The organism is Gluconobacter sp. Dm-73 (assembly GCF_018256215.1).
Classification (GTDB): Bacteria; Pseudomonadota; Alphaproteobacteria; order Acetobacterales; family Acetobacteraceae; genus Gluconobacter; species Gluconobacter cadivus.
In genome coordinates this window covers 57,672-169,518 of the sequence record NZ_JAERLW010000008.1, presented here as the reverse complement: position 1 = coordinate 169,518, position 111,847 = coordinate 57,672, and the positions used below count along the sequence as shown (strand labels likewise).

Genomic DNA, 111,847 nt, shown 5'->3' with positions numbered 1-111,847 from the left:
CCATTCCAGCAGAATGGCAGTTCTCCGCAATACGGTTACGATACGATCATGCGTCAAAACACCATGGCGCTGGCGCACTATCTGGCAGCCCATTCCATCGGCGGCGTGGATGCGCTTCCGAACTACTGGATGGTCGGCCAGTATTCCAGTTCGGCAGACACCAACTCTATTGGCAATGACACTGATTCCGAGAGTATTTCCCGCATTGCGATGGATCTGCTGTCGGCGGGCATGGCTGATACGGTGAACCTTCCTGCAAGTGCTTCTGCTGTTATGTCCTCTCAAAAAGGTCTTTGCCCGACAGTCGCCTCGTTCGCCAACGGGCAGACCAGTACGCCAACCCTGGCCGCAACACAGGGTCATGCGACGGCCCCGGCATCGTCAGGTCGCTATGGCTATGGGGATGTCGTCGACGGTTTGCGGATTGATCCCGACCAGGGGCTCCAGTTCATCGACAATGTCTATAAGGCGTCTTCGACGGCGGCTCCGATGAAGGTCAACGGCATCGATGACAGTTCAGGCAACCGGGGGCTGATGTGGACAAATCGCAATTTTGAAGAAATGGGCGACGGGTATCACTTCAGAACCTGGAATGCCGGGATCAGCGGCTTCAATCCAGACGGCACGCCCAGGATCGATGCCACGCAAGGCAACTCCGAAGTGTGGGTGGACTATGCCGGCGGTCATTTCACCTTCGCCTTTGCCAGCAAAAACGTCTATCAGGCCGCGCTCGACCTGACACTCGACAGTGCGAAATTCACTGTCCCGGTACAGATCTCCAGCTATTCCAAAGAAGTCATTCTGAACTTCACAGCGCCGGCTGAAGGGATGTTCATCAACGATAGCGATGACCATGTGCCCGTCATTTACGAAAACGGGAAATGGTATCCCGTACAGCTTGGAGCGGCTTTGCAGTAAACGCCCCCTGATCTCAATCTTTTAGAACAACCGCCCCCGAGGCGGTTTTTTCATATCTGGAGAACTGAAAATGGACTGGACAACCCTGTTCCAGACGGTCCTGCCGTATCTGCCTGCCAAGGCTGCGGGCGACATCGTCTCGATCCTCACCTTCCTGATCGCGGCGGCTGCGCTGGCCATGCGCTTCTGGAAGCCGCCCGCCTCGGGCAGCAAGCTGGCGCTGCTCTACAAGGCAGTCTCTGCTCTGGCACAGTCGAAGGGCTGGAACACCAACGCCTATCAGCCCGATGCCAAGGCGCTGATGATCCCGGCCGAGGCCAGCCGCACGATCGAGGCGGCAAAGCTGGGCCTCGATCCGGCGTCCACCCATCCCCAATCTGGCGCGCCTCCCAAGCCGACCGCCTGATCCGAAGGAGGCAGGCCCCGCCTGTCAGACCGCTTTTTCTTCCGCCGCCCTTTGAGGCGGTTTTTTTATGTCTGGAGACATCATGCGCAATCGCTTTCTCGCCCTCAGCCTCGGTGCCCTGCTTCTCGGGTCTACGGCCGCCTGCACCACCACGCCGACCACGGCCAGCTTCAACACGGCCGCGCTCAACAATGACGCCACGGCCATCGCCTATGCCGTCCAGGCGATCGAGGGCATTCCCGAACTGGAAAGCCATCTGTCTGCCTCCGACAAGGCCAAGTTCGACAATTTGGTCGCGCAGATCCGCAGCGTGACAGCGCAGGTGGCGGCCAACTCGAACGGCTCCATCACGGTGGCGACCGGCAAGGACTGGGCCAAGTCTCTCGGCACGGATCTCGAAACCCTGCTGGCGATCGCGACCCCGATCGTGAAGGTCTACTCGCCCTCGGCTGCCACCTACATGCAGACCGTCCAGGCGATGATTCCGCTGGTCGAGGCGCTGGCCGGTGTGACGGCCGCCCCTTATTCCGCCCCGGTCCAGTCGCCAGAGTTGATCCGCGCCCGGATCTATCAGGGCTTCTGATCTCTCGATCCTGACCAGCACCAGGGGGAGTGGCTTCGGCTGCTCCCCTCTTTTTTTGTTTCCGGAGATCCCATGCAGGACAGAAGACTGGGCAAGCGCGCCCCGAAACACGATCCGCGCACCTATCGCCTTGGCCGGGTGCTGGCCGTGCGTCTGCCGGCCGTGCCCGCAGCCCGCGACTGGTCGCAGAATGTGCCCTATCAGATGTGGGGCAATGACCGCTTCGGCTGCTGCGCCTTCGCCGCTCACGCCGCCCTGATGGCGACCTGGACGAAGGCCGCGCAGAGCCTTGTGATGCTCTCGACCGAAACAGTGCTGGCGAACTATGCAGCGTTGACGGGCTTCGATCCTGATACGGGCCAGAATGACAACGGTACCATCCTTCTGGACGAACTCAACGCCTGGCGCCGTGACGGCCTGCTCCGGCCGGGACAGACCCGCGATTACCTGACCGCCTATGGCTCCATCGCGCCGACTGACGTCGTGGGCATCCGCCGCGCCATCGCCTCTCTGGGCGGCGTGCTGGCGGGTGTGCAGGTGCCGCAAGGCTTTCTCGATCTGGGTCTGGGCGAGACCTGGGACTGGGAGGCCATCGCCGACCACACGCCTGCGGGCGGACATGCCATCGCGCTCGTCGGCTACAACCCGGACGGCGTGTTCTTCAACACCTGGGGCACGCGCACCTTCATGCCGTGGAGCACCTTTACGCGGATCGCGGATGAAGCCTATGGCCTGCTGTCGCGCGAGAACTGGCTGGGCATTCCCGGCACGGCTCCGACCGGTGAGGACTTCGACGCGCTCCTGGCGGAAGTGAGGGCCGCGTGACCACGGTTCACAATCTCACACCCTCTCCGCTGCGGACGGTGACTCTCCAGTCCTGCACCGGTCTGTATGCCCAGGTGATGTGGACGCCAAAGGCCTCGGCCGACTGTCTGGATTATGTGCTGGACTTCTCCACCCTGCTGGCCGGCACAGGCGACACGCTGACCGCGATCCGCTCTGCGGTCGTCACCACGGCCACGGGCGGAGACTATGACCTCAAAATCATGTGGTCGGCCGTGGCCGGAACACTGGTCGTGGCCTTCCTCGCCAGCGGGCAGCCGAACACGGCGCAGAAGATCCTGTTCGAGATCACCATCCAGCAGGGCCGCGTGTATTCCGTGATGGCCGTCCTGCAGATCACGGCGCTGACGGCTGCAACCGCCCCGTCAGGGTCTGCAGACTTCCCGGTCGATACCCTGACGAACGGCAAGGTGCTGATCGCTGGCATCGAAGCGCTGCCCTCGGGCTACTCTGCGAACGGCCGCGTCGTGGTGGCGACGGAAGATGCGGCTCCGGTCGGAACGCCGTCCTTCGAGAGCGTGACCTCAGAATCGTATGGCGGCGACGGTTCGGGCCTGAATGTCACTACGACCACAAAGACCCAGACGATCGCAGAATGGATTGCGGCGCTGTCTTCAAGCGGCGCTCAGGGCGTCGGCATCAAGGCGATCAACGTCACGCAAGGAACTGTCACGGCAGGGCAGCCGTCCACCGTTACCCTGACAGCCACACTCACGGATGGCACGACGACCGCTCCAGCCACGTTCGAGGCGCCTGCGGGCGCGGTTGGCGCGACTGGAGCGCAGGGCGCCCAAGGTGTTGCGGGACCATCAGGCGCCAAGGGAAACGACGGAGCGACGGGATCAGCGGGCCCGCAGGGTGTGAAGGGCGACACCAGCGCAACCGGCGCGGATGGGGCAGCAGGCCAGACAGGAGCAGCCGGGTCACAAGGCGTCGGCATCGCCTCCGTTGCAGTAAGTCAGGGTGCGGTCACGGCAGGCCAAGCCTCAACGGTGACACTCACCGCAACGATGACCAATGGCGCAACGGCTCCCGGTGTCTCCTTTGAGGCTCCGGCCGGTGCGCCGGGTTCGAGCGGAGGCTCAACGGATCTGACGGCTGCGGCGATCAATGCCGCGCTCGGGTATACCGCTGCTGATGCTTCCAAATTTCTCGCTTTAAGCCCTGATGCGGCTGCAGACCTCCAGACGATTACCGCCCCATCGGACAGCAAGTTCGGCGCATCCTACTCCTTCGGGGTTACAGACAATTACGGCAACGCTCTGAAAATTGGATGCATCAGTCAAAGCGGAACCAACTGGTTTGGGATCTATTCCCCATCCGGGCACAGTACCGGACTGCTCCTTGCCGACTTCCTGGGCAACTCTGCGACGATCGCGGGACATGGATCTTCCGATGGGACCCAGGACCTTTACTCAGGCTGGTTAGCCGGAAACTGTGAGGGGAGTGAGGGCGGATTTAGGCTGATCAACAAGGACAGCAGGAATACGTTCTGGAAATTCTCCTGTCCAGCGAACGATACAGCAAACCAGCCGTGGTCCATCTACGCAGCGGATACAGCCGCAACCGGTTGGCAGACGCCACTCGTGTCGTTCAACCCCGTGACGAACACGGCCGAGTTCCTGAACGAGCCAGTCGTCGCAACCGCCTACACCTTCGCTACGCTGCCAGCCTCGCCTGTCGCCTGGCAGCGCGCTCTCGTGACGGACAAGGCCATCGGCTCGGGCACGCAAGGGGTTATGACGATGTGGAACCCGAACACGAAAGCCTGGACGGGTCTGGGTGGGGAGCCACTGGTATGAGGGGGCTGGCCCTCTCGCCCGCATCCGTAGCTCCCGCGACGATCATTCAGGTGTAATTATTATACATATATTAGCACTCAATATCTTCATTTTCTTGATCCAAGCTATCCTCTTCGTAACTATCAAGTGATATCAGGCGCCTAGATATTATCCTAGAAACCCTACCATCAAGAATAGAGTATTCATAAGAAGGCTTTCCGCCCTGCTCTCCATCGGCTGCTCGTGTTCCAGTTTGATGTACAATTCCAAGGTCCTCCCAAGATTTTATTTTATTTCGGGCTGACTGTGAATTTATTTTAAACTTTGCTTGAATATCTTTATTGGTAAATCTAATAGATGCTAGTCTATATATTTGAGAAAGTATTTTTTGATCGTAAACAGAATGTATTCTGTCTTTTACATACTTGTCTTGACCTAATTCAATGGAATTATGAGAAAGTTTTTGAGGGTTTTCATCGTCCGCGTGTCGTATATCATGCTCTACAATAATAACATCTAGCAGCCGTATTAGTTCACGAGGAGATCGCACTGAAGTTTCTATAAGTTCACGGAGAATGTTATCTCCGTCTAAGCCATCTTCTAACAGGTCTTCAAATTTAACTTTTCCAGAGCTGAAATATTTCAGGCGCTCGCGAATCATTTTTATGAAGAAGGCGTCATCCCATTCGATAGATGAGCACGCTATTTTATCTAGGCGAACAGAAAGAGGTCCAGATTCAAAAAATGGCTTTATCTTGCTCCATAAAAATAATTGCCAAGCAAATCCGGGAACTTCAAGTAATTGAATATGTGATAATAGAGGGTGAACAAGTTTAGTTGCTGATTCAGTGGAATTTTGCGTAAATTCAGTTTCATCTACTTTGTCAACGAGAACCACTACGCCTGAAAAATCAAATATTTTCACAAGTTCAACAAGTTTTTCAAGAACAATTCTTGAATTTACACCTTGATCTGGTCCCAATGACTTTAGAAAAATATCTACATTATTTGCAATATCAGCAGAATCTGAGATATATTTTTTTGTAATTAAATCTACTATTGAGCTAAAAACACCAGATAGACTTGACCATTTTTGATTTATCCACAAATGACTCTTGGTGGTCCAAGCTTGATTTAATAGCTTTAACGCCGCACCAATCGTTTGGTGACGCTCATTTTCAGATCTTGATATGTAAAAAGCTTGGAGCATTCCAATCAAGAGTGTTTTTTCGTCATGATCTAATTTGCTTGTATATTTTTCTCGATCGCTATCTTCTAAGGAAGACAGCCATGCCAATAAGGACTCTATAGTTAGAAATGCTACTTCTGAAATAAATATCCTTTCATCGTAGACTCCTTTGTTTTTTGGATCAAATTTACTAAAATCTATAAAATTAATGGCTAACGGGGCATTGCCATTCTCGTTGTGTTTTTTCCATACTTCTTGATAGAGCGTCATTCTGGTCGCACTTTTTCCGGCCCCTCTGTCGCCAAAAAGTAGATAAGATGACGTCGACATTGCTCTATGAAAAATAGCTGTCAAATAGGGTGGCTTAACGGCATATAATGCTATGTTCGGTTCAAGCTCAGCAGTATAATGCTCGAACGGATTACCTATAAATCCAAGGGAACTTAATAAAGACGACATCGCATAATCCATTTATTTTTATTTTTTCATTGGCATGAACTTCGCTTGTTTGGCAAGAGTATAATTTTTTTTACTCCACATCAGCAACCGCAGGTCGAGTAGAAGAGGACAGATGCATATTACCAACTCCTCGCCCTCACGATCTCCTCCAGCCTAGTCGTGTAACGCGCCGATAGCAGGGACTGTCGCGGGGACCATGTCTGCTTCAGTCCTGTTGATCCCGGCCGGAGCGTCCCGCTTCCGAAGCGGGCATTCACAGCGTCCAGTGCGGCCATGACCGTGGCGGACTGGACTGGATCCCGGAATGCGAACATCTGGCGCTGACTGCCGGTAGGTCGGAGATCCGACAGGATCACTCCCGCTTTGAAATACCGATAGCCCGGAAGCCAGATGGCGCGGCCGAGCGCTGTGGCGTGCCGGATCAGATCTCTGGCGTCGGACGTAGGCTCGATCGTGACGGCTGCGTGCTTCGCGTACCAGGGATCGCCATTATGCGGGTTGGTCTGCATCAGGACGGACAGATGCGCGGCTTCAAGGCCGTCCTCCCGCAGTTTCTCCGCAGCCCGGTTCGCATAGTGTGCAATGGCCTCGCGGATCTCTTCCCATTTCAGCAGCAGGCGGCCGAAGGTCCGGGTTGAGGCGATGCTTTTGCGAGTGGCTGCGATATCTGACAGGGGCAGGCACGACTGGCCGCGCAATTCGGCCTGCACCCTGCCGCCCACGACTGTCAGCATCTGGCGCACGGTCTTTGCGTCGAGGGCCACGAAGGCGGCGATCGTCTCGATACCTGCTTCCAGCAGCTTGTGCTTCGTTTGTCGGCCGATACCCCAGACCTCATCGATGCTTGTGCGGCGATACCAGTCCTGGCGCAAGGCCGGGTCTGTCAGGTCACACAGGCCTTCCAGTCCTGCGTGATCCTTGGCAAGACCATTCGCCAGCTTGGCGATCGTCTTGGTCGGCCCCCAGCCGATGCAGGTGGGAATCTTCGCGTGATCGGCCACGTCCTGGCGGATCTGCCGGCAGCGCTCATGCAGATTTCCGGGCAGGTCACTCAGATCGAGAAACATCTCATCGATCGAATATGGCTCTACGGCTGGCAGTCGCTCTGCCAGGACCTGATACATCCGCCGCGACATGTCGGCATACAACGCATAGTTTGAGGAGTACCAGACGACCGGCCGGCTTTCGGGACGTTTGCGGGCGATGTGCCAGGCGTCTCCCATTTTGACGCCAAGCGCCTTGGCCTCCCGGGTCCGCGCGATGGCGCAGCCGTCATTGTTGCTGAGCACGACCACCGGTTTGTGCTTCAGGCGAGGCTCAAACGCGCGCTGGCAGGAACAGTAAAACGAATTGCCGTCGATCAGGCCAAAGACGCGCATTACACGTCCGTTCGGACCAGGCCGGTCGCCACGGCCCAGATGGCCACATCCGTGTCGTCATCGACCTGAACTGGGGAAGCCCGGGGAGAAGACGACCGCAGCCACCATTCTCCAGCCCGCTGGGTCAGCTCACAGACCCGCAACTCGTCGCCGACGCTGGCAACCACCACGACCCCAGCCCGGGGCGCCACAGCCGAATCCACGACCAGAATGTCGCCATGCCGGATGGAACGGCCAAGAAGGGCATCGCCTTCCACGCGGACCGGATATCGGCTGGGCTGTCGCAGATCGAGGGCAGCCGACATCAGGTCGATCGTGCCTTCGATATTGTCGCCTGCGGGGGATGCGAAGCCGGTCGTGCGGTCGCCTTGGTAGTTCATCTTTCTGGCCTCCATAATGAGAACAAGAAGAGAACATATCAGGGCACGTCAATGATTTTATGGGAACGATTCTGGGATATCTTTTGTTTGCAATGGGATAGAGATTCAGTTTTTTTATCAGGGATCGACGCTTAGGTACTCTGGGCCAATGGCCTAGAAAATTCCGTTCTCGATAGACAAAACCGCCATTATTTGACTGTGCGCTCTGTAGTTTTTGGCTGTTTTCCCAACAAAACAGTGTTTTGGTAAGGGAGAGGTCGACAGTTCAATCCTGTCCAGCAGCACCATTTTTCCTTATTTTCCAAAAAATCCATAATACGACGCAAAGCGTATTAAGCGTGACGTGAAATATCGCTTTTTCCGATACTGGAAGTCATGAAGATTGCCCCCTGCATCGACCTCTCCTAAAATCAAAAATCAATCCGGCGAAAATCCCCGATATTTTTCGTTGTCCCGATTGACAGAATTTTCTTCTAGGTGCGCGCAATTCTCTCTCCCTATGAACAGACTTCCCCAAGACGGGGACAAGAATGAACACATATTGCAAAGCCGCCTTCCGAGGCGGTTTTTTTATGCCTGGAGATCTTATGCACCAGACTTCCCGCTGGACCATTGCCGATGCCCTGAAGGTTCATGCCGATGACCCTACGACGACCATGCCTGTTATCGCGGCTGACTTTCCCACAATGTCGGAAAGCGTCATGATCTGGGATACGGGTGCACTTCGTGACATCAACATGAATTCTGTCACCGTAAATGGATGGCATGTCATCTGGTCTCTGGCAGCAGACAAAATCGATCTGACCAACGCAAATATTGCAGCCGAATGGGCCAATCGAAACAATACTGCCTATATCGGTTTCTGGTATTCAAAGACCGGAAATGGGTCTGACTGGATCTGGGGCGGCCGACTTCTTCAGAAATCTGCAGATTTTCGCCCTTGGGAGTGGTCCGGCAATCTCGTCATGCGTGAAGGCAGCGAGAACACGGTCGACATGTTCTATACATCATGCGGCCCAGTGAATAACGACTTTGAAAGTGTTATTGCCGTCAGCACCGGCCAGATCCACACTGATGACCAGAAAGTCTGGTTCACCGGTTTTGATACGACGGTCGACATGTTCGATGCAGACGGCGTTCATGAGGCCAACGAAGCGGAAGACCCGTATTTTGATTTCCGCGACCCCTGCCCTTTCCTCAATCCGGACGACGGGCGAATCTATTGCGTTTATGAGACGAATGTTGCCGGCATGCGCGGGCAGTTTGTGATCGGCGCCAATGAAACCGGCCCCATTCCGCCCAACTATACCGTGGATCCGGGCGCAGGTTACGGCGCAGCATCCATCGGGCTGGCCATTCTGGACGACGGCGCCTACGAAGCAGGCGACTTCTCACGCGCCCGCTGGACGCAACTGGGACCAATCGTGTCGGCACTGGGCGTGAATGACCAGACAGAGCGTCCGCATGTCGTGTTTCAGAACGGCAAGCTGTATCTGTTCACGATCAGCCATCACTCCACCTATTCCGGCAATCTTCAGGGGCCGGATGGTGTTTATGGCTTCGTGTCCGATAATGGCCTTGCGGGTCCGTTCAGGCCGATGAATGCGTCCGGGCTTGTGCTGGGCAACCCTTCGAGCCAGCCATATTCGACGTATTCACATTTTGTGGATGCTCAGGGGTATGTGCAGTCCTTCATCGACCACGTTCCTACCCCGACGGCTACCGATCCGAACGCCGTCCGGATTGGCGCCACACTGGCCCCGACCGTTAAGCTCGTTCTGGACGACGACCGCTCCTACCTCACCGAAATTCATAATTACGGGGAAATTTTTGCACAACGTGCTTGGCCAGCTACTGCGGCGGGTTGAGCTATTCGAACAGGACGGGGAGCATCGTCGGCGGCTCCCCGCCTTTTTTTATTGGTCGGGAATACTTCGAGTCGCCCTTATGAAAAAAGCCGCCCTCCTGAAGAAGATACGGCTTTTTTTTTCACCATTATCGGGACTGTACTCAGTCGCGGCGATCGCGGATTTTAACGTAGGCGATCGCGGCATGCTCGGCGCAATATGGTTTTCCGGGAAGCGGTGTCGCCCCGCAGAAATGAAAGCCCGGTGTCCCGGGATCGCCAATCGGCCAACAGCACGAAGGACCGCGTCGCGTGGGACGGTCGATGCCAGCTGTCGAAAAGCGCGGTGGCACGGCTGGACGGGGCACAGGAGCGACACGGGGCTCTGGTTTGGGGGGCGTGATGGGAGCCTCCCTGTGAGGCGCAGCAGCAACAGCCTCTTTCTGAACCGGAGAGACGACACGGGCCGCCGCGACAGGCTGGGCAGGAGCCTTGGGGGCTTCCGGAGCCGAAGGAGCCTTCCGGGCAGGCGTTTCGGCGGCTTTTTCCACAACGCCGGAAGTAGCCTTTGCCGGAGCAGCCTCCTTACCATCGGCGAGCAGGTCCGATCCGGCAGCCTCTACGGCCTTTGCCTTAGAGGGGCTTTTGCGACGAGGTGCGGCTTCGGTCGTTCCTGCTTCACCATCCGCGGCCTTGCGATTACGGATGGGAGACGGGCGGGGAGGCAGGCCCAGACGATGGGCCTTGCCGACAACGGCATTCTTGGTGATGGAGAGCTGGCGGCCGATTTCGGCGGTCGAAAGTCCCTGACTCCACAGATCGCGAAGTCTGGCGATCGTCTCGTCCGTCCACTCCATATGTTCGTTTCCCTGTCCCGCTTCGGTGCCTGACGTGGCCCGATATGCTGTTGATTTACAGTCCCGGCCCACCGGACCCGAAACATCTTCGGGAGGCTTCTTACCAGAAACTCCCCGCCGCGTCGAAGGCGGTTCTTATGCGACCGTTTCCGCAACGCGCTGAAGCTCTACAAGGCCGTTTACGACGGCCAGCGCAATCTCACCGCGCACCAGCGCCTGAGCATCCAGCCCGAAGAGTTCGCGACGCCAGCCGCGCAGGGCGCCAACATCGGTCTCTCCAAGAGCAATCAGATCCAGATCCTCTGAAGAGGCGACCAGACGGGGCGCCACCTTGTGCTCCTCGCATTTGGCAGCCAGCAGGACCCGCAGAAGCGCGACAAGGGCGGCAGAAGGGCGCGCCCGTTCGGATTTCGACGGCGCTTTCGGAAGTTCGGATTCCGGGCATTCCTGAGCGGTGCAGATGGCCTCAAGCAGACCTTTGCCCATCTTGCCCTCGGCAAACCCACGGGTCACGCCACGGATACGGGAAAGCGCCTCAACCGTATCCGGATGGACGGCTGCGATTTCCAAGAGGCTTTCATCCCGAATGACACGCTGACGGGGAATATCGGCGTTCTGCGCTTCCTGCTCACGCCAGGCGGCCACTTCGCGCAGAATGGCCAGCATCCTGCGGTTGCTGGTGCGGGCTTTCAGCTTTTCCCACAGGCGGCGGGGATCGGGACGGAACGTCTTTTCTTCGGTCAGGATGGCCTGTTCGGAGTCGGCCCAGTGCAGTCGCCCCTGCTCGGCAAGCTGTTTGCGCAGAGCTTCATAGACCGTGCGCAGATGGGTCACGTCGGCGGCGGCATAGGCAATCTGTGCATTGCTGAGCGGACGGGCCGACCAGTCGCTGAAACGATGCGCCTTGTCGATGCTGCGCCCTGTAATCGCGCCCACCAGACTGTCATACCCGACCTGATCGCCAAAACCGGCCACCATGGCGGCGACCTGAGTGTCGAAAACCGAGACCGGAAGACGGTCGAAAATATGAAGGAAAATCTCAAGATCCTGCCGCGCGGCATGGAAAACCTTGATACAATCCGGCTTGGCCAGAAGATCACCCAGCGGCGCAAGATCAATGCCGGGAGCGAGTGTGTCGATCAGGACAACGTCTTCGGTTCCCGCCAGCTGAACGAGGCAGAGCTCCGGCCAGTAGGTCTTTTCCCGGACGAACTCCGTATCAATGGTCACGAAAGGCTCGTACTGCAGTTTTTCGCAGATACGAGCCACCTCCTCGCTGGAGGTCAGGAGAACGGGGGTCGGGAAGGTCGGAGCTTTCGAGCGCATGACACGATCCTACACAAAGCGCAGGATCGTGACCACGCCCCTCACGTCCTTCCCTCACCCGTTTTCCGGGCTTCTCAGGGGAAAACGATCAGAGAGACTGGTCGATCCATGCCTTGAGCTGGCTCTTGGGCAGAGCGCCCATCTGCTGCGCGACCGGCTTGCCATCCTTGAAGACGATCAACGTCGGGATGCTACGGACACCATACTTGGTCGGGGCTTCGGGATTGGAGTCGATGTTGACCTTCGCAACCTTCAGGCGGCCCTGATACTCAGCGCCGATTTCTTCAAGCGCCGGTGCGATCATCTTGCACGGGCCGCACCATTCCGCCCAGAAATCAACCAGAACCGGACCTTCGGATTTCAGGACGTCTGCGTCGAAGCTGCTGTCGCTGACGGCAACGGTGTTTGCGCTCATGGGTATGTTCCTTGTGACGAATGAAGTTTCTGAAAAATGATATCGGCTGCCGTGCCCCTCACCGCAAGGGGGCTTTTGATCTGCATCAAACTCCAGACCGCACCTGATCCAGTAGAGTGACCGGGAGTGTGACAACGGCTGGCCCTTCCGTCCAGACCAGCGAACAGTGAATGTCGTAGCCCGGATGAAGTTGCGCCAGCACGGCACGATAAGCCGCCATCTGACGCAGATAGACGACGGGCGTGCGATCGGCGCGAAGCTGCGGATTGCGGTTCGTTTTGTAATCGCAGATCCAGATCTGCTTGTCCCCGATCCGCAGACGATCAACCTGCCCGAGCACGACACGCCCATCACTGACGCCCGAAATCGGCTGCTCGGCACGGCTTCCGGGCGCGAAGAGCGGTGCGAGATCCGGGTGCGAAAGAACGCCCAGAACCTGTCCGGCCAGACGTTGGATGTCCGGTTCCGTCAGACCCAGTGCCCGACGGGACAACCAGCGCACGGCCACGGCCTCGCGCTCTGCCACCGGGGTTTCCGGCAGAAGCTGAAGCAGACGGTGAATCATGGTGCCGCGTCGCATGGCCTGTTCGCGGACCGGCGTGGAGCGACCGGCCAGAAGCTCCAGCGGGGAACGGGCCGCGGGGAGTTCGCCGAACTCGGCCCCATCTGGACGGCTGGGCGCGAGCGGACGCGTCATGGCATCTTCACGCTGGGCAATGAAGGGCTTCCAGTCCGGAGCGCGACCCATCCAGTCTGGCAGCGTCGCACAGGGCGATGCGGCATCTTCGACCCGGAAAGTGACGGGCGCGAGTGTGCGCTCCTCTTCCAGCACAAGCCGCTCCCCTTCCCATCCAAGATCCAGAGCTTCCGAACGGGCATTGGCCAGTTGACGGAACCCGGCCTCGCACTGCCGGTACCAGCTTGTCTCGACGGGTTCGCGCTTACCCGCAGCCCCGCAGATCACCAGCCAGTCACTGGCACGGGTGAGAGCGACGTAAAGCAGGCGGTTGCTTTCGGCACGCACCTTCTCCGCGTCCCGTTCGGACAGGGTCGCCGTAATATCCGTGCCCATGTCTTTTTTCGGAACCCAGAGCGGAAGTTCGAACGCTCCTGCCTCTTCCCAAAGGAAATCGCTGCCAGGCGGCGGCTTGGACAGCGTATCCGGCATGACGACCAGACGCGCCTGAAGCCCTTTGGAGCCATGAACCGTCATGACCCGGACGGCTCCCAGATCGCTCTCGGCCTCGCGCTTACTGGTAATCTCGCTGGCTTCGAGCCAGTGAAGGAAACCCTGAAGCGACGGCGGATGCAGCCCCTCATAGCGCAGGGCTGCCGTCAGCAGTTCGTCCACCGGTTCAGCCGCTTCCGGCCCCAGACGATGCAGCAGCCGCGTGCGGCCGCCATGCTGGCCCAGTGTTTCCGCCAGCAGACGATAGGGCGAGGCATAATCGACGCGGGCATAGAGCGTGGACAGCATCTCCCACGCCGCCCGCCAGTCCTCGCGTTCCCGATGACGGTCCCGCAGAACGCTCCAGAGCGGCTGGCCTTTCGGACCGAGGGCATGAGCCGTGCCATTGCGGGTGGCGAGCGCCATCAGCGAGTCGTCCGTCACCCCCCCAAGCGGCGATGTGAGGACGGAAGCCAGCGTCAGGTCATCCTGTGGCAGAAGCAGCGCCGCACAGAGCGTCATGAGATCGCGGACCGCGACCTGTTGCGTCAGCCCGACCCGGACCAGCGTTGCGACCGGCACATTGCGCGATTTCAGCGCCCGGATCAGCGAACGCAGGAACGGCGAGCGCCGGGGCACGAGGATCAGCACGTCCCCAGCCGTCAGAGGCGCCTGCCCCGGCTGCGGGGGACGCCCGATCTGCCGGTCAATCCATTCCGCAAGCGCTTCGGCGAGGCGTTGGGGCGCGCTTCGCTGTCCGGTATTGGCGGAAGGCGCGCGCCAGGGCGTCAGGCCCTCATCATCGTCTTCGCCCTGAACGACGGGAACGAGCGGCCAGAGTTCCACACGCCCCCCCTGCCCCGGACGCGCCGAGACATGCGGGCGAAGCGTCTTTTCGCCTTCCTGCAACAGGCCATGCGCCGCCAGAGGCTGGGAAAACACCGCATCCACGAACGACAGAACAGGTGGAACCGAACGGAAAGACACGTTCAGTTCCGGATCACGCCACAGCAGCCCGGCATTGCGAACCCGGTCCGCAAACTCGGTCCGCCAGCGATGGAACTCCTCCGGCTGGGCGCCCTGAAACCCGTAAATCGACTGCTTATAATCGCCGACCGCAAAGATGGTGCGCGGACGCGGCCCCATCTCCCACGCCCCTTCCCCCGCAAAAAACTCGGACGTCAGCGCCCCGGCGATTTCCCATTGTAGGCCGGAATTGTCCTGAACTTCATCCAGCAACAGATGGTCGATGCCACCATCAAGCTTGTAGAGCACCCAAGCCGCACCCGGGTCGCGCAGAAGGTTGCGGGTCTCCTGAATGAGATCGTTGTAATCCACCAGACCACGGGCGGATTTTCCGTCCTGAAACGCCGTCAGCATGGGCGCGGTCAAACCGAGCAGCGCACGGTTCAGGAGCACCAGACGCAGGCTTTTAAGGCGGGTCTGAAGATCAAGGAGACGCTGCGCCTCCTCTTCCAGAAGCGGTGCAATCCACGGGACAGCGGCCTGCGCCGCCTTGCCGACGATACCGTTCACCTTGCGCGGGCCACCATCTTTCGTCAGCAGGCATTGCGTCCACCCTGTTGGCACACGCTCACCCGGTTCCGTCCCGAGCCAGTCCAGCATCTGTTCAATAAAAATACGGCCGGACACCGTCGCGCTCCCAAGCGCGTCGCGCAGCCCAGCGCGAAGATCCTCCTCTTTCGGCGGACGACAGGCAAGGCTTTCAAGATCCTCAATGCCCTCCTGCCCGGCTTTCAGGGCCTTGCGATAGGCGCTGACCACACTGTCCGGCAGGGTCGCCCAACGCTCCAGCAGCGGCCGGGCGCGGCTTTCCTCCATATTCAGCGTGCGAATGCGCCTGAAGAAATCGTCCAGCCCCACCGTTCCGGCCACATCGGCCGCAAACTCCGGCGCGCGGGCCAGACCGTCTTCCATCGCCTCGCGCAGGGCCAGTGTCGTGTCCGTCTCTTCCATCAGCGTGAAATGCGGATCGACCGAGGCTTCCAGCGGGAAACGCCGCAACAGCGACTGACAGAACGCATGAATCGTCTCGATCCGCAGGCCCCCTGGAAGATCCAGCACACACAGGAACAGTGCCCGCGCCCGCGCCCGGGTCTCGTCCGTATTGGGAACGTCGAGGCTTTCAAGCTCCGCCCCCAGCGTCGCATCCGGCAGAGAGACCCATCGTCCGAGTCTTTGCTGAAGCCGGTTGGCCATCTCGGCGGCGGCGGCCTTGGTGTAGGTCAGACACAGGATGCGCGAAGGATGCGCGCCATCGGCCAGAACAGTCTCACCGTCCTCGGTCTGCACATAGAGTGGCAGCATGAGTCGCAGCAGACGGTCGATCAGCAGCTTGGTCTTGCCCGAACCAGCCGAAGCCGAGACGAACACCGAAGCACGCGGATCGGAGGCCTGACGCTGCGTGCGGTCGGCGGCGGCAATGACTTCATCACGTGTAATGGGACGGGTGACAGGAGGCATGTCGTTCATTCGCCCTCTCCTTCCGCATAGGCCGCGCGCCATTCGTCCACGCGGGCAAGCTGTGCGTAATCGGTATAGCGCGGAACATGTCCGGCCCAGGGCTGCGAGCGGTAGGGCTGATCGGGATTGTCGTATTCGTCCACGAGGGTCCGGAGCTTCTCCATAGCCCCGGCAATCAGGGTCGGCGCATCCGTATGAGCGCGCGAACCCGGCACTTCGCTTTCCTTGCCCGGCTCGTCGCCGCCAGTCAGATGCCAGTAGAGCAGTTTCTTCGTCTCGACGGCCGGGACATCCCTGAACGCCCCTTTCGCCAGAAGCGCACCTTCGAGCACGAGCTGGACGGACCAGCCTTCCGCAACGTTCTTTCCGCTCGGTGGCTGGCCTGTCTTGTAATCGAAGACCGTCGCCAGACCATCAGCACCGATATCAATCCGGTCCGCACGGCCACGCAGTTCGAATGGCGCGAAAGCGGCTTCAAGACGGAAAGACGCCGTGACTTCCACGAACCGTCCTTGCGACGGGCCGCTGCCTTCCATGTCCGACCGGTAAGCGGCTTCCTTTTCCGCCACCCAGTCCGCAATCCGTGCCAGACGCGGACCCCACCAGTTCACAAGGGCCGGACGCATATTGGCCTTCACCAGTTCCTCGGCAAAGACGCGGCGCAGAATAATGCTCGCATTGGCGGGCCAGCGCTCGGGGAAGTCGCGCAGGACGCGCTCCATCGCCTCATGCACGATCATGCCGAAATCGGCGTGTTCCGCGCCTTCCTCCAGCGGCTTGAGCGCCCGGAGCTTCAGAACATGCTTGGCGTAAATCGCATATGGATCCTGCATCCACGTCTCGATCTCGGTGATGCTGAGCCCCCGCGGACGCAGGGCGACGGGCGGACGCGGCTCGGGTGGCGCAACGGCTTCGGCGCCCGCGAGCGGCTGATCCAGACAGCGCTGCCAGTCCAGCGCAGGATGCATCGGCAGGCTCTGCGACCGGCCGCCAAGAAACGCCTCCATCCGCACCATCCAGCGCGCCGGAACGCCCGGCGCACCCTCCCGCCGGGCCGAACTGGCGAACACAGCCTCCTTCGACGCCAGAATGGTCGAAACGAAATCATGCGCGCTCACGCCCGTCTGCCGCTCCGGCGAGGGCAGCCCGACCCGCACACGCATCGGACGGCTCAGCCAAGGGCCCGGATCGGTCGCAGGCGGCCAGACGCCTTCGTTCAGGCCGCCCAGCACCACGACATCGAACGCCAGAAGCCGCGCTTCCAGCACACCAAGGATCGAAACACGCGGATGCGACAGTTCCACGCCGCCCCGATGCGCGCGCAGACCCGTCAGCATCTGCCCGGCCATCGACGTGTTGAGAAACGAATCCAGATGCGTCAGGCGCTGCGGCGGGAGAATGCCGGTATTGACGATCAGCGCCGCCAGATGCCGCGACAGGGCTTCGCCATCCTCGCCAAGCCACAGACGTGCTCCGGGATGACGCGGCTCCTCTTCCGGAACGTCCAGTTCGTCGACCGTGGCCGCCAGAGCTTCCGCCGTGTGAATCAGGCGTTCGAGCAGTTCCGGCAAGGGAATTGCGCCCTCGATAGAGAGAAGCGGATCAAAGGCCTGCTCGATCCGCGCGATGAAGGCGGCAGGGCCTTCCGGCTCGTCCGGAGCGTCAGCGCTGGCTCCGTGATCCGGAGCGTGTTTCTTCTGCGTATAGTCGTGCAGCGCGGCTTTCAGTCCGGTAATACCCGACGCGGGCGCGGGGCCACGCAGCAGAAGCCGCTCCAGACGCCGGGCGGAAGCGTGACAGTCACCCGGCGTGCGGCCCAGAGCGGCGAGCGGATGTTTCAGAACGGACAGCAGCGCGACGGGAGAAAGCTGCGCTTCGGCAGCCGTCGCAATGAGACGCAGGAACACGGCGGCCGGAGTCTGGGAAAGCGACTCGCCCGCACTGTCATCGGCATGAATGCCGAAACGCAGAAGCTCGGTCCCCACGCGCTGCGCCAGCGCCCGGTCCGGCGTGACGAGGGCGCAGGTCTTTCCAGCTTCGGAGACGACATCGCGCAGAATCAGGGCGATGGCCTGCGCCTCCTGCTGCTGGTCCTGAGCGGGAAGGATGGAAAGCCTGTCGATATCGCGCGGGCGACTGTCCTGCCCCCAATGGGCAATGCCCTGCTCTGGCAGCAGCACTTCACGCAGCATCAGTTCACGCCCGCGATCACGTCCGCCATCCCAGTCTGTCAGCTCTTCCCGGGACAGCCCCAGATCCGTCAGGATTTCCTTCAGACCCGCCTGTGGGTGCGACGGCGGCAAAGCAGCCCAGATCTCGTCCGGCATTCCCAGATCCACGCCCGGCAGGATCACAAGCCCGGCAGGAAGCCGAGCCACCACGGCCAGCACGTCCGACACCGCCGCCGATCCATCTGCGAATCCCACGCCCCAGACGGGCGTGAGCGGCGGCTTTTCCGCCCAAGCACGGGCCTGCGCCTTCAGCCGTGCGATCTGCCGCGCCACCGGGTTGCACAGCCCCTCCTCTTCCAACCATTTCGGCCAGACGGCCGTGACGATCTCCAGAAATTTCAACGTCTGCTGCCAGTGATCGGAAAAGCGCTCCTCCACCGCATCCGGCAGGCGCTCGGCCAGATCAACACCGCTGCGTTCGGCTTCGTCCATCAGGTCCGCCAGCGCCTTGGCCAGCGGCCACGCCCGGTCGATCCCCTTGGTGCTGTCCACACCGACACTCACGAGCGGCGTCTGAAGGATCAGCATCGATAGCACCGCCAGACGCCGCTGCGGCTCCACGGCCGGAGGCAACAGGACGTCGATGCCGATAGAGGCCAGCGCGTCCTCGTCCACGTCATTGATGGCGACGATGCGCGGCAGGAGTGCGGCCTGTGTGTCCAGAACCCGCAGGAAGGCTTCCATAAGTGCACGGCCCGCGCGACGGCTGGGAACGAGGATCAGGCCCGGACCATCCGTTCCAGCTGCCGGGTCCCGTTCCAGCCATTCCTGCGCCACACGATCCAGAAACGGTTCCGTACCCGCAATGGTGACAACGCCGCTCATGGGATCAGTCCTGTCAGACGGTCAGCAGGCCAGCCCGTCAGTTCAACAAGGCGGGAGTCTTCGGTCTCGCCGGGAGAAAATGTGAGGTGCAGTGCGCCTTCTGGCAGAAGGTCTTCCGCCCGCTCCGGCCATTCGACCAACATAATCCCTTCGCATGCCTCGTCCCATGCCAGTTCATGCAACGCATCCGGACCGTCCAGTCGCCACAGATCATAATGATGAACCGTTCCTTTGGGCGTCTCGTAAGGCTGAACGAGCGCGAAGCTGGGGCTCGGCACCTCCATCTGCGGGTCCTGCGCCAGATGCCGCAGGAAGGCGCGGGAGAACGTACTTTTCCCAGCCCCCAGACCGCCCGAGAGTGCAAGGCAGTCTCCGGGGCCACAACGGTCGGCAATCAGGGCCGCCAGAGTTTCGGTTGCAAGCTGGTCATCGAGGCGTATCTGCATGGCGCCAATGTGGACCCGACGCCCCTGTGCCAGCAAGAGCGTTCGCAGCCCGTTCAGCGACCACCGTTTCGAAGAAGCTCCATCCAGCGCGCCATGACGGGACCTTCCTGAAACGCAGCGGCCCGCAGCCGGGCAGCGTCAGACATAGCCTGACGCCGTTCGGGCGCGCGCATCAGCTCCAACAGGGCCACGGCTAAGGCCTCCGGCTCTTCCGGCGGCACCAGCAATCCGGTCTCGCCATCGCGCACGATCTCCGCCGGCCCGGTCTCGCAGTCGAACGCCACCACCGGCACCCCCGCCGACAGGGCCTCAAGCAGCACCATCGGCAACCCCTCATAACGCGAAGAGGCCACGAACAGGGCGGCACGGGCGTAGTCGGCATCAATGCTCCCGGTTGCAGGCGCAATCGTCATACGATGCAATCCTTCCGCCTGTTGCAGCAGAGCGTCCCGGTCCGGCCCATCCCCCCGGATCAAGAGAGTCCAGCCTGCGCTCGCCGGGTCCTGCTCGACGATCCGCCAAGCCCGCAGCAACAGGTCATAACCCTTCTGCTCTGTCAGTCGTCCCGCCGCCAGAACCAGCCGGGAGTCTGGTGGATAGGGGCTATCCGTCACAGGAGGCGCCATGTTCGGAATAGCCGTCAGCCGAGCACGAACCGTCGTCCCCTCTCGCCACAACGCTATGTCCCGCTGCGTCAGGACAACCACATCATCGGCCCAGCGCGCGGCGATCTGCCGCCCCCAGACCCGTTTGCGACGATCAAGCGTCACGTTGAAATTGAAATGCTCCCACACCACGCAGCGCACACCCGCCAGCTTCGCGGCCGCCACGCCATAGAGCGCATGGGTGGACTCCACGACCACCAGCGTGTCGATCTTCTCCCGTTTCAGGAAACGCGACAAACGCCAGACGATGCGAAACCACGAATTGAAAATCTTTACCGGTCGGTCGAACAGCGCGGTCAGAGGAATCTCAGGCGACAAGGGAAAGGCCGGAGCGCCCGCGCCGACCAGTTCCACCAGCCGCACGTCGCAGCCCTGACGCACCAGTCCGTTCATGACGGCACAGGCCGAACGTTCCGTCCCGCCGAGGCCCTTCAGGTCCTGAATTACAAACGTATATCGTACGTTCAATGCCCTACCCCAAGCCCTTCAAACCGATTATGAAACAGATCATGACGACTGCACCTCACACCCTGACCACCGATGTCGCAATTGTCGGCGCCGGTCCGACCGCCCTCTTCGCCGCGTTCGAATGTGGCATGCTCAAACTGTCCTGCGTCCTGATCGACGCTCTCGACAGTGTCGGCGGACAATGTGCGGCGCTCTATCCGGAAAAACCGATCTACGACATTCCGGCCCATCCCGCTATCGAAGGCGGCGCGCTGATCGAGGCCCTCGAACAGCAGATCGCCCCGTTCGACGTACCCCGTTTGCTGGGCTCGCGGGTCGAGACACTGGAAGGCCGTCGCGGGGATTTCACGCTGAAAACCGCACGCGGCGATATTATCCGCGCCAAGGCCGTTATCATCGCCGCCGGTGCCGGTGCGTTCGGACCGAACCGTCCGCCGCTCGACGGGCTCGAAGCCTATGAGCGCACGGGCGCAGTGCAGTATTACGTCAAGAAACGTGCCGACTTCACCGGCAAGCGCGTCGTGGTTGCAGGCGGCGGCGATTCCGCGCTGGACTGGGCGCTGTCCCTCTCCGATGTCGCCGAGAAAATCTATCTGCTACATCGCCGGGACCGATTCCGTGGCGCCCCCGAGACACTGTCTCGTATCGAACAGCAGATTGAGGCCGGGAAGATCGAGAAGGTTGTGCCCTATCAACTCCATGCCCTGCACGGCACGGACGGCGTGCTTTCGAGCGTGGAAGTCACCACCCTTGAAGGTGCATCACGCCATATCGAAGCCGATGCGCTTCTGCCGTTCTATGGCCTGTCCACCGATCTGGGGCCGATTGCGCTTTGGGGGCTGGACACGCATCGCAACACCGTCCCCGTCACCCCGGCCACGCTGGAAAGCAGCACGCCGGGCATTTTCGCAATCGGGGACGTGGCGACCTATCCGGGCAAGCTGAAGCTGATCCTTCAGGGCTTCTCCGAAGGCGCCATGGCAGCTCATGCCATCCATGCCATCGTTCATCCCGACACGGCCCTGCATTTCGAATATTCGACCAGCAAGGGCGTTCCGGGCTAACGCAACGAGGCAGCATTTTTCGTGGCGCTGAGCCGATCACGGTCAGTTCAGGGCGGTTCTACAGACGACAACACAGCAGGACAGATATGAAAGTCATCGTCATGGGCGCCGGAGTGATCGGCGTTACAACGGCCTGGTATCTCGCTCAGGAAGGCCATGAAGTCGAAGTGATCGACCGCCAGCCGGGTGTGGGTCTGGAGACGTCTTTTGCGAATGCAGGACAGGTTTCTCCCGGCTACTCGACCCCCTGGGCCATGCCGGGTCTGCCGCTCAAGGCCGCGAAATGGATGTTCGAAAAGCACAGCCCGCTCGTCGTGCGCCCGCGCTTCGATACGGCCATGTTCCGCTTCATGGGCGAACTGCTCATGAACTGCACGGAAAAGGCCTATGACATCAACAAGGGCCGGATGCTGCGGATTGCAGAATATGCCCGCGACCGTCTGGACGCCCTGCGCGCCGAGACCGGCATCACCTATGACGGCGCCCAGAAGGGTCTGATCCAGCTTTTCCGTACGGACAGTCAAGTCGAATACGCCGCCGAAGACATGCGCCTGCTGGCGGAAAGCGGCGTCGAGCACAAGCTGCTGACCGTGGACGAAATCCTCGCCCGCGAGCCCGGCCTCGCCCATGCGCGCCACCTGCTCAAGGCCGGTCTGCTGCTGCCGGGTGACCAGACGGGCGATGCCCATCTCTTTACGCGTCGTCTGGCCAAGATGGCCGAGGAAAAGGGCGTGAAGTTCCATCTCGGCGTTACGATCGAGGCTCTGGAAGCCGCCAGCGACGCCATCGTCAGCATCCGCACCAGCGCCGGACGCATGACGGCGGACCGCTATGTTCTGGCGCTCGGCAGCTATTCCCCGCGCTTCCTCAAGCCGCTGGAACTGCGTCTGCCGATCTATCCGGTCAAGGGCTACTCCCTGACCATGCCGATCACGGACGAAAGCCGCGCCCCCGTCTCGACCGTCAATGACGAGACGTACAAGGTCGCCATTACGCGTCTGGGCGATCGCATCCGCATCGGCGGCACGGCGGAACTGAACGGCTTCAACCTGCGCCTCAGCCCGGATCGTCGCGAAACGCTGGAACTGTCCTTCAGCGAAATGTATGGCGGCGGGGACCTGTCCTCCGCGAAATACTGGACCGGCCTGCGCCCCTGCACACCGGACGGCACGCCGATCGTCGGGCCTTCCCCGCGTTACGGCAATCTGTGGCTCAACACCGGCCACGGCACGCTGGGCTGGACCATGACCGCAGGCTCCGGCCAGATCGTCGCGGACCAGATCTCCGGCCGTCAGACTGCCATTCCGTCGCTCGACCTGTCGCTCGACCGCTACTGATACGTTCCGTCCGTAAGCCAGCACGGTTTACGGACGCTACAGGGCACAAAAAAGGGGGTCTGCCATGAGCAGACCCCCTTTTTGCTTTCCGCAGGTCTTCAAAAGAACCGCAGAAGATACCTTAGTTGGACGGTGCAGCGTCTTCAGTCGGCGCGGCATCCGTCGCAGCGGACGTCTTCTTGTGGTGCTTGTGCTTGTGGTGATGCTTCTTGCCGGAATGCTTCTTCTTGGGCGTCTCGGCTTCGGCAGCCGGAGCAGCTTCAGCAGGGGCGGCCGGGGCAGCAACTGCGGGAGCCGGGGCAGTCTGAGCTTCAGCGGCAGGTGCAGCAGGGGCTGCCGTCGTAGCGGGATCGGCGAATGCCGGAGCGGCCGTCAGAGCCAGAGCAGAAACGGCGGCGATCAGGGACAGATTGAAAAGGCGCATCTGGAAACGAGGCTCCATAACAGAATAAAGACCGATCACATTCAGACGGTCTGAAGTGGTCTCGTCCATAACTTTATCATTCCCGCGTCATACGGTCGCGCATTAACTTTATGAAATTTCAGTCTCTTGCGCGTGCAGAGTGCGAATACGCCTCAATTCAGACAAAGTCCCTTATCGTCCATAGAAAAAGGCGTGTCCCGAACAAACGGAACACGCCTTTTTCTTGAAACCCCGTCCTGAAAGAGGCGGTTCAGCTTGCGCGGGACTTCGTGGCGCGCTTGCGATCATGCGGGTCCAGATGCAGCTTGCGGATCCGGATGGCAGACGGCGTCACTTCGACCAGCTCATCGTCTTCGATATAGGCGATGGCCTGCTCAAGGCTCATGCGGCGCGGCGGCGTCAGAAGCAGGGCTTCGTCCTTGCCGGAAGCACGCATGTTGGTCAGCTTCTTTTCGCGGACCGCGTTGATGTCGAGATCGTTCTCACGGGAATGCTCGCCAAGGATCATGCCCATGTAGATCTTCTCGCCAGCATCGACGAACATCGTGCCGCGATCCTGAAGGGAGAACAGCGCGTACTGCGTCGTCGTACCGTCTTCAGCCGAAATCAGCGAGCCGTTACGGCGGCCTTCAATCGTGCCCACATACGGCAGATAGCCGTGGAACAGACGGTTCATGAGGCCCGTACCGCGCGTGTCGGTCAGGAACTCGCCGTGATAGCCGATCAGGCCGCGCGACGGGATCAGGAACGTCAGACGAACCTTTCCGCCACCGGACGGACGCATGTCCTGCATGACGCCCTTACGGAGCGACATTTTCTCAACGACAACGCCCGAATACGGCTCGTCCACGTCGACCAGAACTTCTTCGAACGGCTCTTCGCGCTCGCCGGTCTCTTCGTTTTCACGGAACAGAACGCGCGGACGGCCGATCGTCAGCTCAAAGCCTTCACGACGCATCGTCTCGATCAGAACGCCAAGCTGAAGTTCGCCACGACCAGCAACTTCGAAAGCTTCGCTTTCCGGGCTTTCCGTCACCTTGATGGCCACGTTGCCTTCAGTCTCCTTGAAGAGACGGTCGCGGATCTGGCGCGACGTCACCTTCTTGCCTTCACGACCGCCCAGCGGGCCATCGTTGATGCGGAAGGTCATGGACAGGGTCGGCGGATCGACCGGACGCGACGGCAGCGGCTCGTTGATGGACGGATCGGCAATCGTGTCGGGAATCGTCGCTTCGGACAGACCGGCCACGGCCACGATGTCACCGGCTTCGGCTTCTTCCACAGGCACGCGATCGAGGCCACGGAAGGACAGCAGCTTCGTCAGACGACCGGTTTCAACGATCGTGCCATCCGGACGCAGCACGCGCACCGGCATGTTCACCTTCGCACGACCCTGATCGATACGACCTGTCAGGATGCGGCCCAGGAAGTTGTCGCTCTCAAGAATGGTGGAGACCATTCCGAACGGCGCATCCTTGTCCACGTTCGGCTGCGGCACATGGCGCAGTACGAGGTCGAACAGCGGAGCAAGGTCCTTCTTCGGTCCGTCCAGCTCCAGATCGGCCCAGCCCTGACGGCCCGAAGCGTAAAGCATCGGGAAGTCGAGCTGGTGCTCGTCGGCGCCGAGGGACGCGAACAGATCAAAGATCTCTTCGTGCACTTCGTCCGGACGGGCGTCGGAACGGTCAATCTTGTTGACGACGACGATCGGACGGATGCCACGGGCCAGCGCTTTGCCAAGCACGAACTTGGTCTGCGGCAGCGCGCCTTCAGCAGCATCGACGAGGATGATCGCGCCATCCACCATGCTCAGGATACGCTCGACCTCACCGCCGAAATCGGCGTGGCCCGGGGTATCGATGATGTTGATGCGGGTTTCTTTCCACACAACGGACGTGCACTTGGCGAGAATGGTGATGCCACGCTCGCGTTCGAGGTCGTTGCTGTCCATCGCACGATCAGCAACATGCTGATTGTCGCGGAAAGAGCCGGACTGTTTGAGAAGCGCGTCAACCAGCGTGGTCTTGCCATGATCGACGTGCGCGATGATGGCGATATTACGGAGTTCCATGTGGTCTTCCAGACGGGAGGCATCGAAGAGAGGATTTGCGCCGTCTTCTGCACCGAATCCCGCCAATATGCAAACTCTGTCACCGTCTTTTCGTCCTGAAGATGCCTTGAGCCTGCGGGAAAGCTGGGCCACATCTCACAAAACACCGCCCCTTCGAGGAATTCAGCCCCATGTCCGACCATCAGCCCACCGGCCCCTCCGCCCCCGGCACCGATGCGCTCAGCCAGCTTGGCCGCGCCACCACGACGCCGCAGAGTCCCGAGGAAGCCGTTCTCGAGCGCGTCCCCTCCCCGCATCAGGGACGGCAGTATGTGGTGCGCTTCACAGCCCCGGAGTTCACCTCTCTCTGCCCCGTCACGGGACAGCCGGACTTCGCGCATATCGTCATCGACTACATCCCCGGCGAATGGATCGTGGAGAGCAAGTCTCTCAAGCTCTTCCTGACCAGCTTCCGCAATCATGGCGCGTTCCATGAAGACTGCTCCATCGCGATTGCCGAGCGTCTGATGGCACTGCTTGATCCGCAATGGCTGCGGATCGGGGCGTACTGGTATCCGCGCGGCGGCATCCCCATCGATGTGTTCTGGCAAACGGGCGAGCCGCCGAGGGGCGTGTGGATTCCCGCACAGGACGTGCCGGGTTATCGCGGTCGCGGCTGAAGCGTGACTGAAGCCGCCGCCATCGCCCGCTCCAGCGGCCCTGTGACGCAGGCGCGACTGGTGGTGGATCTGCAACGCCTCGGCGTCCTGCAGGGGATGACGCTTCTGGTTCATAGTTCCCTGAGCCGGATCGGCTGGGTTTGCGGGGGGGCGCGAACGGTTATCGAAAGTCTGCTTCAGGCGGTCGGCTCGGACGGGACGATCGTCATGCCAGCGCAATCCTGCGAACTGAGCGACCCGTCAGGCTGGTGCGACCCTCCTGTGCCGGAAAGCTGGTGGGAGACGATCCGCGCGACCATGCCGCCCTATGATCCGCATCTGACGCCGACGCGGGGCATGGGACAGATTGCCGAAATTTTCCGGACATGGCCCGGCGTGCAGCGCAGCGCCCACCCGCAGGTTTCATTCACCGCTCTGGGGCCGCTGGCGGCGGATATTCTGGCAACTCAGCCGCTGGAAGATCCGTTCGGCACCCTCTCCCCGCTTTCGGCTTTGTCAGACCATAACGCACAGGTTTTGATGATCGGAACGGGCTGGGACACCTGTACGGCGCTGCATCTGGCCGAGCGCCTCGCCGATCCTGACGGGCCAAGATTTCAGGACGGAACCTGCATCACGGCAGTCGGAGAACGCCGTTGGATCAGCATCAGCCTCCCCGAGACGCAGACGGAGCGGTTCGAACCTTTTGGTGCAAAGCTCGATGGAAACGCGCTACTCCGCCACGGGCATATCGGTTCGGCGGCCTCACGCCTGTTCCCGCTGGCCCCGGCCATTCGCATGGCCGTGCAGGACTGGAGCAGACAGGAACAGCCGCCGCAGAGCGATCAGTAAGACGCGCTGATCTCGCCAAGGAACATGCGTCCGGCAGACGGGGTGGCGCGGTTGGAGAACAGGCTCTGGTAATTCAGGCGGTTCGCCAGATTATAGCCGTTCATCGCTAGCTTCCAGTGCTGGTTGAAGCGGTGTGAAATCATGGCGCTGAAATCCAGATTGGCCGGAGCACGGAACTTGTTTGCAGCATCCAGCCACACATGCTCACGCCATGTCAGGCCGCCGCCAAACGTCACGTTGTAAGGCTTGCCTGCGAAGGCGTTATAGGCCGACCACAGCGTTGCCTGATTATGCGGCACATACTGCACGTTCTTTCCACGATTGGCCTTCGTGGCGGAATAAGTGGTGCTGCTATCATACAGCGCATAAGTGGCGGACACGTTCCAGCCCGGCAGAATAATGCCGCCAACGGACAGTTCGAGCCCCTGATTGCGCTGCTTGTCAGACGAACCCGTAATTTCGCCCGTTACCGGATCGGCATTCAGCGCATTGCCCTTGTCCAACCGGAACAGCGACGCCGTCACGCCCAACCGGTCGTGCAGAATGCTGTACTTGGCCCCGAGTTCATAAAGCTGCGCCTTTTCCGGGCTGGCGAAGGAGTTGGTGCCAGGACGGATCGGCACGGAGCCGTTGGTCACATACATGCCCATCGGCGTCGTGGAATTGGCCCATGTGAAATAGTAGGTCTGATGCGAATCCGGCGTCAGGACGAGGCTGGCATTGGGGTTAAACACCCCGCTCACATCATGGAAATGCTGGTCAGGGTTCTTCGCAACATCCCCGCCCGTCAGGTTATAGCTCGTCTGCCAGCGGTCCCAGCGGAACCCGCCCTTCAGCGACAGCCAGTTCGTGAACCAGATCTGGTCGAACAGGAACAGCCCGGTGTCGAACCCGTATCCGTTGCTGTGTGACTTCGCGCCCAGCGATCCCAGCGAGACAAGCCCACCCGGATTCATATCGCCCGGTACCAGATCCAGATTTCCAACATGCGGATTCGGATTGACGAGATTCGCATAGGGCTTGGGCTTCAGATAGGTCGACTGCGACCGCACATCATTGACGCGCTCGATATCAAAACCCGCGACAACCTGATGACGCAGGAAGCCGGTGTGGAAGTCCGCAACCATCGAGCCGACATTCTGAACGGACCAGCTCGTCTGCTGATACGGCAGCGGCGCCATATACGTCCCAGGCCCCGTCCCAGCGCCGGCACCGACCGGCCCCGAGCGCGCCACAAGCGCCTTGGACGGATCGCCGCTGAAATAATTGTTCACGCAGGTCGTATCGCAGGTCGCTTTGGAGGCCGCGAACGTCCGGTAATATTCGCCGCCGCGCAGATCATCATAGAACGTGATGTGTTTGTTCAGTTTGAAGCTAAAACGGGCCGTTTCCATGTTGGCGTTTGTGGCGTTCTGGTCATTGTCCGTGCCGTACCAGTTGCTACGGCGGATGCCATATTCCGTGATGGGCTGACCATAAGCCGCGCCCGGCTTCGTCACGACCGGCACACCGAAATCCGGAATCGAATTTTCCTGCTGGTGCATATATTGCAGAACCAGCGTCGTTCTCTTGCCGATGCCAAAAGCCAGCGACGGCGCGATACCCCAGCGATGGGAATAGAGGTTGTCGCGCCCGACGATATTGTGCTCGTCGCCCATGCCCGTGATGCGGAAGGCCGTTGAATCGTTGATCTTCTGGTTGACGTCCAGCGTGCCACGATAATAGCTGCCAGACCCGCCGGAAAACTCAGCGTTGTAATGGTTTTTCAGACCGGGCGTTTTGGTGACCATGTTGATGGCGCCACCCGTCGTCCCATTGCCGAACACTTCGGAAGACGGCCCCTTGATGACCGAAACGGTCTCGAAATTGAACGCATCGCGCGAATAAACGCCGAAATCCCGCAGTCCGTCTTCGTAGATGTCATTCTGCGCCTGAAAACCGCGAATCAGGAACTGGTCGCCGTTCATACCGCCCGCGCCCTCACCGATGGACGTCGTCACACCCGGAACGTTCCGCAGTGCCTCGTCGAGGGATTTCACGTTCTGCTGCTGCATCAGGGCCTGCGGCACCACGTTGATGTTCTGCGGCGTATGCATCACGTCCTGCGGCATCCGCGACAGCCCGGTAGAGTCATGCATGGTGTTGAAACCATGCCCCTGCACCGTCAGATATTCTGCATCCGCACCTTCAAGACTCTGGGTCTTGTTCAGGGATTTTGCCGCAGAGGGGGCCTTGGGGTTCGGTTTTTCGTCTTTTTTAACGGGGTCCGCCGCATAGCCCTGTGACGACATCAGCAGCGTTCCCGCAACTGAGAGTGAAGTAATGTGCGTGCGCAGCGAACCGGTCATTGAAGGCCTCTTGGTTACGGACATGTCTCGTTATGTTGCAGAGGCAAATATTAGAAATAAGAATCATTCGCAATAAGTTTTTAAAAAAACATTCTCCCGGATCAAAAACCCTCCCAAAACACATCAGGCTCTCCACCCCGCATACAGAGGATGGAGAGCCTGTCAGGTCTCTTCAGAATTTTACAGACGTCAGAGCGTAATGCCGAGCTGTCCCTGAAAATACAGCAGAGGTGCGCGGTTTTCGTCGAGCTCAAGTGAAACAGGACGCGCCATGAACAGCGCATGCGTACCGCCCTGGAATGTTTCGACCAGTTCGCAGTGCATCTTCACCAGCGAATCCCGAACAAAGGCCGTGCCATCGGCCGAGCGTTCGATCACGTCGGAGCCGAACTTGTCTCCCGTGCGGCTGGCGAACAGCATCGCCACGTCCTTGTGGTCGTTGCCCAGAATGCTGAGGCCGAACGTGCCAGCTTCCGCAATCGCGCGATAGGTCGCGCTGGCACGGTTGAGACAGATCAGCAGCAGAAGCGGATCGAGAGATACGGAGGTCAGGGCGCTGATGGTCGCGCCCTGCTCGCCTTCGCTGCCTTTGGCCGTCACCACAGCCACACCCGTGGCGAAATGGGACATGGCCTTGCGGAAATCGGTGTCGTTCGGAGTCGTCATGCAGACTCCTTGCCATAATCCGACGCGCAGCGCACCTCCCCTCCAGAAACGAACAGGGTGCAGGGATCAAGATCCCTGCCGGGTCCGGGCAGAGCCCGGATTATCCTTTCAAAACCCCAAAGTCATATCCGCCCCGAACAGAATGCGGCCCATATGGTGCTGGTCATCGAACGGGCGCGTGCCGTTGAGAGAACGGTCAAAACGCAACTCCGGCCGAAACTGGAGCAGCTTGATGTGATGCCCCACATCCGGCCGCCAGACAGTGTTGAGCGTCAACGCGCCATAGGTCGTGGCGGGAGCAGACACAGACCGTGTCGGATTGCCAAGCAGAGCCTGTGCATAGCCTTCATTCTCGGCAAAACTCGCAACGAAACTGCCGGTATTGTCCCGATATAGCTCGGCCCGCGCATTGACGGTCAGGTTCGGATGAATGTGCCACCCGCCCCACACCACCGCGCTCCATGTATCGGCCCGCAGCCCTTCGTCATGAAGCTGGTTCACTTCCGCCGTGACACTCCATTTTTTCGAGAAGGTCCAGGTTCCGTTCAGATCGTTCCAGTACCGCATGGCCCCGTTGGCCCTCGGCCCCAGAGCACGCACGGCATCTTCTGGCCCGACCCTCAACAGATAGGTGAAGGACAGATGACCGTCCGCCAGATCATTGCCCGTCACACCCAGATATCCGGCGGGGCGGTCATTGTTATCCCCCCGCCCGAAGGACGTCTGGTTGCCGGTATCCGCGCCAAACTGAAGATCGAAATGCTTGTCCAGATGAAGCTGGAACATGCCTCCCACATGCTCGAACGGCGTGGAATATTCGGTCGTATACGCCAGCGTATAGAAGGCGCGCGTCGAAGGATCGAGCGTCTCCACGCCCATGGGCGACGTCAGAATCCCGATCTGCCCGTCCAGCCCCCGGCTCGTAAACCACGGCATATGCAACGCGACATTGGCAAAGGCCGGCATGGCCTGATAGCGGCCATTGATCCAGCGGTCGGACACACCCGCGATCGTGTAACTCCGGGCATCAGAGCCATAGAGCATCCGCAGATTCATCCCTAGCCCATACCCATCCCCGATCGGGTCGACGGGTTTCGTGAATGTGAAAGTCAGCTGGTTCAGCGTCGCCTGATCGGCATAGGGCGAGAGAAGCTGGCCGAAATTGAGATTGTTGGCGGGATGGCTCGAACTGCCCATGACGCCGCCTTCGATCTGCGCGCCCAAGGAGACATCAGAAAACCACTGATCCGTCCACGCTTTGTCCTGTGTCTCCGCGGCACGCGCCTGCGCGCCTGCCAGCAGAACCGCAAAAACCACCCTCAAACCCAGGCCCAAACGCTGCCTCATGCCATCCACCTTCCGGTTGCATGAGGCAGCCCATAGCACAGGCCCGATTTTTTACTTAATGTTGCGAAAGAGGAATATTTCTCAAAATTTCGCCGTTTTCGGGTCTGCGCCCATCCGGCCATCCGCACGATCCATCCCTTCGATGGCCTGCATGTCGCCGCTGTCCAGCACAAAACCGAACACATCCAGATTTTCCGCCAGACGCTTCGGATTGACGGATTTTGGAATCACGATCAGTCCGTTCTGAAGATGCCAGCGGATCACGACCTGAGCCGGAGTCCGTCCGTGTTTTTCAGCAATCGCCCCGATCCGCTCATCACTCAACACACGTCCCTTACCAAGCGGACGCCAAGCTTCGGTACGGATATTGTGCTTTTCGTGAAATTCCCGCAGAGCGCGCTGCTGGAAATCGGGATGGAGTTCAATCTGGTTGACGACCGGCACCACCCCCGTCGCATCGATGATCCGCTCTAGATGCTCCGGCTCAAAATTGGACACACCAATGGACTTCACACGGCCGGATTTTTTCAGTTCGACCAACGCCTTCCATGTCTCGACATATTGCCCCTGATCCGGCATTGGCCAGTGGATCAGATACAGATCCAGCACCGGACGACGTAGCAAACGCGCGCTTTCTTCATAGGCCCGCAGGGCGTTGTCGTAACCCTGCTCGTCATTCCACACCTTGGTCGTGAGGAAGATTTCCGGATGGTCTTCCAGACCTTCGCCGACCCCGGCTTCATTCTTGTAAAGCCGCGCCGTATCAACGGAGCGATACCCGAGTTTCACGGCTTCCCGAACAATATCAGCAGTCTCGTCCGGAGGCGTCTGCCAGACGCCCAGACCGATCTGAGGCATGGTATTGCCATCGTGAAAGGAAATAACCGTCTGGGCGTCGGCGGATGGAACCTGTGACGACATGTCTGCCTCCTTGCAGGACTTAAAGAAAAATCATCAGCGTGTAGGGTGCTGGCTTTTCAACGCGAACTCCGGACAGGAGGTTCAGTCTCCGTTCAGCAGAAGGGCCAGTTTGCGATTGAACGTCTCGACCGTGAAAGGCTTGACCAGAAGCGCACATCCAGCGGCAAGTGACTGATTTCCGATGATGTTCTGCTCGGCATACCCCGTGATAAACAGCACTTTAAGCGACGGCCATCGCGCCAACATCTGCTCCCCCAGTTCGCGCCCGTTCATGCCACCCGGCATCCCGATGTCGCTGATGAGAAGCGAAGGCGGCGCGCCTTCCGCCACGAGCGCCTTCGCGGACGGCCCATCGCAGGCGCCCTGCACGATGCCGCCCAGATCCGCCACCATATCCGTCACGATCATCCGCACCGCCTCCTCGTCATCCACGACGAGCACGCGCAATCCTTCCAGAAGACGGGGTTGCGGCGCCGAAGGCAACGGAGGCGGCTCCGGACGCAAAGTCTCCTGCCCTTCATAACGCGGCAGCCAGAGCGATACGGCGGTTCCCTGCCCCGGAGCAGAACGGATCTCCACCTTCCCGCCCGACTGCTGGGTGAAGCCGTAGATCATGCTCAGCCCCAGTCCGGTTCCCGCCCCCTGTGGCTTGGTCGTGAAAAACGGATCGAAAGCACGCTGGACGACCTCGGGCGACATCCCACAGCCTTCATCCTGCACCGTCAGAACCACATAGTCGCCCGGCGGGATCGCCGTTTCGACAGACCGTGTCCGCCCCAGAATCCAGTTGGCACTCTTTACCCGCAGCGTGCTGCCCTGCTCGTGCATGGCATCGCGGGCATTGATGCACAAATTAAGGATGGCGTTTTCAAGCTGATTGGCATCCACCCGCGTCCGCCACAGATCCGGCTGAAGATCCAGAACAAGATCTATGCCTGGCCCGACCGTCCCACGAAGCAGGCTTTCCAACCCCTGAACCAGCACATTCATGTCCGTCGGGCTCGGATCGAGGGTCTGACGCCGCGAGAAAGCCAGCAGACGATGGGTCAGCGACGCCGCGCGCCGGACCGCCTCCTGCGAGGCCGTAATGTAACGCCCCAGACCGTCCGTCCGCCCCTGTGCAATCCGCAGCCCCAGAAGTTCCAGTCCCCCGCCGATCCCGGCCAGAAGATTGTTGAAATCATGCGCCAGACCGCCCGTCAGCTGGCCAACCGCCTCCATCTTCTGGGCCTGACGAAGCTGTTCCTCCAGTTCGTTACGGCGGGTCAGATCCCGCCCGACCGCATAGATCGCGTCGCCTTCGTCATTGCAGCTCCAGTTATAGGTCCGCCAGGAGCCGTCATGCCGCCGCATCCGCACATCCAGACCCGCCGCCGGCCAGGGCGTGCCTTCCATAAGACGCGCAAACGTGTCCCGGACGGTCCGCTTGTCATCAGGGTGACACAGCGCATCCAGCCGCAGCCCGGCCAGTTCGTCCATTCTGTAGCCCTGCATCTCTTCCCAGCTTGGGCTGACCGCAACGTAATAGCCGTGACGGTCAATGATGACGAACAGATCTTTTGCGATGTTCCACAGCCGATCGCGCTCGCGGGTCCGTTGCAGGATCCGCTCTTCGAGCATGACGTTGAGGTCCCGGATCTGCTGCTGGGTCCGGGCCTGACGCATGGACGCATGGGTGCGGTCCGCCACAGCACGGGTGAAGACGATTTCCTCATCCGTCCAGACATGCGGCACGTCGTGGCAGACGAACATCAGCCCCACAAAGCGCCCGAACTTGAAAATCGGAATAGCAAGAAACGCGACGATCCCCTCGGCCATATAACGTGCGCCATGCCCAGCCGTCAGAACATCCGTATGGACATCGGTAATGGCGACGGGCTCACCGCGCCCCAGAGCGGACCGGAATTCCCCATAATCGGCAAACATCCGCACGCCCACGAGCGGACGTCCCGCTTCGGCGATACCGCCGACGGTCATGCCGGTGCCGTCGTCATTGACCATGCCGTAACCCGCGCCACTGGCATTCAGTTCCCGGCAGATAATCCGGGCAGCGACCTCTTCCATCATGCTGGTATCGTCGAGCGCGCGAAGCTGGTCTCCAAGCTCGACGAGCGCTGCCTGTCGCAAAGCCTGACGCTTGCTCCGGTCGATATCGAACACAATGCCGGGAAAGCGGGCCACACGCCCCTCTTCCCCCAGATCGCAGCGCCCATTGCCCTCGAACCAGCGCTGTCCTTCGGGCGTTTCCGCCCGGAATTCGAAACGGCATTTTCCGCCCCGCCGCGTTGCCGCCGTGACAGCCTGCACCACCGCGAACCTATCCCGTGGATCAACCGCGTCGTAAATGACATTGGGCATGACGCCCTCACGCAGCCAGGCCGGGTCCAGCCCCAGCGTCAGAGCCAGCCGGGCATCGCCCATCATCCGCGATGTGCTGTCATCCCACATCCACGTCCCGGCGATGGCCCCTGCATCGAGGGCAAGCTGGAGCCGCTCGGCGGATTGGTTGGCATCTGTCAGATCGCGCCCGATCGCCAGCAGACGCTGCACGTCCCCGTCTTCCCCGAGCACAGGGGTAACGACCACATCCCAGAAGCGGCGCGTGCCCTTCATGGTCATGGCATAGCCCTGAAACCGCGCCGTTTCGCCCTCAAGAGCGCTCTGCACCGCCAGAGCTGCCCGCCGACGCGGTTGCCCGCGCCACAGATCCACCCAAGGCAGCCCGTGCATGATGATCGGACTGTCCATCTCCATAGAGCGGACGCCCCCTTCGTTGACGAAGCGGATACAGCCGTCGCAGTCGAGAATATGGATGCAGTCCGGCAGGCTCGACAGCAACAGCCGGGTAAAGGATTCACTGGATCGCAGGGCTTCGGCCGTCAGAGACGCGGAGGAGACGTCCATCGCCAGACCAACGCTGCGCCGTCCATCGGGGCGGCTGTCGTCTTCCCGCCACCCGCGCAACAGCACATGACGGAGCATGGGCGTATCCTGCGCGGCGTGGTTCGTCGTGGAGGACTGTGCAGGCTGATAAGAAAAGCGTGAGGGCACCAGAATCCGGAAACGCAGTTCGTAGCCGCCTTCGTCCCGGAGTTCGTCCTCAATGCTGTCATCATAAATGAACCGGTCGTCCGGATGCAGGAACTCCAGCAGTTCATCGACTGGGACGCCAACTGCAAGCCGCTCTGGCGGCAATCCCCACAGTCCGGCGAAGCGCGCATCTCCCGTCACCATCCGCATCGCAAAATCGCAGCGATAGAACGCCACATCCGCCGTCTCCGCCACGCGCTGCATCCGCAGCTGCATCCGTTCGACGGTCGCATGTTCGCGGGTGATATGTTCCTCCGGCGTTTGGGGAGCAGGCTGTTCGCGCAGCAGATCGTCCACCTGCAACTCACACAAGGCCCGGACATGCTCCAGCGCCGGAGCATTCTGCCGCACACACAGCCAGACCTCCACGGCGCCGGACCGTACCGGGAGAAGACATACCGTGCACACGCCAAGAGACTGACCGTCCATGAGACAAGCCGCACCCTCTGCGGCAATCGCGCTCCCACCACCGCCCAGAACCCGCACACCCTGCGTGTCCCGCACCAGAAGTGCGGCTTCTCCCCCGCCTTCAGCCGCAGCAAGGGCCAGAAGATGACCGCACAGAATCGAGGCACGGCCGCCAGCAGGAGAAGACTGCAGCACCAACGCTTCCGTTTCCCGGTCCGTCTCCTGCACGCGATCCATCAACCCACTCCCTCAGCCCTGCCCGCCCGGGCACGTCTCCTGCGGGAACTGTATCACTCCATCACAGAACAGGCGATCTGATGCCGAAACGCAGGACTTGCCGAAAAATACGGAACGGGAGAAAACTGTGGCGCAACTGCACCGGCAGCGAAAATCCCGATAATTATAACATATAATTTTGAATATTTTCCCAATTACGTGTTATAGTTTAAGGCTCAAGATGGCGAATCATGGTGCCTGTCACAGAATAGCCCTCTCCCCCGCGTCCCGGTACAGGCCCCCTGCCCCGGTTTTTCTGCTTTTCCTTGACAGGCCCGCTTTGCGGGTCGCCGGAGTTTCCCCGTCATGAGCGACACAGTGCTCACTTCCTCCGCCACCAGACCACCGATGGTCGGACGCATGATGTTCGCCGTCATTCTGGCCGCGATCGCCGGCCTGATGTTCGGGCTGGACGTGGGCGTCATCTCCGGTGCGCTCGGCTTCATCCGTGACGAATTCCACGCTTCCGATTTCGAACAGTCCTGGATCGTGTCGTCCATGATGTTCGGCGCGGCTCTGGGCGCACTGGGCGCGGGCCGGATGTCCTACGCCTTCGGACGCCGCCGCGCGCTGATCTTCAGCGCGTTCCTGTTCGTCGCAGGCGGACTGATCTGCGCGCTGGCAGCCTCCGTCTCCGCACTCATCATCGGGCGCGCGATGCTCGGACTGGCGATCGGCATCGGAAGTTTCGTCGCACCGCTCTACATTTCCGAAGTCTCGGACGAAAGCCGCCGCGGCAGCCTCGTTTCGATGTACCAGCTCATGATCACGTTCGGCATCCTGCTGGCCTTCGTGTCCAACGCCATCCTGTCCTACAGCGGCTCATGGCGCTGGATGCTCGGGATCATGGCCATTCCGGGCGTGTTCTTCCTGATCGGCTCGTTCTTTCTGCCCGACAGCCCGCGCTGGCTGATGCTGCGGGGACGCCATGAGGAAGCCCTGTCCATCATGAAGGAACTGCGCCACGACCCTGAACATGCCCATCAGGAAATCCGCGACATCCGCGCCCAGATCCATGATCGTCAGCGCGGTCTGGCCATGTTTCTCGAAAACCCGAATTTCCGCCGTGCCGTCATGCTGGGCATCTGCCTCCAGATCGCGCAGCAGCTCACGGGCATCAACGTCGTGATGTACTACGCCCCACGCATCTTTCAGGAAGTCGGCTTCGGCTCCAGCGGACAGATGTGGGGCACGGCCATTGTCGGCGTAGTCAACTGGCTCGCGACCTTCATCGCTATTGCGTTTGCGGATAGCTGGGGCCGTCGCCAGATGCTGATCACAGGCTTTGCCATCATGGCGACCGGACTGGCCATGCTCGCCGCCATCATGTCGGGAAGCGTCGGAACATCGGACCTGTCTCATTACCTCGCGATTGCAGTCCTGCTGTGCTTCATCGCGGGCTTCGCGTTCTCGGCTGGTCCGCTGGTCTGGGTGCTGTGCTCGGAAGTGATGCCGCTTCAGGGACGTGATTTCGGTATCACCTGCTCGACGGTCACAAACTGGGTCACGAACATGGTCGTCGGTGCGACATTCCTCGGGCTGCTGAGCACACTGGGATCGGCCAACACCTTCTGGCTCTATGCCGGACTGAATGCGCTATTCATTTTTCTGGTGCTGTTCTTCGTTCCCGAAACCAAGGGTGTTTCTCTCGAATCCATCGAGACCCACCTCAATCAGGGCATCAAACTGCGCAATATCGGTCGTTGAGGCTTTTGTTGCAGCCATAAAAAAGCCCCCGTTCCGAATGGAACGGGGGCTTTTTTGCGTCCGGAGTTTCAGCCCCGGGAGGCGGCGATCTTGCGATCGGTCTTATACTGGCTCAGCGCATACACCGACCAGATGGCAGCCGGAATCCAGCCAATGATCGTCACCTGAAGCAACAGACACACCAGACCGGCGAACGGACGGCCGATGGTGAAGAACTGGAGCCAGGGCAGAAGCAGGGCAAGAATGAGACGCATGGTGCGCTCCTTTCACAAAGAGACTGTATCAGCAGTGATCGGTGAGAAACGCGCCAGATGCAACTCCAGATCCCTCAGACGCTCAGAGTGAGGCCCCGACCGGTTTGGAAGACGCCGTTTTGGTATGCATCCACCCGCCTTCAAACCCAGCGCGCTCCAGACCGGCCCGAAGATACGGATTTTTCTTCATGGTGTTCCAGACCAGCCCGCTGCGCCAGTTTTCCAGCATCAGCAGGATCGGCCCCTGATCGATCCCAAGCTGCTGACCATCGACCCAATAGGATTTCTGATCGGCAAAAGACGGATTGAACGCATCAAGGAAGCCGTACTTGTTATAAATCCGGTCCCCGTAACGCGCGCGCATTTCCTTGAGCGCCGGCAGAGCGATTTCCGGCGCAAACGCGATGGACCCGCCCACAGCTGTCGGCGCGATCGTGCCGTCATCCAGAATATAGTCCCGCCCGGCGCCACGCGCACTGTAGGCCAGATAATGGCGCTTCTTGCCATCATAAACCTGCTGCGCATCCCCCGGACCGTCACAGGCCGTCAGCCCCCAGATATTGGGACCATAATCTTTCCAGTCGCCCGGATTGGCCTGCGCGTAAGCCCGTTGGGCATAGGCAGCCTCACGGCCGTTCTGGAAATAATCGACGTTATGGGCGCGGTCCCAGGCATCCTGCACGCCCCGGAAGTCGATCCAGGATTCACTATACTGATGGCCGAACATCGGCGCGAAATTCAGCATCTTGTGGCCCTGAAAATCGCCCCACTGGCCCTCATAAGTCGCCGTCCAGGCCTTCCAGGTCTCGGCCGGAAGCGGATGCGTCGGCGAACCCAGTGCCTGAAGATAGATGATGAGGCCTTCGTTATAGCCCTTCCAGTCGCTCGGCAGGAACGTATGCGGCGGCATCCAGCCCATGCTGAGCCACGGACCATGGGCCTTCATCCATGTCCAGTCGATCCGGCGGTACAGATGATCCGCAATATCGCGGATTTCCTTTTCCTGCGGCGTATCGCGATCAAAATAGGACTGCGAGAACAGCACGCCCCCCATTAGCAGCGCGGTATCGATGCTGGAGAGTTCGGACCAGTCCGCAACCCGCAGACCGGTATTGGGGTCAAGGAAATGATAGAAGAAACCCTTATAGCCCGCAGCGCCCGCAACATGATCGTTCTGTGGCAGGCTGGCTAAAAAGCGCAGCGTCGTCAGCGTCCGGTCCACGGCCTGCTGACGCGTGATGTAGTTGCGCTCCACGCCAATACCATAAGCCGTCAGTCCGAAACCGACACTCGCGATACTGGCCGCTCCATTGGGCAGCGGTGCACGGTCCGGCACCAGACCGTTCTTCGGATTGGCGGTTTCCCAGAACCAGTTGAACGTGCGCTTTTCCAGATCATCGACAAAAGCAGCATCCGCAGCCGGAAGGCTGGAGGGCTGGAGGGCTGTTGAAAGCGCCGTGCTGGCCGTCGGGGCCGCCTGAGCGGTCTGAAGCGTCAGGCTCAATGCACCCAGTGCAAATCCTGCCTGACAGAAACGGGAAATCCGGGATTTCCACCTCTGCCCTGTCGCGGCGGCTGGAGAGAAAAACGGGACTTCAGAAGTCCGCTGCGTCCGGTTCTGCATGCTCATGCGGTGGAGGATAAACAGAAGGACCGCCCGCAACGCACCCACCGTTACATCAACTTTCTGTGATACTCGAAAAGTGTTGAAACTCCGCCCTTGTTCCGCAAAGCCTCACGACAGGATCACGAGGGGGGATGTAACATTATTGGTATCTGAAATGGCGCTCTCCGAAACCTGCAGCGAATCTGCCTCACACAACATGCGGGCGGCGATCTCAGCCGTCACGAATGTTGCGATCACCTCCGGGCGCTTGTCCCGCACACCGAAATCCCCGATCGGACAGACCAGACGATCGATCCGCTCCTGCGGAATGTCGATCTGGCGGAACGCACTCTCGAACCGTTTGCGCTTGGTCCGCGACCCGATCATCCCGACATAGCGCAGATCACCCCGCTCCAGCGCCGCCCCCGTGATGACCGCATCCAGCGTATGGCTCTGCGTCAGGACCAGAACGCCTGATCCGGCAGGAGCCCCCTGCACAAGCGGCTCCCATTGCTCTGTCACCAATGCCTCCACGCCCGGCGGCACGATCCCGAACTCCTCCTCCCGTGCATCGACCCAGACCAGTCGCAACGGCAGCAATGCCAGAGACCGGGCGAGCGCACGGCCCACATGCCCGGCCCCGAACAGCAGCAGTTGCGGCAGTTTTTCTCGGTCAGCGCGCAGTTCATCCTCAAGAGCGTCAGGATCACTCACCCGTTCCATGCGGATCGTGACAGCCCCGCCGCAGCACTGATTGATAGCCGGCCCGAGGGGAATATGGCGCTCGACCGCCCCTCCGCCTGATGCCAGAAGCGCGCGTGCCTCCGCCATGCAGTCCCATTCCAGACGTCCGCCCCCGATCGTACCGCTCTGTTCGGTGCGGGTGAGGAGCATGAACGCGCCCTCCTCGCGAGGTGTCGAGCCCTGTGCGTGAATGACGGTCAGGCGCACCATCTCCTGCCCTTCCGCCCGCCAGCGCAGAACATCGGCAAGCATGGTCAGCCAGCCTTTTCCCGCAGCGCCATCAGGGTTTTCAGAACCCGCTCCGGCGTGGCCGGCGCATCCAGCTTCGGACAGGTTCGGTAGTCGTCCAGACTGGCGATGGCATCCGAAATAGCCTGCAAAACCGCAACCCCATGCACGAAAGGCGGCTCTCCCACGGCCTTGGAACGGAAAATCGTCTCCTCCCGGTTGGGCGCGTTTCCCAACAACTCCACATTGAAAATCCGTGGCCGATCCGAACAGGCCGGGATCTTGTAGGTACTGGGCGCATGAGTCCGCAGACGCCCGCCTCCGTCCCAGACCAGTTCCTCCGTCGTCAGCCAGCCTGCGCCCTGCACGAAGCCGCCCTCGATCTGCCCGATATCAATGTCCGGGTTCAGGGACTGCCCGGCATCATGCAGGATATCCACACGGTCAATGCTGTGCTCCCCCGTCAGCAGATCGACCGACACTTCCGCACAGGCCGCGCCATAGGCGAAATAAAAGAACGGTCGCCCGCGCCCGGTCTCGGGATTCCAGGAAATCTTCGGCGTCTTGTAAAACCCATTCGACGACAGCGACACCCGCGCGAAATAGGCCTGCCAGGCAAGCTGCTGGAAGGTCATGACCTCCGCGCCGACATGAACACCATCGGCCCGGAAATGGATGTCTTCGGCCGCCACGCCCCACTTCTCAGCGGCGAACGTGATCATCCGGCCCTTGATTTTCCGCACCGCGTCCAGCACCGCCATGCCGTTCAGATCCGCCCCCGAGGACGCCGCCGTGGCGGACGTGTTCGGCACCTTACCCGTCGTCGTAGCGGTAATGCGGACGCGATCCGCCGTCAGGCCGAACTCGCGCAGGACGATCTGCACCATCTTGGTATGCAGCCCCTGCCCCATTTCCGTCCCGCCGTGGTTCACCTGAACCGAGCCGTCCGTATAGACATGCACCAGCGCACCGGCCTGATTGTAATGCGTGGCCGTAAAGGAAATCCCGAACTTCACCGGCGTCAGCGCAATCCCGCGACGGATGATGCGGCTGGTGCAGTTGAACGCCCGGATTTCGGCTTTGCGCGCCTGATAATCACAGCGCTCGACCAGCTTCGTCAGGATCTCGGCCGTAATCGAGTCCTCGACTGTCATGTGATACGGCGTGAGATTGCGCGTCCCGGTTCCATAAACATTCCGCAGACGGACCACCACGGGATCAAGTCCGGTCGCAAACGCCACTTCCTCAATCACGCGCTCCGCCGCGACAATGCCCTGCGGCCCGCCAAACCCGCGATAAGCGGTGTTGGACTGGGTGTTAGTCCGCAGCGGCTCGGATTTCAGCCGGACATCGGGATAGAAATAGGCGTTGTCGGCATGAAACAGCGCCCGGTCCGTCACCGGCCCGGACAGATCCGCCGCCCAGCCACACCGCGCGGCCAGAACCATATCTACGGCCAGAATATCGCCCTCATCGGTGAAGCCGACATCATAGTCGATCAAGAAGTCATGCCGCTTTCCGGTCGCCATCATGTCATCATCGCGGTCCAAACGCGCCTTGACGGCCTGACCCGTCCGGTCAGCGGCGATGGCGGCCAGGCAGGCCCAGGCATTGGCCTGAGTCTCCTTGCCGCCGAACGCGCCGCCCATCCGTCGCACTTCCGTTGTGACCAGATGATGCGGCCGCCCCAGCACGGCCGCGACCAGATGCTGCGTTTCGGACGGATGCTGCGTGGACGACCAGACGCGCATTTCTCCGGCCTCTCCGGGCTGGGCAAGCGCGGCCTGCCCTTCCAGATAGAAATGCTCCTGCCCGCCAATCTCAATCTGCCCCGACAGGCGCCGCGGCGCGGCTTTCAGACCGCGTTCCACATCCCCGCGCTGCATGGTCAGAGAGCGCCAGACCGTCAGGCTGCCATTCTCCCGGGCCTGCGCGATGTTCAGGATCGCAGGCTTTTCCTCATACTCGATCTTCGCCAGCCGCACGGCCTGCCGCGCTGCCTGACGCGAGGTCGCCACCACGGCGAACATCGTCTGCCCCCAGAAATGGACATGATCCGTCGCCAGAAGCGGCTCGTCTTCCCGATGGACCGGGCTGATCTGGTTCTCACCCGGCACATCATCCGCCGTCAGCACACACACGACACCCGGCGCGGCGCGCACGGCGTCTAGATCCATCGAGACGATCCGCGCATGAGCCTTCGTGCTCAGCCCCGGAACGAGATGCAGCGTGCCGCGCGGCTCCGGCAGATCATCAATATACGCCGCCCGTCCCGTCACATGCAGCAGCGCGCTTTCATGCTTCATGCTGGTGGACGCAGCGCCCGGAACGAGATCAGACATGCGCCAGCCCTCCTGTCCGGGCGAGGCGCGCCTGTTCGCACCCTGTCGTTTCCTCAAAAAACCGTGTCAGCAGATTGGCGGCAACGGTCTGCCGGTACCACGCACTCGCCCGCATATCGGTCAGCGGCGCGAAATCCTCCAGAACTGCTGCCCGCGCCGCCTCAAGAGCAGTTTCATCCCAGATTCGGCCCATCAGTGCCGCTTCCGCGCCCGACGCCCGCTTCGGCGTGGCCGCCATACCGCCATAGGCCAGCCGGACCGTGGTTATCCGGCCCTGATCGTCCGTCTCGATCATGAAAGCGCCCAGAACGGCGGAAATATCCTGATCGAAGCGCTTGGAAATCTTGCAGGCGCGAAACTGCGCACCCGGCGCGGGCTCAGGAACGCTCAGAGCCTCCACGAACTCGCCGGACTGCCGGTCCTGCTTTCCGTATGCAATGAAATAGTCTTCAAGCGCGATACACCGACGCTCGGAGCCGCGCCGCAGATGCAGTGTCGCATTGGCTGCAATGAACATCGGCGGTCCATCGCCGATCGGGGAGCCATTCGCGATATTCCCACACACCGTCGCACTGTTCCGCACCTGCGTAGAGCCCAGACGCCGGATCATTTCCCCCGCATCCGGCAGCAGTTCCGCAATGGCCGGGCGCGCGTCCTGATACGTCACCGCAGCCCCGATCCGCAGTCCCTCCGGCGTTCTGCTCAAAGCCCGCAGTTCCGGAACCCGCCCGATCGGCACGATATGCTTCAGACGACGCATCCCCTTCGTCACCCACAGCCCCACATCCGTGGCACCCGCAACGATGGTCGCCTCCGGATCGGCCAGCAAAATCTCCGCCAGATCATCCGCAGACGCCGGAATACTGAGCGTGCCTTCAGGCCCTTCAAGCCGCACGCTCTCTCCGTCCTGCAACGCCATCAGCCGGTCGGCAATGGCTTCCACCTGCGCATCGAAACGGTCCGGCCCCGCCGCCATCGCCTGTTTCATGGCCCGCACGATCGGCGCATAGCCGGTGCAGCGGCACAGATTTCCGGCCAGTGCATCATCAATGGCCTGATCGTCCACCGTGGCGCCTTCGGCCTTGCGATAGGCCGCCATCGACATAACGAAACCCGGCGTGCAGAACCCACATTGCGAGCCATGCTGCTCGACCATGGCGCTCTGCACGGGATGCGGCGCATCAGCCGTTCCCAAGTCTTCGATCGTAAAGACCTGTGCGCCGTCCAGCATACTGACGAACTGGATGCAGGCATTGACTGCCCGCCAGTTCAGCCGCCCGTCTTCAAGCCGGACCACCAGCACCGTACACGCCCCGCAATCGCCTTCGTTGCAGCCTTCCTTGGTCCCGGTCCGACCACGGTCACGCAGCCAGTCAAGCAGGGTCAGCGTCGGGGACAGACCCCTGAGCGTGCAGAGGTCTTCCCCCAGATAAAAACGGACAGTCTGGCGCATCGGGCTAGATCTCGAGCAAAAATATGAGGGGGCGTTCAGACTTCTGTGCCCCACGGCAGGCGTTGCCGTCTATATCCAAGATCGGAACGAAGCATTGCCTTTTTTAGAGCAGGGGATAGTGGCAGGCGACCGTCCGGCCTTCCGCGATCCTGTGGAGTTCCGGGCGCTCCTGAGAACAGCGCGGCTGAGCGAGCGGACAGCGCGTATGAAACGCACAGCCCTGCGGCGGACGGATCGGGCTCGGCACGTCGCCTTTGAGCGGTAGAGGCAACGGCCGGTCCGGGCGTGGCACCGCGTTCAGCAACGCCCGCGTATAAGGGTGGGCCGGGGCTTCCAGAACCGCCAGCACATCCCCTTCCTCCACAATCCGCCCCAGATACATAACGGCAATCCGGTCCGCCATCTGCCGCACAACCGCCAGATCGTGGGAGATGAACACGCACGCCACACCCAACGAATTGCGCAATTCCCGCAGCAGATTGACGATCTGCGCCTGCACGGACACATCCAGCGCGGATGTCGGCTCATCGGCCACCAGCAGATCCGGCCCCAGCATCAAGGCCCGCGCAATGTTCAGCCTCTGCCGCTGCCCACCCGAAAACTCATGCGGATACCGGGACAGGACGGACGACGACAGACCAACCTGCTCCAGCAGCGTCCCGATCCGCTCGGCGATGCCGGTCCGCCCATGGATCCGCATTGGCTCCGCCAGAGTGTCACCAATGGTCCGGCGTGGATTGAACGTCGAGGACGAGTCCTGAAACACCATCTGCATCCGCGGCCGCCAGCGCCGCAGCGCCCGGTCCGACAGGCCGGAAATCCGCTCGCCTTCAAAGAACACCTCGCCCGAACTCGGCGCTCCAAGCCCGATCAGCGTGCGGCCCAGCGTGGACTTGCCACAGCCGGACTCTCCGACCAGCGCCAGAGCCTTCCCGCGATGTACGACCAGCGACACATCGCTCACGGCCCGCAGGGTATCCCCCTGCGACAGACGATAGTGTTTGCTGAGGTTTTTCGCTTCAAGCAGGACAGTCATGCGTCGTAAAGCACGCAGGCCACGCGCCGCCCTTCTTCCGGTTCCCGCAACGCAGGGCGCACGGCACAGTCCGGTCGGACGTACCGGCAGCGCGGCGCGAAAACACAGCCCTCCGGCCGCGCATCCGGAGCCGGGGGGCGCCCCGGAATGGTGGGCAGTTCATCAGGTCTAGGACCATCCAATGGCGGGATCGCCTCCAGCAACGCCTGCGTATAGGGATGCAACGGCCGCGCCATGACGGCCGCAACCGGACCCTGCTCCACCACAAGCCCGGAATAGACGACCGCCACATGTGTGCAGGTCTGCGCCACGACGCCCATGTCGTGCGTAATCAGCATGACACCCGCTCCGCTATCGCGGATTTCGCACAGCAACGTCAGAATCTGCGCCTGCACCGTGACATCGAGCGCCGTGGTCGGCTCGTCTGCGATCAGAAGCGACGGACCACAGGACAGCGCCATCGCGATCATGGCGCGTTGGCGCAGACCGCCGGAAAGCTGGTGCGGATAGCGCGTCGCTGCGGTTTCCGGATCAGGCATTCCCATCCGCCCGAGCAGAGCCACGGTCCGCGCCCGCGCCTCACGACGACTGAGGCGCTCATGCAGGCGGATCTGTTCATCAATCTGCGAGCCGATGGAACGGACCGGGAGGAACGCCGTCATCGGATCCTGAAAGATCATGGCCATGCCCGCACCACGCAGACGCCGCCACTCCCGGTCCTTCATTCCCAGAAGTTCACGCCCCTCGAAACGAACGGAGCCCGAAGCCTTCAGACCCGGCAGCAGCCCCATGACACTCATGGCAGTCAGGCTCTTCCCCGATCCGGATTCCCCCACCACGCCCAGCGCATCCCCGCGCCGCACGTTCAGGGAAACGTCTTCCAGAAGCGCAGTCCCGTTCGGCAGTTCCAGATGCAGGTGATGCAGCTTCAGAAGCACTTCAGCCTCCATGCCGTCCCTCCCTGATCCGCGGGTCCAGCAGGGCATAAAGCCCGTCCACCAGCGCATTGGCGATGACGACGAAAACGGCGGCATACATGACCGTCGCCATGATAAGCGGCAGATCGAGCGTCGCCAGCGCCTGATAGGTCAGCCGCCCCACGCCCGGCATGGCGAACACGACTTCCGTCAGAAGCGCTCCGCCCCCCAGAAGCTGCGCGAAATCCAGCCCAAACAGCGACACATAGCTCAGCCATGACAGCCGCAGACCATGCCACAGCCACACTCGCACCGGTCCTGCCCCCTTGGCGCGCGCCGTGCGGATGGAATCCTCGCCCATCGCCGTTAAAAGTTCGGACCGCAGAACCCGCGCATAAAGGCCAATAAAACACACCGCCAGCGTCAGGGATGGCAGGAACAGCGCCTTCGCCCAGCCCCACGGGCTCTGCGAAAACGGCACATATCCGAGCGGCGGCACCCAACGGAACAGAAACGTGTCATGCCAGCGGCTCTGCGTGACGAGATTGACGACCTCGCCCAGCCAGAACACCGGCATGGACAGGCCAATCAGCCCCAGAACCATCAGCAGCCGGTCCACCCAGCTATCGCGCAAGACCGCCGAAGCAATCCCGAAAACCAATGACCCGCTGACCCAGAAAAATGCCGCCCATAGCACTAGCGAAAGCGTCACCGGCGCCGCCTGCAACACTTCGGGCACAACGCGCTGACCGTGATTGACGAAGGACGTCAGGTCCCGGCTCACGAACAGCTTCTGCATCATCGTCACATACTGCACCGGCAGCGGACGATCGAAACCATACTCCGCCCGGATGCGCGCCACGACCTGCGGACTGGCCCCGCGCCCTGCAATGCGCGCCGTTGGGTCCGCACCCGGTGTCGCAAAGAAAATGCAGAACACCAGAACCGAAATCCCGAAAATGACCAGCAGCATCTGCCCGGTCCGTGAGGCAAAACTCCGGATCATCGGGCCGCACCTTTCGGATCAATCTGATCCCGCAGCGCATTGCCCAGAACATTTAGCGCCAGAACTGTCAGGACGATCGCAACGCCCGGAGCAATGGCAACCACAGGCCGCGTATAAAGCAGCCCTTCACCATCCTGAATGATCGTTCCCCACGACGCCGCTGGAGCCTGCACGCCGAGCGACAGGAACGACAAAGCGGATTCCGCGAGCATGCACAACGCCATCACCAGAGGCGCGAGCACGGCCATGGTCGGCATCAGCCCTGGCAGGATCTCCCGCCACAAAATACGGAAATCCGACGCGCCCATCCCCCGCGCCGCCATCACAAACCCTGCCTGAGACAGACTCAGCGCCCGCGCCCTGAAAGGCCGCGCGGCATAGGGCACATAAACCAGCGCAATAATTCCGATCGGTATCAGCAGATTATCCGCGCCGATAGTGATGAACCCAAGCCGGATGCCATGCCCGACCGTGACGACGGACAGTGAAATCGCAAACAGATAGACCGGGATCGCCCAGAGCATGTCCAGAATACGCGACAGGATCAGGTCAATCCAACCGCCAAAATATCCCGCGCAAATCCCCAGACACGCCGCCAGACACAGACAGAACACAGCTGAGGCCGACGCGATCAGAAGCGAATTGCGTCCACCATAAAGCACACGCGCCGCGACATCCCGCCCTTGCGAATCCGCGCCCAGCACATAAGGCCCCGGCCGCCAGTCCGGCCCAATCGGGCTCAGACCCAGATGCAACGGATTGTCATTCGGCTGCATAAGATCGACGCGCTGTCCATTACGGATCGTGGTGCCCGCAATATCGGACGAGAACGGATCGACGCCGTTCAGGGTGGCGTAAAGCGGGGCGGACAGGCAGGCGACAATGATGAAAGCCAGAAGCAGGGCCGCAAAAGCACCGTCACGACGCGTCAGAACAGCGCGGACAACCCGCCGGTAACTTCCTTCCACGCCTGCTCCCATTCGTTCCGGTTTGCGTTGTTTCCTGTTCTACAGCACGAAACCACCCGGACAGAAGAGGCTCTTCGCAATCAGGCGAGATCGAGGGCCGGTTTGCGCACATGCAGGCGGATACGCTGCTGGAGCGTCCCCAGATCGGGAAGGAGTTCATTATGGAGCGCACGCACGCTGTCATGCGCGGCATAAAAGCGCCGTTTCCCGCTGCTGCTGACCAGAATGGCCGCGCCGAGAAAGACTCCGTTGATTTCGATGATGGTTGAACCAAGCATGATGCCGGACCCTGAAGAAAGAGCCCGACAATTCAGTGTCGGGCGTTATGACATGCCGGAGGCAAATGCCTCCGGACCTGAAAAAAGGCAGCGCGATTGCTGCGAGCTACACATTCGACACATCATCGACCGACTGGCCCTGTTGCTGTGGACGTCACTTCAGAATGTCGAATACGACACCCAGACACGCAGCGTCAACATATAACGTATGAACATGATGTGATATCAGTAAATACGTTTTAATTAAGTTATTTATATGTTGTCGCAAGCCCTTCATTTACCGTCTGCCCTTCCCCCCGTTTTCCATGTTAAGTGACAGTCATGAGCAAGAAGGTTCCGTTGTCCCCCGCCCCGTTCGAAGGTTATGCAGCCCCCCGGGGACGCGTTTTCAATTCTTTCCTGGAAACGGTAGGAGGCACCCCGCTGGTCGCGCTGCCTCACCTGACCCAGCGTGAGCATCTCAACGGGCGATTGCTCCTCAAACTGGAATTTTTCAACCCGCTCGGTTCCGTCAAGGACCGCATCGGCGTGGCCATGCTGCGGGATGCCGAAGCGCGCGGCCTGATTACGCCGGGCCGCACGGTCCTGATCGAGCCGACATCGGGCAATACCGGTATTTCGCTGGCTTTTGCCGCCGTGGCGCTTGGCTACAGGCTGATCGTGACCATGCCGGAAAATGCGTCGACCGAACGTCGCAAAATGCTGCGCCTGATGGGCGCGGAAACCGAACTGACCTCTGCCTCCCGCGGCATGGCCGGTGCGATTGAACGCGCTGAACAGCTCAACCGCACCCTCCCCGACGCCTGGATGCCGAGCCAGTTTGAAAACGACGCCAATCCCGCCGTGCATGAAGAGACGACGGCTCAGGAAATCTGGGAAGATACGGCAGGCAAGGTCGATATGGTCGTCGCGGGTCTGGGAACGGGCGGCACGGCCTCCGGTATTGCCCACGGCCTGAAAAAACATCGCAAATCCATCAAGATCTACGGCGTGGAACCGCGCGAAAGCGCAGTCCTGCACGGAGACGAGCCCGGACCACACGGTATTCAGGGCATCGGGCCGGGCTTCGAACCCGATACGCTGGACCTCAAGGCGCTGGACGGCGTGTTCGAAGTCTCGGAACAGGAAGCTGTCGCCACCGCGCGCCTCTGTGCCGCCGTTGAAGGCATTCCCATCGGAATTTCGGCAGGTGCTGCGCTGTTTGCCGGGATGGAACTGGCCCGCAAGCCGTCCAACCGAGGCAAAACGATCGTGGCCATCGTGCCGTCCTTCGCAGAACGCTATCTCTCCACACAGCTTTTCGACGGGCTATCCTGACGTCCGCAAAATAACTTTTTTATAAAGTTATTTTATTTAATATTCATATATGTTCGTTATTAAATCAAATCCTGTTCCGGTCTCTTGCAAAAGAATCGGGAGGGCTGAGAGGAGATAACGTCATGAACCTGTTTTCCGGCCGTCCCACATCTTTTGACCCCGCCTGGGCCTCGCATGGTCTTTCCGGGACGGCGCAGCCCCGCATCGCCAGAGCATTCCGCACGCTCGGACAGCAGGTCGATCTGCTTCTGGTGCCAGGCCTGTTCGGCTCAGGCCCGGATCACTGGCAGACGCACTGGGAACAGGCTTATGGCCTGCGTCGCCTCCATCAGAAAGACTGGGAAACACCCGATCCCGCAGACTGGGAGACCGCTCTGACGGCGGCACTCGAAGCCTCGACACGCCCGGTTTTCCTGATCGCACACAGCCTCGGCGCAGTACTGACGGCAAAATGGCTGACACGTCATGGCGGACGCCGTGTTGCCGGAGCCTTTCTGGTGGCCCCGGCCGATATCGACCAGACGACACATCCGGACGTCGCCCTCATCCGGGCGTTCGGCCCCCTGCCCGGAACACCCCTTCCCGCCGCCACAGCCGTCATGGCCAGCAGCAACGATCCCTGGCTATCCCTGCTCCGCGCGCGCGAACTGGCCGGACACTGGCAGTCGGATTTTCTGGAAGCCGGCGCTGCGGGCCATATCGGTAGCAGCGAGCCGTTGGGCCTGTGGGAGCATGGTGCCACAGCCATGCTCGACTTCGCCAGAAGACGCCTGCCACTCCGGGTCCAGTAACCCGGAGCAGCCGCCCTCAGACCTGACGGCCGGAAGGTTTCCAGCGGTTGAGCAGCAGAGAATTGCTGACCACCGAGACGGAGCTCATGGCCATGGCCGCCCCTGCTACGATCGGGTTTAACATGCCGAACGCCGCCAGCGGCAGACCCAGAATGTTGTAAATGAAGGCGAAAAACAGGTTCTGCCGGATTTTGGACAGCGTGGCGCTGGACAGGGAAATTGCGTCCAGCACCCCGTTCATTTCGCTTTTCATCAATACGACATCCGCCGTATCGAGCGCCACGGCAGATCCGGCCCCAATGGCAAATCCGACATCCGCCGCCGCAAGCGCAGGCGCATCGTTGATGCCATCGCCGACCATGCCGACCAGATCACCCTGAGCGCGGTATTTCGCCACGCCTTCAGCCTTGTGCTCCGGCAGAACCCCCGCCAGATACTCATCCACACCAACCTGTCGGGCCACCACAGACGCCGCGCGTTCATTATCTCCCGTCAGCATCACCACACGGATGCCCCGCGCTTTCAGGGCCTGCACGGTCGTCACAGCATCGGTCCGCAGTTCATCCGCCAGCGCGATGATCCCAAGAACCTGACCTGCCTGCGCCACGGCGATAACGGTGTTGCCTTCGCTTTCCAGCGCTGCGACCGGCAGGGACGACAGATCCAGCCCGCTGTCCTGCATGAACACGGGTGAGCCCAGTCGCGCTTCCTGCCCATCGATCCGCGCAATAACGCCCTTGCCGGGAACAGCCTCAAACCCTTCTGCTGCGACAGACGCACTGACACCATGGCTCTGCGTGTAATCCACGATGGCGCGGGCCAGCGGGTGCTCCGAATTATGCTCCAGCGCCTGTGCCACCCCCAGAAGCGTATCCACCAGAACCCCGTCCGCCGGATGAACCGCCGCAACAGTCGGGCGTCCCAGAGTCAGGGTGCCGGTCTTGTCGACAATGATGGTTTTCAGCTTTTCGGCCCGCTCCAGCGCATCAGCGTTGCGGAACAGAATGCCGGACTGTGCGCCCCGTCCCGTCCCCACCATGATGGCCGTCGGCGTGGCCAGACCAAGCGAACACGGGCAGGCAATGACCAGAACAGACACGGCAGAAACGAGACTCCAGACCGCAGATCCGGTCACAGCCCAGCCGATCAGAAACGTCAGAACCGCAATCCCGATAACGGCCGGGACGAAAATACCCGAAATCCGATCGGCCAGACGCTGCACATTCGCCTTGGAGCCCTGCGCCTGCTCGACCATTTTCACGATCCGCGCCAGTGCGGTATCCGCGCCAACCCCCGTGGCCCGGACGCGGAGCGCCCCATTGGCGTTCATGGTGCCGCCAAACACGTCCTGTCCGGCTTCTTTGAGAACCGGCACGCTCTCACCCGTCAGCATGGCCTCGTTGACTTCGGACGCCCCTTCAAGGACTTCGCCGTCCACCGGCACGCTCTCACCCGGACGCACGACGAAAATATCGCCGACATGCATGTCCGCCACGGCCCGGTCCACGATCACGCCATTACGCTCGACATGCGCGATCTGCGGCTGAAGCTGAAGCAGGCTCTCAATCCCGGCACTGGTGCGGTTCTTGGCCCGCGTTTCCATGAGCTTGCCGAGCGAAATCAGCGTGATGATGGAGGCGCTGGCTTCGAAATAGACATGCTGATGTAGCCCGAACACCACAACAACCGCACTGAACAGCCATGCAATGGACGTCCCCAGCACGACCAGCACATCCATATTAGCCGAACCGCCACGCACTGCATTCCACGCCCTGCGATACAGATGCGCCCCGCAGACGAACTGCACGATCGTGGCGAACAGGAACTGCACCGGAACCGGTACGATCATGCGCCCAAAAAACATGCCGATCATCTCGGCAAAGAGCGGCAGCGAAAGAACAAGCGTCAGGATGAACCGGTTGCGCTCCCGCTTCCAGATGGCCGCACGTTTGGCCTTCGGATCTTCGCGGTCGCCCTCGTCCAGCCGCGTTGCGCCAAATCCGGCCTTCTCGATCTTTCCGATCAGATCCGCCGGTTCGACCACGCCCGGAATATAATTGATATGCGCCCGCTCGGCCGCGAAATTCACACTCGCCTGCACGGAAGGCTGCCGGTTCAGGATCTTTTCGATCCGTGCCGCACAGGCCGCACAGGTCATGCCGGACAACGACAGATCAAGGCTCTGTTCATCCACGGAAAAGCCCGCGCGGCGCACGGCAGCCACAACAGTTTCAATGGAAGACGCCGTATTTTCAAAAGCAACCTGCGCGCGTTCGGAAGCAAAATTAACGGTCGCGCTAACGCCCTCCTGACGGTTGAGGATTTTTTCAATCCGCGCGGCACAGGCGGCGCAGGTCATGCCGCCGACGGGGAAACTGATCGTTTCTGACATCTGGAAAGGGTCCTGTCGGCTAAGGAAGCGGAAGGGAAGCTCCGCAAGAAATATACCCCATACCCCTATTTTTCAAGTAAAGAAAAAGCAGCTTTTCCACTCCCGAGAACAATCTCGCGATCATGAAAAACACGCAGCGCATCATGATGCGCAACGCTGATGCATGTGGTGTGGGGCAAGAAGAAAAGAAGGGCCTCGTAAAGACGGCGCTCATTGGCGGCATCCAGAGCAGACGTCGCCTCGTCCAGAAACAGGATTGCAGGCCGGAATAGCAATGCCCGCGCCATAGCCAGACGCTGCTGCTCGCCCGGAGACAGCACCGCGTCCCAGTCCGCAGTTTCGTCCAACCGATGGCCGTATCCCGCCAGATTGACGGCTTCCAGAGCCTGCTGGCAGGAAGCGGTGTCATAGTGGTCGGATGTTGCGGGATAGCTCAGCGCCTCACGCAGTGTCCCGGACGGAACATAGCTGCGCTGGGGCAAAAACATGGCCTGCCGGATGTTGAAAGAGACTTCCCCCCGCCCATGTCGCCACAGCCCGGCCAGCGCCCGCAGGAACGTGCTTTTCCCCGAACCGGACGGTCCGCGAACCAGCCAGCGTTCACCGCCCTGCATCGTCAGATCGCCAATCTGCACAATCGGCTTTCCATCCGGCAGGTTCAGGACCAGATCCCGGATCTGCACGGCAGTCGTTTCTGTTGCGAAACGCACAATTCCGCTTTCAGAAGACTGGCTGACAACCCGCTCGAACTCCCCCAGACGCTGAAGCACTGAGCGCAGGGTGGCCAGATCGGCATAGTTGAAAATGAACCATTCCAGACTGATCCGCACCTGCGTATAGGCCGAATTGATCTGCGAATAGAGCCCGAAGCTCAGGGCATGGGCCATGGCTTTTGGAGCCAACATCAGCCACAGCGGTATCGTTGCGACTCCGGTATAGAACTCGCTGATGAAATTAACCCGCCACGTATATCGCACAACGCTGCGCCAGTTCGTGGCGATATGCGTCAGGTAGCCGGACAGTCGTAACTGCTCTGCATTTTCGCCCCTATAAAAGGCGATCTGTTCGGAATTACGCCGAACATCCATCAACCCGGCACGCAGATCGGCATCGAAATGCTGCTGCCGGTAATTCGCGCCGATCAACGGCGCGCCGAACCGCTCCAGTATCCCGGAAGCCACCAACGACGTGAGAACCGCGCCCAGAAAAAGATAGCCGGGGATCTGGAAATGACGGCCATGCCAGTCAAAAGACAATACCCCCCCGATGTTCCACAGAACGACCGCGAAAGACAGCAGCGTGGTCACCGCATCAATGGCGTCCAGACCCAGCTTGAGCGTCTGGACCGTCATCTGTGACAGATCGTCCGCAATACGCTGGTCCGGGTTGTCCGCCCGGTTTGGGCCATGTTCGAGCCGGTAATACGCCTCTTCCGACAGATACTGCCGCAGATAGACCTTTGTGTTCCATAGACGCCAGCGCATCGAGAGAACCTGCGTCAGATAAGTCTGCGTCGCATGCACCACGACAGAACCGAGCGTCACCAGAAGATAGAACGGCAGCATCCCCAGACACCGCCCGACCTCTCCCGCAAAGAACGCATCGAAAAACCGGTGATACCACGCCCCGAACCAGACGGCGGACTGAACGTAAAGCACGGACAGCCCGATGGTCCCGCCCAAAAGAGACCAGGCCCACCACTTCTCTTCGGACCTCCAGTAAGGAAAGAGAACTTTCCAGTCCGCAAGGGAATGCGGCGGGGTTGCGTCGTCAGTAGTTTGCACGAAGTGTGGCCATGAAGCTGCGCGGAGCGGCGGGGAAATTGAACTGCCACTGACCGCTGGCCCGCTCGTAATAATACCGATTGGTCAGGTTCGTCGCATTCAACTGAAGGCGCAGATGGCGGTTGAAGCGATACCCCGCCATCGCATCCAGAGTCATGTAACCACCCTGAATGGTCGTGGCGTAACTGCCGCGCAGATTGCTGTTCGCATCAATCCCCGCCCCCACATTCAGACCTTTGAGAAAGCCATCCTGCACATTGTAATGCACCCAGGATTTGAACATGTGATGCGGCGAGAAAACACCCCCGAAATCATTGACCTTCGCATTTGAGACCTTCGTGTCCAGATAGGTATAGCCAATCGACACATCCAGCCCCGGCAGGATCTGACCATCGACCTGCGCTTCCCAGCCCTGACGGCGGATCGGGCCGGTCGTGATGTAGTACAGTGAATGATATGGGTCCTGCACCGGCTGATTGATACTTTCCATCCGGAACAGCGCGGATGAGAGGTTCAGGCGTCCATGAAAATATTCAGCCTTGAACCCGGTCTCGACCTGATTGCCTTCCTGTGGCGCCAAACCACCGCCACGATAACTCTGCTTGCCGACAGCAGGCGTAAAAATGCTGGCATAGCTGGCATACCAGGAGATGTTCGGCGTCATCTGATACACCGTGCCCAGATAGGGGGTAAGCTGCCCGCGCAGATCGGCCTGATTGACCCATTCCCCCTTCGGTGCAGGAGAAATGTCCTGAAGTTTTTCATAGTAGCGTGAAACACGACCGCCCAGAATCAGGGAGAGATGCCGGATCATTTCCAGTCGGAGTTGACCATAGAACCCCCATTGATAGGCATAGTCGTCCGTCCCGTATCCATCGGCATTCTGCTTGTAATCAAAGCAGCTTGCCGGAGGCTGAGGGACGGCATTGGTGTTTTCGAGGCTAATATTGTTGTAAATATTGTTGCAGTTCACGTTCGCATACTGCGTGATCTGCTCGTAGGAATTGTAGTTGAACCCGAACAACGCGTGATGCGTCCGGTTGAGCAGCTTGAAACTGCCCTGTGCATACACATCCGCGGAGCGGGACGTATTAGAGCCTTTATATTTGGAGATCCCCTGATCCCGGTACTGAAGCGTTCCGGTCGCAGGATTCATTTTGTTCCAGGGCTCGTTGTAGAAAATATTATAGTCCTGGTCATAGAACGTGGCGCGCGCCGTCGCCGTCCAGTCGCCCCAGAGCTTCTGGGTGATGGACGCAATCGTCTGCTGCGTCATGTAATTCGAATACCCCCAGCTCTGGCTCGGGTTCGCATCCCGGCTACCGGACCACAGGGTATTGGCCGTGGTCAGAGGCAGACCATAATAGGGCGCCGTAATATCCTGCTGCTGGGCAGCATGGGAAACCATAAACGTCGTCGTGGGCGTGACATCCCATTCCAGCGCGCCATAGGCCTGCCATTTGCGCGAGTGGGAATATTTGTAGAAAAAATGATTGTCCTGATACAGGTCCGCCGTCCGGAAGCGCACGGTTTTCGAGTGGTTCAGCGGAATGGTGATATCCGTATCCACCCGGTAATTATCAAAACTGCCCACGCTGACCGATCCGCCCGCGGCAAAGTCCATCCCGGGTTTCTTCGTCACCTGATTGACCACACCACCCGCGCCGCCCCCGCCCTGCAACAGGCCGGAAGAGCCACGAAGCACCTCGATCCTGTCATACATCGACAGGTCAAAGGTGGCATTATTCAGCGTCCCGGCAGCGTTGGGCGTGCCATCAATGGACGTCGTGAGCTGATATCCGCGTGAATAATAATTGGAATTGGCCGTAGAACCCGGAAAGACCCGGATTCCGTTGATCTGCCGCATCGCATCCGCCATCGTCAGCATGTTGGAATCTTCCATACGCTGTTGGGTGATGACCGAAATCGACTGCGGCACGTCCTTAAGCGCCACGGGGCTTTTCCCCCAGACTTCAACAGCGGGTGCCGTATAGGTGTGGTTGGTGCCCAGAACCTGAATATTTTCGTCTGACGCAGCATCCAGATCTTCGGAAGAGCGAGACGCGGCTGCGACAGGCGCTGGAGCAGAGGCCGCGAGAGGAGCTTTCGCAGACTGCACCAAAGGCTTATCGGCGCGGCGCGATACCCCGCAATGCACAGGACGCGGTGCCCTGTGCGTGGCATGGCAAACAGACGGGTGGTTTCTGGCGCGCTCTGCAACCGTATCAGCCAAAGCCGCCGGGCATGCGCCCGCCATCAGGCTGCCCCAGATCAGGGCATGGTGGGAAATAGCGGAAAAGTTGAGCCGACGGCGAGCTGAAATGCCATGCTGTGTCATAATGTCTGTCCTAAAGAGACATGCCAGCCCCATGCAACAGCCCGTTCCACGAAAAGCACCGTGTTACGGCATGAGGCCGGCAATGAAACGCTCCTGTTCAGGAGGAGGCGTGCTCCGGCTTCAGGAAACGACGTCAAATCCCGTGTCTTCGACGACGTCCCTGAACGCTGTGGGCGAAACATGGGCCGGGTCGTAAGAGACCGTCACCTTGCCGCCATCCAGCACGATATCGACGCCCGTTACGCCATTTACGGCTTCAAGAGCGCGCTGGAGCTTGCCCGAACATCCGTTGCAGGACATGCCCTCGACCGTCATGTGCGCTGTTTCTGTCATGTCGTGAAATCCTTGAAAGAGAGAAAAACTCCCCGGTGACGGCATATCCGCATACGATGCGGGGGTATGGTTTATATAACTATTCACCATAAAACGATTCTGGCAACAGTTATTATTTAACGATCATATTTTGGTATATATACCGCACCGGGGTATGCAATTTTCATATTGACCCCGAAACAGATTCGACAAGACAATTTTTTCAGGCACGAAAAAATAATCTTTTCCGATCCCCCGGCTGGGTATAGGGTCGGATCAGATTCGAACGATGAATCGCTCCGTTTCTTCCCCTTCTGTGGTGATTTCTGATGGTCAGGACACATGCCCGGATCTGGATCAGCCTGCTGGCCTGCCTGCTCATGCAGGTGGGGCTGCTGCTCGGCGCATCCACCGCGCAGGCCAGATCTGAAGGCCCCCACATGGCCATGACCCACATCGCTATGACGATGCATCACATGGCCCATCACCAGAAGCCGGATGCCACGGATTGCTGCAAAACCTCAGCGTTCCACGCGATCCCTCATCCGCAACAGTCTTCCGAAGGCTGCTGCCATACGCATGCAGTCTCTGCCGACCCCATGCTGACAATGGCGTCCGTCCACCCGTCCGGCCCGGCCCATAGTGCCGCGCGCGTCTTTGCCTCCGGGCTGCAAGGCCGCTTCAGCGGCACGGACTGGATCCCCGCCTCACCGCCTCCCAAACCCCGCGCAATCTGACACACGCCTGATCGGCGTGGACCCGTCCTGCTGCCCAAAATAGGCATTCAGGGCCTGATCCTCTGTCATTTTTGCGGATTTTTCCTCATGACTTTTCCGTCCCGCTTCCGGGGCGGCCTGACACGACGGCGTTTCGTAACAGGGATCGGTGCAGGCGGCCTTCTGGCAGCTCTGCCCCGCACCTCACAGGCGTTCTCGTCCACGGCTGTTCCCATTAGAGCTTCTTCCGGCATCATACCCCCCACCCCTTCTGACCGGTGGGATCTGAAGGTTGGCCACACGCGCATTTCGCTCGATGGCAAGACCATGCACGCCCCGACCGTCGGCGGCACGGTGCCCGGCCCGATCCTGCGCTTCAAGCAGGGCGATACCGTCAGCATCAACGTGACCAACACGCTGGATGAACCGACCTCGATCCACTGGCACGGCATCCGTACGCCCGCGAACATGGACGGCGTCCCGGGGCTGAGCTTCGGCGGCATCGCCCCCGGGGAGACCTTTACCTACCGCTTCAAACTCCATCAGAGCGGCACCTACTGGTATCACAGCCATTCGGGGATGCAGGAAGCGATGGGCCTGTATGGTGCAATGGTCATCGACCCGCGCCGCCCGGACCCGAACGCCTGCGACCGCGATTACGTCATTTTCCTCGCTGAATGGACGGATGTCATGCCCCATGACATCGTCAGCAACCTCAAAATGCAGGACGATTATTACGTCTTCCGCCAACGCACGGCGGCGTCTTTCCCAAAGGAAGCGCGCGAGGCCGGAAGCGCGGGCGCGGCCCTCGCGGACCGTCTGGCATGGTCGAAAATGCGCATGGCCGCGACCGACATCGCGGACGTCTCGGGCGCGATCTACACCTACACGCTGAACGGGCACGCCCCGGACATGAACTGGAGCGGCCTGTTCCGGCCCGGCGAGAAGGTGCGTCTGCGCTTCATCAACGGCTCGACCATGACGTTTTTCGACATCCGGATTCCGGGGCTCGAAATGCTCGTCGTGCAGGCTGACGGCAACGATATCGAACCTGTCCCGGTGGACGAGTTCCGCATCGGCGTGGCCGAAACCTACGATGTGATCGTCCAGCCGAAGGACGACCGTGCCTATGCCATTTTCGCCCAGAGCGAGGACCGCACCGGCTACGCAAGAGGCACCCTTGCCCCGCGCGAAGGCATGATCGCGCCGCTCCCGCCGATGGACCCACGCCCCGTCCGCACCATGGTGGACATGGGCATGGGAAACATGAAGCCCGGCGAGAGCATGAAGGACATGGATATGTCCGGAGACATGTCGGGCATGAAAATGGATGGCGACATGGCCGGAATGGACATGCCCGGCATGAACATGAAAGGCATGGATATGAGCCACATGGCCATGCCGAAAATGGAAGTGGACGATCCCGGCCCGCCACCCATCAATGTCGAAAACCAGATGCGCGCCATGATGCCCATCGACCGGACCGGCAGCCCCGGCGACGGTCTGGAAAACAACGGCCGCCGCGTCCTGAACTACAAGCAACTCCGCGCCACCCGCCCCGGAGCGGATTTGCGACCGCCAACGCGTGAAATCATCCTGCATCTGACCGGCAACATGGACCGCTATATCTGGGGCTTCAACGGACGGAAATTCTCGGAATCCGGCCCGATCCGCCTCAAACTCGGCGAGCGCGTGCGCTTCACGCTCATCAACGACACCATGATGGAACATCCGATCCATCTGCACGGTCTGTGGAGCGAACTGGAAAATGGTCAGGGCGATTACCGCCCCTACAAGCACACCATCATTTCCCAGCCCGGCTCGAAGCTAAGTTATCTCGTGACGGCCGATACCCCCGGCATGTGGGCGTATCACTGTCACCTGATGTATCACATGGATCTGGGCATGTTCCGCACGGTGATCGTGGCATGAAACACGCCCTTTCTCTCGTGGTTCTGTCCATTCTCGCCCTATCCGGCACGGCTCGCGCCGACCAGCCGGTCTATCATGCCGCCGATGCGCCGGAAGCAACGCCCGTCGTCTATATTGGTGATATCAAACCCGCTATGGATCAGGGCACCTGGCTGCACGGCATCTTCAACCAGCTTGAAGGCCGCTATGCGCCCGGCGGCACCGATTTCCGCTGGGACGGCGAAGCGTGGTTCGGCGGCGATTACAACAAGATCTGGCTCAAATCCGAAGGCACGCTGGAGAAAGGCCGCCTGAGCGATGGCGACCACGAACTCCTCTATACGCGCTCGATTTCGTCCTACTGGAACCTTCAGGGCGGCGTGCGGATGGACCTTGATGACGGCCCGACCCGCACCTGGGGCGCGTTCGGCATCGAAGGTCTGGCGCTCTATGAGTTCGAGTTCGAGGCCACGGCCTATGTCAGCGATCGCGGACGCTTCGCCGCCCGCGTGGAAGGCTCTTACGACTTCCTGCTGACTAACCGCCTGATCCTCCAGCCACAGGCCGAGTTCAATTTCTACACGAAGTCCGACACGGGACGTCAGGCTGGCGCCGGTCTGTCGGATGTCGATGCCGGCCTGCGCCTGCGATACGAACTCTGGCGGAAATTCGCGCCTTATGTGGCCGTGACCTACTCCGGATATCTCACACAAGCCCGCCGGATCGCCCGTGACCAGCACGACGACACCGGCTCCGTCCGCTTCAGCCTCGGCGTCCGAAGCTGGTTCTGATTCCAAAACCCCACACAAGAAAGTCACACATCATGCGCAAGACCCTCCTCGCACTGACCGCCCTCCTCGCAACCGGCACGGCCTACGCCGATCCCTCCATGCCCGGCATGGATATGAGCCATATGGAGATGGGCGGCAAAAACGCCATGACCATGTCGTCCCCCAAAACGCAGGACCCGATGGCCGGACTGAACATGGATCAGCAGATGGCCCTGTGCGCGCATCTTGAGACGCTCAGCAAACAGAACAGCCCGCTGACGCCAAAAATGAAGCAGCAGCGCGCCGCCTGTCAGAAAATGGATATGGGCATGACGAGCCAGCCCGCCCCCGGCGAAACGCTGGACCGCTGATTCGTCAGCGCATCATCCGGCGGACGACCTGGAGAAGCTCGTCGATGGCGTCTTCTCCACCGTCTTCCTGCACTGCGCGGCGCACGCAACCATTGGCGTGGGACGACAGGATCTGGATGGACACACCATCCAGCGCCGACTTGATGGCGGAAATCTGGGTCAGGATGTCCACGCAGTAGCGGTCGTTCTCGATCATGTTGAGAACACCGCCGACCTGCCCCTCGATCCGACGCACACGGTTCGTCAGGGCTTTCTTGCGAGGCTGCTCGACGCGACGACCGTCATCGTCCAGCGGCGCACAGTTCTCGCAGACATCCACTGCATGCTCATTCCGGGATAGTGCCATTACTGGATCCGCCCTTTAGTCAGACATCCGAACATCACTCATGGGTCCATGTCCGCCCATCGGGGTCCGCCTTCAAGCGCACCCGTAACGCGTGTGTATGCCCCGCTGCGTCGGGAATTGCCAGTCCGTAGACACCGATCCGCCTTTTCCCGATCGAAAAAACCGAGTCTCCCGCAGGAAAACGGGCCTCGTCTTGTGCCAGTAAGGTGCAGATATTCCGTTTCAATATGGGATATTGCTCCAGCCTATGCCCCGTCAGGGGAATTTTCGTAAAATTTATTATAAAATCCGGCGATTTCTCCAGTCCCAGACAGTACCCCGGACCGCACTTGATGCAAATCATTCTCACTCCCCTTCCCGGACGGGCCGGATGCGCCTATCTAGAACAGAGGACGGAGCCTGTGAGCCTCCGTGCATACTCACCGGGGTACGGAACTGATGTTGTATCTGGATACACTGCCCAAGGGCGGACATGCCGTGATCGAAAAGGTCGAACAGCGTGCGCCTCTGGACCCGATCGCCACACGCCTCGGCGAACTGGGCTTCGTGCCCGGCGAAGCCGTACAGGTCGTCGCGACCGGTCCGATGGGCAGGGATCCGATTGCCGTGCGTCTGGGCACATCACGCTTTGCCCTGCGTCGTGGCGAAGCCGCCCGCGTCGGCCTGCGGACCGTTTCCTGACACCCCATGAGTGCAACCGAGTCCCCGCAGACACCCGCGTCCTCTCTGCATATCGCCCTCGTCGGAAATCCGAACTGCGGCAAGACCTCCCTGTTCAACCAGCTGACGGGCAGCCGTCAGAAAGTCGCCAACTACGCGGGCGTCACGGTCGAACGCAAGGAAGGCTTCTTCACCACACCCAACGGCCGCGCCATCCGCGTGCTCGACCTGCCGGGCGCCTACAGCCTTGATTCGACAAGCCCGGACGAGGACGTCACACGCGATGTCTGTCTCGGACGTCATCGGACCGAACCCCGACCGGAAATGCTGGTAGCCGTTATTTCGGCGACCAACCTGCGGTTGCATCTGCGCTTCCTTTTGGAACTGAAGCAACTGGGCCTTCCCGTCATCGTCGCACTGAGCATGATGGACGAAGCCCGCCGCCACGGCCTTCAGATCGACGTCGCCGGATTGCAGGCCGATCTGGGCATTCCCATCGTCCCCGTGATCAGCCTCAACCGCGCAGGCGTGATGCCGCTGCTTCAAGCGCTGGATCTTGCCCTCCCGGCTCCGCCTGTGCCTCTTCCGGCAGGGCTGGACCCGCATATGGAAGTCCGGCGCCTGCTCGCGACCTATGTCGTCGATCCCGCCTCCGGAACGGACCGCCTGACGGACCGGCTGGACCGCGTGTTTCTGCACCCAGTCTGGGGCCCGGTGATTCTTCTGATCGTGCTGTTCGTCATGTTCCAGACCGTCTTCGCGTGGGCGCAACCGCTCATGGACGGTCTGGGCAATGGCATCTCGCTTTTTGGAGAGATCGTTCTCAAACCGCTGCCGGGCGGCGTCCTGCACAGTCTGCTGGCGGACGGTGTGCTGGCGGGTGCGGGCACGGTCATTGTGTTCCTGCCACAGATCCTCATCCTGTTTTTGTGGATTCTCGCCCTTGAGGAATCCGGCTATCTGCCACGCGCGGCCTTCCTGCTCGACCGGCTGATGGCGCTGGCGGGGCTGAGCGGACGCTCCTTCATTCCCCTGCTGTCGAGCTTCGCCTGCGCCATTCCCGGCATCATGGCCGCCCGCACGATCCAGAACCCGCGCGACCGTCTGGTCACGATCCTGATCGCACCGCTCATGACCTGCTCGGCGCGCCTGCCGGTCTATACGCTGCTGATCGGCGCGTTTGTGCCACATCATACGGTTCTCGGAATTTTCGGGCTTCAGGGGCTGGTGCTGTTCGGGCTCTATGCCGTCGCCATCATCAGCGGCGTGATCGCCGCGCGGGTCATGACGCGGGGTGTGAAGTCCGAAGAACATCCACTGCTGCTCGAACTGCCGTCCTATCGCCGCCCGAATCTCAGGAGCCTTGCGCTCGGACTGTGGCAACAGGCGGTAATGTTCCTCTCCCGCGTCGGCACGATCATCGTCACGCTGAACGTGCTGCTCTGGGCGCTGTCGAGCTTCCCGCTCCCCCCCGCAGGCGCACCGGGACCGGCCATCGATTACAGTCTGGCAGGACGGATCGGCCATCTGATGCAGTGGGTTTTCGCGCCCATCGGCTTCAACTGGCAGATCTGCGTCTCGCTCATTCCCGGCCTTGCAGCGCGCGAAGTGGCGGTCAGTTCGCTGGCCACCGTCTATGCCATCGGAGCCACCGATGACGGCGCGGCCGACAGGCTCTTGCCCCTGCTCTCGACGCAGTGGAGCATGGCCACGGCCTTCTCGCTGCTGGCATGGTATGTTTATGCGCCGCAATGCATTTCGACACTGGCTGTCATGCGTCGGGAAACCGGATCGATCAAAACCGTTCTAGGGGCTGCGGCGTATCTGTTCGGTCTGGCCTATCTGGCCGCATTCCTGACCTATCACATCACCCGCGCCATTACGGGAGTTCCCTGATGCTCGAATTTGCTGTTGCCGTCCTGATTGTCTGCGCGGCCGCCATTTACTGGTACGCCCGCCTGTTTCCCGTCGGATGGGGCCGAGTACGAACAGCTGTGGGCCTCTCCACGCCACAGTCCACCGCAGGCAAGGGCTGCGGTGGCTGTTCGGGCTGCGACCGCTCGGGCAAAGGCGGCTGCCACTAGGACAACCACCCTCTTTTTCAGGCTTTCTGAAGGCCCGGATTGCCACGCTCAACCGCAAAGCTGGCATAAGTGGACAGCTTGCCCCCCGGCACCATGACCCGGTCGATCGTCTTCAGATCGGCATGCCATACTTCCGGCCCCACATCACACAAAACATAACCGCGCTTGTCGGTCGTGGCTTTCAGGTGCGGGTTTTCGCTGCGGGCAATGCGACTGAAATGATCGTCGTCGCCCAGACCATCCGCTCCCGATGAAATGGACGTGGCGAGAAATTCAACCGAAACCGGCTTACCGCGCCCCGGCTCAATCAGCAGATCCCCGGCGAAGTGCCGATGCGCGTCTCCCGTCACATTGACCACGTTTCCGGGGCAATGCGTGTCGATGAAGTCCAGCAGGCGCTTGCGGCTGTAAAGATAGCCCGACCACTGATCCATGCTGTAGGTCAGCTCGGAATGCGCGGACTTCCGATGCGCCAGATCCATGATCATGACCTGATGCGCCAGCAGGTTCCATTTCGCGTCCGACCGCCCCAGACCGTCAAACAGCCACTGCTCCTGTTCCGCGCCCATCATGGTGCGCTCGGGAGACCAGACGTCCTTGCCCTGCGCAGCATTTGTGTCACCATACGCCTGATCGCTGCGATACTGGCGCGTATCCAGCACGAACATGTTCATCAGATCGCCAAAGGTGAAGCTGCGATAGAGCTGCATGTGGCTGCCATCGGGAATGGACGTCGCCCGCAGTGGCATGTTCTCGTAATACGCCTGTAGTCCGACCGCCCGGCGCAGACGGAAAATCTCCGGCGGCGTGCCGTCCTGATCGGTATCTCCGGCCCAGTTATTGTCGATCTCGTGGTCGTCAAAACTGACAATCCACGACGTCGCGGCATGGGCGGCCTGAAGGTCCGGGTCCAGCTTGTACTGGGCATAGCGGCGGCGATATTCGTCCAGCGAATAACATTCCGGCCCGACATGACGCCGCAGAACATGCGCCTTGCGCCCGTCGATATCGCGCAGATGGTCGCCGCTATCCGCGCCTTCGTAAATATAATCGCCATAATGGAACACGAAATCGATCGGCTCGTTCGCGATGGCGCGCCAGGCGGTGTAGTAGCCATATTCGTAATGCTGGCAGCCGGCTGCGGCAAAGCGCACGCGTGACAGCGGCGCACCCGGCATTGGCAGCGTACGCCCCCGGCCAACGGGGCTCTGATAGCCCGCAATGTGGAAACGGTACCAATACGGCCGCTCAGGCCTCAGCCCCGCAACCTCGACATGAACTGAATGGCCAAGCTCCGGATGGGCGAGCGCCTGTCCGCTCTGTACGGGTTTCGAGAATGCCTCGTCCTCGCTGACCTCCCAGCCCACCAGAACCGGTTTGAGAGCCTCCATGCCGCCTGCCTCTTCCAGCGGATCGGGGGCGAGGCGCGTCCACAGCACCAGACCGTCCGAAGCTGGATCGCCGGAGGCCACGCCAAGCTGGAACGGAGTGGCTTTAAAACTCGGATTTTTCTCCAGATCGCGCGGGACAGCAGCCCGCAGCGCACGCACGCGCGTCGAGAGGAGGAGACCCGCACCAAGGCCGGTCAGCAGGCTTCTACGTTTCATGAACACCATGCAGCAGTTCTTTCCTACGAAGCCCGGCTTCCTGCGAAACCGGGCTTCCAGAGGTCTTTGGACACACGCCCTCCGCTCTGTGGACACATGAAATGGAGATTTGCCCACTCCCCCAAACGCCATTTCATGAAACTGTCACGAATGTAGCCGCGCGAATTCCCTAAACGCTGTTGCGCCGCAGCCCGGAGGGGTCCTTTCAGGGCGTGGTGATTCGGAAACATCCAGAAACGGGAACATGGATGCGCTGTCAGCAGGAATGGTTGCGCCTTTATCGCAGGGTGCGTTCCCGGACCCGTCGGGAGGATGCGGACGACCACCTTCAGAACGCCCTCATGAGCTATTTCGAGCGCCCCGAAGGCAGCGTGCAGCATCAGGACGCCTATATCACCCGAAGCGCCGTGAATTCCTCCCTCAACGCGATCCGCCGCGAACGGCAGGGATATGTGCAGGCGGCGGACGACTTCGAAACGCTTGTCAATGTCCCCGACCCTGCGCCCTCGCAGGAGGATATTTACGAATCAACGCAAAGACTGGCGCATTTTCACGAAGGCTGCGAACAGCTCCCGGACCGGACCCGACAGATCTTCCTGATGAACCGTGTGGAAAAAATGAAGTACAGCCATATTGCGAAATCGCTGGCGATCAGTGAAAGCAGCGTTGAAAAACATATCGCAAAGGCGCTGATATTCCTTTCAGCATGGATGGATCACTGAAATACCAATCTGATGGACGTCATCAAACTCCGCGCGGCAGAATGGATTGCACGCCTCCATGCCGAGGACTGCACACCGCTCGACCATGACATGTTCCGCGACTGGCTGGCGAGCGATCCCCGGAACGGACCGGTTTTCGAACATCTGACGGAACTGTGGGAACTCTCCGGAGGCGCACGCACGCCCCCCGTCGTTGCAAAACCGGCTCAAACCGTCCGACGCCCCGTGCTCAGCCGGCGTCATGCGCTGGCCGGGTTGGTGGCTGCGGCTTTTCTGGCCGTTCCGCCATGGGAAGGTGCCCATGCCAGCCGGATCGAAGAGACCGGAATTGGAAGCATCCGCGACGTCCGCCTCACGTCCCGGACGGATTGCCGCCTCGACACCCAGACGCGCCTTGTGGTGGGCGCGAACAGTCAGCAGGCGCGGCTGTGTCACGGGCAGGTCCTGCTCTCGGTGGCCGGACCGGACCCGTTCCATCTTTCCGCCGACGGCATGACCGTACAGCTTCATGACAAGACATCCGCCGATATCCGCATCAATCGCGGCAATACGGAAGTCACAGCTATCCGGGGCAAGGTGTTCCTGACCGCAGCCGCCCTGCGCGAGGCCGGACGCTGGGTGATGCCGGGACAGCGCCTGCGGATGGATCGCCACGGCGGCTGGAACATCGATTATCCCGATCTGGAAACATTGCTCTCCTGGCAGAGCGGCGAACTGGTGTTCCGCAATCAGCCGCTGGCGGAGGTGATTCAGGAAATCAACCGTTACGCCTCCCGCCAGATCGTCCTGTCCGCGCCGCGTCTGGCCTCGCAGCGTCTGAGCGGCGTGTATCATGTACGTCAGGGGGATGCGTTTTTGCAGATGCTCCCGCATCTGCTGCCCCTGCGGATCCGTCCGGCCCATAACGCTTACGAAATCGTCGCTTTATGACGTTTCGATGAAAACCGCTGCATCGCGCTGAGGTTTTCATTTTCTCATCTGTCTTCCTGTCGAGACCGCTTTCAGGCCCGACGACAGGAAACGAGCCCCATGACCCCGCCCTCCCGTTACCCCCGCCGCACCGTTCTGCTTCTGTCGGCAGGCGCGACCATTCTGACGCATTCGCTGTCCAGCGCCTGCGCAGCCCCGAGCGCTCCGGTGCATATCGCGCCGCAGCCCATGGCACAGGCCCTCGTAACGCTGGGGCATCAGACGGGCCGCAACATCATTTTCACCTCCGATGCCGTGGCCCATCTGCGCGCGCCTGCCGTGGACGGCACGCTGTCGCCCGACGATGCGGTCAAACGCCTGCTGCGCGGGAGCGGACTGAAGGCAGAGGCCATGCCGGATGGCGGCGTCATCATCCGCAAGGACCCCTCCGCGCGCCCAAAGCCGCAGCGCCTGCGTGAAGCGCAGGCGCATGACATCGAACAGATCGTCGCCACCGGCCACCGCACACGCTCGGTCATGAGTGTCAGCGGCGACGAAATGCAGACGCTCATGCCGGGCCAGAGCCCGATGCAGGCGCTGGATCTGCTGCCGGGCGTCACGTTCACCAACGTCGATCCGTGGGGCAATAACGAGCAGAATTCCAGCATTTACGTCCACGGCTTCAATCAGAACCAGCTCGGCTACACGATGGACGGCGTGCCGCTCGGCGCCGGGGCTTATGGCAACTATAACGGCCTGTCCCCGCAGCGCGCGGCGATCAGTGAAGACATCGGATCGACGTCCCTGTCCTCTGGTGCAGGCGCGCTCGGCACGGCCTCGACCAGCAATCTGGGCGGGACGATCGAATTCACCACGCGCGATCCGAAAAAGAAGGCTGGTGCCACGATCAACCAGACCTTCGGCAGCTATTCCACATTCCGGACATTTGCGCGCGTCGATACAGGCAATTTCGGCAACGGCAATTCCGCCTATATGGCGTTTGCCCGTCAGGACGCCCGTCCCTGGAATCTCGGCAATGCCAACCGGCAGGGTGGTTATCAGGTGAACGGGAAATTCGTCCATAAGGGCGAAAACACCACCATCACCGCCTATTTCGACTGGCAGAACAAGGCCGAGCCCAACACGCAGGGTCTGACGGCTCCCACCGATCTCTATGCGCGCGGGGCCTTCTTCCCGGACCTGAACGCCGCCATGGCGGGGTATCCGGCTGAAAGCTCAACCAAAGCCGGACCGGCAACGCCGAACAACAAATATTACTTCTCCGCCGCCCAGCGCACGGACTACCTGACCTATCTGAAAATTTCCCACCGGTTCTCCCCGAACCTGAACTGGGACAACCAGCTTTACTTCCATTACGACGACGGCGCAGGCGTGGTCGCGACCTCCATCCGCACCAATGCGATCCTGACGATCCTCGGCTCCTATCTCGACCCGACCGGCACGAAATACATCAAGAACGGACAGTTCACTTACAGCGTCGCAGGTATTGATCCGAAGGTCTGGAATGCCACGGGTGGCACGGGTTTCGCCGTCCGCACCACGGAATACAGCGATTATCGCGGCGGCCTGATCAGCACGCTGCACTACCGCCTCGGCCATCACAATATCGAGCTGGGTGGCTGGTATGAGCGCAACAACAACGAACAGGGGCGCTACTGGTATCCGCTGACGCAGAATGACACGCTGACGCCCTATACGCGCCCGACCAACCCGCTGTTCACGCAGTGGAACAACGCGTTCTACACCAATACTTTCGTGACGCATCTTCAGGACAGCTGGAAGGTGACGTCTCGCCTGACGCTGACGGCGGGCTTCAAGTCCGAAATGGTTTATACCAACGGCACCCTCCCGGTGGCTGCCCTGCCGCAGTCCCTCGCCTCTTCCGTGAAAGGTGCGAAGAAGATCGTCGATACCAGCACCAATACTGTCGCGGGCGGGACCATCCCGTCCTACAAACCATTCCTGCCCGCCTTCGGTGCGTTGTGGAACGTCACGCAGCACGAACAGCTCTTTGCCAATATTCAGGAGAACATGAACTCCTTCGCCGCCACCGGCTATGGCTCGACCTCACCCTGGGCCGTATCGGATCAGGCGGATTTCGAGAAGTTCAAGCGCAGCGGCAAGCCGGAAACATCCTGGACGTATGAAACCGGCATCCGCACCAGCCATCCGATCAATACGCGCATCCTGACCGGGATCAGCGGACAGCTCGAATATTATCACGTCGATTTCTACAACCGCCTCGGCACCATTTCGCCGCCGGGTCAGGGTATTTCAGGCGTCGGCAATACGGTAGCAAACCTTGGCAGCGTCTCGACAAACGGCATGGACATGTCGTTTACGCTGCGCTTCGGACCCCATTTCTCGATCTATGATGCCGTGTCCTATGTCAGCAGCATTTACGGCAACGACTTCATGGATGGAGCGATGCTCTATGCCACCAAGGACAAGAAGGTCCCGGCCATTCCGGCATGGTCCGACAAGTTCGCCGTCAACTACAATCAGGGTGGCTTTAACGCCCAGTTCAGCGGCAGCTATATGGGCGTCCGTCCGGGCACCATCACCAACAGCGTCATGGTTCCTCCGCGCGTGCAGCTTGCCTTCAGCTCCAGCTACACGTTCCACCAGATCCCGCATATGAACAGCCTCAAGCTCCAGTTCAACGCCAGCAACCTGACGAATGCGCGTTCCTGGTCCACGATCGCCGCCGGAGATGCCAGCACATACACCGGCTACCCCACGGCCCCGCGCATGTTCTTCGGAACAGTGTCCGCAGCTTTCTGAGCCTGCCATGAATGCCGGCGAGCCCTTCCGACCGGACGGCTCACCGGCATTTCCTGCAGTCTCAGTTCAGCGGAATAATACCCTGCTTCATCATCGTCTTCGGTGCGGTTTTCTTAAGCTCGTCCACTGTTGCAGCCGTGATTGGCGGAGCATTGTTTCCCCATGCTTTTCGGATGAACGTTACGACATCCGCAATCTGCTGCGAGCTGAGCATGTTTCCATAGGCCGGCATGACGAAGGCGGACGGCGCTCTGGTCATTCCTGGCAGCACCGCACCACTTTGCACCACATGCACCAGAGAGGCCGGATCATCACTCATGAGCACCGGATTACCCGCGAGCGGCGGAAAAGCGGGCGCATATCCACGACCATCGGAACGATGGCACGCCGCACAATGATCTACATAAACCTTGGCTCCTGGAGCCGAGACATCTCCCGCCTGTAACGCGGACGCCGCTTCCGGATCATACCTCCATGCCGACAAAGCCGGATTATGCGGTTGCAACGACAGCAGATACTGCGCCATCGCGTGGAGGTCTGCGTCCGTCAGATGTTGCGTTCCATGGAAAATGGCATCGGTCATACCTCCGAATGCTTCACCCCGCCGGTTACGACCGGTCGCAAGAAACTGGACGATATCGTCCTCGGACCAGCCCGCAAGACCGGTCCGCTGATCCTGCCGCAGACTGGTCGGGACGAAACCGTCGATTGGCGCGCCCCCGGAGAGGAACAGTGATCCACTGCTGTTTGAAAGCGACTTCTCCTGCATCGCCAGTCCTCGGGGAGAATGGCAGGCCCCGCAATGACCCGGTCCTTCCACAAGATAAGCGCCGCGTCCTATCCCATCATTGGGAAGAGACCGCATGACGTCTTTCTGTGCCGCACGGATAGAAGGCGAGAACACCGCCCGCCAGATGGTCATCGGCAGACGGATGGACAGCGGCCATGCAATCCGGTTGGAAGGCGCCGCCTGATCAACCGGCTGAACACCCTTCATGAAATAGACATACAGAGCATGAATGTCTGAATCGCTCATGCGGGCATAGGACGGAAAGGGCATTGCCGGATAAAGGCTTGCTCCGTCCCGGCGTACGCCTTCACGTACGGCACGGGAAAATTCGGCTTCCGAATAGGCACCAATTCCATGTGTGGCGTCCGGAGTGATATTGGATGAATAGATCGATCCAATCGGTAGCTTGAACTCCATACCGCCCGCGAAATTACCCCGTCCGCTGACCGTATGACAGGCGCTGCAATCGGAAGCCTCCGCAACATATTGTCCCTGTTTGACAAGGGCATTTGTATCTTCTGCATGCAGATCCGAAACGAAACCTGTCAGCAGGACAGCAGCGCTGAAAAACGCTGCGCGGGAAAACAAACCGTATGTCATGCCTGCACCATCGGACCTGGATTTTTCAGATAGGTCGTCCGGATATGATAAGCCGCCCAGTAAGCCAGAGCCGCAACCATACCGGTCGGATTATACCCCATTCCCTGCGGAAACGCGCTGGCTCCGATGACGAAAACATTCGAAACGTCCCAGCTCTGCAGATAACGGTTGACGCAACTCGTCTTGGGATCGGTGCCCATGACAGCGCCTCCACCCAGATGTGTGGTCTGATACCGGCGGGTATCGAAAACCTCGCCGTCTTTCAGCATTCCCAAAGAATAACGGGTTGCTCCCATCGCCTTGATAACAGGCTCGATTTTACCAACCACATACTGGTTCATACGGATGTCGTTCTCCTTCCAGTTAAACGTCATCCGCAGCAAGGGCTGCCCATAGGCATTGGTGTAAGTAGGATCAAGATCCAGATAAACATCCCGATACGCCATGTTGCTGCCATGGGCGTCGATCGTCAGAGAATGACGGTACGTGTCCACCATTGCGTCTTTGTACCCTTCGCCCCATGTGGGGGCCTTGCCGCCCGGCCCGCCGACAGCCGCCGCAATCGGCTTGACGCCCGCCTGATTGACCCAGACCGGTGATCCGCCCACAAAACCAAGAGGGCCGTGATCGAAATTCATGCTGTTGAAATCATCAATCGCCACACCTGCCCCACCAGCACCGACAAAAAGATTCGTGTACTGTTTGGGAGAAAGCCAGGCCCGGGACGTCGTGATTGTCTGATAGACGAAATTCCGTCCGACCGTTCCGGTATTCTGTTTCGGATCATAAGGCTGCCCAATACCCGAGAGCAGCATCAGATGAACATTGTGAAACTGAAAAGCGCTGATAATGACAAGATCAGCGTCCAGCTCGACCTGCTTCTGGGTTCGCAGATCGAGATAGGTCACACCAGTCGCCTTTTTCTTGTCAGCATCCAGATTGACTTTAAGAACATGCGCTTTGGTGATCAGTGTGAACTTTGAATCCTGACGCAGCGCAGGGAGAATGTTCACATTCGGCGACGCCTTCGAATACATGTAGCAGTCATACCCGCTGCAATATCCGCAGAAATTGCACGGCCCCATCTGCGCACCATACGGATTGGTGTATTGCGCCGACGCATTCGCAGCAGGCAGCGCATACGGGTGGTAACCCACGCTGGCAGCGGCAGTCCTGAACAGACTGGCCGAATAAACATCGCCCATCGCCGGGAGCGGAAAGGCATCGGAACGGTCAGGAGCAAAGCGGTTTCCCTTCCCCACAACCTTCCCGTTGATTGTATATGGCTCTCCTGACGTGCCGAAAACCTTCTCCGCCTTGTCGAAAAACGGCTCCAGCTCTTCATAGGTCACACCATAGTCCTGAAGATTCATACCCTCGGGAATGAAGCTCTTGCCATAACGGGCGACAACATTGGTGCGCAGGGCTAGATCGTCCGGCGCAACACGGAAATGCACGCCCGACCAATGCAAGCCGGCACCGCCAACCCCCTCGCCCGGCAGAAACGCTGCCAAACGGCGATATGGCAAGGCTTCCTGATCCAGCGTGTTCCGGATCGTGACGGTAGACTTCGACATATTCTGGAAAAGGCGATGACGGATCGCCCCCCTCAGTTCGTCGATGGAGGTTGGATAATCGCCCTCAACAGCAGTGGCGCGCTCATCACCACGCTCCAGCATGACAACAGACAGCCCCGCTTCCGTCAGTTCCTTGGCCAGGATTGAACCCGCCCAGCCCGCACCGATCACAACGGCATCAACTTTTTTTGCACACATCTTCTGAAAATCCTCAGGCAGTTTCGCCAGATATCGAAACAGGCCCGAAAGGATACGGCGCCCCTTTCTGGTTGACCCAGTCCATGAAATCAGCCCGCGCGCCGGGGAAGCCGAGAAGCATCCAGCCCGCAAGACCCTTGTTGCCGCCGTAAAGGGGATCGGAGAAAACGCCTTCGAGCGTGTTCTGGCGCAGCTGCTCGAAAAACGTATGGGCAGGTACCGCGCCCAGCATCATTTTTCCCTGTTCGAACGTCTTGAGAAGAGCGGTCTGGTCCGAAGGTTCAAGCTCGTCGAAACGCCGTCCTTTAAGCTGGCGTGCATAGGCATTCGCAGCTTCAATAGACTGTCGATAGAGATCACGCGGCGGCAAAGAGAGCTGATATCCCAGATTGGGCGCCCCTGACCGAAACGGGCCGGACATGTACCACAACTCACCATGGCCATAAGGAGTATTCATCTGCCGATCGATGAATTCCGGCGCCCCGAGTACCGCGCCATCAGGCCCATGAGCATCTGCAGGGAATATTCTCGCACAGGCGGCATTCAGAAAACGCCATTCCTCGGGCGTAAAATATTGCGGTTGATACGGTCGGCTGCTTTCCGACTGCAACGCATCAGCCCAGACCTTGTGGCCCCCGTAAATCCAGAACGACGTTGACCCCAAAAGACCCGCGGTGAAATTCCGCCGCGTTGAAGAAGGTAGCTTCATTTGATACTCCACTGACACACATGACGTGACGACATGAAATGATTCTGCATAATGACATCCCTCTGCCTTTTCCCTTTGCGCACTTGAGGAAGTATGGGATGCTCACGAAAAAGAGATCCGCTCCCGGAGAGACCGTATTTTGAATAATGACGACACGCCGCAGCTCCCAGGAGGGATTTGACAAGCATGAATGGCCCTCAGAAAGCAGTAACTCTCAATTCTGTTGCTGTTGAAGCAGGGGTCTCGCGCGCCACTGCGTCTCTTGTTCTTCGAAGCAGCCCCCTGGTTTCTGTGAGCACGAGAGAACGGGTCATCGCTGCGATGGACAAGCTGGGCTATATTTACAATCGAGGTGCCGCAAATCTCCGGGGTCAGAAAACCGGCACCATCGGACTGGTTCTTTGCGATATCGGCAGCCCTTTCTACAGCCAGTTGATGCTGGGGATCGACGAAATCATCGTGGAAGCCAGTATTGTCGCAATCCTGGTCAACAGCGCTGAAAACCCCGAGAGACAGCTCAGACAGGTCCGGCGTCTGCGCGAACATGGGGTGGATGGCCTGATTATCTGTCCGGCCGTTGGAACGCCCGAGGCGCTCCTGTCCGAAATCGCAAACCTCCGCATCCCCTGCGTGCAGGTTCTGCGACATGTCTCGCAGACGGGCGGTGACTATGTCGGCCCCGACTATGCGGAGGGTACCTCTCTCGCAGTCAAACATCTCATCCAACATGGTCGGCAGAACATTGCCTTCCTTGGGGGAAGAGCCATACATTCTGCCGCCCGGGAACGTCTGGACGGTTTTCGGAAGACCCTCAAAAGACACAAACTCCGCCATGACCTGATCATCCCCACCAATCTGGGAAATCTGGCTGATTTCGGCAGCCTCCCGGATCTCATGGCGTCCTCCAGTCCGCCGGATGCTTTCATCTGCTACAATGACATGGTCGCTCAGTCCCTGATGGGACATCTGCTGTCTCTGGGGAAAATGCCCGGACGCGATTTCGGTGTGATCGGTGCCGACAATCTGCCGCAGAGCGCGACGTCCTTCCCTCCCCTGACCACGATCGTCACAGATCCTGTGGGCGTTGGTCGTAACGCTGCGCGCCTGCTGCTGGACAGAATTGAAAATGCCAGTCCCTCCAGCACCCGCATTCTGGTGTCCGGACAGTTGATGGTGCGTCAGAGTTGCGGAGGCCACGCGCCCTGATCCTTCCGAAGGTACAACCAATGGGTTCCTTGGAGCGGTTTGTATATGGGAAATTATCATAACCATAACTCCATGGATCGATCTAAAAGAGAGACACATAAGATTTGAAGCCGAGCATCGCCGAATTGCGCAGACCAACTTGTCCGTTAGGGTTCATATAATACTGAAAATCGGGTCTGAACGTTACGCCGCGCATCACATTTATGGAATAATCGACTTCGAAAACCTCGGCGTTGGTCTGAACGCCTGTCGCATGGTTGGGCATACCGACATATTTCCCCGCCGCAACCATCGCAAACGTCGTATCACGCGTTCCCGGGGCAATGCTGACATAAGAAAAAGCCACACCAAACATGTCCTCAGGACGACCGGGTATCAGTCCCTGACTGATCAAAGCGCCATAGACTTCAAAATCGCGCACGGCAGTATGAGGAGAATTATAAATATACCCCCCCATGAATGTCAGTCCTGCCGTTTCTGGTCTGTTGGAATAATTCATAAGTTTCTGATCGAACATGAAATACGTTTGCCACGATGAGTCTCGCATGCGCTGAACGCCACCATAGACATAATAGGATTGGCCTTTGGTGTTATAATAATTATCAGGGCGACGAACATCGTCATATACAAACCCTAGTTTATAATGGCCCGGAAGATTATGATGACTTCCGAAATGTGGCTCCCATTGCGCTTCGACCGGAATTTCATAGCCAACAATATTGGCTCCGTTGAATTTGAATCCCGTTCTATGTTGGTAATTCATGTAGATGCCATTTTCAGCAAAATATACAGCTGTCTGAATATAAAGATCTTTCCGAGGCCGCCCTTTCATATGAAACGCCCATGTCGCCGCTGGATAACTGCCATAATAATTACTATCCGCCGCAGCCTTGGGACGGCCGCAGAACGAGTTGTTCTGAAAGCTACAGAAAATGGGGCTGGAGGCGAAGTCAGACATCTGGGACATCCGGCCACCCGAAATCAGAAACCGCCCCCCGAACAGACTTTCTTCTCCGTAAAGAGAAACAAGGTGCACCACTACATTTCCACCACCGCCATAGATCTCGGAGCTATGCGCCAACCAGTCACCAAACATTCTGTTGGCAGTTGTTCCATATCGACCGATGGTCGTCATGCGCGTCACAAAGCCCTTGATACCGGCCAGATGTTCCCAATCAACAACAAGATTGGCTGAATACTGTCCAGCGTTACTCGATCCATCTCTATAGTTTTTATAGTGGGGCCCTTTCGTTGGGTTTTGAAGCGCTCCTGCATACTCATTGGTATTATCAAAATGAAACCCAATACCGTTTTTTCTCAGCCAGGACGTCATACCGAACGGGTCCGAGAAAATGGAGGGCGGCCCTTCTGTAATAGGCGACGGGGCCGCATGGGGAGGCGACAAAGGTGGGGCCGGGTAAGTGGTGAAGATACCCGGCGGGATAGCGACCTGCGGGGGCGCATTCTGCTGAACCGAATTTAAAGGTGTGGAGGCATTCTGCTGAGGCCCCAGAACTTGGGATTGAGGTTGAGTATTACTCAGGTCCTGAGCAGAAACAAAAGAATTTAATCCAGAATATGAAAAGATAAAAGTAACATATAAAAATATTTTATAGAATCTTGATGCCTTATTTAGTGAACCTCCAAAATGATATATTTCTAATATATCCTTAGACATTTCCATTCCAGTAAAACATTTTGATACTTATTCAAACTTGATTCAACGACTCCGAATCAAATCGGATAAGTACTTCTCGTCATCTGCGGAGCGGACATGCCATATAATTTTCTCATTTCCCATCCCGCCCTTCATCACGAAATCTGTGAAGACTTTCTCGCAAAACTAAGAGACAGGGCAAAAATTTAGATCGGTTCAAATTTTCCAATTTTCGGCCAAATGAAAAAAATGGTTTTTTTTCATTGAGATAATAGCCAAGTCCTTGCCATCAAGAGGGCCAAGCCCCCTCACCAGACCAAGATAAGTTCCCTTATTTCCATACTTTGTCACAATATAGTGAATTAGACCGATCTAGGTGGACTCCTGAGTCTCATGGCAAATGCCCCTTAGCCGTTACGAAATATGACCGAAAGGCGCGCCACGTGCTGCTATTCAGGAATAGGCCCACCGGGGCTTACCATAAGCTCTTCCGACACATCTGTTATGTGACGGTTCTCGGGGTGAGCATCATTCCCAGGATTGTTCAGGCAGATGAACCATCGTCCTCGAACATATCTCTTGCTCAGGCACGCATTCTGGCGCGGACCGCGGAAGACAGAGCTGCATCCAATCATACAGCCATTGTCGTGACGGTTGTGGACCCTTCGGGACAACCGCTTCTCGTCGAACGTATGGCAGAAGCGCAGCTTGCCAGCCTCGAACTCTCAAAACGGAAAGCTGTCAGCGCAGTCTTTTACAAGCGGCCGTCTTCAGCTTTCGAAGCCGCATTGAGTGGCGGAAAAATGGCAGTTCTGGCTCTTCCAGATGCCATGCCCGCCGGTGGTGGCGTCCCGATATTCCGTAACGGACAGCTTGTTGGCGGCATGGGAGTGAGCGGCGGCAATAACGCTCAGGATTCCGAGGCTGCAAATGCCGCGGTGGAGGCTTTGAAATGACAGTCGTATCTCTCCCGGAACATGGTGGACAAGGAACTGTGCCGTGAAGAAAGTCAGCCCCAAGCCCGCGCCTTCCGAAACCCCGCTTCTAGGACGCCGTTCGCTCCTGCTCGGCACCATCATGGGCAGCGTCTCAGTGGCAATCGGCAATTCCGTCCTCGGCCGCGCCAATGCGCTTGCAGCCCCCCCGCTCGATGAGACATTTCTGGGTGTCTCAAGGGCGATTACCGGAAGACCGGATCTCGATCCGGTCCTGAGCAGCCGCCTCTGCGCTGCCATGCAGACCACATTTCCGGGTTATGCCAGCACGATCGAGTCCCTCGCCAGAATTACGGCACAGGGCGGCCAGCCACATGAAATTCTGGATCGATCTGGTGACTTGAAGAAGGCTTTTCTGGCACTCAATGCTGCCTGGTACACAGGCTCTACTGAAGACAAGACCAACGCACCAATGGTCGCTTACTACGACGCCCTCATGTACCAGCCCACCAAAGACGGTCTGCCGGTACCAACCTACTGTTTCGGCCGTCCCGGATGGTGGACAGAGGCTCCGCCGCCTCTCGGTATTCCAATCCATGCACCGCTCCCTGCGACGCCCCCGCCTCCGGCGCCTCCAGGCGTGGAAAGCAAGATCCCACCCCAGTCGCCTCCTCTCAAACCCATTACGCCGTCCTCTCCCCCCTACATTCCCAAATCCCGTCAGGAGCACTAAACCATGGCCAAACCGGATTTTACATCATCTGGAGACGTCTCGGCGGATGTCGTTGTCGTCGGGTCCGGAGTGGTCGGCGGGCTGGTGGCAAACGAACTGGCTGCTGCCGGTCATTCCGTCGTGATTCTGGAAGCGGGACTTCGTCTCAAGCGTGCCGAATATGTGGAAAACTGGCGCAATATGTCCTTCCACAACCGGCTTCATTCGGATTTTCAGGGTCTCTATCCTCAGTCCCCCATGGCTCAGGCGCCGCTCTATTTTCCGCCCAACGATTATGTTGGATTATCCGGTCCCAATGGGTCTGCCTTCAAACAGGGCTATCTTCGTACTGTAGGCGGAACGACATGGCACTGGGCCGCATCGTGCTGGCGACACCTACCTTCCGATTTCGAAATGAAATCGCGCTACGGCGTCGGACGCGACTGGGCCATATCGTACGATGACCTTGAGCCTTTTTATTGTCGGGCAGAGGAGGAAATGGGCGTCTCAGGCCCTCATGACAAAGCTCTCCAGTCTCCTCAGGAACGCAGCCGTCCCTACCCCAGAGACATGATCCCCTTCGGTTACGGAGACCGCCGGGTTGCCGAAATCGTCAATCCCCATGGTTTTCATCTGGTTCCCATTCCGCAGGGCCGAAGCATGGAGCCTTTCGGAGAACGCCCGGCCTGCTGCGGCAACAATAACTGCCAGCCCATTTGCCCGATCGGGGCGATGTATAACGGTATCCAGCATATCGAAAAAGCCGAGGCCAAAGGGGCCGTCACCATTGCGGAAGCCGTAGTCTATCGCATCGATACCGACGAAAATAACCGTGTAACGGCGGTACATTGGTACGACGCCCATCGACAGTCTCATAAGGCGACCGGAAAGACTTTCGTTCTCGCATGTAACGGGATAGAAACGCCCCGTCTGCTTCTGCTGGCCGCCAATGCCCGCAACCCGAACGGAATTGCCAATTCTTCCGATCAGGTTGGTCGCAACATGATGGACCATTCCGGCGTGCACGCCTCTTTTCTGGCCAACGAACCCCTTTGGTTCGGACGTGGACCAGCGCAAAGCAGTTGCATCGTCGGCCCGCGGGATGGAGATTTCCGCCGGGATTATTCAGCCAACAAGATGATCCTGAACAATATCAGCCGTGTTGCACCTGCAACAGAACAGGCCCTCAAGCTGGGACTGGTCGGAAAAGAGCTCGATGACGAAATCCGCCGCCGTGCCGCCTGTGGTGTTGACCTCTCCATCAGCCTCGAACCCCTGCCCGATCCGGAAAACCGCCTGACCCTGAGCAAAACCCGCACAGACCCGCTGGGTCTCGCATGCCCGGACATTCACTACGATGTGGGCGATTATGTCCGTAAAGGACTGAATGCCGTCACCACACAGGTAAAGGAAATTACCGGCCTGATGGGAGGAACTGAACTCCGCATTACGACGGACTATAACGCCAACAACCACATCATGGGCGGCACGATTATGGGTCGGGACCCCAAAGACTCTGTTGTCGATGGCGATTGCAGGGCCCACGATCACGCCAATCTGTGGATTCCGGGAGGCGGCGCAATGCCGTCCGCCAGTGTCGTCAACACTACACTCAGCATGGCAGCGCTTGGACTGAAAGCGGCTGATTCCATCAAGGCCGCTTTCGCACGGGGGCAGGCATGAAACAGAAATACCTTAGAAAACCGCCACTTTCAGGGTTTGCTGCTTTCGCCGTCGCCACTGTTATCGGCTTCTGCACAGGCGCTTATGCCCAGAGCAGCGGACCCGACACGAACGTTACCCAACGCGGGCACTATCTGGCGATCGCGGCCGACTGTGCAGCCTGCCACACCGCACCCGGCTCAACGCAGCCTTTTGCTGGCGGATACGGCATCGCGTCCCCGCTTGGATCGATCTATTCGACCAACATCACGCCCTCCAAAGAGCACGGCATCGGAAACTACACTGAAAAAGAATTTGCCCACGCTTTAAGAGAAGGCATCCGGCGCGACGGAGCCCATCTCTATCCGGCAATGCCTTACACATCTTATACCAAGCTGACAGATGATGACGTGCATGCCCTGTACGTCTACTTTATGTCGGCAGTAAAGCCGGTTGAGAGCACTCCACAGAAAACCGCCCTCCCCTTCCCTTACAATATCCGGGCATCCATGGGGATCTGGAACACTCTTTTCCTGGATGACACACGGTTCAAACCAGATCCGTCCAAATCCGCAGAAATCAATCGCGGGCAGTATCTGTCCTATGCTCTCGCCCATTGCGACACCTGTCATACCCCCCGCAATGCAATGATGGCGGAGAAAGGCGGCAGCCCTCTTGCTGGTGCTTCACTGTCCTCATGGTATGCCCCCAATATTACTTCAGATCCCGTCAGCGGCATAGGCGGCTGGAGTAACGAGGACCTGTTCCGATATCTCAAAACCGGCGACGTCCCCGGCAAGGCCCAGGCAGGGGGCCCCATGGCCGAGGCCATTGAACACAGCTTTCAGTCTCTGGACGACGCCGACATCCGCGCGATGGTCGCCTACATCAAACAGGTTCCAGCCATCTCGGACAGTAAGGACAAAGCGCCTCGGGAAAGCTACGGAAAGGCCTCCGGACGTGAGGCCGTCTATCGTGCTCTGCCTGCCAACCGGCTCAGTCGGGGTGAATATCTCTTTTCAGGAGAATGTGCGGCCTGTCACCGTCCGACCGGTCAGGGTAGTCCAGATGGATACTATCCGCAGCTTTTCCACAATACGGCCGTGGGTGCCCCTATCGCCGACAACCTGATCACCACCATTCTCATGGGTGTGCGCAGGGAAGTGAACGGTCATACGACCTACATGCCGGGATTTGGACCGGGATCGTATGTTGATACCCTCTCCGATCAGGATATCGCGGATATCAGCAATTACGTTGAACAGAATTTTGGCAATCCGAACGTCAAAGTCAGCCCTGATGATGTGAAGCTCATCCGATCCGGCGGCCCCAAACCTCTTATTGCACAACTCGGTGCTTTCACCGTTCCGGCGATGATTGTGGCAGTCGTGCTTCTCACACTCGCCATTTTCTTCTTCATCCGACTTTCCCGAAAAACGAAGGCCTGAGGCCTTGCGAGCTTTCGTTCCACGTCTTCAGGAGCTTCCAGAAATGCAAAGATTGTGCCTGCTTTCCTGTGCCGCGCTTCTTGCGTTCGCATCCCCCCTGCATGCCCAGACGGTCGTCTCGGCTAATGATGCCCATTCCATTCTTCAGAATGGTGTGCAGGTCCTCCCCCACCCCCTCACACCGGACTCACTTTCCTTTCTTGAAAAAACATCGGACGGCATCTGGAAAGTCCGGACCAGCATCGATGTGCCTAGCAGCGTTGTCGGACCACCAACCGCTGTTACCTTCAGCCCGGACGGTAAAATCCTGGTCGTCTCCGCTGCATCCAAGGCTGATACGACAAGCGGCAAAATCGTTCCGGATGACGAAATCACGGTGATTGATGTCTCCAGTCCACAACCCAAAATCATCCAGCACATCGCGTCTGCACCCGGCGCAACAACCCTGCGCTTTACGCCGGATGGACATCACCTCCTCGTCGCCAATGGAAAATCCGGCGTTCTGACATGGTTCTCACTCGACGGGCGAAACCTCAGCCACCGACGCGTCATTCCCCTGCCTGTCTCCGGATTTCCAGGGGGATTGGCCATTCTCCCGGACGGAAAGCGCGCCCTTGTCAGTTTATGGCAGGCGGACAAGGTTTATACCCTTCATATTAAAGAAGATCAGATCACCGTCGATCCACATCCTTTAAACATCGCGCCAGGCCCCTGGAATATCCGGATCACCCGGAACGGTCGTTACGCTATCATGGGAATTCTGGGCCATGGCGAAGGTTTACCAGGCGCCCTTTCCGTTCTGGACCTGAAGAGCAATCCGATCCGTGAAATTCAGAGAGTTCCTGTTCCCAATGCGCCGGAAGGACTGGATATCTCACCGGACGGGCAGTATGTCGCCGTCGTTTCGCAGAACGGCTCCGCCCTGCCCCCCTCGTCGCCGCGCTATCATGATCGGGGTATCGTGACGGTTCTCTCATTCCAAGACGGACATCTGGCTCCCCTTGCCCAAGCACCGGGAACCTTATGGCCACAAGGGCTGACCTTTTCGCCTGATGGTCATGCCATTCTGGTTCAGGGTGTTATGGATCGCAGCCTCCTGACCCTGAACTGGAATGGGACTCAACTCAGCAAGGCAGGTGAAACGCCCCTTCCGGGTGGAGGCGCCGACCTCGAAAAGACATCGGCATGGTAAAAGCCGGATAAAATCTTTTGGTTGGGTGTTCCTTTTTGCTGCTCTTCGCGCGGAGCAGAAAGGCCTGTCCTCCCTAATATTCAGGGCCAGCTTTGAGTCCCCTGAGTGTCTGGGCAAACCACACACCCGTAAAAGACTGGTGGAAAGGCAGGCAGCGCTACGTTCGAGATTTGTCGCCGCGACATACCTGTCCGGCAGGTAACGGGCCCGTCGCAGGACTGAGGCTCGGTCTGGAGCGATTACGAAACGGGTTCCGCGTATATCCGCGAAACCCGAAACCAACTGAAGGTCAGAAATGAACCCCGGCCTGCAACTCGAATGCACGCCCGAGAATGACATCGTAATACCGTGCCAGACCCACTGTACCAACGTCTTTTGGCAAGGCATCAAACACATTGTTCATCATGAAATTCACATTGAAATTCTTGGTGATTTTATACCCGATCGTCGTATTGAAGTAGAAGAAATCCGGACGATTATTATCCGTTTCCGCATACTCTCCTGCCGTGACGTTGAACTTGGACGGACCATAATAAATGGTCTGCCACTGAATAAATAGCGGACCACGAATATAGTTCAAATTGGCCGTAAATGAATCCTTCGGAGAACTGGTGCTTCCTACTTCTGGGTAGGTTGTTCCCAGGAAAGTCTGGGTATTTTTGACATAATGATTGTAGTTTACACTAAGATCAAATGCTCCCCAGTTCTCAAACTGTCTGCCAAAACGCCGGAGCGGAAGATAGTATTTCAAAGAAGCCTCCAGCGCCTGCATGTGCTGGTTGGCGATATTCACAAACCCTTCCTCATAGCCTGTGACCTGATGGGTATTCGGATCGCGCGTGAACATATCGCAATAGGCATTGGGAAATGATTTTGAGTCGTAACAAGAACTCATAATATCACTGATCCCCAGATCCATGATTTCATTGCTGATTTTTACATCAACGAAGGATGCATCAAGCTGAAGTCCTGGTACGAAATGTGGGGTAAAATGGAAGGATCCCGTATAGCTGTGGGAAACTTCGTTTTTCAGACGTGCATTGCCACCATCAGATCCATATATCCCGTAGTTGACGATATCTGACACAAAACCCGACGGAATACCCTGCTTCGCGCAATTCGCTGCGCGAATAGCTGGATTAGGACCAGACGCAATATCTTCAGCCGCACAGGGATCACTCGCCATGCTGTTTACGCGACTTTTGGGAGAGAACAGCTCCGTGACGGATGGATTACGGACTGACTGGGCATAATTTCCGCTAAATCCAAAATCTCTCGTCGGCCACCAGCTTCCCCCGAACATATAGGTCCAGTAACTGCCGGTCATAGTGTTGTAGATATACCGTCCATTCGCCGTTGCTGAAATATTATAGGCTCCGGGAACATGCATTGCCGGAGACACAATAGGAACGTCCAGCTCTCCAAAAACTTCATGCGTTCCGTAAGCGCCATAAGTATTGGGAACGGGAATTTCATCACCATACTGACGAACATTTCCATCCGCCAAGGTCTCGCCATTCAGAATGGACCCCGCATTGAAATCATAGGATTCCCGGCGATGTTCATAACCCAGATCCCAGCGAACATCACCTGCAGGCAACCGCATGACCGTACTGTGCATTTCCGCCTGAATGTCAAACTGGGTATTCTTGTTCTTGGGATTGACCACCGATGTAATATAATTAAGCGCCGCTGGAGTTTCCTGCCCCCGCCCGAAGACATTCAGTGGCGCACAGGTTTCACTACGGGTTTTGGCCGTCGAATTGATGTAACCCGGCGCACAGCCAATCGTCCCATCAGGCAGCGTCACTGCATCCAGAGCATTAATGAGGTTGTTTGTATCAACCATCAGGGTGTGCGTATTGCTCAGATATGCGCTATATTCCCCTTTCACGCTCCAGTCGAAATGGCGACCAACCGCATTGAAATCGCCATTCAGACCGCCCTGAAAACGATACATCTGGTTGGTTGTGGTAAAAGCGCCTTCTCCGAAATCCTGATTGGCACGGGTGAGATAAAACGTGTCCGTGGGTTGGCCGGAGGCTTTCAGGGCATTCATGATGGTTGAACGCTCTGCTGATGTAAGAAATGGGTTTGACGTGCTCAGCACCAGATTGCCGTTAACGTAACTTTCTGGCGACGAATCGAAATTTGCTCGCGTCAGGGGAGAGCCCTCAAAGGTGGCAGAGTAATAAAGCCCTTGGTTCACCGAACTTTTAGCCTCTCCCCTTTGATACCAACCCTGCCATGTGGCATGTAAATGGTCGGTAAAATCGTAATGACCCAGCGTCGTCAGGTTCAGGGATTGCTGGGGGGTATAGAGCTGATCGTAATCTTCAAAAGAAAGACCATTACCACCCGCTGTATAGTAATTACTCCGCGTTACTGTTCCCGTCAGCGGTACCAGAGATTTTCCATCCTGGCTAAACTGCAGAACTCCCCCACCTGCCGCTGCAATACCACCCGAAGCCACACCAAAAGTTGAAGGATTGAGGTTCCCGTTGACCAAGGGAATACCGGTAGCACTCAACTGACTAAAACGCTCATTGCGAGTCAGAACATAATAGTATGGAGAATCGCTGGTCTTGGCTGGCCAGAGATATGTTTCTGCCCCACTCCCAATAGTGTTGCGGCGATCATTGTAAACCAGTCCATCGGCGTTCCGATATTCGACATCGAATACGATACCACCTTTATCGTGGTCAAAGCCGGTCCCGTATTTCAGATAGATTTTTTCTTTTCCACCATCCAGCTGTTGCGTCCAATCCCCCTGCGCATTGAAATCTACACCCTTGAAATGATCATCCAACTGATAATTCACAACGCCTGCCACAGCATCAGCGCCATAAGCCGCACCAGCGCCGCCATAACGCGTATCAATTTTCTTCACGAGGGACGTAGGAATGGTGCCAACATCGACCTGCGAGCCACTGCCAGCGCCATAAAGCGAAGCGGTCGCCCCTCCAACCATGCGCATGCCATCGATCAGCGTCAGGGTCCGCTGGTCTCCCAGCGCAAGAAGTCCGGTGAAGGTCTGTCCCGCGCCCCAAGATCCCTGACTACCGACCGGACTGTTGGAGGGGACAGAAAAAGCCGGATTTTCACGCAGAAGAGCCATGCCAAGGTTGGAATACCCGCGGGCGCGCAACTGCGCCGCATCCAGCGTGCTTCCTGCCGTCACCTCATTAAGGCGCGTCTGCGAAAGACGTGTGCCCGTGACTGTAATGTCTTCACTATGCTCATTCAGAGTACCAGACGACGCTTGTAAAACTGTAGTGGATTTCTGACGCAGACCGTTTGTCGCGACGGCAGGAGAAGTCGAGAGGCCAGATGTTGGAGCGGCAGTCGTATCATGAGCGGTTGTTGCCTTCCGGACTACCTTCTTTTTATGCTTGGCAGCCTTAACTGCTCCGTGACGCGGGGAATCTGAAGTCGCGGCATAGGTATTCTCAATATTCCAGCCAGAAACCGTCATTGCGGCTCCAATCAACAGTACCGCTTTCAGTTTTGGTTTGGATGGAAGGCCCGTACACATGTCCATAAACTCCCCAATGCGCCACGGTGGCTGCAGGCAAAGCTTTGCCCAGGAATGAGTCCACCTCGCTTTATTTCGGTATCATTCCAAGTTTTAGGGTGTCTATTTCCAAAATGTTTTGACACATTAACCTTCGGTACATAGTGTTCGGGACCAAGCGAACGGCAGCAGTGCCTTACAGTAAGTCATTTTATGATCTTTACGCGTGCACAACCTCCGTTTCGATATCGCGCCGGTTATATTTCGGCTTCGACATGGGCGTGTTTTCAGTTATCAGCCCGTACCAGACTAAACTGCCAGACACTTTCGGAAGCCGGGCAGCGTCCTTTCAGGCCGCCTGCAACGTCCCGAATTTGCAAGCACCTGATTTCGTACACCTTGCCGTAAGCCGCGCGTACAAAGTCCTCGTCAACGGAAAACGGCGGTCCCTTCAGACAGGGCTGATCATAAGTCAGCGTTACAAGCAGTTCGGGCACAGGACCGGTCAGGGCCAGAAGATGGGCGACATAAGCCCGCCGCAGATCTTCCGGAAGGGCAATCAGCGCAGCACGATCATAAATACCTTCCACCGGGCCAAGAAGATCCGGCGTCAGATCAAAAATATTGCCTGTAAAAATACAAATGTCTGAGGCCGAAAAACACCGCAGCGTCCCAACCTGCACGACATCAGGCGTAACACCGAGATCGCTGAAAAACCGCTCCACCGCTATCTCGCTGAGTTCACATCCGATCACCCGATACCCCTGCCCGGCCAGCCAGACCATGTCCTGACTCATCCCGCACAGAGGCACGAAAATCCGCGCACCGACCGGCAGATCCAGCGCACCGAAATGGCGGGTCAGAAACGGATTGGCATGCGCTTCATGAAAGCCCGTCTCCCCACGTTCCCATTTTTCCTGCCAGAAAACGGCATTCGACGCTGCATCCATCACTCCGGCGATCCTCCTGTTCAACTTGGCCGATCCTGTGCTTTCTTCTCTCGATGAAGCAATGGCCTCTCCTTAGAAAATATGAGAAAAGCCCCTCATGGTCATGCTCACCCCCTCCCAGCGGCAGGCGCTCGATGAAATCATTGCTGCCCACGCCGCAGGACTGCCCACGCACCTGCTGACGGGATATGCGGGCAGCGGCAAAACGACGTTGATGCAGGCCGTCGCCCGGCATTTCATAGGCGAGAAAAAAGTCGTAGTCATCACGGCTCCGACCCACAAAGCCACGGCCGTCCTGCGCTCCAAAGTAGACCGGGACGTCGACTGCCGCACGATCCAGAGCCTGCTGAGCCTTCAGCCCTCTTCGCAGGGCACGACCACAACGCTCGTCCGCTCCAAGCGACCGCAGACGATCGCCGATGGCATCGTGATCGTCGATGAATGTTCGATGCTCTCTGCGGAGTTGATGAACTGGATCCGCGATCTGCTGCGTTACTGCTTCGTGCTGTTCGTAGGCGACCCGGCCCAGCTTCCGCCCGTCGGGGAAGCCGCTTCCCCCTCGTTTTCCGTGCCCTCCCGCTCCCATCTCGACACCGTCGTCCGACAGGCAGCGGACAATCCGATCCTCGAAGCCGCGACCCTCATCCGCCAAAGCCAAGGCGGTGAAGCCGACTGGAGTTGGGTCCGCGATGCCCGTCAGGAACAGACCGGCCTGTTCCTACCTAAGGATGTGGAAAGCTGGGTCCGCAAGGCGTTTCTGTCCGACGCGTTCGACGAAGATAACGACTGGTGCCGCTATCTGTGCTGGACGAACGCGCGGGTGCATCAGATCAACCGGATGGTCCGGCTCTGGCGCTATGGCGGCGAAACACCCACCCCCTTCATGCCCGGCGAACGCGTGGTATCCCGCGCACCGTTTTCCATCCAGCAGGAAGAAAGCGGCCCGCGTCAGGCCATTGCCACGAACGAGGAAGTCCTCGTCATGGACATCAAGCCCGGTCGGCTGTCCTACAAGTTCGAACTGTGCAAGGACGTTCCGGCATGGGTGGCCGATCTGGCGTCATGGGAAGTCACGCTGCTGACGATGGCGGGCGAGGAAATTACCGGCCATATCGTGCAGAACCCGAAGGATCTGGAGGCCGTGGACCGGCGTCTGGTGCAGGAAGCGAAGCAGCAGCACCGCCGCTGGAGCCACCGTTTCGCCTTTCAGAATGCCCTGCTCCAACTTCAGGCAATCTACGCCATGACCGTCCATACCGCGCAGGGCAGCACGTTCAAAAACGTGTTTGTGGACCTCGGCGATATCGGCCGCCGCGCCCGCCAGAACCCGCTGGAGACGCAGCAGCTCTGCTATGTAGCGGTCACACGCGCGACGGACATGGTGTTTCTTGTCAACACGGCGGGTCTTTCCGCTTGATGGGCCGCGACGCCCAGAGCGACGCCAGCATAGACCCCGAAACGTTGTGCCAGACGGAGAACACCGCGCCCGGCAGTGCAGCCAGCGGGGAGAAATAAAGCCGCCCCAGTGTCGCGGCGAGCCCGGAATTCTGCATCCCAACTTCCAGCGCCAGCGTCCGGCAGACACTCTCGTCAAAACCGAGCAACCGGCCGCCCCAATAGCCACCCAGAAGCCCGATCCCGTTATGCAGGATAACGGCCAGCAGCATGATCGGACCAGCTTCTTTCAAGGACGGCCCCACCCCCGCGACAATCGCCCCGATGATGAGCAGGATCGACACCATGGCCACCAGCGGCAACGCAGGCTCGACCCGGCGCACCTCGCGATGCCAGAACGTGTTGAGCACAACACCCGCCAGAACGGGCAGCGCCACCATGGTTACGATGCTGCGAAACAGCGCCCAGCTATCCACCGCCACCCCTGCCGAGACATAGAACCGCACCAGAAGGGGCGTCGCCACGATCCCGACGAGCGTTGAAAATGCGCTGATGCTGACCGAAAGCGCCACATCCCCGCGCGACAGATAGATCATGACATTGGACGCCGTGCCACTCGACACGCACCCAACCAGGACCATGCCTGTCATCAGTGCAGGCGACAGCCCCAGCAGATGCGCGATCCCCCACGCCGCAAGCGGCATGACAAGATAATGCAGCCCCACACCCGCCAGAACCGGCGCAGGCCGACGCAGGATACGCCCGAAATCAGCCGGTGTGAGCGACACGCCCATCGTGAACATAACAAACGCCAGAAGCGGTGTGATGGCGGGAACGAGCGTCAGGAAAACTCCGGGCAGAAGGAGTGCAAGCCCGGACACCACAATAGCCCAGAGCGGGAAAAGACGCATCACCACCGCAACCGGACCATTTCGCAAAAACATTCTTCAGGTGGCATTCGATCCCTCATGACAAAGAGGACAAAAAAAAGTCCTTATGCCGGGAGATGGCGATTGCGTCACCCGCCCATAAGAAAGACCCAGCCTGAAAAATGCCATTAACCTCAAGGTAAGGTCGAGCTGTCTTTATTGTTTTTGTGAGGAATCGAAGTCTGTCCATCAGCGTTTTCGGGAGTGGCCTGTGCGGCCTGTTCAATAACCCATGCAGTATCCATGACACCTGATCCGCCCACTCTGCTTGGGTACAGCACGGTTATTTTCCTGCTTCTGGGCGTCCATTTCATCCTGTCAGAATTTTCCGGCAGACGATGGTCCCGCATGGCGTGGTACGCGGCTCCCTTCTTTCTGGGCGCGATCTCCGGCCTGTTCTCCACTGTCCAGAGCATTCTGCCGGGACAGTGGGGACTCCGGATGAGTTCACTGTTCATGATCATGGCCTACGGAGCCGCGTGGCAGGCCATGCGAATCATCCTTGGCTATCGCACCCGGGTTCTGCCGGTTCTGCTGGCCTGTATCGTCTTCTTTGTTCTGTCAGCCCTCTCGGGGCGGACAGGCCTGTTCCACATCCTCAGTACGGCCTGTCGTCTGGCCGCGCTTGCAATGCTCCACATTCTGGGACTTCGGAATCTGCGGAACGCAGACCAGATCAAAACCCCGGCACGGCGCAACCTGCAAAGACTTCTGACCCTCTATGCAGGGTTTTATCTTTTACTGGTGGCACTCGTACTGTGGATGCCAGCTCCTCTTGGAGCCGCTCCAGCAACCATCTGGGCCGTGGCAACCTATAATTTCCTGACGGTTATCGAAGTAACGCTGTTCGCTCTGGGCATGATTGCAATCCCATGGGAGCAACTCGCCTTCCAGCAGAAAGAATTGATCCTTCAGGACCCTCTGTCAGGCGGCGGCAATCGCCGGGCCTTTCAGGAGTGGCTGGAAAATGACGGAAAAAACTGCGCCCATGAAGCGATTCTCATGGTCGATATCGATCATTTCAAAAACATCAATGACCTCCATGGCCACGCAATCGGGGATCAAATCATCATTACCATGGGCCGTGTCTGCAGGGATCTTCTTTACCCAACGACGAGCCTGTTCCGTATTGGCGGGGACGAATTCGTTATCGTTTTCCAGTGCGGGAGTGTCGACGAAATGCTCGCAACCGCCCAGCGCCTCCGCAATACGTTCTCAACCGAAACCCGTCTGATCGGAGAGGACGGTATCACGGCGACACTGAGCATTGGCGCTGCCCTCTGTCCGGGCACGGGGATCAGTCGAACAGATCTTCTAGCCCGGGCCGACAATGCTCTTTATGCCGCCAAACAGACGGGTCGTGATCGCGTGGTTCACTTTGCACAGGAAGAAGACAGTTCACTTCCGGGAATATAAGATCTTTTCAAGCCCTATCCCTGCAAACCCGGACCTTCACTCTTTTCCAAGCGTTTTTGCCCTGACGTTCGAAGTCGAGATCAGAAGTTCCCGGTATCGGGCCAGTCCGGACCAACCCAGCGCGACGAGTAACCCCGCGACTGAAAGTGTCGCAACCCAGACTGGAAGTGCTGTCGACGCACGCTCCGCAAAACACAGTGCAAGCGCCGCGAGAGGCAAGACAAACCGGAACCCTCCTGCCCTTTGCAGCCACGCAGGTTTCTGAAGCCGCGCATACCGCAGCATTTTCGGCTCATGGCAGGCCTGCAAAAGCAGAAACAGGCTCCATAGACACGTGCAGAGAACAATAGTCACAGGCGGCGCGCCATCTGGAGCGAGACGAGCGCTAGAAAGAACGCCACCAGATCCGTTGCGGCAAAAACCGTCGGGACATGAAAAAATGTAACCCCCGGTCGGGTCACGACGTCCAGCGGAGTCAGGAAAAGACCCAGCCCCGCCAGACAGAAAAGCTGGATTTTCCAGCCTTGAAACGGATGGCCCAGAAGGCTCCACACCATCCCCGAAACGGCACTGAGCACCCAAACGGCCAGAAAAACATGCCCTTCCGCAAGCGGACGGTCGTGGAAAGCGACAGGCAACAGACGATTGGCCCAGAAAAAAGCCATTGCCCCCATCGGCAAACCCACAACACTGCCGATGGCCAGACCCTCGGCAATCCGGAACATGAGCCGCTCCCCTGACTGACGACGGCGTTTCATCAGAAAAATGATAGAGCCGCTCGCGAACATGACGGCCCCCATGGCACCCGAAATGAAATACAGCCAGCGCATGCCCACCCCCGTCCAGCGGGCATAATGCAGCCCTTTCAGAACCTGCTCCGTATGGGTGATGGCGCCGGGCAGCAGCACATGACGCAGAACATGACCGTCCACCGGGCTGAAATCGACATGCTCGCGTGTCAGTAACGGACCGGACGCATCGGTTCGGGATATGAGGATATTCTGCGGCTGGAACAGGATATATCCGGTCTGGCCCGCCCCAATCGTACGCTCGGCCTCCGCCACGAGGGGAGCTAGCGGGGGGAAGGTTGAAGGGATTGAAACAGCCGGTTTCTCGGATGTGTGGTGCGTGGATGGCGCAGAGGCCCGGAAAGCGTTTTCAACGGATGCGAGATAGGACACGGGCGGAAAAAGCGTCCGCGCACGAATGAAAGTGCCGCTATAGGCCATCAGAAGAATGAACGGCAGAAACACAACAGCCGCCACCACATGCACGTCCAGCCATGCCCGCAATCTGGCGGCAAAAGGCCGCAGAAGCATCAGATCGGAGATAAGCCCCTTCAGATGGATGATGATGCCCGAGCCGATTGTCAGCAGAAGCGCCAGACCTGCAAACGCAACAACCGTTTCTCCGTAAACGCCCGAACGCATCGTGTAATGCAGATCGTAAAAGAACGTTCCCCCCGCTGTCGCACGGACATTCAGACGCTCTCCAGTTTGTGGATTATATGGAACGGTCAGAAATTCATGCCCGTCATGATGCTCCAGACGCAGATAGGGGTCCCGTGCGGAAGGCAGGGTTATGAACGGCTTTTCACCCTGCGCCAGCAGGTCGTGCACGGCCGGGAGCACATGGTCCAGAGATTGCGGAGAAAACGCCTCTGTCTGCGGCGGGGCTTCGGGCTGGAGCCAGCGCGTCAGTTCGGTGTCGAATACGGCAAGGCAGCCCGAGGCAAAAACGCAGAACAACAGGAGCCCTGCGACAAAACCGACCCAGGCGTGCAGCCATCCCATCCGGGTACGAAGCGTATCCTGCATCACGAATGCAACAAAACGGCCAGAAGGGCCACAACGCCGACCGCTCCGGCAATGATCCCGCCACGCAACGGACTGCGTGTTCCGAAAGCGAGCAGAAACAGCAGCGGAAACGCAGCGACCGCAATCATCTGCCCCAGAACCGTCGCGTCATGCCGCACAGGAGGCCCCCATTTCAGGGCGCCCAGCGTGATGAAATGCGCCGCCATCCAGACCAGCGCAAACACGCACACCGCACGCCAGATCCACCGGCGCGCAGGTGATGACACGATGGCCCCGGAACGACGGGAGCGTGCGGTTGAGGGAGCTTCGGAAGACATCAGAAATTCGAGCGCAGGGTAAACATGAAGTTCCGGGGCTCACCGTAATAGTTGTAATAATAGAAATTGCCGAGCCGCTGATAATAGCGCGTATTGGAGATGTTGTTGAGGTTCATGGTCAACGCCAGATAGCGGTTCCACTGGTATCCGACCTGTGCCGAGGCGGTGATGTAGCCGGACTGCGTGACAAGGCGATTGGTGCCGAACGTCCCGCTCTGCGCATTGATGCCGCCCCCGATGCTCCAGATGTTTTTCTGTGCGCCCCGATAGGGTTCGAACCGATAATGCATCCAGAGTTTCCACAGATGACGCGGCGAATTTCCTGCATAGGCAAGACCTGCATTCGAGGGCGTACCGTTATCAATGATCCGGTTGTCATTATAGGTGTAACTGGCATTGATGTCCCATCCCGGTAGAGGACGGCCAATCACTTCGGCTTCCGCCCCCTGGCTGCGCGTTCTGCCTGCCGCGACGTAACAGGTAGCGGTATGGCTCGGGCCACAGGTCGGGTCCAGATCGCTGTTGGCAATCGCATCGTTCCGCTGCACGATCTTGTATCCCGCCATCGTGAAGCTCAGCATCTGGTTGAACAGCGCACCTTTCATGCCGCCTTCAAGCTGCCCGCCACGCACCGGCTGAAGCTGGCGTCCGTCCACGCCATAGGCAGACTGGGGGCTGAACGTATCGGTATAGCTGGCATAGAATGTGATGTGCGGCAGGACGTGATAGACCAGCGCGGCATAGGGCGTCAGGATACCCTGCTGGTCGATGGACGTGCTGGTCACGGCACCCGGCACCAGATCGCGCGATTTCTGCACATATCCGCTGATGCGCCCGCCCAGCGTCAGGAAAATGCTCGGCATGAGCTGAAAACGCCCCTGCCCGTACACACCCCACTGTTCGGTCGGCTGCCAGCTCCGGCTTTTGATGGAGGGGAGAATGGCGCCTGAAATTGCGCCATAATCGCTGATTGGCAGACCGGCCAGAGCGGCGTTCGTGCGGGAATTCACACTCGCGCCGCCGCCTTCGTAGACATAGCGGTTATAATTCGCGCCAATCATGAGCGTATGCGTCCGGTTCAGCAGATGCAGCGGTCCGGTCAGATACCCGTCCACACCATCATTGGTTTCGCTGTAAATGGAGCGGGCCGCCACATAATTCGCTGTCTGCGCCTTGGCGTTATAGGCGTTGATATAGCTGTATTGCAGATCGGTATCGGCTGTCCTGTGCCGCCCTGTGACACGCCCGACCCAGCCCGCACCAAAGCGCCGTTCGAGCTGCGCCATGACTTCGGTCGTCGGCACCTGCCCCTTGTTCCAGTCCGAGCCGATGAACGTATTGCGCGGCAGATTGAGGTCCGCCCCCGTCCCGCTCATGCGCGGCAGGCCCATATAGCGGGTCGTGTCATTGGACTGCGACGTGACGGAAACGGTCAGGGTAGTACGCCGATCGATATGAACGTCCGTCACACCGTAGATCGTCCAGCGGCGGTCATAGGCGTTTTTATAGAAGAAATCGCGATCGGTCCCGGCCATGACCAGACGGGCGGACACGATTTTCGAGTTCCCGATCGGTCCACCCACATCGACGCTGGCGTGATAGTTTTCCCATGATCCGGCGCTGAAAGAGGCATTGCCCTGAAATGTTTCGGTCGGGCGTTTATGCACGAAATTGACGCTGCCCCCCGGTGCGCTCGAACCCTGCAACACACCATCCGGGCCACGCAGGACCTCGATCCGATCATAGATCGCAAGGTCGAACTGCTGGGCAAGCTGAAGACCACCTGTCGCGGGTGATCCATCATACTGGGCCGCGAGTTGGAAACCACGGGACGAAAACCCTGCCGTACCATCGCCGTACAGATTGACGTTGACGCCCGCGACCTGTTTGAGCGCGTTGTCGACCGTGAAAAGATTCTGATCCTTCATCTGCTGCGTACTCAGAACAGAAATCGATTGTGGTACATCTTCGGGCCGCAACAACATGCGCGTCGTGGACACCGCACGCACGGTATAAGTCCCGGTGCCGTCCGTGGTAGCGGTTGCACGATGTCCATGGACCAGAAGCTGCTCGACACTGCCGGGGACATCTGGCTCTGCCGTTACGACAGAAGACGGTTTTTTCTTCGTGGAGACCTTCTTCTGCTCCTGTCCCGCCGCAGAGAGATCCACGAGCGCTGCCTGAGCCACAGCCTCCTCCCAGCCACTGGACAGCAACGCGAGAGCATACAGGGTTTTTCTGAACCCCGTTCCCGGACGGGAACGTGAAGCCGGATTATTCCCTGTCTGCATCATACGCGCTTTCGAATGGTCGTTTCTCGGTGCCTCCTACAGAAGGACTAACGCAAATCTATATGAGAATAGTTCTTATTAACAGAGCGCTATTCCGCTTTTGTTGGCAAAAAAGCCTTTACGAAAACATACGAAACACTTTCGACGCCTGATACGGGGGCCCGGTACAGGAATAACCTTCCAGAAAGCTTCTGGAGATGATCCATCGAATCCAGAATATCATGCCGGGAAAACGAAACCGGACATCTTCATAAATCCCTGACAAAACGGGCCATGCGGGCCATTCCGCCCCCCTTAAAACGATCATTGCATCACCCTGCATTTTTGGGTTTCCGTGATGCGATCAAAGTGCCAAAAGCCCTCGCATTCGGGACGCTCAGGTCACCGTTCCAGTCAGGAATTGCATCGTGTTCAAAACGCTCTCCGGCCCGGCCATTGCGGGTCTCTGCGCTCTGTTCGCATCGACCTTCATTGCGGTGACAACCGAAGTCGCACCGGTTGGCCTGCTGATCGACATGGCCAAGTCTTTCAACATCACCGAAGGTCACGCCGGACTGGCCGTGAGCGCCTATGCCCTGCTCGTCGCATTCGGGGCCGTCCCCATCACGATCGCCACGAGCCGTATGGATCGCAAGATGCTCATGGTGCTCTGCCTCGTCGGGTATGTCGTCTCCAACCTGATTTCCGCGATGGCGCCCAGCTTCGGCATTCTCTGCATCGGCCGGGCTCTGGGTGGCCTGTCCCACGCGCTGCTGATGTCCATTGCCGCCGCCTATACCGCCCACCTCGTGCCCGAACGCATGACGGGACGCGCCATTTCGTTTGTTTTCGGCGGGACATCTCTGGGTTCGGTTCTGGGCGTTCCGGGAGCCGCCGCAATCAGCCAGTTCACAAGCTGGCGTATAGCCCTTTACGTCATCGCAGCCCTCGCCGCGATGCTGACGATCTTCATCGCGCTCTATCTTCCGCCCGTCCGCGGAGCCGATACCAAAGCGCTCAAGGTTCCCACCATCCGCTCACCCCATGCCGCGCGGATTTTTGGCATCGTGATCGGCGTGAACGCCATTTTCTTCTTCGCGCATAACCTGCTCTACACTTACGTCTCTCCGCTGCTTCTGGCGCATGGACTGCCCGTGCATCTGCTGAGTATCGCGCTGCTCCTCACTGGGCTTGTCAGCATTTCCGGTCTGTGGGCGGCAGGGCAGGTCGTGGACCGCTGGCCTGCGGGCGGTCTGTTCGGCGGCGGCATCGCCATGCTGACCGGCATGATTTTGGTCTACGGGCATCTGCTGTCGGCATGGCCAAGCGTTGCCGCCGTCGGGCTGTGGTGCATGGGCTATGCCGCCATCATTCCCTTCGTCATGTCCGGCGCTATCCGGGCCCGCGCAACCAGTGCGGATGTTGCAGGCGCGGCCGTCAACAGCAGCAGCAACATGGGCATCCTGCTGGGCTCGGCGATTGGCGGCCATCTTCTCAATACACTGGGATTTGCGGTGCTCTGCCCCGCCTCCGTCGTGATCGCACTGGACGGCATCCTGCTCGCAGCGTTCAACCCGGCTGCCTTCCCACGCAAACTCCAGCACGACTGACACATTTTTTTCAGGCGTTACGGAAACGCTCTTCAATTCCGAAACGCGCAGCCCGGATGGCCTCGGGCAGATCTTGTCCCATGGCCAGTCCCGCCGCCAGACCACTGGCAAGCTGACAGCCTGTTCCCCTCAACTCGAATGAAAAACGGGGGGAACAGAAAACTACGGGAGGAGAGCCTGTTTCATACAGGACATCCTCAGAAACCGAAGACGGCAGATCATGGCCACCCTTGAGCAGAACGCTCCGACAGCCCCGAGACAGCAGCGCGTTGACGATTTCCTCGCGTTCCACCGCCGCAGCCATCCCCAGTGTAGCAGCCAGCGCCGCAAGTTCCGGCAGGTTAGGAGTGAGAATAGTGGTTCGGGGCAGAAGCAGGGCGATCAGGGCCTGCACACCCTCCGGGTCCAGAAGGGCATGACCGGAACTTGAACAGAGCACCGGGTCCAACACCACCGGAACATCTGGCAAAAGCGCTGCGACGACACGGATCAGAGGCGCATTGAACAGGGCACCGATCTTGACGGCCCCGATCCCCGCCTCCAGCGCCGCTTCAATCTGAACGGCCAGAAGCGATGGAGCGACAGGCTCCACCGCCAGAACGCGACGATCGGTCTGTGCCGTGACGGCGGTGACGGCAAGACGTGCGGTCTGTCCAGACGCCTGCACGGCGAGCAGATCCCGTGCAAGGCCAGCGCCCCCGCTGGAATCCATCCCACCGATCAGAAGAACAGGGAGCGTCATCGTCCCGTCGTTGCAATAAACGCAGGCACACCAGCCTGTGCGGAAAAGCGTTTGGCGGCCCGCCACGCCCGCAGACCACTCGCACAGACAAAGACGGTCCTGCCCGTCCCCTTCGCCAGCGTTTCCGGGTGCTCGATCGGCCCGCGAACGGCCCAGGACACGGAGGGCGGTCCCTGTTCCTCCAGCCCCCGCAGATCGAAAACGCGGTCGTCCGCGCGGATCTCTTCGAGCCCGAGAATGAAGGGACCCTCATTTTCGGCAGAAACCGCAGTATCGAACCGGAAAGACGAACTTCTCCAGCGTTTCAGATCCAGCGTCATGATCTGCCCCAGCGGAGAAGGCTGCGTTTCAAGCAGAACGGACAGCACCATTTGCGCCTGTATGGCCCCGAGCGCCGCAACAGCAGGCCCCATCACACCGGCTTCCGCACAATTCGGCAGAATGGCGGGCAGATCCGGGAAAACAGCCCGGTAATCCGGGGCCGTGCCGCAGAACCCGCCCGCATATCCCGACCGTCCAAGCACCGAAGCACTCACGAGGGGCAGGCCCGCTTCAACACACAGATCGGACAGCAGATAGGTGACGGCCACACTGTCCGCCGCATCCACGACAACGGACACATCCGTCAGAAGACGCCGGGCCAGTGTCGGCTCCAGACGCTCCGCCACAGGTACGATCTGACTGTCCGGGTTCAGGTCCGACAGCCGCTCCGCCACGCAGGCGGCCTTGAAGCGGCCGATATCGTCCATGCGAAAGAGCGTCTGGCGATGCAGGTTGCTCTCATCCACACGGTCATGATCGACCACCGTGATCCGCCCGCATCCAGCACCGACAAGCGCGGGCAGAACAGTCGCGCCCAGACCACCTGCGCCCACGACCAGAACATGGGCTTCCAAAAGGCGCTTCTGATCCGCCGCACCCTGCGGGAAAAGCCCGGTCTGTCGCGAATAACGGCTCATTGCCTGTGGGCCTGCGTCGCGGCCACCCATTCCCGACAGCGCGCCACCGGAACTTCCGCCTGCTGGATGTCCGTCACAACCGCAGCACTGTCCGCCCCCGCCGCGAAAACCCCTTCCAAACGCTCCGGCGTGAGGCCGCCGATGGCGACCAGTGGCGTGTCCCCAGCGCGGGTTTTCCAGTCCCGGACGCGCTCAAGCCCCTGCGGCCCCCACTTCATTTTCTTCAGAAGTGTCGGATAGACGGGGCCAAGTGCGACATAGGCCGGTTTGAAAGACAGAGCGCGTTCAAGCTCCGCCGGATCATGAGTGGACAGTCCGAACCGGATGCCCGCACGCCGCAGAGCGTCAAAATCGGCGGTTTCCATGTCTTCTTGCCCGAGATGGACGAAATCGCATCCCAGTTCCAGCGCCAGACGCCAGTAATCGTTGATGACAAGCTGCGCGCCATGAATGGCGCAGAGTGCCCGCGCATGACGGATCTGACGTCGGAGCTCTGCGTCCGGCTTGTCCTTCAGCCGAAGCTGAACCAGACGCACACCACAGGGCAGCAGCGTTTCAAGGAGCGAAACGTCCCCCACCAGAAGATAAAACGGATCAAGCACTGTCATCACGCCAGCTCCGCCAGACCGAAAACCGGAGTTGAAGCGCAGGCCATGTCCCGTCTAGGCATCAGCCCTGCCTCGAACGCGTCCCGCCCCGCCTGAATGGCGCGACCGAACGCCCGCGCCATGGCCGCCGGGTCCACCGCCTTGGCCACCGCCGTATTGAGCAAGATGGCGTCCAGACCCATCTCCATGGCCTGTGCCGCCTGACTTGGCGCACCAATTCCCGCATCCACAACCAGCGGAACACCGGTGAAATGCGCCCGCATGGTCCGCAGACCTTCAGGATTGCGCAGCCCCTGCCCCGATCCGATCGGCGCGCCCCACGGCATCAGCACCTTGCATCCGGCTTCCAGAAGTTTTTCCCCCACGATCAGGTCTTCGGTTGTGTAGGGAAACACCTCAAACCCCTCCGCACACAGCACACGTGCGGCTTCGACGAGTGCGAACGGGTCCGGCTGGAGTGTGTCGGCATGGCCGATGACTTCCAGCTTGATCCACGATGTTCCAAACACTTCGCGCGCCATGCGGGCCGTGGTGACGGCCTCGCGGGCCGTATGACACCCTGCCGTATTGGGCAGCAGGCGGCAGCGGCTTTCGGACAGGATGTTCCGGAACGCCGCACCCGCAGCCCCCTCCCGCCGCAGCGAGACCGTGATGATCTCCGCGCCAGATGCCTCGATCGCCTCCAGCAACACCGCGGGCGACGGATACTGGGCCGTCCCGAGCATCAGCCGCGACGTTAGATCAACGCCATAAAGCATGTCAGCCTCCCTGCATCGGAGACAGGACTTCGACCTTCATGCCTTCGTCCAGACGGGTTGCGTCACGCATGGAACGGGCAATGAAATCACCATTCAGGGCAGTTGCCACGCAGGGGGCATCGAAACCCTGTTCGATCAGCAGGTCGGCCAGCGTCCGGGCCTGTGTCCTGATGACCTCGCCGTTCAGATCAATCCGCATGGGCATAAACCTCCGCAAGTTCTGCCGCCAGTTGCTCGGCGCAGACGGGCGCCATGAGGAAACCGTGGCGGTACATCCCGTTGACGTAACTCCGTCCCCCGACATGACGCACTGCCGGAATATTGTCCGGAAAAGACGGGCGCAGCCCCGCGCCCAGTTCAAGGATTTCAGCCTCGGCAAAGCCTGGATGAAGCGTATAGGCCGCCGAAAGCAGTTCCATCGCCGCCCGCGCCGTCACCGGCCCCGGACGGGCACTTTCCACCATGGTCGCCCCGATCATGTACCGATCCCCGTCTCTTGGCACGACGTAACAGGGAAAGCGCGGATGCAGCAGCCGGACCGGCCGCGTCAGCGTTACGTCCGGGGCATACACGATCAGCATTTCCCCTCGCACGCCGCGCAGATCGGCGAGACTGTCCCGGGCAGCCAATCCCCGGCAATCCACGACATGACCGCGCGGCGTCCCGGAACGAAAGGCCACGCCTTTCGCAAGCAGCTTGTCACGCAGGCTAGCAAGCGCTTTGCGCGGGTCCAGATGCGCTTCGGTCGGGAAGAACAGTCCGCGCGCAAACCGCCCCTCCAGATCCGGCTCCAGATCGCCGGGGACGACCCAGTCGTGCTGCTGTGTGGCACGCGCAAAACGATCCAGTTCGGCGCCGTCACGCGGCGGGGCGACAACAAGCGTGCCACGCTTTGTGACGCCCGGAACATGGGCCGCCCACCATTTCACCGCCGCCTGCCCCTGCGCCACGATCAGGTCGGGCGCGCTTTCTCCCTCACAGAACGGGGCCAGCATTCCCCCCGCAAACCGTGATGCCGCCTCTGGACTGCCCTCCGGGACGATGACTTCCACGTCAAGACCCCAGTCGGAAAGGGCCGTGGCGCAACATAGCGCTGCAACCCCCTCCCCCAGGACGGAATGGATCATTCCGCCGGTTCCGTCACGGGTACATAAAGCGCGCCGCCTTCCCGGAACTTCCCGGCCATTTCTTCCATCCCAGCCTGCTTTTCCGCTTCCGCCCGGATGTCATGGGAGATCTTCATCGAACAGAATTTCGGCCCGCACATCGAACAGAAATGCGAGACCTTATGCGCCTCTTTCGGGAGGGTTTCGTCATGCATGGATCGCGCCGTATCGGGGTCCAGCCCCAGATTGAACTGGTCTTCCCACCGGAACTCGAACCGCGCGCGGGACAGCGCATCGTCACGCATCTGCGCGCCCGGATGCCCCTTCGCCAGATCCGCCGCATGGGCCGCGAGCTTGTAGGTAATGACGCCGGTCTTGACGTCGTTCCGGTCCGGCAGGCCCAGATGTTCCTTGGGCGTCACATAACAGAGCATCGCCGTGCCGAACCAGCCGATCATGGCCGCACCAATGGCAGAAGTGATGTGATCGTAACCCGGCGCAATATCGGTCGTTAGTGGGCCAAGCGTGTAGAACGGTGCCTCATGGCAGTGCTCTAGCTGCTTGTCCATGTTGGCCTTGATCTTGTGCATCGACACATGGCCCGGCCCCTCGATCATGACCTGACAGTCCTTCGCCCAGGCGATTTTTGTCAGTTCGCCAAGGGTTTCCAGCTCTGCGAACTGCGCGGCGTCATTGGCATCTGCAATCGAACCGGGGCGCAGGCCGTCGCCCAGCGAGAACGACACGTCATAACGGCGGCAGATATCGCAGATTTCATCGAAATGCTCATACAGAAAGCTCTCGCGATGATGATGCAGGCACCATTTTGCCATGATGGAGCCACCGCGGGAAACGATGCCCGTCACGCGGCGGGCCGTCAGCGGGATCATGTGCAGACGGACACCGGCGTGGATGGTGAAATAATCCACCCCCTGCTCCGCCTGTTCGATCAGTGTGTCGCGGAAAATTTCCCATGTCAGGTCTTCCGCAATTCCGCCGACCTTCTCCAGCGCCTGATAGAGCGGAACCGTCCCGATCGGCACGGGTGCGTTGCGGATGATCCAGTCGCGGATGTTGTGAATGTTACGGCCCGTCGAGAGATCCATGACCGTATCCGCGCCCCAGCGGATGGACCACACCATTTTCTCGACTTCTTCTTCCATCGAAGACGTCACGGCCGAATTGCCGATATTGGCATTGATCTTCACAAGGAAGTTCCGGCCAATAATCATCGGTTCGAGTTCGCGATGATTGATGTTGGCGGGAATGATGGCCCGACCCGAGGCAATTTCCTGCCGCACGAATTCCGGCGTCACGAAATCCGGGATGCTGGCTCCGAAATCCTCGCCGTCGCGCGCCTCTTTCAGGGCTTCCGTCCGGCCGATATTCTCGCGGATGGCGACAAATTCCATTTCCGGCGTGATGATCCCCGCACGGGCATAGGCCATCTGTGTCACCGCGCGGTCTCCAACAGCCCGCAGAGGACGGCGTTGCTGCGGAAAGCTCGGAGTCAGACGATCCCCCTGTGCAAAACCGTTATCAGCTGCCGTGATCGTGCGCCCTTCGTACTCTTCCACGTCTCCACGATCGCGAAGCCAGTTGCCCCGGCTGTCCGACAGGCCCTTTGCGATGTCGATGCTGACGGCGGGATCGGTATAAGGGCCTGAACTGTCATAGACATTCAGCGGACATTCACCTGAAACCGCAATCTGCCGCAGCGGCACTGCGATGTCGTGATGCACGCCACGGACATGGATTTTGCTGGAGGCCGGCAGAGGACCGGTCGTAATAGCGGGAATGGAAGCGTTCATGTGGTGTCTCCTCAAGCGCACTCGAAAAGACCCAAGAAACGTGAGGCAGAAAGGGAGCCGCCGCCCCCAGTGCCCTAACGGACACGGAAAAGGCCAGATCGGCCCGAGAAGGACATGCCCTCCGGTCTTCCTACGCCAGCATCAACTGGGTCAGGTTCAAAGGGTCGCCTCACCGTGGCGCCGGTTTCCCGACGTCACCAATTGGCCTCTCAGTCCCCTAGGCGGGACTCCCCTGACAGGAAGCGACAGTGCTGGAGAAGCGTCAGAAGATCAAGAGCAGAGTGCGTCTGCCGTGCTCTTATGGTTCTGCAGCATGAGTGGGAGAATTATCTGACCACATATCTCGATGGATCTTCCATTTGCCATCCTGCTTGAGCAAAACGATCGTCTGTTTGCCGCGCTCGATAACCTGACCTTTGGTATCAAGCATCCTGATTTGAGAAAGGCTGGTTGCAGCGTTTTCACCACCATAAATCTCATAGTGATCGAATGTGGCACCGCCAACGAGATCAGGCCGCAAGGTCTTCTCAAAATAAGCGAGAATGGCAGCCCGGCCGGAAATTGGGTCTGCGTTGGGGGGCAGCAGTCTGGCGTCATCAGTGTAGAGGCGCGAAATTGCCTGAAGATCGCCCTTGGCGAGATCGGCAGCGAACTGCTCGGTCACAGCCTTTACGGCAGCCGCATCCGACGGTTGCGTGCTGGCTGCCATGGCAGGCGCGCATTGCAGAACGAGCGCCATCGAGGCGCCGAGAAAAGAAGCGAACGGTTTTGTAAATGTCATGACGAATGTCCCGGTGATAAAAAGTCGTTGAAGCGATCGATCCTGTATTTCAAAGCTGCGAACAACCGCCATCGACCACCAGTTCTGTGCCGACGACATATTGGGATTCGTCGCTTGCGAGGTAGAGAACTGCAGCGGCGATTTCTTCAGCCCGGCCCATGCGTCCAAGAGGAACGCTCGCAGCGAACTGGGTTTTAAAGTCTTCCACTTCGGTTTCAGAAAGACCGATCTTGTTCAGAAGCGGCGTTTCGATCCCGCCGGGTGCGACCGCGTTGACACGGATTTTGCGACCGAGCAGCTCATAGGACCAGCTCCGCGCGAAAGACCGGACTGCCGCTTTGGCGGCTGCAACCAGCGACAGGGCATGTTTGCCGGTCTGGTCGATAAACGAGGTCGTCAGAATAACGGATGCCCCCTCACGCAGTACGGGGAGTGCCGCCTGCATCGTGAATACGGCACCTTTGACACTGACATCCATGACGTCGTCATACTGACGTTCACCAATTGACTGTAAGGGTGTCGGAATGACGTAACCGGCGTTCACAAACAGAATATCGAGGCCGCCGAATGCCTTCTGGACCTTGTCCGCAACGGAGGTCATGGCGTCGACAGACCGCACATCGGCCGCCAGAACCAGCGCCTCTCCGCCCAGTTCTGCATGCACATCGGCAAACCGGGTTTCATCGCGCCCCGTGACGGCAACGCGCGCTCCTTCTGCGACAAACCGCTTTGCAGTCGCAAGGCCGATACCGCTCGTACCGCCCGTGATGAGGGCAGTTTTTCCCGAAAGTCTCATATCAGATCCCCATATTAGAAAAACGTGACAGGCGTCCCGGACGCGATCACCGTTTCCGTTGATCCTATCAAAACGCATTATGACCTAAAGGACGTATTTCCCTCTATTTAAGACATATCGCCTTGCTATCCACATATGGCGCAAAACAAGGGAAATAGGTCCTTTAGGAAATTCTCACAGAGCATTACGTCTCAAGACCGTCCAGCAACCAGCCCTATGGGGCAGGAGACATGAGGAGACGGAGATGCCTGAAATTTTCGATGAAACCTTCCCGGAAGAATTGACCGAGGCAGGGAGCGCACGGCGGCGCATGATGCTCATGGGGGGCGCTGCGATTGCTGCAACGGCGGCAACGCGCCTTCTGCCGGAAAGCGCACGGGCGGCTGTGTCGGGGACAGCCGAAAAACCTATAGATTTTCTGTTTGCGATTTATCCGAACGGAACACTTCTTGATTTTGCTGGCCCCAACGAAATCCTGTCGCGCATTCCCAACACGAATGTTCGTTTTGCCAGTCCTGAGGGCGGTTTCGTCACGCTGGAAAAGGGCATTGTTTTCGGGCCAACGGAAAAGCTTTCCGATATCGACAAGGTCGATGTCATTTGCGTGCCTGGCGCCCTGAATCTTTCGGCCATGATGAAGCCCGAGACACTGGGGCATGTCCGGCGTCTGTCCGAGACGGCGAGATATGTAACCTCCGTCTGTACCGGCTCTATTATCCTTGCGGCTTCAGGGGTTCTCAAGGGACGGCGGAGTGCCTGTCATTGGGCATTTCTGAACATCCTCAAAGAATATGAAGCCATTCCCGATCCTGCGCGGATTGTGAAGGATGGACGCTTCATGAGTGGCGGCGGAGTAACGGCCGGTATTGATTTCGGTCTGGCGATCGCGGCTGAACTCCGTGGGGCGCAAGCCGCGCAGGAAGTGCAGCTTCTTGTGCAGTATGATCCGCAGCCACCTTTTCATGCTGGCAATCCTGCGGAGGCGCCCCCGGCAATTCGTGACGTGGTTTATAAGAAACTTCCGGGCTCTCAGAACGGCCTGATGCGCCCGGTTCTTTAATCTGTAGAGACCAGATACGCACCAGAAAATGGTGCGTATCTGTTTCAGGCCGCAGGAGATGGCAGAGTGTCGTCGGCGATCCATTCGCCGTGAAAGCCAAACGGCACCCGGACCGGCAGGCGTATTGTAGCGACAGGCTCCCCAGTAAAATCCTGAGCATCCAGAATAACAACATCGCTCAGATTTCGGGCCACATCGTACACATAAGACATGATCCAGCCTTCATCTTCGGCAAGTGCCTCTGGCTTGCGCACGAAGATGGGCTCTAACGTCATGCGGTCGGGTCCGTAATGATGGATTTCCGTGGTGCCCTTCATCATGTCATGCTTCATGGCGGGTCCAAAACGTACGTCCCGCCCCCAGTGAGCTGTATAGCCGAAGCGATAGGACTGACCGCCGAACAGGTCATTGATCCGTGGAAATTCAGTGCCGTGATCATCAAGGAGCATTTCGCTCAACTGTCCGGAGCGGCGGTCGAGCGTCCAGCGGACGAGGGTGGGCGCTCCTTCGTTCGGGCCGTTGTGATCCCGGTCGAACATCCGGGGATGGCGAACAAGGTCAATGAGGGTCAGGTCGCCATCGTCATGGGCATTCACGAAATGGAAGACGAAGCAGCGCGGGGCTTCGAACCATTGAAGGGCGGTAACGTCTCCGTCGCGTGGCAACAGTCCGATCCGCGCATCCCGGCGCGCGTCCCAGAGCCAGGGAAATTTCGCCTTCGCATGTTCGGGCTGAAACGTAACCGGCAGATCGGGAATGACGATAAACGACGCGGTAAATGCCATATCATGGATCAATGGAATATGGGGCAGATCGATCCTCGCTTTCGTCGTGGCATATCCGTTCTGATCGAGCGAAATATAGCGAACCGGCTGTCCGGGTTCATAGGCGAGAGCATGCTGTTCGCCGGTTATGGGATCGAACTTCGGATGGCCGGTGAAGCCGGTTTCAAGAGTCCCGTTGAAATCCGCACGCGCGACGCTTTCCAACTCATAGTTCAACTCAACTGGAAGGCTGCCCGCTTCGACAACAGCATAGAGTTTTCCCCCGACACTGGTAAAATTCGTGTTCACGCTGCCATCGCGCCGACCGACGCCAGGTCCTGGGAGCGGAGGCAATTTCAGAGCGGCGACCACGGACGCATCCCTGACATAACGGCTGCGATACCACTCTGCCCTTCCCTTACGCAAACGCAGTCCATGCGCCATGCCTGACCCTGAAAACCAGTGATATTGCGCAGGGTCTGGAACACTGACGGGGTTGGGACCGATACGCAGAAGCCGACCATTCAAAGCTTCAGGAATATGGCCGATAACCTCCAGATCGAAAGCGGTCGTTTCAACCTCGATCGGTTTGAAATTATTGGCGAGATAAGGCCCCCCGGAATGCGTGGGCGCATGGGATTTCGAGATTAGAGTCATGACGATGTCCTATGTGATAGATCATCACATCGTCATTCGTTGATCCAATGTCAACTTAAATGTTATACGTCATCACATGAAGCAAATCACAGACGCAAAACCCTCCGGTTCTCGCAAAACCTATCATCATGGTGATCTGCGGAAGGTATTACTTGATGCAGCCTTAGCGGAAGTCGCCGCTCATGGGGCGCAGGGTCTTTCCATGGCATCGCTGGCGCGCAGGGCTGGCGTTGCGCAGTCGGCGCCGTACCGCCATTTCAGCGACCGTGAAGACCTCCTTGCTGCCGTTGCGACGGATGGATTTGAACGCTTCACCGAGGCTCTTCTCGAAGCCGCGTCGGACGGAGACGATATGACCGCGCTGAACAGGATGGCGGTCGCCTATCTCGTGTTCGGAGAGAAAAATGTGGAGCTCTACCGTCTCATGTTCGCATCGGGTCTGGTTCCGGGGGCGGCACCCGATAGCGCCCTCAAACGCGCAGCAAACGCCAGCTTTCAGCCGCTTCTCGATCGCGTCCGGACCTTAGGCCCGGCGGCATCACCTTTGTCGGCACATGTCAGATGGGGACAACTTCATGGTCTGGTCATGCTGAAGGCCGACGGGTTTATTCATGATCCGTTGGAGGCACTGGTGGGTGTCCTCTCTCTTTAAGATCATACCCTCGTCATCACTCAGCCTGAACTGTCCTGACGACCTGCGCGCCGGATCGCCTGCGGCGGGTGGCCGTGCAGCTTGACGAAGGCGCGGCGCATGCGCTCCGGATCGGAAAAGCCCACGGATTTTGCGATCTGCTCAATCGGTTCCGACCCGCTTTGCAGACGGGCGCAGGCTGCCTCCACGCGCAGACGCTCAACCGCTCGGGCCGGTGTCTCGCCTGTCTGACTGCGAAAGACACGACCGAACTGACGCACGCTTAACCGTGCTGCTTCCGCCAGACGTTCGATCGGAAGCGGCTCGACCAGATGCTCCCGCGCGAAGGCAAGCGCCATGCGGATACGGTCCGATTCCGGCTCCATCTGGGACATGGCCGAGAACTGCGACTGCCCACCAGAGCGCCGATAAGGGACGACAAGCTCACGGGCGACGTCACGGGCGATTGCAATGCCATGGTCGGTTTCAATGAGGGCCAGTGCCAGATCGATCCCCGCGGAAATCCCTGCGGACGTCCATACATTATGGTCCGAGATCAAGATACGGTCGGCCTCAACCCTGATCTGGGGATAACGCTGTTGCAACTCCGGTGCGAGACGCCAATGCGTCGTTGCGTGGCGGCCGTCGAGCAGCCCGATTTCCGCCAGCAGGAAGGCCCCTGTGCAGACGCTCGCGACGCGGACGGTTCGTGCCGCAAGGTCCTTTGCAGCAGCGATGGCGTCAGGATTTTTGAAAGGCCCGATGTCTCCACCGATGAACAGAACCGTGTCAAAAGCCGTGTCGCGGCTGGGTCGCGTGTCGATGGGAACCCCGGAGCTCCCGACGACGATGCCTCCGGGTTCGGAGATGACCGTCAGCCGGTAGGCCCCACCCTCAATGAGGGTGTTGGCCTCTTCGAAAGCCCCCAAAGGGCCTGCGAGATCGAGAATCCGGTGGTTCGGGCAGATAAAAAATCCAACGTGATGCATGGTCTTGATTTAAGGGAAAAACGAAATTCAGGCCATATATTTGTTATCATTCCTCAAAAGCAAGATCAGCTTGCACGAACGAAAATCGCAGCTTCACGCTTTCACAATCAATATCCACACAGGATTGTAACAGCGAGACAGATCGCGCCATAAACAATCAGAAAAATCCACGGCCAGGAGGAAAGAATTACCTCCACGACCGCATGCAGACTTCTGAAATTATGTTCAAAATCTGTACTGCCGCTCCGCTTGATCTCTCTTTTCATGTCTCGGCACACCGTTTGACGAACGCGTGCATCACGTCGAAACCCAGCGCGAACAAACCCATGGGCTCCATAACGTAAAACACGGTCAACTCAGCCGCAGTAAACGCCAGATGAAAACAGTGCGCTTTCACGACACACCTCCAGAAACAGGTTCCAGCCAGATCAGCCGGTCAGTGCCTGTTCTTTTAGGAAGCGTTTCTTTCACGCGTATGTCGCAAATATCTCGGCCCTGAAATATGGCCGTGCCGTCAATTCCGAACAGCTCCGCCCCCAGCGGAAGCAAATAAGGCCATCACTAGGATGGCGGGGCAGGAAGAATGTGTCTGAGCTGAAATAAAGCGCTCATATAAGAGACATCATGAGTAGAAGCTGATGTGATATCAGGAGAGAATGACAGTCATGCCTCATCTCCTTATCGTGGATGACGACAGGGACATTCTCTCCCTGCTCACCCGATTTCTCGGCAAACATTCCTATACCGTCTCGGTCGCAGAGGATGGTCCTGCCATGTTCTCACGTCTGGGTTCAGAAACAATCGATCTGGTCATCCTTGACGTCATGCTGCGCAACGAGGATGGCTTCAGTCTCTGCAGACGCCTCAGAACCAGTTCCAACATCCCGGTCATCATGCTCTCTGCCATGGCCGAACATACGGACCGCGTCGTCGGTCTCGAGATCGGGGCGGACGACTATCTCACCAAACCCTTTGACCAAAGGGAACTGCTGGCCAGAGTAAAAGCTGTCCTCCGCCGGACAGCGAACAGGACTGACAGCGTTCCTGTGAGCGACGGGCGCCCGATCCTGTCTTTCGGAGGCTGGCGCCTGGACGTCGCACGCAGGGAACTCCGCTCGGAAGATAATGCGCTCGTTCTTTTGTCTGGTGGAGAGTTTGAGCTTCTTCTGGCCTTTGCAGAACATCCCCAGCGGGTTCTGACCCGCGACCAGCTCCTCGATCTGGCAAGGGGGCGAAATCATACGGCATATGACCGCAGCATCGATGTTCAGATCAGCCGTCTGCGCCAGAAGCTGGAGGAAGACCCCAAAAATCCAATCGTGATTCGGACAGTCCGGAACGGTGGTTATCTGTTCTCTCCGGAAGTCAAACGTCTGTGACCCGTCTTCGCTGGTTTGAAGACACCATTACACGCCGTCTGGTGACGACGGTGGCTCTGGCCGCAGCCACAACGGTCGGGTTGTTGCAGTTATTCTTCCTGTTTGGTGGGCACTGGGCACAACCCAACATCGAGCAGACTGGCCTTCTTCAGGAAGTCGCTGCCATCACACGCGTCATTACGGCGGCTCCTGCGGCTGTACGCCCGAAAATTGCGCAGGCGGCTTCCACCGAAGGTTTCCAGTTCAAGTGGTTTGCCGCAGACAGCCGTACTGCGGAAATGCTGAAAACCGCGCATTATAATCCGTATGAAGTCCAGATGGGACATGACATCATTGCGTCCCTTATCGGCGGAACGACAAGAAGCATGGACGCATTTTCCGTTGATAATCCCGTCGCGCAGGCTCCTGATATTTCCGTTGATCCTAAAAAATATCCTGATGCATCGTTTATGGCCCTACAGCTCGACGATGGAAGCTGGCTGGTCTGTGCCGCTTTGGTGCGATACTGGGGTTTTTTCTGGCGCGAACGCCTTTTGCTGGAATTCGCCACGATTGCCGCATGGGTGATTGCCGTCTCTCTCATTGCCTCTCGCCAGCTTTCCAGACCCATCGAAAATCTGGCGAAAGATGTTCGTCTTGCCGGAATGAACCCATCCTCCGCTCCCATTCCGGCCACCGGTCCGCGCGAACTTCAACTGGTTGCCCAGACGATCAACGCCATGAGGGACCAGATCCAGAAATTCATCGCGGCACGCACCACAATGCTGGCAGCCATTTCGCACGATCTCAGAACGCCACTGACGCGACTGCGTCTGCGGGGAGAGTTCATCGACGATATGGAACAGCAGGCGCGGCTGTTCCGGGATGTCGACGAAATGCAGGCCATGGTCGATGGCGCCCTGTCGTTTTTCAGGGATGATGCTGTCTGCGAAGAGATGACGACCTGCGATCTTCCAGGGATTTTACGAACCATCGTCAATGATTTTGCGGATCAAAACATTATTCTCGAATATTCCGGACCCGTAAGAGCAACCTCTCAGGGCCGTCCTTTTGCTCTCAAACGCGTTTTTACCAATCTAGTCGAAAATGCCGTCAAATATGCCACGGTTCCCTCCCTCGAACTAAGATGCATGCCAACGCAGTCTGTCATCACGATCAGGGATCATGGTCCGGGCATTCCTGCCGATCAGATCGGGCGAATTTTCGAACCCTATTTCAGAGGCGACAAATCCAGAAATCGGGAAACGGGCGGCATTGGTCTGGGGCTGACATCCGCCCTCAGTATTGTCCAGACCCATGGCGGCGAAATCAAAGCGTCCAATCACCCGGAAGGCGGCCTCGAAATTCAGGTTATTTTACCGAAAACACCCTCAGATTTCCCTGATCGCATCGTGGCGATATTTTGAATCGACACCAG

General features: G+C 59.2%; 90 protein-coding genes and 1 riboswitch. Of the genes, 36 read left to right on the top strand and 54 right to left on the bottom strand.

Translation table 11 applies throughout. The features are described from left to right. From JK176_RS10360 to JK176_RS10340, 5 genes are all read left to right on the top strand, one after another. Positions 1-918, top strand: a 918-nt coding sequence (locus tag JK176_RS10360; RefSeq protein ID WP_211587741.1) for a hypothetical protein, incomplete at its 5' end; no start/stop codon positions are given. A 70-nt stretch (positions 919-988) separates the two neighbouring features. Further along, positions 989-1,324: a hypothetical protein gene (locus JK176_RS10355; protein ID WP_211587740.1), complete on the top strand. Its 336-nt coding sequence runs from the start codon at positions 989-991 to the stop codon at positions 1,322-1,324. A gap of 82 nt (positions 1,325-1,406) precedes the next feature. Continuing rightward, on the top strand, positions 1,407-1,907 hold the full coding sequence (locus JK176_RS10350) for a hypothetical protein (protein WP_211587739.1): 501 nt from the start codon (positions 1,407-1,409) through the stop codon (positions 1,905-1,907). A 72-nt stretch (positions 1,908-1,979) separates the two neighbouring features. Next, a complete protein-coding gene (locus JK176_RS10345) occupies positions 1,980-2,732 on the top strand; it encodes a hypothetical protein (RefSeq protein ID WP_211587738.1) in 753 nt (250 codons plus the stop codon). Beyond that, on the top strand, positions 2,729-4,552 hold the full coding sequence (locus JK176_RS10340; RefSeq protein WP_211587737.1) for a collagen-like protein: 1,824 nt from the start codon (positions 2,729-2,731) through the stop codon (positions 4,550-4,552). Before JK176_RS10345 ends, JK176_RS10340 begins: the two co-directional genes overlap by 4 nt. 70 nt (positions 4,553-4,622) lie before the next feature. On the opposite strand, the gene JK176_RS10335 is transcribed toward JK176_RS10340, so the two are convergent. The 3 genes from JK176_RS10335 to JK176_RS10325 all read right to left on the bottom strand — a co-directional run bounded on the left by JK176_RS10335 (position 4,623) and on the right by JK176_RS10325 (position 7,938). Further along, positions 4,623-6,191 carry a P-loop ATPase, Sll1717 family gene (locus JK176_RS10335; RefSeq protein ID WP_211587736.1) on the bottom strand — a complete coding sequence of 523 codons (1,569 nt, stop codon included), beginning with the start codon at positions 6,189-6,191 and terminating at the stop codon, positions 4,623-4,625. A gap of 107 nt (positions 6,192-6,298) precedes the next feature. After that, positions 6,299-7,558 carry a Y-family DNA polymerase gene (locus JK176_RS10330; RefSeq protein ID WP_211587735.1) on the bottom strand — a complete coding sequence of 420 codons (1,260 nt, stop codon included), beginning with the start codon at positions 7,556-7,558 and terminating at the stop codon, positions 6,299-6,301. Beyond that, positions 7,558-7,938 (bottom strand): LexA family transcriptional regulator, encoded by a 381-nt coding sequence (locus JK176_RS10325; protein WP_194261933.1) that lies wholly within the window; start codon positions 7,936-7,938, stop codon positions 7,558-7,560. The genes JK176_RS10330 and JK176_RS10325 overlap by 1 nt, the downstream gene beginning before the upstream one ends. A 587-nt stretch (positions 7,939-8,525) precedes the next feature. Between JK176_RS10325 and JK176_RS10320 the strand changes: the two genes are divergently transcribed. Further along, a complete protein-coding gene (locus JK176_RS10320; RefSeq protein WP_249194423.1) occupies positions 8,526-9,806 on the top strand; it encodes a glycoside hydrolase family 68 protein in 1,281 nt (426 codons plus the stop codon). Between the two features lie 142 nt (positions 9,807-9,948). Here JK176_RS10320 and JK176_RS10315 read toward each other — a convergent pair whose 3' ends face one another. From JK176_RS10315 to JK176_RS10285, 7 genes are all read right to left on the bottom strand, one after another. Beyond that, complete coding sequence (locus JK176_RS10315) at positions 9,949-10,641, bottom strand: GcrA family cell cycle regulator (RefSeq protein WP_211587733.1); 693 nt, start codon at positions 10,639-10,641, stop codon at positions 9,949-9,951. A gap of 135 nt (positions 10,642-10,776) precedes the next feature. Beyond that, positions 10,777-11,967: a ribonuclease D gene (gene rnd, locus JK176_RS10310; protein ID WP_211587732.1), complete on the bottom strand. Its 1,191-nt coding sequence runs from the start codon at positions 11,965-11,967 to the stop codon at positions 10,777-10,779. A gap of 88 nt (positions 11,968-12,055) precedes the next feature. Further along, positions 12,056-12,382, bottom strand: a complete 327-nt coding sequence (gene trxA / locus JK176_RS10305) for a thioredoxin TrxA (protein WP_062029874.1) — start codon at positions 12,380-12,382, stop codon at positions 12,056-12,058. An 85-nt stretch (positions 12,383-12,467) separates the two neighbouring features. Next, complete coding sequence (gene addA / locus JK176_RS10300; protein WP_211587731.1) at positions 12,468-16,043, bottom strand: double-strand break repair helicase AddA; 3,576 nt, start codon at positions 16,041-16,043, stop codon at positions 12,468-12,470. Then, a complete protein-coding gene (gene addB, locus JK176_RS10295; RefSeq protein WP_211587730.1) occupies positions 16,040-19,090 on the bottom strand; it encodes a double-strand break repair protein AddB in 3,051 nt (1,016 codons plus the stop codon). The genes addA and addB overlap by 4 nt, the downstream gene beginning before the upstream one ends. After that, positions 19,087-19,536 carry a tRNA (adenosine(37)-N6)-threonylcarbamoyltransferase complex ATPase subunit type 1 TsaE gene (tsaE, locus tag JK176_RS10290; RefSeq protein WP_194267585.1) on the bottom strand — a complete coding sequence of 150 codons (450 nt, stop codon included), beginning with the start codon at positions 19,534-19,536 and terminating at the stop codon, positions 19,087-19,089. The genes addB and tsaE overlap by 4 nt, the downstream gene beginning before the upstream one ends. A 53-nt stretch (positions 19,537-19,589) precedes the next feature. Next, positions 19,590-20,669, bottom strand: a complete 1,080-nt coding sequence (locus tag JK176_RS10285; protein WP_211587729.1) for a glycosyltransferase family 4 protein — start codon at positions 20,667-20,669, stop codon at positions 19,590-19,592. Between the two features lie 41 nt (positions 20,670-20,710). On the opposite strand from JK176_RS10285, the gene JK176_RS10280 reads away from it, so the two are divergent. Further along, complete coding sequence (locus JK176_RS10280) at positions 20,711-21,733, top strand: NAD(P)/FAD-dependent oxidoreductase (protein ID WP_211587728.1); 1,023 nt, start codon at positions 20,711-20,713, stop codon at positions 21,731-21,733. Between the two features lie 86 nt (positions 21,734-21,819). Continuing rightward, the gene (locus tag JK176_RS10275; protein WP_099286258.1) at positions 21,820-23,070 is read left to right on the top strand and encodes a D-amino acid dehydrogenase; all 1,251 of its coding nucleotides are present in this window, start codon (positions 21,820-21,822) and stop codon (positions 23,068-23,070) included. A gap of 121 nt (positions 23,071-23,191) precedes the next feature. On the opposite strand, the gene JK176_RS10270 is transcribed toward JK176_RS10275, so the two are convergent. Together JK176_RS10270 and typA are read right to left on the bottom strand one after the other, a co-directional pair. Continuing rightward, entirely contained in the window at positions 23,192-23,563 is a 372-nt protein-coding gene (locus tag JK176_RS10270) for a hypothetical protein (RefSeq protein WP_211571313.1), read from the bottom strand. 181 nt (positions 23,564-23,744) lie between these two features. Then, positions 23,745-25,565 (bottom strand): translational GTPase TypA, encoded by a 1,821-nt coding sequence (typA, locus tag JK176_RS10265; protein ID WP_099286351.1) that lies wholly within the window; start codon positions 25,563-25,565, stop codon positions 23,745-23,747. A 170-nt stretch (positions 25,566-25,735) separates the two neighbouring features. Between typA and queF the strand changes: the two genes are divergently transcribed. Both queF and JK176_RS10255 read left to right on the top strand, forming a co-directional pair. Further along, on the top strand, positions 25,736-26,224 hold the full coding sequence (gene queF / locus JK176_RS10260; protein WP_211587727.1) for a preQ(1) synthase: 489 nt from the start codon (positions 25,736-25,738) through the stop codon (positions 26,222-26,224). Positions 26,225-26,227: 3 nt separating this feature from the next. Further along, entirely contained in the window at positions 26,228-27,055 is an 828-nt protein-coding gene (locus tag JK176_RS10255; RefSeq protein WP_211587726.1) for an AAC(3) family N-acetyltransferase, read from the top strand. Here the strand turns inward: JK176_RS10255 and JK176_RS10250 are convergent. From JK176_RS10250 to JK176_RS10230, 5 genes are all read right to left on the bottom strand, one after another. After that, positions 27,049-29,403, bottom strand: coding sequence for a TonB-dependent siderophore receptor (locus JK176_RS10250; RefSeq protein ID WP_211587725.1), 2,355 nt, complete (start codon positions 29,401-29,403; stop codon positions 27,049-27,051). The genes JK176_RS10255 and JK176_RS10250 overlap by 7 nt on opposite strands. Before the next feature lie 189 nt (positions 29,404-29,592). Next, entirely contained in the window at positions 29,593-30,069 is a 477-nt protein-coding gene (locus JK176_RS10245; RefSeq protein ID WP_099286261.1) for a flavin reductase family protein, read from the bottom strand. A gap of 108 nt (positions 30,070-30,177) precedes the next feature. Beyond that, positions 30,178-31,416 carry an outer membrane beta-barrel protein gene (locus JK176_RS10240; protein WP_211587724.1) on the bottom strand — a complete coding sequence of 413 codons (1,239 nt, stop codon included), beginning with the start codon at positions 31,414-31,416 and terminating at the stop codon, positions 30,178-30,180. 81 nt (positions 31,417-31,497) lie between these two features. Continuing rightward, positions 31,498-32,337, bottom strand: a complete 840-nt coding sequence (locus tag JK176_RS10235) for an aldo/keto reductase (protein WP_211587723.1) — start codon at positions 32,335-32,337, stop codon at positions 31,498-31,500. Between the two features lie 81 nt (positions 32,338-32,418). After that, positions 32,419-36,072, bottom strand: coding sequence for a PAS domain-containing protein (locus JK176_RS10230; RefSeq protein ID WP_211587722.1), 3,654 nt, complete (start codon positions 36,070-36,072; stop codon positions 32,419-32,421). Between the two features lie 345 nt (positions 36,073-36,417). Between JK176_RS10230 and JK176_RS10225 the strand changes: the two genes are divergently transcribed. Next, positions 36,418-37,818 carry a sugar porter family MFS transporter gene (locus JK176_RS10225; protein WP_283091975.1) on the top strand — a complete coding sequence of 467 codons (1,401 nt, stop codon included), beginning with the start codon at positions 36,418-36,420 and terminating at the stop codon, positions 37,816-37,818. Between the two features lie 68 nt (positions 37,819-37,886). On the opposite strand, the gene JK176_RS10220 is transcribed toward JK176_RS10225, so the two are convergent. The 10 genes from JK176_RS10220 to JK176_RS10175 form a co-directional block, all read right to left on the bottom strand. After that, a complete protein-coding gene (locus tag JK176_RS10220) occupies positions 37,887-38,072 on the bottom strand; it encodes a YqaE/Pmp3 family membrane protein (protein ID WP_099286269.1) in 186 nt (61 codons plus the stop codon). 82 nt (positions 38,073-38,154) lie between these two features. After that, positions 38,155-39,702, bottom strand: coding sequence for a glucoamylase family protein (locus JK176_RS10215; RefSeq protein WP_194262686.1), 1,548 nt, complete (start codon positions 39,700-39,702; stop codon positions 38,155-38,157). Between the two features lie 105 nt (positions 39,703-39,807). Next, positions 39,808-40,674: a xanthine dehydrogenase accessory protein XdhC gene (xdhC, locus tag JK176_RS10210; RefSeq protein ID WP_211587721.1), complete on the bottom strand. Its 867-nt coding sequence runs from the start codon at positions 40,672-40,674 to the stop codon at positions 39,808-39,810. Between the two features lie 2 nt (positions 40,675-40,676). Beyond that, a complete protein-coding gene (gene xdhB, locus JK176_RS10205) occupies positions 40,677-42,992 on the bottom strand; it encodes a xanthine dehydrogenase molybdopterin binding subunit (RefSeq protein ID WP_211587720.1) in 2,316 nt (771 codons plus the stop codon). Beyond that, the gene (gene xdhA, locus JK176_RS10200) at positions 42,985-44,445 is read right to left on the bottom strand and encodes a xanthine dehydrogenase small subunit (protein WP_211587719.1); all 1,461 of its coding nucleotides are present in this window, start codon (positions 44,443-44,445) and stop codon (positions 42,985-42,987) included. Before xdhA ends, xdhB begins: the two co-directional genes overlap by 8 nt. 103 nt (positions 44,446-44,548) lie before the next feature. Beyond that, positions 44,549-45,481 carry an ABC transporter ATP-binding protein gene (locus JK176_RS10195; protein WP_211587718.1) on the bottom strand — a complete coding sequence of 311 codons (933 nt, stop codon included), beginning with the start codon at positions 45,479-45,481 and terminating at the stop codon, positions 44,549-44,551. After that, positions 45,478-46,431: an ABC transporter ATP-binding protein gene (locus JK176_RS10190; protein WP_211587717.1), complete on the bottom strand. Its 954-nt coding sequence runs from the start codon at positions 46,429-46,431 to the stop codon at positions 45,478-45,480. Before JK176_RS10190 ends, JK176_RS10195 begins: the two co-directional genes overlap by 4 nt. Further along, complete coding sequence (locus JK176_RS10185) at positions 46,421-47,404, bottom strand: ABC transporter permease (RefSeq protein ID WP_194262680.1); 984 nt, start codon at positions 47,402-47,404, stop codon at positions 46,421-46,423. The genes JK176_RS10190 and JK176_RS10185 overlap by 11 nt, the downstream gene beginning before the upstream one ends. Next, positions 47,401-48,384 (bottom strand): ABC transporter permease, encoded by a 984-nt coding sequence (locus tag JK176_RS10180; protein ID WP_211587716.1) that lies wholly within the window; start codon positions 48,382-48,384, stop codon positions 47,401-47,403. The genes JK176_RS10185 and JK176_RS10180 overlap by 4 nt, the downstream gene beginning before the upstream one ends. Positions 48,385-48,452: 68 nt before the next feature. After that, positions 48,453-48,650, bottom strand: coding sequence for a hypothetical protein (locus JK176_RS10175; RefSeq protein ID WP_062029912.1), 198 nt, complete (start codon positions 48,648-48,650; stop codon positions 48,453-48,455). Between the two features lie 321 nt (positions 48,651-48,971). Between JK176_RS10175 and cysK the strand changes: the two genes are divergently transcribed. Both cysK and JK176_RS10165 read left to right on the top strand, forming a co-directional pair. Next, a complete protein-coding gene (cysK, locus tag JK176_RS10170) occupies positions 48,972-49,967 on the top strand; it encodes a cysteine synthase A (RefSeq protein WP_194262678.1) in 996 nt (331 codons plus the stop codon). Between the two features lie 122 nt (positions 49,968-50,089). Beyond that, the gene (locus tag JK176_RS10165; RefSeq protein ID WP_211587715.1) at positions 50,090-50,758 is read left to right on the top strand and encodes an alpha/beta hydrolase; all 669 of its coding nucleotides are present in this window, start codon (positions 50,090-50,092) and stop codon (positions 50,756-50,758) included. Positions 50,759-50,774: 16 nt separating this feature from the next. Here the strand turns inward: JK176_RS10165 and JK176_RS10160 are convergent, their stop codons facing one another. The 4 genes from JK176_RS10160 to JK176_RS10145 form a co-directional block, all read right to left on the bottom strand. After that, positions 50,775-53,150 carry a heavy metal translocating P-type ATPase gene (locus JK176_RS10160; RefSeq protein WP_211587714.1) on the bottom strand — a complete coding sequence of 792 codons (2,376 nt, stop codon included), beginning with the start codon at positions 53,148-53,150 and terminating at the stop codon, positions 50,775-50,777. Positions 53,151-53,215: 65 nt separating this feature from the next. Then, positions 53,216-54,934: an ABC transporter ATP-binding protein/permease gene (locus tag JK176_RS10155; RefSeq protein ID WP_211587713.1), complete on the bottom strand. Its 1,719-nt coding sequence runs from the start codon at positions 54,932-54,934 to the stop codon at positions 53,216-53,218. After that, entirely contained in the window at positions 54,921-57,272 is a 2,352-nt protein-coding gene (locus tag JK176_RS10150) for a TonB-dependent siderophore receptor (protein ID WP_249194422.1), read from the bottom strand. The genes JK176_RS10155 and JK176_RS10150 overlap by 14 nt, the downstream gene beginning before the upstream one ends. A gap of 120 nt (positions 57,273-57,392) precedes the next feature. Continuing rightward, entirely contained in the window at positions 57,393-57,605 is a 213-nt protein-coding gene (locus JK176_RS10145) for a heavy-metal-associated domain-containing protein (RefSeq protein WP_211587711.1), read from the bottom strand. 308 nt (positions 57,606-57,913) lie between these two features. On the opposite strand from JK176_RS10145, the gene JK176_RS10140 reads away from it, so the two are divergent. From JK176_RS10140 to JK176_RS10125, 4 genes are all read left to right on the top strand, one after another. Then, the gene (locus JK176_RS10140) at positions 57,914-58,321 is read left to right on the top strand and encodes a hypothetical protein (protein ID WP_211587710.1); all 408 of its coding nucleotides are present in this window, start codon (positions 57,914-57,916) and stop codon (positions 58,319-58,321) included. A gap of 87 nt (positions 58,322-58,408) precedes the next feature. After that, positions 58,409-60,232: a copper resistance system multicopper oxidase gene (locus tag JK176_RS10135; RefSeq protein WP_211587709.1), complete on the top strand. Its 1,824-nt coding sequence runs from the start codon at positions 58,409-58,411 to the stop codon at positions 60,230-60,232. Next, complete coding sequence (locus JK176_RS10130; RefSeq protein WP_211587708.1) at positions 60,229-61,002, top strand: copper resistance protein B; 774 nt, start codon at positions 60,229-60,231, stop codon at positions 61,000-61,002. Before JK176_RS10135 ends, JK176_RS10130 begins: the two co-directional genes overlap by 4 nt. A gap of 32 nt (positions 61,003-61,034) precedes the next feature. After that, on the top strand, positions 61,035-61,352 hold the full coding sequence (locus tag JK176_RS10125) for a hypothetical protein (RefSeq protein ID WP_211587707.1): 318 nt from the start codon (positions 61,035-61,037) through the stop codon (positions 61,350-61,352). A gap of 4 nt (positions 61,353-61,356) precedes the next feature. On the opposite strand, the gene JK176_RS10120 is transcribed toward JK176_RS10125, so the two are convergent. Continuing rightward, the gene (locus tag JK176_RS10120; protein ID WP_228125535.1) at positions 61,357-61,698 is read right to left on the bottom strand and encodes a metal-sensitive transcriptional regulator; all 342 of its coding nucleotides are present in this window, start codon (positions 61,696-61,698) and stop codon (positions 61,357-61,359) included. A 438-nt stretch (positions 61,699-62,136) separates the two neighbouring features. On the opposite strand from JK176_RS10120, the gene JK176_RS10115 reads away from it, so the two are divergent. The 3 genes from JK176_RS10115 to JK176_RS10105 are packed head-to-tail and all read left to right on the top strand — an operon-like array spanning position 62,137 to position 64,442. Continuing rightward, complete coding sequence (locus JK176_RS10115) at positions 62,137-62,379, top strand: FeoA family protein (protein ID WP_099286286.1); 243 nt, start codon at positions 62,137-62,139, stop codon at positions 62,377-62,379. Positions 62,380-62,385: 6 nt separating this feature from the next. Then, a complete protein-coding gene (locus tag JK176_RS10110; protein WP_211587706.1) occupies positions 62,386-64,254 on the top strand; it encodes a ferrous iron transporter B in 1,869 nt (622 codons plus the stop codon). After that, positions 64,254-64,442, top strand: a complete 189-nt coding sequence (locus JK176_RS10105; protein WP_211587705.1) for a hypothetical protein — start codon at positions 64,254-64,256, stop codon at positions 64,440-64,442. Before JK176_RS10110 ends, JK176_RS10105 begins: the two co-directional genes overlap by 1 nt. A 17-nt stretch (positions 64,443-64,459) precedes the next feature. Here the strand turns inward: JK176_RS10105 and JK176_RS10100 are convergent, their stop codons facing one another. Next, positions 64,460-66,058 (bottom strand): alkaline phosphatase, encoded by a 1,599-nt coding sequence (locus JK176_RS10100; protein WP_211587704.1) that lies wholly within the window; start codon positions 66,056-66,058, stop codon positions 64,460-64,462. Positions 66,059-66,297: 239 nt separating this feature from the next. Here JK176_RS10100 and JK176_RS10095 point away from each other — a divergent pair, with 239 nt between their 5' ends. The 3 genes from JK176_RS10095 (at position 66,298) to JK176_RS10085 (ending at position 70,485) form a co-directional block, all read left to right on the top strand. Continuing rightward, on the top strand, positions 66,298-66,771 hold the full coding sequence (locus JK176_RS10095; protein WP_211587703.1) for an RNA polymerase sigma factor: 474 nt from the start codon (positions 66,298-66,300) through the stop codon (positions 66,769-66,771). A gap of 12 nt (positions 66,772-66,783) precedes the next feature. After that, positions 66,784-67,701, top strand: coding sequence for a FecR domain-containing protein (locus JK176_RS10090; RefSeq protein ID WP_211587702.1), 918 nt, complete (start codon positions 66,784-66,786; stop codon positions 67,699-67,701). Positions 67,702-67,800: 99 nt separating this feature from the next. After that, positions 67,801-70,485: a TonB-dependent receptor gene (locus JK176_RS10085; protein WP_211587701.1), complete on the top strand. Its 2,685-nt coding sequence runs from the start codon at positions 67,801-67,803 to the stop codon at positions 70,483-70,485. 61 nt (positions 70,486-70,546) lie between these two features. Here the strand turns inward: JK176_RS10085 and JK176_RS10080 are convergent, their stop codons facing one another. Genes JK176_RS10080 through JK176_RS10070 form a run of 3 tightly spaced genes read right to left on the bottom strand, consistent with a single transcriptional unit; the run spans position 70,547 to position 74,359 of the window. After that, entirely contained in the window at positions 70,547-71,875 is a 1,329-nt protein-coding gene (locus tag JK176_RS10080) for a cytochrome c (RefSeq protein ID WP_211587700.1), read from the bottom strand. Next, positions 71,872-73,650, bottom strand: a complete 1,779-nt coding sequence (locus JK176_RS10075) for a GMC family oxidoreductase (RefSeq protein ID WP_211587699.1) — start codon at positions 73,648-73,650, stop codon at positions 71,872-71,874. Before JK176_RS10075 ends, JK176_RS10080 begins: the two co-directional genes overlap by 4 nt. A 13-nt stretch (positions 73,651-73,663) precedes the next feature. Further along, positions 73,664-74,359 (bottom strand): gluconate 2-dehydrogenase subunit 3 family protein, encoded by a 696-nt coding sequence (locus JK176_RS10070; protein ID WP_211587698.1) that lies wholly within the window; start codon positions 74,357-74,359, stop codon positions 73,664-73,666. Positions 74,360-74,545: 186 nt separating this feature from the next. Between JK176_RS10070 and JK176_RS10065 the strand changes: the two genes are divergently transcribed. Beyond that, positions 74,546-75,565, top strand: a complete 1,020-nt coding sequence (locus JK176_RS10065; protein WP_211587697.1) for a LacI family DNA-binding transcriptional regulator — start codon at positions 74,546-74,548, stop codon at positions 75,563-75,565. An 82-nt stretch (positions 75,566-75,647) separates the two neighbouring features. Here JK176_RS10065 and JK176_RS10060 read toward each other — a convergent pair whose 3' ends face one another. Then, positions 75,648-77,243, bottom strand: a complete 1,596-nt coding sequence (locus JK176_RS10060; protein ID WP_249194420.1) for a carbohydrate porin — start codon at positions 77,241-77,243, stop codon at positions 75,648-75,650. Between the two features lie 500 nt (positions 77,244-77,743). Between JK176_RS10060 and JK176_RS10055 the strand changes: the two genes are divergently transcribed. From JK176_RS10055 to JK176_RS10035, 5 genes are read left to right on the top strand one after another with little or no spacing between them, the layout of a single operon-like run. Beyond that, positions 77,744-78,178 carry a heme-binding protein gene (locus tag JK176_RS10055; RefSeq protein ID WP_194267547.1) on the top strand — a complete coding sequence of 145 codons (435 nt, stop codon included), beginning with the start codon at positions 77,744-77,746 and terminating at the stop codon, positions 78,176-78,178. Positions 78,179-78,221: 43 nt separating this feature from the next. After that, positions 78,222-78,890, top strand: a complete 669-nt coding sequence (locus JK176_RS10050; protein WP_349291923.1) for a sugar dehydrogenase complex small subunit — start codon at positions 78,222-78,224, stop codon at positions 78,888-78,890. A 3-nt stretch (positions 78,891-78,893) separates the two neighbouring features. Then, positions 78,894-80,552 carry a GMC family oxidoreductase gene (locus tag JK176_RS10045; protein ID WP_211587695.1) on the top strand — a complete coding sequence of 553 codons (1,659 nt, stop codon included), beginning with the start codon at positions 78,894-78,896 and terminating at the stop codon, positions 80,550-80,552. Beyond that, positions 80,549-81,979, top strand: coding sequence for a cytochrome c (locus JK176_RS10040; protein WP_211587694.1), 1,431 nt, complete (start codon positions 80,549-80,551; stop codon positions 81,977-81,979). The genes JK176_RS10045 and JK176_RS10040 overlap by 4 nt, the downstream gene beginning before the upstream one ends. A gap of 43 nt (positions 81,980-82,022) precedes the next feature. Next, positions 82,023-83,171, top strand: a complete 1,149-nt coding sequence (locus JK176_RS10035) for a hypothetical protein (RefSeq protein ID WP_211587693.1) — start codon at positions 82,023-82,025, stop codon at positions 83,169-83,171. Positions 83,172-83,460: 289 nt separating this feature from the next. On the opposite strand, the gene JK176_RS10030 is transcribed toward JK176_RS10035, so the two are convergent. Continuing rightward, complete coding sequence (locus tag JK176_RS10030; RefSeq protein WP_249194416.1) at positions 83,461-86,646, bottom strand: TonB-dependent receptor domain-containing protein; 3,186 nt, start codon at positions 86,644-86,646, stop codon at positions 83,461-83,463. A 326-nt stretch (positions 86,647-86,972) separates the two neighbouring features. Next, positions 86,973-87,635, bottom strand: a complete 663-nt coding sequence (gene tmpT / locus JK176_RS10025; protein WP_211587754.1) for a thiopurine S-methyltransferase — start codon at positions 87,633-87,635, stop codon at positions 86,973-86,975. A 97-nt stretch (positions 87,636-87,732) separates the two neighbouring features. Here tmpT and JK176_RS10020 point away from each other — a divergent pair, with 97 nt between their 5' ends. After that, on the top strand, positions 87,733-89,052 hold the full coding sequence (locus JK176_RS10020; RefSeq protein ID WP_211587691.1) for an ATP-dependent RecD-like DNA helicase: 1,320 nt from the start codon (positions 87,733-87,735) through the stop codon (positions 89,050-89,052). Here the strand turns inward: JK176_RS10020 and JK176_RS10015 are convergent. Next, positions 89,027-89,974, bottom strand: coding sequence for a bile acid:sodium symporter family protein (locus tag JK176_RS10015; protein ID WP_211587690.1), 948 nt, complete (start codon positions 89,972-89,974; stop codon positions 89,027-89,029). The two genes, JK176_RS10020 and JK176_RS10015, sit on opposite strands and share 26 nt — an antisense overlap. A gap of 228 nt (positions 89,975-90,202) precedes the next feature. Here JK176_RS10015 and JK176_RS10010 point away from each other — a divergent pair, with 228 nt between their 5' ends. Next, positions 90,203-91,375: a diguanylate cyclase gene (locus JK176_RS10010; protein ID WP_211587689.1), complete on the top strand. Its 1,173-nt coding sequence runs from the start codon at positions 90,203-90,205 to the stop codon at positions 91,373-91,375. 350 nt (positions 91,376-91,725) lie between these two features. Here the strand turns inward: JK176_RS10010 and JK176_RS10005 are convergent, their stop codons facing one another. The 3 genes from JK176_RS10005 to JK176_RS09995 are packed head-to-tail and all read right to left on the bottom strand — an operon-like array spanning position 91,726 to position 95,803. Continuing rightward, positions 91,726-93,192 (bottom strand): PepSY domain-containing protein, encoded by a 1,467-nt coding sequence (locus tag JK176_RS10005; RefSeq protein ID WP_211587688.1) that lies wholly within the window; start codon positions 93,190-93,192, stop codon positions 91,726-91,728. Then, on the bottom strand, positions 93,192-93,509 hold the full coding sequence (locus JK176_RS10000) for a hypothetical protein (RefSeq protein WP_249194415.1): 318 nt from the start codon (positions 93,507-93,509) through the stop codon (positions 93,192-93,194). Before JK176_RS10000 ends, JK176_RS10005 begins: the two co-directional genes overlap by 1 nt. After that, positions 93,509-95,803: a TonB-dependent siderophore receptor gene (locus tag JK176_RS09995; RefSeq protein WP_249194414.1), complete on the bottom strand. Its 2,295-nt coding sequence runs from the start codon at positions 95,801-95,803 to the stop codon at positions 93,509-93,511. The genes JK176_RS10000 and JK176_RS09995 overlap by 1 nt, the downstream gene beginning before the upstream one ends. 401 nt (positions 95,804-96,204) lie before the next feature. On the opposite strand from JK176_RS09995, the gene JK176_RS09990 reads away from it, so the two are divergent. Beyond that, on the top strand, positions 96,205-97,389 hold the full coding sequence (locus JK176_RS09990; RefSeq protein ID WP_211587750.1) for an MFS transporter: 1,185 nt from the start codon (positions 96,205-96,207) through the stop codon (positions 97,387-97,389). Between the two features lie 10 nt (positions 97,390-97,399). Here JK176_RS09990 and thiD read toward each other — a convergent pair whose 3' ends face one another. From thiD to JK176_RS09945, 9 genes are all read right to left on the bottom strand, one after another. Continuing rightward, positions 97,400-98,131 (bottom strand): bifunctional hydroxymethylpyrimidine kinase/phosphomethylpyrimidine kinase, encoded by a 732-nt coding sequence (gene thiD, locus JK176_RS09985; protein WP_211587687.1) that lies wholly within the window; start codon positions 98,129-98,131, stop codon positions 97,400-97,402. After that, positions 98,128-99,090 carry a HesA/MoeB/ThiF family protein gene (locus tag JK176_RS09980; RefSeq protein WP_249194412.1) on the bottom strand — a complete coding sequence of 321 codons (963 nt, stop codon included), beginning with the start codon at positions 99,088-99,090 and terminating at the stop codon, positions 98,128-98,130. The genes thiD and JK176_RS09980 overlap by 4 nt, the downstream gene beginning before the upstream one ends. Continuing rightward, entirely contained in the window at positions 99,087-99,698 is a 612-nt protein-coding gene (locus tag JK176_RS09975) for a thiamine phosphate synthase (RefSeq protein WP_211587748.1), read from the bottom strand. The genes JK176_RS09980 and JK176_RS09975 overlap by 4 nt, the downstream gene beginning before the upstream one ends. Continuing rightward, complete coding sequence (locus JK176_RS09970) at positions 99,698-100,456, bottom strand: thiazole synthase (protein ID WP_211587685.1); 759 nt, start codon at positions 100,454-100,456, stop codon at positions 99,698-99,700. The genes JK176_RS09975 and JK176_RS09970 overlap by 1 nt, the downstream gene beginning before the upstream one ends. Before the next feature lies 1 nt (position 100,457). Continuing rightward, positions 100,458-100,655 carry a sulfur carrier protein ThiS gene (gene thiS, locus JK176_RS09965; RefSeq protein ID WP_211587684.1) on the bottom strand — a complete coding sequence of 66 codons (198 nt, stop codon included), beginning with the start codon at positions 100,653-100,655 and terminating at the stop codon, positions 100,458-100,460. Beyond that, positions 100,645-101,583, bottom strand: a complete 939-nt coding sequence (locus tag JK176_RS09960) for an FAD-dependent oxidoreductase (protein ID WP_211587683.1) — start codon at positions 101,581-101,583, stop codon at positions 100,645-100,647. Before JK176_RS09960 ends, thiS begins: the two co-directional genes overlap by 11 nt. After that, entirely contained in the window at positions 101,580-103,373 is a 1,794-nt protein-coding gene (gene thiC / locus JK176_RS09955; RefSeq protein WP_211587682.1) for a phosphomethylpyrimidine synthase ThiC, read from the bottom strand. The genes JK176_RS09960 and thiC overlap by 4 nt, the downstream gene beginning before the upstream one ends. 110 nt (positions 103,374-103,483) lie before the next feature. Next, positions 103,484-103,617: riboswitch (TPP riboswitch) on the bottom strand. Positions 103,618-103,671: 54 nt separating this feature from the next. Next, complete coding sequence (locus tag JK176_RS09950) at positions 103,672-104,226, bottom strand: SgcJ/EcaC family oxidoreductase (RefSeq protein ID WP_211587681.1); 555 nt, start codon at positions 104,224-104,226, stop codon at positions 103,672-103,674. Continuing rightward, the gene (locus tag JK176_RS09945) at positions 104,204-104,950 is read right to left on the bottom strand and encodes an SDR family oxidoreductase (protein WP_211587680.1); all 747 of its coding nucleotides are present in this window, start codon (positions 104,948-104,950) and stop codon (positions 104,204-104,206) included. Before JK176_RS09945 ends, JK176_RS09950 begins: the two co-directional genes overlap by 23 nt. A gap of 244 nt (positions 104,951-105,194) precedes the next feature. Here JK176_RS09945 and JK176_RS09940 point away from each other — a divergent pair, with 244 nt between their 5' ends. Next, positions 105,195-106,010, top strand: a complete 816-nt coding sequence (locus JK176_RS09940) for a DJ-1/PfpI family protein (protein WP_211587679.1) — start codon at positions 105,195-105,197, stop codon at positions 106,008-106,010. Positions 106,011-106,054: 44 nt separating this feature from the next. Here the strand turns inward: JK176_RS09940 and JK176_RS09935 are convergent, their stop codons facing one another. After that, positions 106,055-107,431 (bottom strand): carotenoid oxygenase family protein, encoded by a 1,377-nt coding sequence (locus JK176_RS09935; RefSeq protein ID WP_211587678.1) that lies wholly within the window; start codon positions 107,429-107,431, stop codon positions 106,055-106,057. Positions 107,432-107,507: 76 nt separating this feature from the next. On the opposite strand from JK176_RS09935, the gene JK176_RS09930 reads away from it, so the two are divergent. Then, positions 107,508-108,083: a TetR/AcrR family transcriptional regulator gene (locus JK176_RS09930; protein WP_211587677.1), complete on the top strand. Its 576-nt coding sequence runs from the start codon at positions 107,508-107,510 to the stop codon at positions 108,081-108,083. A 20-nt stretch (positions 108,084-108,103) separates the two neighbouring features. On the opposite strand, the gene JK176_RS09925 is transcribed toward JK176_RS09930, so the two are convergent. Continuing rightward, positions 108,104-109,051, bottom strand: a complete 948-nt coding sequence (locus tag JK176_RS09925) for a GlxA family transcriptional regulator (protein WP_211587676.1) — start codon at positions 109,049-109,051, stop codon at positions 108,104-108,106. Between the two features lie 656 nt (positions 109,052-109,707). On the opposite strand from JK176_RS09925, the gene JK176_RS09920 reads away from it, so the two are divergent. Then, positions 109,708-110,430, top strand: a complete 723-nt coding sequence (locus JK176_RS09920) for a response regulator (protein ID WP_211587675.1) — start codon at positions 109,708-109,710, stop codon at positions 110,428-110,430. Further along, on the top strand, positions 110,427-111,836 hold the full coding sequence (locus JK176_RS09915) for an ATP-binding protein (RefSeq protein ID WP_211587674.1): 1,410 nt from the start codon (positions 110,427-110,429) through the stop codon (positions 111,834-111,836). The genes JK176_RS09920 and JK176_RS09915 overlap by 4 nt, the downstream gene beginning before the upstream one ends. Positions 111,837-111,847 lie beyond the last annotated feature (11 nt).

What these genes read in the sequence shown, in the direction of transcription:
- JK176_RS10230 (WP_211587722.1), bottom strand. Translation starts at nt 36,072, where the DNA reads ATGGATCGCGTGCAGGAGACGGACCGGGAAACGGAAGCGTTGGTGCTG.
- JK176_RS10160 (WP_211587714.1), bottom strand. Translation starts at nt 53,150, where the DNA reads ATGTCAGAAACGATCAGTTTCCCCGTCGGCGGCATGACCTGCGCCGCC.
- queF (WP_211587727.1), top strand. Translation starts at nt 25,736, where the DNA reads ATGTCCGACCATCAGCCCACCGGCCCCTCCGCCCCCGGCACCGATGCG.
- JK176_RS10140 (WP_211587710.1), top strand. Translation starts at nt 57,914, where the DNA reads ATGGTCAGGACACATGCCCGGATCTGGATCAGCCTGCTGGCCTGCCTG.
- JK176_RS10095 (WP_211587703.1), top strand. Translation starts at nt 66,298, where the DNA reads ATGCGCTGTCAGCAGGAATGGTTGCGCCTTTATCGCAGGGTGCGTTCC.
- JK176_RS10115 (WP_099286286.1), top strand. Translation starts at nt 62,137, where the DNA reads ATGTTGTATCTGGATACACTGCCCAAGGGCGGACATGCCGTGATCGAA.
- JK176_RS10125 (WP_211587707.1), top strand. Translation starts at nt 61,035, where the DNA reads ATGCGCAAGACCCTCCTCGCACTGACCGCCCTCCTCGCAACCGGCACG.
- JK176_RS10330 (WP_211587735.1), bottom strand. Translation starts at nt 7,558, where the DNA reads ATGCGCGTCTTTGGCCTGATCGACGGCAATTCGTTTTACTGTTCCTGC.
- xdhA (WP_211587719.1), bottom strand. Translation starts at nt 44,445, where the DNA reads ATGCGCCAGACTGTCCGTTTTTATCTGGGGGAAGACCTCTGCACGCTC.
- JK176_RS10235 (WP_211587723.1), bottom strand. Translation starts at nt 32,337, where the DNA reads ATGTCGTCACAGGTTCCATCCGCCGACGCCCAGACGGTTATTTCCTTT.
- JK176_RS10325 (WP_194261933.1), bottom strand. Translation starts at nt 7,938, where the DNA reads ATGAACTACCAAGGCGACCGCACGACCGGCTTCGCATCCCCCGCAGGC.
- JK176_RS10000 (WP_249194415.1), bottom strand. Translation starts at nt 93,509, where the DNA reads ATGTCTTCCGAAGCTCCCTCAACCGCACGCTCCCGTCGTTCCGGGGCC.
- JK176_RS09930 (WP_211587677.1), top strand. Translation starts at nt 107,508, where the DNA reads ATGAAGCAAATCACAGACGCAAAACCCTCCGGTTCTCGCAAAACCTAT.
- tsaE (WP_194267585.1), bottom strand. Translation starts at nt 19,536, where the DNA reads ATGCAGATACGCCTCGATGACCAGCTTGCAACCGAAACTCTGGCGGCC.
- trxA (WP_062029874.1), bottom strand. Translation starts at nt 12,382, where the DNA reads ATGAGCGCAAACACCGTTGCCGTCAGCGACAGCAGCTTCGACGCAGAC.
- typA (WP_099286351.1), bottom strand. Translation starts at nt 25,565, where the DNA reads ATGGAACTCCGTAATATCGCCATCATCGCGCACGTCGATCATGGCAAG.
- JK176_RS10080 (WP_211587700.1), bottom strand. Translation starts at nt 71,875, where the DNA reads ATGACATACGGTTTGTTTTCCCGCGCAGCGTTTTTCAGCGCTGCTGTC.
- JK176_RS10135 (WP_211587709.1), top strand. Translation starts at nt 58,409, where the DNA reads ATGACTTTTCCGTCCCGCTTCCGGGGCGGCCTGACACGACGGCGTTTC.
- JK176_RS10040 (WP_211587694.1), top strand. Translation starts at nt 80,549, where the DNA reads ATGAAACAGAAATACCTTAGAAAACCGCCACTTTCAGGGTTTGCTGCT.
- thiS (WP_211587684.1), bottom strand. Translation starts at nt 100,655, where the DNA reads ATGCGGATTGATCTGAACGGCGAGGTCATCAGGACACAGGCCCGGACG.
- JK176_RS10280 (WP_211587728.1), top strand. Translation starts at nt 20,711, where the DNA reads ATGACGACTGCACCTCACACCCTGACCACCGATGTCGCAATTGTCGGC.
- JK176_RS10315 (WP_211587733.1), bottom strand. Translation starts at nt 10,641, where the DNA reads ATGGAGTGGACGGACGAGACGATCGCCAGACTTCGCGATCTGTGGAGT.
- JK176_RS09980 (WP_249194412.1), bottom strand. Translation starts at nt 99,090, where the DNA reads ATGAGCCGTTATTCGCGACAGACCGGGCTTTTCCCGCAGGGTGCGGCG.
- JK176_RS10045 (WP_211587695.1), top strand. Translation starts at nt 78,894, where the DNA reads ATGGCCAAACCGGATTTTACATCATCTGGAGACGTCTCGGCGGATGTC.
- JK176_RS10225 (WP_283091975.1), top strand. Translation starts at nt 36,418, where the DNA reads ATGAGCGACACAGTGCTCACTTCCTCCGCCACCAGACCACCGATGGTC.
- JK176_RS10180 (WP_211587716.1), bottom strand. Translation starts at nt 48,384, where the DNA reads ATGGGAGCAGGCGTGGAAGGAAGTTACCGGCGGGTTGTCCGCGCTGTT.
- JK176_RS09950 (WP_211587681.1), bottom strand. Translation starts at nt 104,226, where the DNA reads ATGGCGGTTGTTCGCAGCTTTGAAATACAGGATCGATCGCTTCAACGA.
- JK176_RS10130 (WP_211587708.1), top strand. Translation starts at nt 60,229, where the DNA reads ATGAAACACGCCCTTTCTCTCGTGGTTCTGTCCATTCTCGCCCTATCC.
- addA (WP_211587731.1), bottom strand. Translation starts at nt 16,043, where the DNA reads ATGAACGACATGCCTCCTGTCACCCGTCCCATTACACGTGATGAAGTC.
- JK176_RS10060 (WP_249194420.1), bottom strand. Translation starts at nt 77,243, where the DNA reads ATGTCTAAGGATATATTAGAAATATATCATTTTGGAGGTTCACTAAAT.
- JK176_RS10350 (WP_211587739.1), top strand. Translation starts at nt 1,407, where the DNA reads ATGCGCAATCGCTTTCTCGCCCTCAGCCTCGGTGCCCTGCTTCTCGGG.
- JK176_RS09945 (WP_211587680.1), bottom strand. Translation starts at nt 104,950, where the DNA reads ATGAGACTTTCGGGAAAAACTGCCCTCATCACGGGCGGTACGAGCGGT.
- tmpT (WP_211587754.1), bottom strand. Translation starts at nt 87,635, where the DNA reads ATGGATGCAGCGTCGAATGCCGTTTTCTGGCAGGAAAAATGGGAACGT.
- JK176_RS10120 (WP_228125535.1), bottom strand. Translation starts at nt 61,698, where the DNA reads ATGGCACTATCCCGGAATGAGCATGCAGTGGATGTCTGCGAGAACTGT.
- JK176_RS10190 (WP_211587717.1), bottom strand. Translation starts at nt 46,431, where the DNA reads ATGGAGGCTGAAGTGCTTCTGAAGCTGCATCACCTGCATCTGGAACTG.
- JK176_RS10075 (WP_211587699.1), bottom strand. Translation starts at nt 73,650, where the DNA reads ATGTGTGCAAAAAAAGTTGATGCCGTTGTGATCGGTGCGGGCTGGGCG.
- JK176_RS10030 (WP_249194416.1), bottom strand. Translation starts at nt 86,646, where the DNA reads ATGACGGTTTCTGGCTGGAATATTGAGAATACCTATGCCGCGACTTCA.
- JK176_RS10320 (WP_249194423.1), top strand. Translation starts at nt 8,526, where the DNA reads ATGCACCAGACTTCCCGCTGGACCATTGCCGATGCCCTGAAGGTTCAT.
- JK176_RS10245 (WP_099286261.1), bottom strand. Translation starts at nt 30,069, where the DNA reads ATGACGACTCCGAACGACACCGATTTCCGCAAGGCCATGTCCCATTTC.
- JK176_RS09940 (WP_211587679.1), top strand. Translation starts at nt 105,195, where the DNA reads ATGCCTGAAATTTTCGATGAAACCTTCCCGGAAGAATTGACCGAGGCA.
- JK176_RS09975 (WP_211587748.1), bottom strand. Translation starts at nt 99,698, where the DNA reads ATGACAGTGCTTGATCCGTTTTATCTTCTGGTGGGGGACGTTTCGCTC.
- JK176_RS10105 (WP_211587705.1), top strand. Translation starts at nt 64,254, where the DNA reads ATGCTCGAATTTGCTGTTGCCGTCCTGATTGTCTGCGCGGCCGCCATT.
- JK176_RS10010 (WP_211587689.1), top strand. Translation starts at nt 90,203, where the DNA reads ATGACACCTGATCCGCCCACTCTGCTTGGGTACAGCACGGTTATTTTC.
- thiD (WP_211587687.1), bottom strand. Translation starts at nt 98,131, where the DNA reads ATGACGCTCCCTGTTCTTCTGATCGGTGGGATGGATTCCAGCGGGGGC.
- JK176_RS10110 (WP_211587706.1), top strand. Translation starts at nt 62,386, where the DNA reads ATGAGTGCAACCGAGTCCCCGCAGACACCCGCGTCCTCTCTGCATATC.
- JK176_RS09970 (WP_211587685.1), bottom strand. Translation starts at nt 100,456, where the DNA reads ATGCTTTATGGCGTTGATCTAACGTCGCGGCTGATGCTCGGGACGGCC.
- JK176_RS10035 (WP_211587693.1), top strand. Translation starts at nt 82,023, where the DNA reads ATGCAAAGATTGTGCCTGCTTTCCTGTGCCGCGCTTCTTGCGTTCGCA.
- JK176_RS10015 (WP_211587690.1), bottom strand. Translation starts at nt 89,974, where the DNA reads ATGTTTTTGCGAAATGGTCCGGTTGCGGTGGTGATGCGTCTTTTCCCG.
- JK176_RS10240 (WP_211587724.1), bottom strand. Translation starts at nt 31,416, where the DNA reads ATGAGGCAGCGTTTGGGCCTGGGTTTGAGGGTGGTTTTTGCGGTTCTG.
- JK176_RS10220 (WP_099286269.1), bottom strand. Translation starts at nt 38,072, where the DNA reads ATGCGTCTCATTCTTGCCCTGCTTCTGCCCTGGCTCCAGTTCTTCACC.
- JK176_RS09995 (WP_249194414.1), bottom strand. Translation starts at nt 95,803, where the DNA reads ATGATGCAGACAGGGAATAATCCGGCTTCACGTTCCCGTCCGGGAACG.
- xdhB (WP_211587720.1), bottom strand. Translation starts at nt 42,992, where the DNA reads ATGTCTGATCTCGTTCCGGGCGCTGCGTCCACCAGCATGAAGCATGAA.
- JK176_RS10250 (WP_211587725.1), bottom strand. Translation starts at nt 29,403, where the DNA reads ATGACCGGTTCGCTGCGCACGCACATTACTTCACTCTCAGTTGCGGGA.
- JK176_RS10355 (WP_211587740.1), top strand. Translation starts at nt 989, where the DNA reads ATGGACTGGACAACCCTGTTCCAGACGGTCCTGCCGTATCTGCCTGCC.
- JK176_RS10145 (WP_211587711.1), bottom strand. Translation starts at nt 57,605, where the DNA reads ATGACAGAAACAGCGCACATGACGGTCGAGGGCATGTCCTGCAACGGA.
- JK176_RS10345 (WP_211587738.1), top strand. Translation starts at nt 1,980, where the DNA reads ATGCAGGACAGAAGACTGGGCAAGCGCGCCCCGAAACACGATCCGCGC.
- thiC (WP_211587682.1), bottom strand. Translation starts at nt 103,373, where the DNA reads ATGAACGCTTCCATTCCCGCTATTACGACCGGTCCTCTGCCGGCCTCC.
- JK176_RS10175 (WP_062029912.1), bottom strand. Translation starts at nt 48,650, where the DNA reads ATGCTTGGTTCAACCATCATCGAAATCAACGGAGTCTTTCTCGGCGCG.
- JK176_RS10100 (WP_211587704.1), bottom strand. Translation starts at nt 66,058, where the DNA reads ATGGTGTTCATGAAACGTAGAAGCCTGCTGACCGGCCTTGGTGCGGGT.
- JK176_RS09920 (WP_211587675.1), top strand. Translation starts at nt 109,708, where the DNA reads ATGACAGTCATGCCTCATCTCCTTATCGTGGATGACGACAGGGACATT.
- JK176_RS10165 (WP_211587715.1), top strand. Translation starts at nt 50,090, where the DNA reads ATGAACCTGTTTTCCGGCCGTCCCACATCTTTTGACCCCGCCTGGGCC.
- JK176_RS10090 (WP_211587702.1), top strand. Translation starts at nt 66,784, where the DNA reads ATGGACGTCATCAAACTCCGCGCGGCAGAATGGATTGCACGCCTCCAT.
- addB (WP_211587730.1), bottom strand. Translation starts at nt 19,090, where the DNA reads ATGAGCGGCGTTGTCACCATTGCGGGTACGGAACCGTTTCTGGATCGT.
- JK176_RS10335 (WP_211587736.1), bottom strand. Translation starts at nt 6,191, where the DNA reads ATGGATTATGCGATGTCGTCTTTATTAAGTTCCCTTGGATTTATAGGT.
- rnd (WP_211587732.1), bottom strand. Translation starts at nt 11,967, where the DNA reads ATGCGCTCGAAAGCTCCGACCTTCCCGACCCCCGTTCTCCTGACCTCC.
- JK176_RS10195 (WP_211587718.1), bottom strand. Translation starts at nt 45,481, where the DNA reads ATGACTGTCCTGCTTGAAGCGAAAAACCTCAGCAAACACTATCGTCTG.
- JK176_RS09935 (WP_211587678.1), bottom strand. Translation starts at nt 107,431, where the DNA reads ATGACTCTAATCTCGAAATCCCATGCGCCCACGCATTCCGGGGGGCCT.
- JK176_RS10065 (WP_211587697.1), top strand. Translation starts at nt 74,546, where the DNA reads ATGAATGGCCCTCAGAAAGCAGTAACTCTCAATTCTGTTGCTGTTGAA.
- JK176_RS10150 (WP_249194422.1), bottom strand. Translation starts at nt 57,272, where the DNA reads ATGACACAGCATGGCATTTCAGCTCGCCGTCGGCTCAACTTTTCCGCT.
- JK176_RS09960 (WP_211587683.1), bottom strand. Translation starts at nt 101,583, where the DNA reads ATGATCCATTCCGTCCTGGGGGAGGGGGTTGCAGCGCTATGTTGCGCC.
- JK176_RS10215 (WP_194262686.1), bottom strand. Translation starts at nt 39,702, where the DNA reads ATGAGCATGCAGAACCGGACGCAGCGGACTTCTGAAGTCCCGTTTTTC.
- JK176_RS10185 (WP_194262680.1), bottom strand. Translation starts at nt 47,404, where the DNA reads ATGATCCGGAGTTTTGCCTCACGGACCGGGCAGATGCTGCTGGTCATT.
- JK176_RS10070 (WP_211587698.1), bottom strand. Translation starts at nt 74,359, where the DNA reads ATGAAGCTACCTTCTTCAACGCGGCGGAATTTCACCGCGGGTCTTTTG.
- JK176_RS10020 (WP_211587691.1), top strand. Translation starts at nt 87,733, where the DNA reads ATGGTCATGCTCACCCCCTCCCAGCGGCAGGCGCTCGATGAAATCATT.
- JK176_RS09925 (WP_211587676.1), bottom strand. Translation starts at nt 109,051, where the DNA reads ATGCATCACGTTGGATTTTTTATCTGCCCGAACCACCGGATTCTCGAT.
- xdhC (WP_211587721.1), bottom strand. Translation starts at nt 40,674, where the DNA reads ATGCTTGCCGATGTTCTGCGCTGGCGGGCGGAAGGGCAGGAGATGGTG.
- JK176_RS10005 (WP_211587688.1), bottom strand. Translation starts at nt 93,192, where the DNA reads ATGCAGGATACGCTTCGTACCCGGATGGGATGGCTGCACGCCTGGGTC.
- JK176_RS10085 (WP_211587701.1), top strand. Translation starts at nt 67,801, where the DNA reads ATGACCCCGCCCTCCCGTTACCCCCGCCGCACCGTTCTGCTTCTGTCG.
- JK176_RS10275 (WP_099286258.1), top strand. Translation starts at nt 21,820, where the DNA reads ATGAAAGTCATCGTCATGGGCGCCGGAGTGATCGGCGTTACAACGGCC.
- JK176_RS10270 (WP_211571313.1), bottom strand. Translation starts at nt 23,563, where the DNA reads ATGGACGAGACCACTTCAGACCGTCTGAATGTGATCGGTCTTTATTCT.
- cysK (WP_194262678.1), top strand. Translation starts at nt 48,972, where the DNA reads ATGAGCAAGAAGGTTCCGTTGTCCCCCGCCCCGTTCGAAGGTTATGCA.